This window comes from Neobacillus canaveralius, from assembly GCF_047237705.1.
GTDB lineage: Bacteria > Bacillota > Bacilli > Bacillales > Cytobacillaceae > Neobacillus > Neobacillus niacini_K.
Genome location: NZ_JBDFLL010000001.1, coordinates 922,743 through 1,038,085, shown reverse-complemented (window position 1 = coordinate 1,038,085; position 115,343 = coordinate 922,743). Strand labels below are relative to the sequence as shown.

Here is a 115,343-nt window from a genome sequence, read left to right as displayed (position 1 = left end):
CATCTTTCACCATAAGGGATTCATCACTGTTTCCAGGTACGATAATAACCTTCCGAATCTTAAGTCGGTGTTTGAGCTCCAACTCCATTACGTCAATACCGATTAATTCTCGGATTAGCCCTTCTAAATCCTCTAACAAATTCTTCCCTTCGGAAGTTAAACTCATTCCAATATTGTTAATGGAAACAAGATTTTGTTCCTTTAGGAAATCAACCTCACTGCGAAGAACTCTTTCCGTGTACCCCAGGTTGGAAGCAAGACTCCTTCTTCCCACTGGCTGCATAAATCCAATATGTCTAAGGATAGAATATCGTTTATGTAGCACTTGAAGGAGATCAGGTAATAATCTTTTTTGAATATCGATGAGTGATTGCATAACGTCTTGCTCCTTTATTATATGTAACTGGTCATAAAATGTCCACCATAGACAAATTATGTCCCACTTCATCGAAAAAAAATCACCCCTGCTAACAATTTACATTCTAACAGGAGTGAAAACCTATTTCAACTCAAAAGTTTTTCAATTTTTCTTGCAAACGTTTACTTATGTCGATTTTGTTAATAATTCCAAAACCCACTTCTTCCCCATCGATTTGAACAACTGGAATCATGATTCCATAAGTTTCCGTTAATTCATCACTTTCATCAATATCAATTTCTTCAAATGTAAACTTCCAGTCTTCCTTAAGTTCAAGGATGGCCTGTTTTGCTTTTTCACATAGTGAACAGCGTTTTCTTGTATATAAGGTGATAATTGTATGTGCCATTATTTATATCCTTTCAATCAAACCTTTTTCTTTTAGAGGAGGAAGCTATCCCCATCTGGTCCCGATACTTTGCAACTGTTCTTCTAGAGACAACGATTCCTTGACTTGTCTTGAGTTTCTCAACGATTTCCTGGTCTGATAATGGATGTTGTTTATCTTCACTATTGATCAATGAAGCAATCACATTTTTCACCTGACTCGAGGAAGTGCTTTCATTCGAAACTGTTTGAATGGTACTGGTAAAGAACGACTTCAACGGGAAAGTACCAATTGGTGTCTGCACAAATTTTTCTTTCACCGCACGACTCACCGTTGATTCATGGATTTCAAGTTCGCCTGCTACCTCCTTCATGGTCATCGGTACTAAATATTCCTTGCCATTTTCAAAAAATGAAGTTTGCTTTTCCACGATTTTTCTGACAACCCTCGTTAAAGTTTCCTTCCTCTGCTCAATACTTTTCATAATCCATTGAAAATCTTGCACTTTTTCCTGCAAAAAGCGGCTTACTTGAGAATCCATCGTGGTAGTCATTTTTTGATAATAATGATCGTTAAAACTTATTTTCGGAAGAATATCATCACACAGCCTGACGGAAAATCCATCCCCAAAGCGTTCTACGATAGCATCAGGGATAATGTAGGAGGCATTTTCTTTCTCTAAAAGTGCACCCGGTCGAGGGTTCAGCTGTTGTATGATATCAAATATCTCTTGGATCTTCTGTAAAGGTATTTGTAGTTCCTTTGCAATCTGCTTCCATTTCTTCTCCGCAAATGGGATGAAGTAGTGAGTAAGAATTGTCAGCGCCAAATCTTCCTTTAAGTTTTCCCGTTCTAGCTGTATTAATAAACATTCTTGAAGATTCCTAGCCCCGATTCCAGCTGGCTCCAAAGTTTGAATCACAATAATACTCTCTTCAACCAGTTCTAATTGGACACCTAATAAATGTGCGATTTCCTCGGGTTCAGAGGTTAAGTATCCGTTTACATCAAGATTCTCAATCAAGTACTTAATTATTTTCAATTGAATACCAGAGTATTTACGAAGATTAAGCTGATTTAGCAGCTGGTCTTCATTAGATGTGGACTTTGCTGCAATTTGCTCTATCCAATCATTTTCGGTATTTTTCGTATGTTTCCGCCGATTGCGGTCTATTAATGGGTTAATAGGCTGAATATGGTTATTTTCAACCTGTAATAGGGGATTTTCAAGTGCTTTGTTTTCTAAAAAAGTGGAAAGCTCTTGTGCTGAATATTGTAAGAGCGCAATGGCTTGGGTCAATTCCTGTGTCATTGCCAATTTCAATGTTTGTTGTTGCCATAAACCTGCTTTTAAGTCCATAAACAAATCTCCCCCCTTGCTCTATTTTACATGAAGATGGAGATTTCGTGTATGGTTATTAACTGGCATAAAAAGAAAAACCTCCTGTTAACTGGTAACAGAAGGTTTGGTTGACGCGCTCGGAGGGAATCGAACCCCCATTTTAAGAACCGGAATCTTACGTGCTATCCGTTGCACCACGAGCGCATATATGCGACTTACATATTATATGCCAATTAGTGAAACTTTGCAAGTTAAAATAGGTTTAAAAAACCCCTCAGTGGTTATGCTTGTATAGGGAAAGCTGTCGAACAAATATAAAGCGAATTGTTTGACCTTAATTGACCATCAGTGTATCATTAACTATACATAATAAAATCTTTTCATACTTAAAGGAGGAAGAAAAATGAATTTGATTCCTACAGTTATTGAACAAACAAACCGCGGAGAAAGAGCATACGACATCTATTCTCGTCTTCTAAAAGACCGCATCATTATGCTTGGAAGTGGTATTGACGATCACGTAGCTAACAGCATTGTAGCACAATTACTATTCCTAGAAGCAGAAAATCCTGAAAAGGATATATCCATCTATATTAACAGCCCTGGCGGCAGTATTACTGCTGGTATGGCCATTTATGACACAATGCAGTTCATTAAGCCAGATGTTCAAACAATTTGTATTGGTATGGCAGCTTCAATGGGCGCTTTCTTACTTGCTGCAGGTACAAAAGGTAAGCGTTATGCGTTACCAAATGCAGAAGTAATGATTCACCAGCCATTAGGCGGCGCACAAGGTCAAGCAACTGAAATTGAAATTGCAGCTAAGCGTATTCTATTCCTTCGTGAAAAATTGAATGGAATCTTAGCAGAGCGCACTGGCCAGCCACTAGAAGTAATCCAAAAGGACACTGACCGTGATAACTTCATGACAGCTGAAAGAGCAAAAGAATACGGTCTCGTTGACCATATCATCACTAGAAGTCTTGCCGAAGAAAAGAAAGAAAAATAATGTAAAAAGAGTTTGACCGATTTTAGGTCAAACTCTTTTTATTTTAATGTTCATTTTGAACAAAATTAGACAGTGCATCAATTGCTTTTTCTTCATCATCGCCGTGAGCGACTATATTAACTAAAACACCTGAGCCGACAGCTAAGCTCATAAGACCCATAATACTTTTTGCATTTACTTTTTTACCATCTTTCTCTAAAAAAATATCCGCTGAAAAACGGTTCGCCTCCTGAACAAATAATGCTGCTGGTCGTGCTTGAAGACCCGTTTTCAATTTAACTTCCACCTGTTTCTCAACCATTACAAAATCCTCCTTATGTTTTTCCTCTATTTTCTTGGAGCCAAATCACCAATCCGCAGTTTTTCTGCAATTTCATCTATTTTTCTTAACCGATGATTAATCCCCGATTTACTAATTGTACCTCCTGAGACCATCTCCCCTAGTTCTTTAAGGGTTACATCCGTATAGTGGAGCCTGAGTTCAGCAATTTCTCTTAACTTTTCAGGTAAAATATGCAATCCAACCGTCTCGTTAATATAGCGTATATTTTCAACCTGCCGGATAGAAGCACCAATTGTTTTATTTAAGTTCGCAGTTTCACAATTAACTAGACGATTAACCGAATTCCGCATATCTCTTACAATCCGCACGTCTTCAAAGCGAAGAAGAGCATTGACTGCACCAATAATATTTAAATACTCGGTAATTTTTTCTGCTTCTTTTAAGTAAGTAATATAGCCTTTTTTGCGCTCAAGTGTCTTGCTATTTAGACCAAATTTATTCATTAATTCACACAAGGAATCGTTATGCTCCTTGTATAGTGAAGCAATTTCCAAATGATACGATGAAGTTTCCGGATTATTTACAGAACCCCCAGCTAGAAACGCTCCACGTAAGTAAGAACGTTTACAACATTTCTTTTTCACAAGGTCACTAGCTATGTCATGGATGAAGGTAAATCCTTCACCAAGGATTTTCATATCCTCTAGTATTTCCTTCGCCCGCTGCGACAGGCGGACAATGTAAACATTGTTCTTTTTTAATCTCATTTTTTTCCGTACAAGCAGCTCTACTGGAACATCATAGCTCTTTTTTATTAACGTATATATCCTTCTCGCAATGGCTGCATTTTCAGTCTGAATATCAACAATCAACTTGCGGTTGGAAAAAGACATAGATCCATTCATTCGTATGAGAGCAGAAAGTTCCGCCTGCGTGCAGCAAGGCTTTATTTCTAAATTCGTTAATTCTTTTTTCGTTTCTGAAGCGAAAGACATCCCTTCACCCCCTTTTGCCCCTTTTGCACGGGCATTATTATTTACGCTTCATATCGCCGTTTGGTTTCACTTAAAAGTAAATTATATAAAATTTTCGCCACTTTTTTCGGGTCATGTCGCAGAGCCCCATTTTCCTGGATGGCAATATCCGCATGAACCACTTCAAGTCCAAGTTCAAATATGCGCTCCAAATCATAAATGACAGGGTCCGCCAGTTCTTCATTATAACGGAGCTGGATGTCTTCAGGAACTTCTTTATCATTCACTAGAATCGTATCCATAAAAGCACAAGCCATATGATCATAAATGGCTTTTACATGGTCACTTGCCGTGTACCCGTGCGTTTCGCCCGCTTGGGTCATTAAATTGCATATATATACCTTTTTCGCATGAGAACGGCAAACTTCCTCACCTAAGCGCGGTACTAGCAGATTAGGCAGGATACTAGTATATAAACTTCCAGGTCCTATAATAATTAAATCCGCTTGTCTAATCGCTTGTATCGATTCTGGCAAAGGTGTGATAATCTCTGGTGTTAGAAAAACTTTTTTTATTTTTTTGCCTGAGTAAGGAATTTTTGATTCACCAGATACGACTGTCCCGTCCTCCATTTCCGCATGAAGCACAACACTTTGATTGGCTGCAGGCAGAACCTTACCGCGGACATTTAATACCTTACTCATTTCTTGAATCGCGTGAACAAAGTTCCCGGTAATCGACGTCATGGCGGCAAGAATCAAATTACCAAGCGAATGTCCCGATAATTCATTGGAGGTCTTAAATCGATGTTGAAACATCTCTTCCACTAGAGGTTCAACATCCGATAGTGCAGCTAACACATTTCGGATATCCCCAGGCGGTGGGATTTGCAGGTCGTCACGGAGCCTTCCTGAACTGCCGCCATCATCAGCAACCGTCACAATGGCGGTAATATCAACTGGATACTGTTTTAAGCCTCGTAATAAAACCGGTAATCCTGTTCCTCCGCCAATGATGACGATTCTTGGCTGCCCTAACTCCCTCATGTCGTTTTATCCTTTCTCCTCTCAATGTCACGGTGTGAAACGAATGTCTTGTAGTCATTCTCAAAGTACTTAGCAAGATATTCAGCAAGGGTAACGGAACGATGCTGCCCTCCAGTACAACCTATTGCAATCACAAGCTGGGCTTTTCCTTCCCGCTTATAATGTGGAAGCATAAAGCCTAGCAAATCTGTAACCTTCTCGATGAATTTATGTGTTTCATTCCATTTTAAAACATAGCTTGAAACCTCTTGATCTAATCCTGTCTTAGGCCTCATGTGATCGATATAATGAGGATTTGGAAGGAAACGTACATCAAACACAAGATCGGCGTCGATTGGAATACCATACTTAAATCCAAATGACATGACATTGACAGTAAAAATTGATTTTTTATTCGTAGTGAATTCCGTTATAATCTTTTCGCGTAATTCACGCGGCTTCATTTGTGAAGTGTTGTAAATAAGCTGGGCTCTGCCCTTTAATTCATCAAGAAGCTCCCGCTCCAATTTAATTCCTTCTAATGGCAAACCTGATTGTGCCAGCGGATGAAATCTTCTTGTTTCTTTATATCTTCGCACTAAAGTAGCATCATCAGCATCCAAGAATAGGATTTGAGGGCTCACCCATGAGGTTTCTGCAAGGTCATCAAGCGCTTTAAACAAATGATCAAAGAACTCTCTTCCTCTTAGGTCCATAACCAATGCGACTTTATTCATTTTATTCCCAGATTCCTTCATAAGTTCAAGGAATTTTGGAAGGAGAGTCGGCGGCAGATTATCCACACAGAAAAAACCTAAATCCTCTAAACTTTGGATAGCAACCGTTTTCCCTGCTCCCGACATCCCCGTGATAATGACCATTTGTGTTTCATTTGTTGATCCGGTACTCATTTATTTTTCCCCCTCACGTTAACTTGGATCTAATCGATAACTGATTAGTTGAAAATCTTTGGTATAAGTAAAAGTACCGTAAATAATTCCATTTCCATGAATCATGTAATCGATAATATGATAGTCTCCCGCAGCCATTGGCAGGTTTTTTATTTGATCAAGCTGCTGCCATTCAAGCTTACCTTCATCAGATTCATCAAAGTGCATCCCATCAGAATCAGTTGCAAAAAAGGTAAACATCATCCATTCGGATAAAACTTGATCATTTTCTTTCATAATGAAGGTGAAAATCCCCTTCAATTGCGGGTTTTTTAAGTATATTCCGGTTTCCTCCCGGTACTCACGAATACATGAATCTCTTACTGACTCGCCAGGCTCCATTTTGCCACCCGGTGCTGTCCACCAGCCACGCCGCGGTTTCTTCAACATTAATACTTGATTATCTCTAATTAATACACAATTGGTAACTCGCTGCACAACAAACACCCTCTAACAAGAAAAGCGGAATCTCCTAGGTGCTAGAGCTCAGACTTTTCTCAAAGTTAAATATTTTTTCTCATCTATATAAAAATCTTATAGTAGTAAAAAAGCGTATAGTTATTCTTTTTATTATACTCTTTTTGGTAAGCGGTCACAATGAAATCAGATTTCTTTATTCTGTTAAAAATATGTAAAAAAAATAGCACAGGCATTTTCAGCCTGTGCACCAAGTGAATATTTTAAAGGGGGTCAATTCTTATTATCATTCTACCTTATTTATATTTCACTACTGTTACAAGAGAATTAAAACCGGATTACGATTATGAAGAATTTGTAAATTTACTTCTTAATTTTCAATTCCTCTTTCAGTTCCTCAATATAGTGCTGGGCACTTTGCGCAGCGATACTGCCATCACCAGTAGCGGTAACGATTTGTCTTAGTGTCTTCTCGCGGATATCCCCTGCTGCAAAAATTCCTGGCACTTTTGTTTCCATTCGCTCATTTGTTTCAATATAGCCATTTTCATTGGTAATTCCTAGATTTATAAATGGTTTAGATAGTGGGATCATTCCAATATAAATGAATACACCATCTGCTGGAAGTTCCTTTTCTTCTCCATTTTGAGTAGAAACAAGTGTAACGCTGCCCACTTTCCCATCTTTATCATTAATCGATTTAATCGTATGATTCCAAATGAAATCAACTTTTTCATTTGCAAATGCACGGTCTTGAAGGATTTTCTGCGCACGAAGTTCATCACGTCGATGTACGATCGTTACCTTAGAAGCGAAACGAGTTAAGTAAACTCCTTCTTCAACTGCTGAGTCTCCGCCGCCAATGACATACAATTCTTTTTGCTTAAAAAATGCTCCATCGCATACTGCACAATAGGATACACCGCGGCCGCTAAGTTCCTTCTCGCCTGGTACCCCTACCTTCTTATATTCAGCACCCGCTGAAATAATAATCGAATAGGCCTTGTATTGCTTTGAACCAGCAACAACGGTTTTAACATCACCATTGTCGATAATTTCCTTAATATCCCCATAAGCATATTCAGCACCGAACTTTTTGGCGTGCTCAAACATTTTTGTGGACAAATCAGGACCTAGAATACTCTCAAAGCCAGGATAATTCTCAACATCCTCCGTGTTCGCCATTTGACCACCCGGCATACCACGTTCAATCATAAGTGTAGAAAGATTTGCACGAGATGTATAAACAGCAGCTGTCATTCCTGCAGGACCAGCACCAGCAATAATCACATCATAAATTTTTTCCTCAGACATGTGGACACTCCTCCATTTAAAAGCGGAAGCGCCTTGCTCAGGGGCGACAGGCATAAGACGATCCGGCATGAAGGTTGCGCTCTTTAACCTTCTTGACGGCTTGGCTTATGATCCGAGCCCCTAGGCGCTGCAGCTAGATATAAATATAAAAAAATACGATTAAGTATAGTATTTCCTACTTAATCGTATAAAACAATCGTATCGAAGTCCATTTATCTGCTTAATTTAGGTGCTGAGTCACTAACTTTACATATTTGCCAATGGTTGCTGGGGAGATATCATAGCGCTTGGCAATTTCTTGCTGTGATACCTTTTCATTGCTTGCCTTATACCAGACATATTCCATGGCGCCTGCCCAAGCCCGTTTATTATTTAGGTTAAACTCAAGCCTAGACTTAGCCAATTCCACAAACACGGAAAACCACATTAAATATAAACCAGATTCAACCGTGCCAATCGGCTGATGTTTTTCATATAGGACTTGAGCAATTTCCTGCGCATCGACAATAGCAGAAGGAGTTCTTGATTTTAGTAAAGAGACATAATTTTTTTCTAAAGTGGTAAGCTTTTGATTTTGGTAAAAACGTTTTGAAGTAAAGATTTCATCTGCCTTTCCTGAGACCGAAGCAAGGAATAATGCAAATAAACGTTCTTCTATATAATCACTTTCTAGTTTTTGGAAAATCGAACCTGAGTGATCTTCGAATCCATTTGCAATTGGCTTTTCGACATTCCATGGCTCAAACCCCTCTTTATCTGGAGTATGCTCAAGGACAATTTTCCAAATGCTTTTCGCAAAGTTCTCAAAGCCTGTATGAAATGCGGAATACGATAGCCAATAATAAAAAGGACCGTCACCCTCAAAGCCGTTTTTATACAGCTTTTTCAGCCAAAAGTATGCCGACTCATACTCACCAATTAAAGCAAAGGTTGCGCCTAGCTTAAATTGATGATCAATGAGCATTGGCTGAATTTTCTTTAACGAATCCATTAAACGTGCGACAGCTTTAGTCTTACCTTGGTAATGGGCAAACACTAGCCGATTACACAATGCGTGCAGATTTCCAGGATTTCTTTCTAACACATCATCAAGAATCGATTCTGCTTTTTTGGTTTTTCCTAAATAAAAATAAGCGAGAGCTAAATTGTTATATGCCGACCAATATTCAGGATATGCTTCCACAACATCGTTTAACAGTTCGATGGCTTTCGGAAAATAACCTGATTCCAACAAGTCACGAGCCTGCTCCTGCTTTATGATAAGGTCGTCCTGTTCATAAAGCTCATCTTCTAAACCCTCTGCCTCGAACGATAGAAGCTCTAGAAGGTCGTGTGTATCTTCATTAAAATCCCCGTTTGGGTCCAATTCCAAATACATATTTGCATGATGATACGCATCTTTAAAGAAACCCATATGGGCATAATTATTTGCTAAAAAATAATGACATTCTGCCATTTCTTCATCAAGATCTTCAAGGATTAAATGCAAGAGTCGATTAGAATTTTCAAACTCACCAAGTTCTGTTGACACAATGGCAAGCTGACAGGTTATCATCGGTTCACCCGGCTCCAGCTGCATCGCCCGTTGAAGATATTTTTTAGCTTTTTTAAAATCACGGCGATGGTATGCCTTGATACCCTTCGTGAAATAATATTCCCCAGTCGGAACAAATGACAGGATCTTTCCCTTTTGAATTCTTGCTTTCGAATCTTTAACCATGGAGACCTCCATCTATACACAATAAACTAACTTATGTAGTATACCACACCAAAAGCCAGTACGAGAAGGATTAGAACCAATACAAGCACATTGGAAGATATTCCAAATATGCAAAAACACGCTGCATAACAGCGTGTTTTTGCATATTTGGTGCCTGTCACCAAAGTGATTTCACCTTAGGTGAAATCACCGCTGCAGCGGTGACAGGCACCATTTTATCTTTTATGTCTTTCTTCTAATGTTTTTAACACTTCTTTAAATGGCATGCCTTGTTCAACCAACAATACTTGTAAGTGGTAAAGGAGGTCGGCGGCTTCCCATTTTAGTTCTTCTTTGTCCCGGTTTTTGGCGGCGATGATGACTTCTGATGCCTCTTCGCCGACTTTTTTCAGGATTTTATCTACGCCTTTTTCAAATAGATAGGTTGTATAAGCTCCTTCTGGACGCTCTTTTTCCCGTTCGATAATCAACTTCTCTAATGATTGTAAGATCTGATAGTCTGCTAAGTTAGAGGTTGTTCTTTCTGTAACTACACCCTCAGAGAAGCAGCTAACAGCTCCTGTATGGCATGCAGGTCCCTTTGGCTCAACAAGCACAAGGACTGCATCCTGGTCACAGTCATACTTCACACTTACGACAGACTGAGTGTTCCCGCTTGTCGCGCCTTTGTGCCAAAGCTCCTGACGAGAACGGCTGTAAAACCACGTTTCCCCAGTTTCCAGCGTTTTTGTAAGAGATTCCTGATTCATATACGCTAATGTTAATACCTCTTTTGTTTCTGCATCCTGGACGATCGCAGGGACAAGCCCTTTTTCATCAAAACGAATGTTCATCGAACCGTCACTCCTCTCTCTAACAAATAACTTTTCACTTCATGGACTGATGTTTCTTTATAGTGGAAGATTGAAGCTGCAAGCGCTGCATCGGCTTTTCCATTTACAAATGCTTCCTCAAAATGACTGGCGTTTCCAGCACCGCCTGAAGCAATCACCGGAATCGTCACAGCTTCACTTACCGCTTCTGTAAGCTGGAGATCAAAGCCATTTTTCTCGCCGTCACTATCCATACTTGTCAGTAAAATTTCACCTGCACCGAGTCGTGCGGCTTCCTTGGCCCAATCAATGACTTTTCGATCGGTTGCAGTTCTGCCTCCGTGTGTATAAACACGCCAGGTCCCAATCTCTTCATCATACTTTGCGTCAATAGCGACTACGATACATTGTGTTCCAAAGTAGCCGGCACCCTCAGAAATAAGTTCCGGATTCAATACTGCCGCAGTGTTTAAGGACACTTTGTCAGCACCCGCCCGGAGAATTCGTTTCATATCTTCTAAAGAATTAATCCCGCCGCCAACAGTAAAAGGGATAGCAAGCTCCGATGCCACAGACTTAACCACTTCAACCATGGTTTTTCGTCCTTCAACAGATGCAGAAATATCAAGGAATACGAGTTCATCTGCTCCTTGTTCATCATAGAATCTAGCCAATTCAACAGGATCTCCCGCATCTCGAAGTTGAACAAATTGAATACCTTTCACAACTCTTCCTTCTTTTACATCAAGGCAAGGAATGATACGTTTAGTTAGTGTCATTTTCTCACCTCATTTAGTGCTTCCTTCAATGTAAAACGATTCTCATAAAGGGCTTTTCCGACAATCGCTCCTCTAACGCCTTCTGCATTGAGGGCGCGCAAATCTGCTAAACTACTCACACCGCCAGAAGCAATGACAGTTTTCCCGGTAACCTCAGCCATTTCACATACAGCAGCAATATTAGGTCCTGCTAGAGTACCATCTGTAGCGATATCGGTAAAAATAAAAGTCTCCGCACCTGCATCAGCAAAGCGTTTGCTCAGTTCTACTGCTTTCACTTCTGAAGTATTCAGCCAGCCATGGGTAGCCACATAGCCATTTTTCGCATCAATCCCCACAACAATTTGCTTCCCATACTTCTGAATCATTTCAATCGCAAACTCAGGATTGGAAACAGCGATACTACCGATAATCACGCGCGTAATTCCATTTTCTAAATAATGAAGGATGTCAGCCTCAGAACGAATGCCTCCGCCAATTTGGACATTTACTTTTAGCTGCTTGGCTGCTTCTATTACAAAGCGGTCATTAACCCTTTGGCCATCCTTGGCACCGTCAAGGTCTACCATATGTATCCATTCTGCCCCATCCTCAGCAAACGCTCGAGCCATGTCAAAAGGTGAATCGCCATATATCGTTTCCTTATCATAATCACCTTGCAGGAGGCGTACGCAATTCCCGCCGCGCATATCAATCGCTGGATATAGTGTCAGTGTCATCGTACTTTATCCTCTCTTCAACCAATTTCAGAAAATTACTCAATAGCGCCATTCCAAGCTTACTGCTTTTTTCAGGATGAAATTGCATTCCAAATATATTATCTTTGCCAACAACAGCAGAAACTTCTTCATGATAAGTGGCTTTTGCCAACAGCGCCTCTGAGTTTTCTGCACTTACATAATAGGAATGAACAAAATAAACATAATCTTCCTCTAAACCATCCAAGAGTGGAGATGATTTAACAAAATCAAGCTTATTCCATCCCATATGTGGAACCTTGTAGGTTTCACCTGCAGCATTTGTGCCAGAAAAACGTCGTACATGACCAGGTAATAAACCCAGCCCTTTCGTAAATCCATTTTCGTCACTATCTTCAAACAATAGCTGCATCCCTAGGCATATCCCAAGCAGTGGTTTCCCACTTGCTGCAAACTCCTTAATGGCGTCGACCTGTAAAACTTCCATCGCATCCCGGAAAGAGCCAACACCCGGAAGCAGTAAGGCATCTGCACGCAGGAGTTCCTCTTTGTCACCTGAAATAAAATAATCTGCATTCAACCGTTCAAGGGCTTTACTGACGCTAAACAGATTGCCCATACCATAATCGACAATACCAATCATCTATAACATCCCTTTCGTTGACGGAACTCCTTTGATGCGAGGGTCAATTGTTGTTGCTTCGTCAAGCGCCCTGCCAAGTGCTTTAAAAACAGCCTCAATCATGTGATGCGTATTGTGTCCGTAATGAACAATGACATGAAGGTTCATGCGGGCCTCGAGGGCCAGCTTCCATAAAAATTCATGAACGAGTTCCGTATCAAACGTACCCACCTTAGCACTCGGGAACTCGGCACGCATTTCAAGGTGCGGGCGATTGCTTAAGTCGACAACCACCTGAGCTAATGCTTCATCCATTGGTACGAAAGCATTACCATAGCGTTTAATCCCTCTTTTATCACCAAGTGCTTCTCTTAATGCCTGTCCTAAAACAATTCCGATATCCTCAGTAGTATGATGATCGTCTACCTCAATATCCCCTTTTGCATCGACGGTGAGGTTAAATTGTCCATGTTTCGTGAATAAATCGAGCATATGGCTCATGAATGGAACCCCTGTTTCTAGTTCAGACTTTCCTTCGCCATCTATATCTAGTGATAAACTAATTTGGGTTTCATTTGTTTTTCGTTCAAGCTTCGTGTATCTTTCCATGGAAGAGCCCCCTAGCAATAAATTATTGATTTTTAAGCCTTAACTCTACGGCACGCGCATGGGCTTCAAGACCTTCCATGCGGGCAAATTTTGCGATTTTTTCTCCATTATCTTTTAACGCTTTTTCACTGTATATAATCACACTAGATTTCTTTTGAAAATCATCTACATTTAACGGACTTGAAAATCGGGCAGTCCCATTGGTTGGCAAGACATGATTAGGTCCGGCAAAATAATCACCTACAGGCTCTGAACTAAATCTGCCTATAAAAATAGCACCCGCATGACGGATTTTCCCAAGCAGTTCAATCCCATTCTCAGTCAATATTTCAAGGTGCTCCGGTGCCAGCTGATTAACAGTTTCTACCGCTTCTTCTATAGAAGAAGTCACGTAGATAACGCCGAAATCCGCAATCGACCGAGAGGCAATATCCTTTCGCGGCAATAAAGCCAGTTGCTTTTCAACTTCGACAGCCACCTCTTCTGCTAATTTCATTGAAGGGGTAACAAGGACACTGCACGCACGCGGGTCGTGTTCTGCTTGAGATAACAAGTCAGCAGCGACCTCATCGGCACGAGCTGAATCATCGGCAATGATTGCTATTTCACTTGGACCTGCGATCATATCAATATCCACATCACCGAAAACCTCTCGCTTTGCCAATGCTACAAAGATATTACCTGGACCCGTAATTTTATCAACAGGTGCAATTGACTTTGTTCCATAGGCAAGGGCTCCAATCGCCTGTGCTCCGCCAACTTTATAGATTTCTTCCACTCCTGCTTCTTTTGCTGCAACTAATACCGCTGCTGGAAGTTTCCCCTCGCTATCCGGTGGTGATACCATCACAATTCTTTTCACCCCAGCCACCTTTGCAGGAATGACATTCATTAACACAGAGGAAGGATAAGCTGCTGTTCCCCCTGGGACATAAACACCAACCGAGTCAAGTGGAGTTATTTTTTGACCAAGAATACTGCCATTTTCTTCGGTCGTCATCCAAGAAGGACGCAATTGTTTTTCATGAAAGCTTCTAATATTGTCAGCCGCTTCTCGAACAATGGAGATAAACTCAGAATCAACTTTTCCATAGGCTTCATTTATTTCATTTTCAGTTACCTCAAAAGAATCTAATCTTGCACGGTCAAACTTTTCTGTATAATCACCTAAGGCTTTGTCACCTGAGGTTCGAATGTCCGAAATGATATTTTTAACTACGTCTAACTGTTCAGTTGTACCCGATTCAATTGACCGTTTGATGGATACAAGGTCATTCACTTTTACGATTTTCATACTATTTTACCTCCAAGGAGACAACGGTGCTTAATCTTGTCACTAATTCGTTTATTCGTTCATCTTTAATCCGGTAACTAACAGGATTAACGATAAGTCTTGATGTCACATCTTTAATTCGTTCATATTCAACAAGCCCATTTTCAACAAGCGTTCTTCCAGTGGAAACAATGTCAACGATTCGATCCGCTAATCCAATTAAAGGTGCAAGCTCGATTGAGCCATTTAATTTTATGATTTCGACCTGTTCACCCTGCTCGCGGAAATAAGCAGCCGCCACATTCGGATATTTCGTGGCCACTTTTGGTGCAACATCGTTCATCGCAGTCCCAGGCAGGCCAGCAACAGCCAAATAGCAGGCACTGATTCTTAAATCTAGCAGTTCGTAAACATCTCGTTCTTCCTCAAGTAAAACATCCTTACCAGCAATACCGACATCCGCAACCCCATGCTCAACGTATGTAGCTACATCCATTGGTTTTGAAAGGATAAAACGCATGTTTTCCTCTTCAACATCAATAATTAATTTCCGAGAATCATCAAACTCAGGAGGAAGCTTGTAGCCTGCATTCCGTAATAAAACTAAAGCTTCTTCAAAAATTCTTCCTTTTGGCATCGCAATCGTTAATTTCGAATTCATCTTAAGCCCCCCCGATTAAAAAGGTGGTATTGGCAAACTTTTTTGTAAAAGCATCAAGATTCTTCACACCATTAATATCTTGCAGAACGGTTTTCTTTCCTTCTGCCTTCATGGTTTCAGCCAATTGAAAGGCTTCCTTTCGTCGTTCCTGGCTGAAAAAAATACACTCAACAGTATTGCTGACCTCTTGTGGACCCATAGCCTCCAAAAGTTTATCAAGCCTAACTGCAAAACCAGTTGCACTTGCCTTTTTTCCAAATTTCTCGATTAATCCGTACCGACCGCCGTTTCCAATTGGAAAGCCGACATTCCCGGCATAAGCCTCAAATAAGATTCCGGAATAATAACTCATATGGCTGACAATCGTAAAATCAAATTTCACGTAATCCTTTAGGCCGTAGTCTGTGATTACATCCCACAATTCCTTCAGCTGGATAAGAGATTCTTTTCCATAGCCGTCTTCAACGATATCAAGTGCTTTTCCAATTACCTCTTCGCCGCCTCTTAATTCAAGCAGCTGTAATAGCCTCTTCTTATCGATTGAGGATAGGGAATAGGAGTTTACTTGCTCACGATAACCAACAAAGTTCTTTTCATATAAAAACCGTCTAAGAGCGTTCGCACGTCCATTGGTTCCTAGGATCTGCTTAAATAATTCTTGGGCAAAGCCGATATGCCCTACCGATACTTGAAATTGGCTCAATCCGGCTTTTTTTAACGAAGAGACGAGCAAAGCGATTATCTCGCCATCGCTTGAAACGGTATCGTCATTAATATACTCCACACCAATTTGCTCAAATTCTGCTGGTCTGCCGCCTTCTCGCTGCTGTGCACGGTAAACATTTCCAGCATAAGCCAAGCGCAGCGGAAGATCATTTTCTAACAGACGTGATGCCGCGACTCTCGCAATCGGCGAAGTCATATCTGGCCGAAGTACAAGGGTATGACCATCCTTATCGAGTAATTTGAAAAGCTCCGAGTCAAGTATGGCGGAGGCTGTTCCAACGGTTTCATAGTATTCTAACGTAGGTGTTTCAATAAATTGATATCCCCATTGTTTAATGGCATCCTCCATCAAAGTACGTACACGGTGCTTTTTTTCATAAAGTTCCGGAAGCGTGTCTCTCATGCCTAAAGGCTTTTCAAACATAAATAAACGGCTCATTTAAATCATCCTTTATTTTCAGAATCCTTTAGTTCGCTAATGTGATAATAAATTAAAGTTTACCTTTTTGAGTAATCTTCGTCAACTGAAAACTGATAATTCCGCGAGTTTTGTGATTTTCCCCGCGCTTTGGTGAATGAAACCCGTGAGAATTGGTCATTCCCTCGCGTTTTGGCGATACATCTTTATGTAAAAAAAAAGCCAGGTCAAAAGCCCAGCTTCCTTTATTCACTATTTTTTTTTCCATATATCGGGTCTTCCGCCCACCGCTTTTCCATTTCTTCTTTGGAATAGATCACCCGCATAGGGTTGCCGCCGACGAATGCACCAGCTGGTACATCTTTATGGACAAGTGTTCCAGCAGAAACGATAGCTCCGTCACCAATCGTTACCCCAGGTAGAATCGTTGAATTCGCACCAATCATCACTTCACTACCAATATCAACAGGACCAAGGCGATACTCTTTTATTAAATATTCATGGGCAAGAATTGTTGTATTGTATCCAATCACTGTGTTCTTTCCCACACTGATTTTCTCAGGAAACATTACATCAAGCATGACCATTAAGGCAAAAGAAGTTTGCTCGCCGACTTTCAACCCTAAAAACTTACGATAAAGCCAATTTTTCATCCCAAGAAATGGAGTGTATCGGGCCAGTTGGATGACAATAAAATTCTTTACAACCTTCCAAAAGGGAACCGTTTTATATACATGCCACAAGGAATTTGCCCCTTCAACAGGGTAGCGGGTGGTCTTCCTCATCCTTATCCCTCTCCGAGAATAGTTAATAAATCCGTCATGTTTTCTAACATGTAATCTGGTTCATATTTTGCTAGATAATCTCTTCCCTTGATCGTCCAAGCAACACCTGCAGTTTTCGTACCTGCATTTTTCCCAGCTAGTACATCGTGAAAATTATCGCCTACCATTAAGGTTTCCTCTGGCTTTGAATCTAACTTTTCAAGCGCCAAAAATATTGGCTCGGGATCCGGTTTCACTTTTTTCACATGATCGTAAGCAATCATGACGTCAAAAAACGGATCTAGTTTCATCAAGCGAAGCCCTTTAAAAGCCACATCCTCACGTTTCGTCGTCACGATGGCAAGTTTATACCCTTTTTTCTTTAATGTCTCAATCGTTTCCATCACACCTACAAATTCTTTCACCAATGCGTCGTGATTCGCTAGATTGTATGTGCGATATGCTAACACCATTTCCTCCACTCTCTCGGGATCCATTGCTCCAAAAACTTCATGAAGAGTTGGACCTAAAAATGGCAGGACATCTTGTCGCTGATACTTGCCTGGAAAGTATTTTTCAAGTGTGTGTAAATAAGTAGAAATGATAAGTTCATTTGTATCGATTAACGTTCCATCTAAATCAAATAAAATAGTATTTATATTATTTTTCATAGGTTGGTTCTGCTCCCTTTCTGCTCATGATGCCTGACCGTTTCCATATGAATCCAACGATCAAAGTTAAGATAATGGCTACACCCAGCCGTATTAAAAAGAGTGGCCAGACCGGAATACCCAGCGGGATAAAGATAAGTGTATCCTCCACTACCGTGTGGCAGGACATCAGAAAAAGAAAAGCGAGTGTTATATCCTTTTTACTCACTCCATCTTCCTCCACTGCCTGGATGACAACTCCTGCACCATAAGCAAGCCCAAATAGTAAGCCTGCCGCCATAGTAGTAGAGGTATTTTCATGCATTCCAAGACTCCTAGTAATCGGAGACATTCCTTGCGAAAATTTCTTCAGCCATTGCAAATCCTTTAAGATCTGAATGACAATCATCAGCGGGATGACAATCATTGCTAACTGCAGAATCCCAAGCCCCGCTTTTTCAATTGCTGCAAGTAAAATAGCACCGATTCCAGTAATTTGTTCATCAGTTCTTGCTTGAATCAGACCATATTGTGCTGTCTCACCGCCGCCCTGCCAAACAAGGTTAATCACGATTGCCGAAGCAAATGCAAGTCCCAGCCGCGTAACCAAAACAAGCCAAAGCTTAATCCCAACCTTCAAAGCAACGCCTGATTCAACAATTAAATTATGAGAAAATGAGAGCATTACAGCTAATATAAAAACTTCCTTCACAGTTAAATCGAGTGTTAAAATCGCTCCAATCGAGGCATATAGGTTGAGGAAATTCCCCAAAACCAATGGAATGGCGGCATCTCCTGACAATCCAAACAGCTTCATCATCGGCGCTATTAATTTAATAACCCACGGCAAGATAGGTGTATACTGCAGCACCGCTACAATAAGGGTTACTGGAAAAATAATTTTCCCCAAGGTCCATGTTGTTTTAAGCCCCACCTGTAAACCCTTTTTAATTGAGTTAAACATTTCTCCAAAATCTCCTTCTTAGTGCGTAAATGCTTGATTCTTTTTATCTAAGTATCTGTCTTCTGCCAGATTCTTTTTTCTGCGGTAAATCAGGATTAACACAGCAAAGAGAATCAATGCGATGGAAATCGTTTGTGCCATACGGAGTCCACCCAGCATTAAACTATCTGTTCTTAAGCCTTCGATAAAGAAACGACCAACTGAATACCAAATAACATAAGATAGGAATAACTCACCACGGCGCAGGTTCACACGTCGGAGTAAAATCAGTAGAATAAAACCTACGATATTCCAGACCGATTCATATAGAAAAGTTGGATGATAATAAGCGCCATTTATATACATTTGATTAATAATAAACTCAGGCAGCTGCAGATTTTCGAGAAAAGTTCTAGTAACTTCGCCTCCGTGAGCCTCCTGGTTCATAAAGTTCCCCCACCGGCCGATGGCTTGACCTAAAATAATACTAGGTGCGGCAATATCCGCAATCTTCCAAAAAGATATCCCGCGCTTTTTAGCAAAAACATAGGCTGTTAGGACAGATCCAATTAAAGCTCCATGGATCGCAATTCCTCCATTCCAAATCTGAATGATTTGACCTGGGTGCTCGGAATAATAGCCCCATTCAAAAATAACATAATATAAACGTGCTGAAAGGATGGCAATCGGGATCGCCCAAAGCATTAAATCTGCAAATGTATCCTTTGGGAGCCCTCTCTTATCTCCTTCCCTAATCGCTAGAAACAGTGCCAATGCTAAACCACAGCCAATAATAAGGCCATACCAGTGCACTTGAATCGGTCCTAAGCTAAATGCAATTGGATCAAGCGGCTGTATAGTTGAATTCATCCCATTTCTCCTTTATTAAATTATTCATCATGGTCTCCATCTTCAATGACATCGGATAATCGCTCTGTAAATTGTTGTGCTGCATTTACACCCATTCTTTTTAAGCGATAGTTCATTGCCGCTACTTCAATGATGACAGCAAGGTTTCGCCCTGGACGAACGGGAACAGTTATTTTTGTAATATCTGTATCAATGATCTTCATCTTTTCTTCATCTAAACCAAGGCGGTCGTATTGCTTAGTAGCGTCCCAAATTTCAAGGTTAATGACCATCGTAATTCGTTTATGACTGCGCACAGCACCAGCGCCAAAAAGAGTCATGACATTAATTATTCCTAGTCCGCGAATTTCTAATAAATGCTCAATTAAATCTGGCGAAGCTCCAACGAGCGTATCCTGGTCTTCCTGACGAATTTCAACACAGTCATCAGCCACAAGGCGGTGCCCTCGTTTAACGAGCTCCAATGCCGTTTCACTTTTACCAACGCCGCTTTTTCCAGTAATTAAAACGCCAATTCCATAGATATCTACCAAAACTCCATGAACTGCCGTTGTTGGTGCGAGTTTACTTTCTAAAAAGTTCGTTAGACGACTTGAAAAACGAGTTGTTTTCATATTTGAACGCAGTACTGGGACAGATTCACGTTCTGAGGCTTCAATAAGCTCTTTCGGTACATCTAAACCTCTTGTAACGATGATCGCAGGTGTAATATCTGTACATAAACGGTCCATTCTTGAGATACGTTCATTTTCTGGTAACTCTGAAAAGAAGGAAAGCTCAGTTTTCCCTAATAATTGAATTCGTTCTGCAGGGTAATATTCGAAGTATCCAGCTATTTCAATTCCAGGTCTCGAAATATCACTTGTCGAAATCGGACGATTAATTCCTTCTTCACCGCTAATCAATTCCAGTTGAAGTCTTTCAAAAATATCCTTCGTGCGTACCTTTGGCAAAAGTTTTCCTCCTTACCAGAAAAGCCGAAGCGCCTGTCCAGGGGGAAAAGAAGTTCATTTTCCCCTCGGGGCTTATGACCCGAGCCCCCAGGCGCTGCAGCTAGACAGATAATATATTTTTAAATTTACTTTAATTTCTTCCTATTTTAGCACTATTTAATTTATTTTCATAACCAAATAGAAGGATATTCATTTTTTCATACATTCTTTAGTTATAGGAAAAATAAAGAAGAGTATGATGCAGAACTGGTATAGACAACTATTCCACTTAAAACTATAATAATCTCATAGAGGTCATACTTTGAAATGGAGATGAAGATGTTGAGCCTACTTTTAATGGTTCATGGCAAAGCCGTCCTAGAAAATGAAGTGGCAGAATCTATTTATGTTTTTATAGAAAATGGGAAAATCCAAGAGATCGGTCCTATTAATTCCCTTCCCTCCCATTTAAACATTGTAAAAAAAATTGAAATTGCTGAGGATCAAACTGTGGTTCCTGGCTTTATAGACGTGCACATTCATGGTGCCGCAGGTGCTGATACAATGGATGCGACAATACATGCGTTAGAAACAATGGCTAAAGCACTCCCTGCTGAAGGCACCACCAGCTTTTTAGCGACAACCATTACCCAAGAACATGAAAAAATTGAAATCGCCTTAATAAATGCAGCAGACTATCTTAAAGGTCATAATGACTTTGGTAAGGCAGAAGTACTCGGTGTTCATTTAGAGGGACCATTTATTAATAGAACACGTGCCGGTGCACAGCCAATGGAGTACATTATGGATCCTGATATTGAATTATTTAAGCACTGGCAGGAACTTGCAGAGGGCAGTATTAAGTTGGTAACCGTAGCTCCTGAACTAGAGAATGGGATAAACTTTGTCACCTATTTGCATGAAACAGGTGTGATTGCTTCAATTGGTCACAGTGATGCGGTATACGAGGAAATGGAAAAGGCAGTTCAAGCAGGGGCGAAACAGGTGACACACTTGTTTAATGGCATGCGTGGGATACACCACCGCGAACCTGGAGTTGCAGGATCGGCACTTCTTTTTAAAGAACTAATGGTTGAACTGATTGCAGATGGAATTCATGTGGTGCCTGAGGTAATGAAGCTGGTTATTAATGCTAAAGGTACAGAGGGCTGTGTTTTAATAACAGATGCCATGAGGGCTAAATGCCTTAAAAACGGGGTTTATGATCTTGGCGGACAAGATGTAACTGTTGCAGATGGAAAGGCACTTCTCGCCGACGGAACACTTGCCGGCAGTATTTTGAAAATGAACGATTCAATAAAAAACATCCTGGAAGCAGCAGAGATAACGTTAACACAAGCTGTTCAAATGGCAAGTGTGAATCCTGCCAAACAATTAAACGTATATGACCGAAAAGGCAGCATTTCGGTTGGAAAAGATGCCGATATAACTATTCTTTCGAATGAATATCAAGTGGACATGACCTTCTGCCGCGGGGAAATAGCATATAAAAAGGAGTAATGACGTGAGACTAATTCGCACTGAAAATTATGTAGAAATGAGCTTAGAGGCTGGAAAAATCATTATTGATAAAATCCACTCTAACCCAGGCTTAACGCTGGGCTTGGCCACCGGAAGCACACCAAAAGGTGTTTATGATTATTTAATCCAAGACCATAAGGTAAACGGGACAAGTTATCACCAGGTGAAATCTATCAATTTAGATGAGTATATTGGGTTGAAGGCACAGGACCCTAATAGTTACCATTATTTTATGGGACAAAATTTGTTTAATCATCTAGATATCCATGAAAATCATACGCATATTCCAAATGGAGCAGCGGGTGATTTAGAACAGGAATGTCTTCGCTATGAACAGCTAATAAAAGAGGTTGGAGGGGTCGACCTTCAAATTCTGGGAATTGGGCAAAATGGGCATATAGGTTTTAATGAACCAGGTACACCCTTTTCCAGCCGGACTCATATCGTAACGCTAGCCAAAAATACGAGAGAGGCAAATTCAAGATTTTTTAACTCTCTTGAAGATGTGCCACCACAAGCCATAACAATGGGCATTGCTTCCATACTAGAAAGCAAGGAAATTCTGCTGCTAGCATCAGGAGAAAGAAAAGCAGAAGCACTTCTTAAGTTTATGAAGGGAGAAATAAGCGAAGAATTCCCTGCTTCTGCATTAAAACACCATCAAAATGTTACTGTAATCGCAGATAGAGATGCGTTAAAATATATCTAGTGCTTTTCGCAAGGAGTGTTTGGATGATAAATAAAAATTCACCGGTTCCCATCTATCATCAACTAGAAGAGTACATTAAACAACAAATAGAGAATGGTCTTTTAGTGGAAGAGGCTGTTATTCCTTCGGAGAGAGAATATGCGCAAACGTTTCAAATAAGCCGCATGACAGTTAGACAAGCAATCAACAATTTGGTCTCGGAAGGCTATCTAAAAAGACAAAAAGGCAGAGGGACATTTGTTAATAAGAAAAAGGTTGAGCAAGAATTGCAGGGTATGACGAGTTTTACTGAAGACATGCTTTCAAGAGGAATGAGTCCAAGCAGCACCCTTTTATCCTTCCAAATCATCCCAGCTGATATAAAAACAGCTATTGACCTAAGAATTGAAGAAAATGACTATGTTTATAAAATCAAGCGGATTCGGTTAGCCGATAGTGCCCCAATGGCACTGGAAACTGCCTATATTCCAGTTGAGCTTGTTCCGGGCCTGACAGAGGAAAACAGCAACCTCTCTCTCTATCAATACATTGAGGAACATCTATCTCTCTCGATAAGTGAAGCAACGCAAGAAATCGAAGCTTCTATTGCCAGTAGTCATGATGCAGAACCACTGGGAATTAATATTGGGGATCCAATTCTCTTGATCGAGCGAATATCTTATCTACAAAATGAAGTTCCATTCGAGTTGGTTAAATCTACTTTTCGTGCAGACCGGTATCGCTTTGTTCATACGATGAAACGGTAAAAAGCAAATGGTCTGACCATTTGCTTCTACTATTTTTCCTTGGAGGATTTAAGGATCGTTTTATTTAGAACCAGCGTAACAATCGACATGATAACCGCTGCCAGCAGCGCCATTCCAAATCCTGCAATTTCGAAGGAATCACCCATTAAGTAGTCGGTTATTTCTAGGGTTATCGCATTAATGACAAACAGAAAAAACCCTAATGTTAAAACTGTTACCGGTAAGGTTAAAATAATTAAAATGGGTCGGACGATAATATTAATGATCGAGAGCAAGAAGCTTGCGCTAATTGCAGCAGCAAAGCCTTCTAATACAAAACTCTCAGAAAAATAGCCCGCTATTGCCATAAACAATACCGCATTTATTAAGATTCCAATCAACCATTTCATTTAACATGTCTCCTATTAATTGTTTACCTCATCGGATTTATGAAGTGTAATGGATCCAGTTTTTGTATCGACAAAAATCTTTAACATGCGGTCAGGATGATGAACGGATTGAAAGCGAAGCATTTTTTGAATCATTTCACTTTTTTCCTCAAGTACCTGAATTCCATCAAGCTTAATATTGAATCCGCCAAGGTTTGTCTTTAACTCACCGCTTGCCGCCACTCCATCGGGAATAAACAAATCAACTCCGCCTGTAGTCGCTTTAGCAGCAATTAATTCACACCGATTTCCGGTTAGGTTATAGGTAGTATTCCCATTTAATGTCTGTGTTTCTACCTTTCTAAAATCACCATCAAGCTTGATGGCACCGTTGATTGTTTCTACCTCAAGATTATCAAACGTGCTGGTTTGCAATGTAATATGGCCATTGGCTGTTTCGACTTCTGCCTTTTTACCATTTAAGCGTGATAATTCAATTTTTCCATTAGCCGTTTTCATTCGAAGATCACTGATCGTTAATTCTTCACCTGAAATCGGACCATTAAACATTCTAACACGAACGCGTTCATATTCTGCCTGAGGAACATAAACCACAGCATCGACCTTCATCCATTTTTGCTGTGTCATGAACCGTAACTTTTGACCATCTATTGCAAACAAAACATCCTTCAAAAAGTTTTCCCGGGCTTTGTCAGTATTTTCTACACGGTACACTTTTGCCTGACACTCGATCCTCACATCGTTTTGATCCCAAGGCACCAATTTAAGTGACCCGTTGGCCAGGTCAATATCTATATCACGTAAGTATACATCGCCCTGATGAAAGATGTGCGAAATTTCTACGGACTGACCGAAATTCAAATCAAAATCAAGGTCCTTAAATTTTTTCAAAGCTGTGTCAACAAAATCAAAAATCTTTTCCTTTGTGGAGTGAACTTTGTTTTGCGCGGCTTCTTCTTTTTTTGCCTCTTCAAATTTGAAAGCTGTTGATATCTCTTGAGCGATTTGTTCCTGCTTTTGCTCCATTGTTTGACCAGCTTTCTCAAGCTCCTCTAATAAAGTCAAGGCTTCGTCAACGTTCAGCTTTCCCTCTTCCACCATCTTTAAAATCCTTTTACGTTCTTCCTTCATTATTACCACCCCAAAAATTTTATTCTTTAAAATCCTATTCCATCATCAAGGCTTTTACGCCTTTTATCACATTCCAGATAGTGACAATTAGACTAACTAAAACCATAATCCCAGCTGTCACGAGTGTAAAAACAGGTATTCCTTCATTGTTAATAGTATTTATATCGCTAAATATAGCGAATAGTAGCAGTGGTGCTGGAATTAATGGTATTAAATGAGATAAAAATGCTTTTTTCGCATGACTTTTGGTTACATTATCCCCAGAAGCAAACATGACAACAAGCGGAAAAAGAATTCCTGCAAAGAAAATACTAAAGTAACTTAATCCTGAAAGAACTTTTCTTGTATCCATCATTCATCACTCCCCTTACTCGTTATTTACGTATGGAATAAGAGAAAGATTCAAATTTTTTACAATTAAAAAAGCTAAAACGCAAATCGTTTTAGCTTTTTCCAATGGTTTCTTTTTCGTGTATTTGTTCTTTCATTCGTAACCGATCACGCTCTAGTATTGGTTTTAAGTATCTGCCTGTATAAGATGCTGGTATTTCAGCCACCTTTTCCGGTGTTCCTGTAGCGACAATGGTACCGCCTTTGTCTCCACCTTCTGGTCCAAGATCAATGAGATGATCTGTTGCTTTGATGACATCTAGGTTGTGCTCAATGACCAAAACGGTGTCACCATTTTCAACAAGACGCTGGAGGACGACTAATAATCTGGAAATATCGTCGACATGAAGTCCTGTTGTCGGTTCATCTAAAATGTAGAAAGATTTACCGTTTGAACGTTTATGAAGCTCAGACGCCAGCTTCACACGCTGTGCTTCCCCGCCGGAAAGGGTGGTAGCAGGCTGACCGAGTGTAATATACCCTAAACCAACATCTTTAATGGTTTGCAGCTTTCGACTGATTTTAGGAACATTCTCAAAAAACTCTACTGCCGCTTCTACGGTCATATCAAGAATTTCAGAGATACTCTTTCCTTTATATTTCACTTCCAGTGTTTCACGATTATAGCGTTTGCCTTGGCAAACCTCACATGGCACATAGACATCAGGCAGGAAATGCATTTCAATTTTGATAATTCCATCGCCACGGCATGCCTCGCAGCGGCCGCCCTTGACATTAAAGCTAAACCGTCCTTTTTTATAACCGCGGACCTTTGCTTCGTTCGTGGTCGAAAACAAATCACGTATATCATCAAATACTCCTGTGTAGGTTGCCGGGTTAGAACGAGGTGTTCTGCCAATTGGAGATTGGTCGATGTCGATTACCTTGTCTAAATACTCCATACCCAAGATATCCTTATGTTCACCAGGCTTTGTTTTGGCACGGTTAAGCTTTTGGGATAGTGTTTTAAGAAGGATTTCATTGATTAAGGTACTTTTCCCTGATCCTGAAACACCCGTTACCGCAATAAACATCCCTAGTGGAATCTTCACATTCACATTTCGCAAATTGTTCTCAGCAGCACCTTTTATCTCGATATACCTTCCATCAGGCTTACGTCGTTCGATTGGCAGCGGAATAAACTTTTTACCTGATAGATACTGACCAGTTAACGAATTAGGGTCTGCCATTACTTCTGCGGGCGAACCAGCTGAAATAATTTGTCCCCCGTGCACCCCAGCGCCTGGCCCGATATCGATTAAATAATCTGCCGCAAGCATGGTGTCTTCATCATGTTCAACCACGATCAACGTGTTTCCGATTTCACGCATATTTTGAAGTGTTCCGATTAAACGGTCATTATCACGCTGATGAAGTCCAATGGACGGTTCATCTAAAATGTAAAGGACTCCTGTTAACTTAGATCCGATTTGAGTGGCAAGACGAATCCGTTGTGCTTCTCCGCCGGAAAGTGTCCCAGCCGCACGACCTAGACTTAAATAATCAAGTCCAACATTCATTAGAAAGCCGAGGCGCTCGTTAATTTCATTTAAAATTAATTTTGCAATTTGCTGTTCTTTCTCAGTTAAGATGAGTTCACGGAAAAAGTGGTGTGCTTCTTCAATAGATAACCCTGTTACGTGAGAAATATGGCGGCCAGAAATTAACACCGCTAAAGTTTCTTTCTTCAACCGATGACCTTTACAGACTTGGCAAGGCTGCTCACCCATGTATTTCTCCATTTGCTCGCGAATCCAATCAGAGCTGGTCTCTTTATAACGGCGTTCTACATTCCGTATGACACCTTCAAATTCAATATGACCTTCACGAATTTGTCCAAAATCATTCTCATAGCGGAAATAGACTTTGTCACCTTTGGAGCCATAAAGAACTTTATCGATAAGGTGTTGAGGAATATCTTTAAACGGCATGTCCATATCGACACCATAATGATTACAAACAGCTTCTAACAGCTGAGGGTAATATTGCGAGCTTGTTGGCTCCCAGGGAGCTATGGCATGCTGTTTCAATGTTAATTCCTTATTCGGAATAACAAGGTCAACATCTACCTCTAGCTTTGAACCAAGCCCATCACACTCCGTACATGCACCAAAAGGGCTATTGAACGAGAACATACGTGGTTCTAACTCTCCAATTGAAAAACCACAAAGAGGACATGCATGGTTTTCACTGAAAAGAAGTTCTTCTTCACCAATGACATCAACAATTACCTTTCCCTCTCCGAGGCGTAAGGCAGTTTCAAGAGAGTCAGCAATCCTCGCGGTAATCCCTTCTTTAACAACAATACGGTCGATAACAACCTCAATGGAATGCTTTTTATTCTTATCTAAAACAATTTCATCACCAAGGTCGAGCATTTCTCCATTAACTCGAACACGAACAAATCCTTGTTTTTTTATATCTTCTAATACTTTTACATGCATTCCTTTTCTTCCGGAAACTACTGGAGCCAAGATTTGCATTTTCGTACGTTCTGGATATTCCATGACCCTGTCTACCATTTGTTCAATCGTTTGCGAGGAGATTTCGATATTATGAATTGGACAAGTTGGTCTGCCTACACGGGCAAAAAGTAATCGCAAATAATCATAAATTTCCGTCACCGTCCCTACCGTTGAACGGGGGTTCCGGCTTGTTGTTTTCTGATCGATAGAAATCGCTGGAGATAATCCTTCAATGGAATCAACATCTGGCTTATCCATTTGCCCTAAGAATTGTCTTGCATAGGCAGACAGTGATTCAACATAACGGCGCTGCCCTTCTGCGTAAATCGTATCAAAAGCAAGTGAGGACTTTCCAGAACCAGAAAGTCCCGTTAGAACAACAAGCTTATCTCTCGGAATGGTGACATCTATATTTTTTAAGTTATGGGCTCTGGCGCCTTTAACAATCAATTTATCCATCGCCATGGTTACGTCATCCTTCCGCTTTTAACTCTAATAATAAATCACGAAGCTCAGCTGCACGTTCAAAATTAAGCGCTTTTGCTTCTGCTTTCATTTCTTTTTCCATTGTAGCAATCAGCTTATCTCTATCCTTCTTCGACATCTTACCAAAGGATGCTGCTGGTTTGTAATCTTCCTGTTCCTCAGCAGCATGGGTGGCACGAATAGCCTCGCGAATTCCCTTTTGAATCGTCATAGGAGTAATTCCATACTTTTTATTATATTCTTCCTGGATTTTGCGACGTTCTCTTGTTACATTAATCGCGATTTCCATCGAATTTGTTATTTTGTCCGCATACAATATGACATGACCATTGGCATTACGAGCTGCTCGGCCAATGGTTTGGATTAATGAACGTTCCGAACGGAGGAAGCCTTCCTTATCGGCATCGAGAATCGTAATAAGCGAAACCTCAGGAATATCCAGTCCCTCTCTGAGCAGGTTAATTCCGACGAGGACATCATATTTGCCGAGCCGAAGCTCGCGAATAATTTCAATTCGTTCGAGTGTTTTCACTTCGGAATGCAAATATTGAACTTTAATGCCAATTTCTTTTAAATAGTCCGTTAGGTCCTCTGACATTTTCTTTGTTAGAGTCGTAATAAGCACACGTTCATTTTTCTTGATTCGATCCTGTATTTCACCAATGATGTCGTCGATTTGACCCTCAATCGGACGGATCTCTATCGTTGGATCCAACAATCCAGTTGGCCGAATGATTTGCTGAATCATCTCCGGTGTATGCTCTAGCTCAAAAGGACCTGGCGTTGCTGATACAAAGATAGCATTATGAATATGTTTTTCAAATTCATCAAAGGTCAACGGGCGGTTATCAAGCGCTGAAGGCAATCGGAAACCGTGGTCAACAAGTACCTGTTTCCGAGCCCTGTCACCATTGAACATCCCTCTTACTTGCGGCAGGGTAACATGGGATTCATCGACAATTAATAAAAAATCCTCAGGGAAGTAATCTATCAGCGTATATGGTGTTGAACCAGATGGTCTAAGTGTTAAGTGCCGAGAGTAGTTTTCAATCCCTGAACAAAAGCCCATCTCCCTCATCATTTCGAGATCATAACGTGTTCGCTGTTCAAGCCGCTGTGCTTCGAGCAATTTATTATCTTCCCGCAGTTCTGCAAGACGTTCTTCGAGTTCTTTTTCAATGTTTTCGATGGCTTTATTTAGTTTCTCTTCCCCGGTCACAAAGTGAGATGCCGGAAAGATTGCTACATGCTCACGCTCAGCGATAATTTCTCCTGTTAGGGCATCTACTTCACGAATGCGTTCGATTTCATCACCAAAAAATTCAACCCGAATGCAATGTTCATCTCGTGAAACTGGAAAAATTTCAACGACATCCCCTCGGACTCTAAAGGTACCGCGTTTAAAATCAATATCATTTCGTTCATATTGGATATCAACTAACCGATGCAGCAAATGATTGCGCTCAATTTCCATCCCTTTCCTGAGCGACAGCACCATATTTCGGTATTCCTCCGGTGAACCGAGACCATAAATACACGATACGCTGGCAATGACGATGACATCCTTGCGCTCAAACAACGATGAGGTCGCTGAGTGGCGGAGCTTATCAATTTCATCGTTGACGCTTGAATCCTTTTCAATAAATGTATCTGTCGAAGGAACATAGGCTTCCGGCTGAAAATAATCGTAGTAACTGACAAAATACTCAACAGCATTGTTTGGGAAAAATTCCTTAAACTCACTGTAAAGTTGTCCCGCTAAGGTTTTATTGTGAGCGATGACGAGTGTCGGCTTGGTTACTTCTTTTATCACGTTTGAAACAGTAAACGTCTTACCTGTTCCAGTGGCACCAAGCAATGTCTGATATCGCTTATTCTCATTAATCCCCTGAACTAACTGCCGAATCGCTTCCGGCTGATCGCCCTGCGGTGAATATTTCGAAACTAATTCAAATTGATCCTTCACAAACTTCCCTCCCGATTTATATAGTCACTTTCTAGCAAAGAAACGTGCAAGTGGCCGGGATGGTGCTAGAAAATGTATCCCTGAATTTCTAATAGTATCATTCTAACACAATTCCCCAAAAACAAACCACTAATATGCGAACGAACATTCGATTTTGTTATAGAATTTGGATATTGCTCGCGGAAACCCCTATTTTACTCGCAAAAGGCAAAAAAGCCTGCCATTGATTGACAGACTTAACATCTAAGTTGATTGTTTACGTTTTTTTAAAGACTCGTGGTTTCATTTTTACAGCCAGCCAGAATCCAACTGTAAGCGAAAAAGCGTCGACAACGATAAGTGGGAATGTGTTTGTATAGCCTTTATAAACAGAAGCTGCAATGAGGCCAACGGTTAAGGCGAGGCCAATATATCGATTATAAGTGACCCGGGTAAAAAGTAAAACGAGCAATCCTGGCAAAATAAACGCCGACAAGTATCTAATGACCATTTCCAATGGGTACACCTCATTTATACATTTCTGTTTATTTATTTTAAAAATTAATTCATAAAATTGCAACAAAAAAAGACAAGAGATTCAACTCTCTTGTCTCAGAGGCAATTATCCGCTCTTTTTTAAGAGACCCTAAGGCAACTATCTAGGGTTCTGTATGATGATTATTTCGTTTCACGATGTAAGGTGCGTTTTTTTAATCGTGGTGAATATTTTATTAATTCAATGCGGTCTGGGTTGTTTCGCTTATTTTTAGTGGTAATGTAATTGCGGTCGCCTGTTTTTGTACACGCTAATGTGATTTTTACTCTCATGATTTTTCCTCTGTTTTTTAGATTATTTTGTTACGCACTAACTGTAAATGGAGGAAGTGGGTCGTAAAATCCAGTCCAGTCCAATTTCATTTCCTCATTTGTTAATAAGCATGGATCTAACGAAGCCTCAATTTCCTCTTGATTCATTTCAATACCGATGAATACAAGCTCTGTCAACCGATCTCCAAACTCTTCATCCCATTTTTCCAGGAGTTCTGGTTCTTCCATAAGGATTTGCTTTTGTTCTTCCTCAGGATATGCTGCAAGCCATTCACCAGCACCATGCATGATAATAGAAGGTCCTGCTTGTGATAACATACCAGTCATATCATTTCTCGATGCCAGCCAGAAGAAGCCTTTGGCTCGAACAACATCTACTGGCCAATCCTCTAACCACTGCATCAATCTTTCAGGATGAAATGGTCTCTTTTTGCGATATACAAATGAGGAAATACCATATTCTTCTGTTTCAGGAGTGTGTTCTTCTAATAGCTCTTTAATCCAGCCGGCACCTTGACTTACCTCTTCAAAATCAAATAACCCGGTATCCAAAATTTCACTTAATGCTACTTTGGCATGAGCACTTTCAATGATTTTCGCCTCAGGATTTAGCTTTTGCAGGACGGCTTTCAGTTCGTGAACACTCTCGTTCTCCACTAAGTCAATCTTGTTTAAAATCAACACATTGGCAAATTCAATTTGATCAATCAATAATTCGACCACTTCACGAGTATCTAATTCATCGTTTCCTTGCTTACGATCAAGTAAGCTTTCGCCTGAAGCAAAATCATGCCAAAAACGATTTGCATCTACTACTGTTACCATTGTGTCAAGCCTACAATAATCAGATAAGTTGATGCCTAGGCTTTCATCTACGTATGTAAATGTTTGGGCAACAGGAACAGGCTCAGAAATTCCAGATGATTCGATTAAGATATAATCAATATTACCTGCTTGAACAAGCCTTTCTACTTCGATCATTAAGTCTTCTCTTAAAGTACAGCAGATACATCCGTTTTGAAGCTCTACAAGTTTCTCATCTGTTCGAGAAAAAACTCCTTGTTTAATCATCGAAGCATCAATATTCACTTCACTCATATCATTCACAATGACTGCAATTCGCTTGCTCTCACGATTTGTTAATACATGATTTAATAATGTTGTTTTCCCTGAACCTAAGTATCCACTTAGTACAGTAACCGGTATTTTTTTCGTCATTTCTTCCACCTCGTTTTTTAAATCAAAACCATTACGATTTAAACGGGATACTTTACCCGATTTATGCTACATCCATACAGTTCACCATTTTTTAAATCGTAATAGTTACGATTAACATATTATTAAATTTACTTCTTTAAATCAAGTTTTTTCCGAAGGAATTTTTTTATTGGTCAAATCTGCTGATCTAAAAGATTCATATCCTGTCATTTTTTCGGCAGGGATTCCTTTACATAGAACTCGTGATAGGCATATAAATAATTTTTTATTCATACTCTATTAAATGTAACCAAATATTTAATAGAAACAGGAGGTATTTATGTATCGAATTGTTCGCAATAATATCATAGAATTTACTGGTATTATGATCATTGTTTTAGCACTATCACTGCTTTCTTTAAGTACTAGCTTTAAAATCTCCTATGATATACCTCCGTCTTTATTAAATCTAAACACGATTTTTCTAAGTATTTTAATAGAAGCACTGCCATTTGTTTTAATAGGAGTCCTCATCGCGGGTGTAATCCAAATATTTGTAACCGAAGAACATATTCAACGCTGGATTCCCAAAAATAAGGTTTTTGCTATAATCATGAGTTGTATAATTGGAGCCCTCTTCCCTGCGTGTGAATGTGGTATTGTTCCTATCGTCCGTCGTCTTGTCGGGAAGGGAGTACCCATTCATGCTGCCATCGGTTTTATGTTGACAGGTCCGCTTATTAACCCCATTGTGATTACCTCTACTTATATGGCATTTGGGAACGATTTTAAGATAGCGGGATTAAGGATGGGGTTAGGTTTTTTTGTCGCTATAATGGTTGCACTCGTTGTCAGTGTTATTTTTAAGGGAAATCAATTAAAGTCTCCTATCCATTCCAGTACTTCACAAACACGCTCAAAAATAGAATCTCTTTCAACAAGATTTTGGTCGATGTTAACCCATTCCATTGATGAGTTTTTTGATATGGGTAAGTTCCTTGTTATGGGAGCTTTTTTAGCTGCATTTGTACAAACTTATTTACCGGCAAAGGCACTCTTGGATGCCGGCAGCGGAACGATCTCATCTCTATCAGTCATGATGGGATTAGCTTACGTTTTATCACTTTGTTCTGAAGCAGATGCCTTTATTGGTGCTTCCTTCAGCAATATTTTCCCTACTTCAGCCATTTTAGGTTTTTTAATCTTTGGTCCAATGATGGATTTAAAAAACACCATTATGATGCTGAGCGTATTCCGCGTGAAGTTTGTTTTCAGTGTGTTGGTTGTAATTATTTCGATTATCTTCATTACGATCATGCTTACGCAAAGCTTTATTTAAGGGGGAAAAGTGGTGAGATTCCATTTTCAGCAGGCAGTTAGAGCGTTTATTTTACTAGCTTTTTCAGTCATGCTTTTCAAGCTTCATTTTACTGGCGAAATGACAAAATTTATTAATCCAAAATATGAGGGTTTAAGCCAGTCCGCTTCTATATTATTTTTAATTTTGTTTATTATTCAAACGACAAGAATATGGACCGTTAAGGACAACAGCCATCATCACCATTGTCATGACGATTCTCACGACCACAACTGTAGTCACGACCATGGAGATTCTCCTTTTAATACAAAAAAATTAATCGCTTATCTTGTTATTGTTTTTCCGTTGGTCACGGGATTCCTGCTTCCTGCAAAGGTTCTTGACGCCTCTATTGCTGATAAAAAAGGTGGGTTGGCCGTACTACCTAATCAGAGGGCAGAGAAGAAACAAGAGCAAGAGGCTCTACCTAACAATAATCAACAGGAAGATCCTGTTATTAATGAGGGGCTTGTAGACCTTTCGCGTATCGAAGACAATGTTTATACAAACGAAGAATACCAACAATTAATAAATCAATTAGAACAAAGTTCAACTATTGAGATGAACGATAATGTTTTTTCTACCTACTATGAAGAAATGAATATGGATCTCGATAAATATAAAGGTAGAGAAATCAATTTAAAAGGATTTGTTTATAAAGAAGATGGGCTTGAAAAAAACCAGCTTGTGCTTGCAAGATTTTTGATTACCCATTGTGTTGCAGATGCTGGCATTATTGGGTTTATTTCAGAGTTACCAGACGCCTTGTCACTAGAAGTAAATACTTGGATTGAAGCGAAAGGGGTTTTGGATACCACGAACTTTAATGGGACAGATCTTCCTATCATAAAAATTACCAAATGGAAAAAAATCAATGAACCTAAGGAACCTTATCTCTATCCAATTAGCGTGAAAGTTCTTTAGAAAAAAGCCTTAGTCCAAATTGAACTAAGGCTTTTAATATTGACGATACACATAAGGATCCTCTGGTGTACCAATGGTCTCCCATGATGTCACTTTGAGATACGGGATGGTTTTCTTAAAGGGCTGATAGTAGATAGTTTCGAGTTTTCCACTTACCGATAGCCACTCATCATTTTTAGGGTTAACATCCTCCGGAAGCTCCACTAACATTCCAAACACGCCCGAATCTGCAACACAGTGAATAATTCCAAATCGAAAAAGAAATTTTTGGTTCGCTGCTAATTCATCTGTGCTATAGGAGAATCCTGTTATTTTCACTTCTTTGCCAATAAATTGTCCAGGATAATTATAGATGGATTCTAAATCGGTTAAATAGTTGCTTTCATTAAGTTCAAGCGTATCTTTTTTCAATAATTTCTTTAACGATTTATCCATTAAGTCATCGTAGTCATCTTGTCCATAATAACGACTTGTATCAGGTTGTAAAAATTGATGGTTACTGGTTGAATCGCTGTCTGCATAAACAGGAAAATAAAAGCCCTTTTTCTCAACAATATTCGAATCAAGGGTTGCGACAGGCAGAAATAGGCCTGTCAAAATCGGAATAATAAATACTCCATATGTTATTGCTTTTTTCCACCAATTATTTTCTTCATGTGAATGCCCACAATCATCTCCACATTGATCATGATCGTGTGGATCTTCTTTTAAATAAAAATAAATACTAAGGAATGTGAAAATGGCTAGAATATAAATGGCTGAGTAAGATAAATAAGAATATTTCATATTAATATACTTAGAAATATCTCCTGATGCATGCAAATGCATAAATAAATACGTTAATCCAATTAATATGAGTGTTCTTAACATATCAGCACCACCTCCCTACTTTATAAATAACGTTATTATGGCGACCAAGATAGTTATATAGCCCATCAAATACAGAACAAATTTCGCTTTAAATGTCCCTAAGAGCATTAACGTATTCTTAATATCCAACATCGGTCCAAAAACAAGAAAGGCAACAAGGGAACCTGTTGAGAATGTACTTCTAAATGATGCTGCTACAAAGGCATCCGCCTCTGAGCATAACGAAAGAACATAAGCGAGACCCATCATAACTAGGTTGGAAAATAACGGACCTTGGCCAATATCAAGCAAGGTAGAAGTTTTCACCGTTGTTTGAATTAAGGCCGCAACAAACGCACCAAGGATTAAGAATTTCCCAACTGAAAACAGCTCATCAATTGAATGCTTAAGCATGCCAATAAATTTTCCTTTAAATGATTTCCGGTGAACATGGTCTGCTACATCATTCTTTAATTGAGAATCCTTGAATTGAATGGAAAGTAACCCACCAACAATGAGAGCAACCAGCAAGGCGATCCCTCCACGATACAAGACCATATCCCAATTGTTCCCGAACGCAATATAAGTGGAAAACAACACGATAGGATTTATCACTGGACCAGTAAGCATAAAAGGGATTGCGGCATAAAGCGGAACACCTTTTGCCATCAATCGCCGCGTAATTGGAACAATTCCACACTCACAAGCAGGAAAAATAGCACCTATAAAGGCAGCAGAAATAACTGCAAGTATTTTGTTTTTCGGAATTATCCGAGCCATCATTTCTTCCGTCACAAAAATCTGGATAATCCCAGAAATTAATACCCCTAACAAGATAAAAGGCAAGGCCTCTAATAAAATACTTATAAAGATCGTGTTCATTTGCAAGAATAGTTCGCTCTTCATAGCAAGACCTCCCTATATTTAGTCTATTTAAAAATAATATAAAAAAAGCACCTATAAATTCTATAGGTGTTTAAGATCACATTCAACTAGATGTTAATGTTATAAGTGGAATTATTATGAAATGATTTTAGTTACAAGTCCCATGCGGGCTAGGGCAGCCAACTTCAGCTTTTTCAACTTGTATCGTACTATGCTCGATATGAAATTCATCATGAAGAATTTTTTGTGAGGAAGCGAGAATTTCATCATGAATCGCTTCATCTAAGATGGTAATATGGCAGCTCAATACTGGATATCCGGAAGTTATTGTCCAAATGTGTAAATCATGGACTTCCTTTACTAATGGGATTTTACTAAGAGCCTCTTTAACCTGCTGGATATCGATTTGTGTCGGTGCACCCTCCATTAGGATATGGAAAGAATCCCTGGTAACACGGAAACCACTAATAATAATTAATACAGCGACAATGACACTCGCAATTGGATCCGCAATCGTCCAGCCGAAAAACATAATCAGCAAGGCGGCTACAATCGCACCAACCGATCCGAGCATATCACCCAGCACATGTAAAAAGGCACTTCGAACATTGAGGTTATCATCCTTATCACCGCTCATTAAAATCCAGGCGGCGATGATATTCACTACTAATCCTGTAATGGAGATCATTAACATTCCCGTGCTTTGGACCTCAGGAGGAGCAAAGAAACGCTGGAATGCTTCATAAAAAATATATAAGGAAATGACGATTAGGGTAATTCCATTCAAAGCCGCGGCAATAATTTCAAAGCGCTTGTATCCATACGTTTTTTCCTGTGAAACCTGTTTTTCCCCAAGCTTGATCGCGAAAAAACTGAGTCCAAGTGCTGCTGCGTCACTAAGCATATGCCCCGCGTCAGATAATAAGGCTAAGCTATTGGTTAAAAATCCACCGATAACTTCGACAACCATAAAAGCCGCAATCAAAATAAATGAACTTAACAGTGCTTTTTTATTACTTGTATGTGAATGTCCATGTCCGTGGTCATGTGAGTGCCCATGAGAATGTCCATGGTGATGATGGTGTCCCATAAATATCTCTCCCAACTAGAGTTGTCTCTTAGTTTAATCTTATCTGTTTTTTGTGATACGTTTTTCAATCAATTTCCCTACCTGCCACTTCTTGTTGATGTTCGAAGGCAATGTGAATGAGCTGTTTCACATGATCATCATCAAGAGAATAATAGACTAGCTTTCCTTCCTTACGATATTTTGCAAGTCCCATACTTTTTAAGTGACGCAAATGATGGGAAGCTGTTGCCGTTGTAGCACCGACAATATTAGCCACATCACATACACAGAGCTCATCTTCAAGTGTAAGCGCATAGGCTATTTTCATTCGCGTTTCATCGGACAAGGCTTTAAATATTTTGGTTACCTCAAAAATATTGCTTTTTTCCACTAAGGGGTGGAGTCTTGTAGTTTTATTGTCATCAACACAGGTTACCTCGCAAATATCTCGATCCTTCATTCCATCACCTCATACATTCAAATCTATATTTGATTATATGATATTCAAATATAGATTTGAATGTCAAACATAATTATTTTTTATAAAAAATAACCCCTTCTTTTTTGGAGAAGGAGTTTGGAAAATAATTATTGAATTGGATTAGGTGATTCTGTTTCATCGAGGGCTTGGGTAGAGTGTCTGCGAATGGACAAAGCAAGTTCAGCAATGAAATATAATATAACCGCTGGCCATATCCATGCCCACATCATTTCTGCAGCTCCATAAAGAGAAACAATTGCAGGATGAACCCACTTTATACAGGCAAAAGACAGCAGAATCCAGCATAGAGAAAAGGGCAGACAAATATGTCCGTGTATTTGCAAGGGCATATTTGAATAGTCCCACCATTGACGCTGAAAAAACTTCTGAAGTAATGCACCACATATGTACTCTATCAAGGTTGGAATGAAAAAACATAGCAAAAGGACAATACCCCAATTTGTTTCAGGACCTATTAAATAAACCAAGCTTACAGGGGAAAAACCATACATCGGCTTAAAGGGTCCAAGAAAAAAATTCGCCTTAAAAAATTCACGCTTCGTAACGTAACTGTAGCTATTTTCTAACAGCCAGCCAATTAAAGAATAGAAGGTGAAATAAAAAACAACGGCTGATATTCCTTCAAAATTAAAATTCGTAGGAGTGTAAAAGTCTAAGAAACTAATCATATGGCCAAACCACCTTTCTTGGATATGAATTTCCCACTTTAGGTTTAGCTCACTTGCCGCCAAATATACCGAAAAACTGATGATTTAAAATCCTATTATAAAGAAAAAGCCAAAGGGTATCGTCCTTTGACTTTGTGTTTTATCCTATTTTTTCATCATATTTATTCTGATCCTGTACAAAAAGTATGCCCAACTCGTAATGATCACCTTCATACAAAGCACGTTGAACGAAACGGACCTCGCCATTTATATCCAAAACCTCAAGCTTGCAATGGGCTCGATTTTTTTGTAACGCTTCGTAAAAAACGTGTTCATCCCGAATGGTAACGCCATTAATCTTTGAAATTAACTCTCCTACTTGAAGCCCCATTTTATCAGCAGGTGATTCAGGGATTATCCCAATAATCATTAAGCCGTTATTTTTCTTAGAAAAGTAAAATGGTAAATTATCATCCTTCAATCGCTGCATTAAGGAAATGAGTTCACGACCAATAATCGCTAAGGCTGCTACTACAATAGAGATTAGCGGATACCAATAACCGAAAACAGACAGTATCAATGTCAGGATCCCCAATGTTAATACTTTACGACCATGCAACTGAATGGACTGTTTTGGCAGCATGCCTTGGATTTGCTGGTTAAAACCGACAGCAAACGGAACAAGGAGCAGCGAATAGGACTCCGCTCCAATATGAAAGACTGGCCACCACTGAAATGGCAGCGTCAGAACATCCCCAGGGATTAGCAGAAACACAGGCAGCATCCAGAGTCGTTTTACTTCATGAGCACCGACACTCTGCCCTCGCTTGCTCTTTACAAGTTTGGGAGAAGATCCTTTACTTGCATTTCTACTAATGAGAATCCCTTCAGAAATTAATAGTAGTGCCAACAAGATTACCACAGAAGGATAGACCTTTTCATCTATACCTTGAAATGCAGTTTTAAAGAACGGGACATTCCAGTCATATTCAGCGATTAAAATAACTCCAAAAAATGCAGCACCAACCGTGTAGACTGGCGACATTAACCGTATATTAGTTGTTAAACTCCATAATAGCGTAAAGACAACGATTAGAAGGATGGCTGCAAATGGAACGCTTAGCCCAGCGGTAACTGTGACAATGGATAGCACAAGACCCAAAATCAAACCTAATGGGAACAACTGTCGCATTTCAAAAAAAGCATCAAAGGTCCGGGTATGGAAATTTTTCCGCTCACGTTTTACTCTTGAAACTCCCAGAATTCCGGATAGGAAAATGAGATAGTAAAAAACAGGATGAAGTAGTAGTCTCCCTGTCCCTTTTAACAGCTCAAAAAGCCATAATTGCACCAATTTCTGCCACCTGCCTCTATCATAAGTTCTACTAATCTAGCTCTAAAACTTATTTTACCAAAATAGAGGAGTAAAACCTATTGCTAGTTTCTTGAAAAAATAAAAAAATGTCGAATTATCAGGATAAGAGATGTTCATTAATAAAATTTTTCTTGGTTATCTATTAATTCTTTGATATTCAACAATATTTCCACGGAAATTCTCGACATATCCAACTTGTTCTAATTTTTTTGTCGAACATAAAAAACAGAGACAAATGTCTCTGTTTACTTGTTTATTTTGATATTAGTCTCAATGCAGTTTGCAACTGGATGTCGTTTTTCTCTTTTTTCATTTCTTTTATTGCCTCTTCTTCAAGCTTAGCAGCCGTTTTTGCATCGACTTTCCCAGTTGGCTCTAGATCGTGGTTTTGCTGGAAAGCTTTAACCGCTGTGCTTGTTTCAGAACTAAAATAACCATCTGTACGTCCAGGAGCTAACCCCAAACCTGCTAATATTTCTTGTGCATTTTTCACCTGCTCATTGTTCATATCCTCTTTAAGCGGTTCTTCAACCTGAAGTGGATGTGTATCAAAAATGGCTGGCTGTTTGACTTCAACGTCTGGGTTAATCCCTTTTTTGTGAATCCAATTACCATCCGGAGTCAGCCACTTATAGAGTGTCAGCTTAATATTGCTGCCATCTCCCATCGGAACAGCCTGTTGTACCGTTCCCTTACCAAAAGTTGTTTCTCCAACCAATTGGTAGCCAGCAGCTTCTTTTAGGGCTCCTGCTAATATTTCTGAAGCTGATGCACTGCCTTTGTTAATGAGAACAGCAACTGGATATTCTTTTTTCTCCGTAAGAGTAGAGAAATGGCGTTCCTTATCCCCATTCCTTTGTTCAATTTGAATAATTGGTTTATCCTTTGTAACAAATTCTTTTAGGATATCCTCAACGCTTACAAGCAAACCACCTGGGTTTCCGCGGACATCTATGATTAAGCCTTCAATATCTTTCTTCTCTAAAGAAGTTAGTGCCTCTTTAAAATTGGCTGCAGTATCTTGGGAGAAAGAGGTAATTTCAATGTAACCAATATTTTTCCCATCTTGTTTTTTCACAGCGGTATGAATCGTCTCAAGTGGAATTTCATCACGAGTGACTTTAATAGTAAGAGGTTCCTTCAAGCCCTTCCGTTCGATTTCCAACGTTACCTTTGTCCCTTTTTTTCCGCGTATTTTTAACGTCGCTTTATTGAGGTCAAGACCTTCAACACTTTTGCCATCTACTTTCAATATTTCATCATTCGGCTTCAGTCCTGCTTTTTCAGCTGGAGAATTTTTAAATGGTGATATAATGACAATTTTTCCGTCTACCATTCCCACTTCTGCACCAATACCTTCAAAGGAAGATTCTAAAGCTTGATTGAATTGCTGTGCTGTTTCCTTATTCATATAAACAGAATAGGGATCATCTAAGACGGTCAGCATTCCTTGAATGGCCCCCTCCACCAGGGTGTCACTGTCTACCTTTTCAACATAACGGCTCAAGATTAACTCATAGGCCTGATTAACCTTCGCAAGGTTCTCAGTTTCAGCTTGGCCTGTTACAACTGTTTCTGTTTTCGTTAATGCTTGTTCAAGGGCTGTGTTTTCCATTGTTCTATCAAACCATTGCATTCCAGCATATGTGCCCCCTGCTCCCGTAAGAAGCGATCCAACCATCATTAGGGCAATCCATTTTCTGTTCATCCTGTTCCCCCTCATGTGCAGCACTTATTGACTATCATTATTGAAGCCTCTTTTCTCAAATATTGTTGTTTTTGAAGGTAAATACGATTGATTGAGCATTATTTTCATTGATAATAACCTACATTATTGAGAAAAGAGCCTGCAAATTTAGTTCTAAAGCTCAAAACAACTTATTCCACGTCAAAATCAGCTTTAAGAATTTAACAACAATCTTTACGAAAAACAGCCTTATTAAAAAACAGCTTCTCTTTCCTGCCCGTTTATTAACTATTATGTAAGGAATGGACGAGTTATGCCTTAAAGTTCAGGTCCAGTTTTGGGGATAAAAAAAGGAAGAAGCATGGCTTCTCCCTTAATCTTATTATGGCATTGGTACAATTCCGACTGGATTGATTGCGTTACTCTTACTTGCATTCCATTCCCCTCTATGAAGTTCAAAATGCAAATGTTTGCCGGTAGAATCACCAGTATTACCCATGATTCCAATTTGCTGACCCTTTCTCACTACAGCTCCGGAGCTGACAAATCGCGTTTCCATATGAGCAGAAACCGTTGTATAAGTCTGTCCATTTACAGAATGGGCAATAAATACGACGTTCCCATAACTGCTAGAATAATAGGATTGAATTACAACACCGTCTGCAGCAGCCCAAATTGGAACACCTGCTGCACGATTAGCGATATCAATTCCGTAATGCGTGGTACCCCATCTCCCACCAAATCCTGAAGTAAAGGTGCCGTTCGCTGGCATAGTGAATGCTCCACTTGATACAGGTGCAGTTGATTGTTGAGAGGTACTATCTCCTCCGCCGTTCCCTGAGCTTGAGTTATTATTTGCTGCAGAAGCTGCTGCCTCTGCTGCTGCTGCTGCTGCTGCAGAAGCTGCTGCTGCGGCGGCTTCTTCCTCTTGACGTTTTTGTTCAAGTGAAATTGCTTTTTGGATAGCTGCTGATTGTGCAGCAAGTAATTGGGCCTCTTCTTGAAGTTCCATTTTATGTTCATGAATTTCTTCTTCTTGCTGTTCAAGAGTAGCTAATAGCTGATCCTGTTCCGCCCTTTGAGCATTCAATTGTTGATTCAACTTTTCTAAATCAGCAAGCATAGTTTGGACGCTCGCAAGCTCTTCTTCTAGCTTGGCTTGATTTTCCTCAAGACTCTTTTTATCCGCTTCATGCTGTTTTAAAATATCCTGGTCTGCCTCCATGATTGTTGCCACCGCATTGGCACGATCAATAAAGTCACTAAAGTTATGTGAGCCCATTAATACATCAAGGTAACTAACCATTCCGCCTGTTTCTTGATAGTTCCGGGCGCGCTCCTTCAAAAGCTCATTTCGCTTTTCAATTCTCTCTTTTGTAACTTTTATTTCTTCTTGAAGTCTAGTAATTTCTGCCTTGGTTTCCTCCAATTCAGCTGTTTTCTCGCTAATTTTCTTATGGGTATCACCAATGGACATATCAATGCGTGTCATTTGATCTTTCACATCAGACTGCTGTTCATTTAACCTATTAATCTTTTGATCAGCATCATTTATCGTAGATGATACTTCAGACTTTTCTTTTTCAATTTGATTTTGCTGATCCTTTAAACTTGAAATGGAAGCTTCTACAGCAAATCCACCAGAAAAATTGCTAAACAGAATCGTTCCAGCAACCGCTATAGTTAGTATTGGTTTTTTCAAAGTCCAATTTCTCCTCTCTATTTATATTTATGTACGCGTGAATGCATAACAGTAATCAGGAAGGACATCTTTCAGAGCCCTTCCTGAAAAAAATTTATTTATACCTTTAAGAATTTTCTAACTGACATTACACTGCCCCAAACTCCGATTAAGGCGCCCATTAAAATCAGAACCCCAGATACCTGGTAAACAAACGGATTAAACGGAAGAATTTGAATAAAGTTCCCAACTAATTTTGGCGCCAGATATTCATAAGCGTTATAGTATGCAATTGAGATTAAGATAATTGGCAGGATTGCACCAAGAATACCAAGCCATAATCCTTCAAGGAAGAATGGCCACCTAATAAAGTTATTCGTTGCTCCTACCAGTCTCATAATCTTAATTTCTCTGCGTCTTGCAATAATCGTAATTTTTATCGTGTTTGAAATTAGGAATACTGCGGTGAAAAATAAACCTGCGATTAATACAATGCCGACATTTCGGCTTGCTTTTATAAAGTTAAATAGTTTTTCAACTGTTCCCTTACCGTAAACAGCCTTTGTGACATACTCGAGTTTACCAATTTTGTCCGCTGCCTTCATTGTATCCTGTGGATTTTTCGTTTTTACGATAAATACATCGTTAAGTGGATTATCTTGTTCAAATAGTTTAAATGCTTGTCCATCCTCACCCATACTCTTGATTAAATCTTTAAGTTCCTGCTCCTTGGATGAAAACTTAACACTCTGAACTTCTGAAATATTTTCAATTTCACCTTTTAATTTTTGCTGGTCCTCTGCATTCGCAGCAACATCGATGTGAACGCGAATCTGTACGTCCTCTTCAATGGTTTCAGCCACTTTATTGAGATTCATCATAATAACGAAAAAGACACCGACTAAAATGAGCGTTACCGTTACCGCACTAACTGAGGCAAACGTCATCCAGCCATTCCTGCCAATACTCTTAAAGCTTTCAGTCGCATGACGGCCAAGAGTTCTAATTTTCATAACCGTAATCACCTCTTTGTTCATCACGTGCGATTTTTCCAGCCTCAATCGCAATTACTCGATGTTTAATTGTGTTGACGATTTCCCGATTATGGGTTGCCATGACGATCGTCGTACCTCTATTATTAATTTCTTCAAAGATATTCATAATTTCCCATGATGTCTCTGGGTCAAGGTTACCTGTAGGCTCGTCAGCTATGACAATCTTAGGTGAGTTAACGATGGAGCGTGCAATCGAAACACGTTGCTGCTCTCCTCCAGATAACTCTGTCGGAAGCATTCTTGCTTTATGCTTAAGGTTAACGAGATCAAGGACTTCCATCACGCGTTTCTTAATAAACTTAGGCTGAGCTTCAATTACCTCTAACGCAAAGGCTACATTCTCATAAACAGTTTTCGTTGGCAGTAGTTTAAAATCTTGAAAGACTACACCAAGGTTGCGTCGGAAAATCGGTACTTTTTTGTTCTTTATTTTTGCAACGTTAACACCATTCATTGTAATCGTACCCGAGGTCGGAACTTCCTCACGATACATCATTTTAATAAAAGTAGATTTACCTGCACCACTAGGACCAACTACATAAACAAATTCGCCTTGATTAATGCGTACGTCTATTCCATTTATCGCTGTAACCCCATTTGGGTATTTTTTAAATACATCTTGCATTTCTATCATTTAGATCACCTTTGTAAGTTAGTTTCGAAACAATAAGATTCGACAATAACCTCGTATTTTCTTGCATAAAAACAAAATCCTAGACAAAATACTGCAGGATTTCGCACAATTTCATTATAACACTCTATAGGCTTAAAAAAAGCGGTAAAAATATTACAGTTTCTTTTCAAAACCTACACAAATTGTTATTTACATCCAATATTTTTCGACAAAAATTAATGATTTCTTAATAAAGTAACATAGATTCACAAAAATAAAAAACGTTCTGTAAAAATCACAGAACGTTTATGTAAATTACTTTTTAGCCGCCAACCAGTCAGCAACCTTGTCCAGATCGTCGCCTTCGATAAGGCCAGCTGGCATTCCGCCATTTGTACCATTTTTAATGATGCCGGCAATTTCATCCTTTGATTTGCTTGCTCCTACTGCTGTAAGGTCAGGTCCCATTCCACCCTTTAAGTCACCACCATGACAGCTTGAGCATTTTTGTGAATAAATTTTTTCGGCATCCCCACCAGCAGCTGTGTCGCCTCCAGCTTCGTCATCTCCACCGCCACAGGCAGCCAGACCCATAACTAAAGCTGTTCCCAATACCATTTTTAGTAGCTTTTTCTTCATCGCTACTCCCCCTTCAGAAAAAATTACCATACAAGGAATAGTATACCAGTATTAAGCCCTTTTGAAACCTTCTCCCAACACTTCAGAAGCATCCATAACAACGACAAATGCAGACGGATCAAGGGATTTAACCAATTGTTTCAATTTTGTGAACTCCCGTTGATCGACCACGCACATTAGTACGGGCCGCTCATTATCAGTAAATCCACCATAAGCCGATAGTTTTGTCACACCTCTATCAATTTTATTTAATATCCCTTCACGTACTTCCTCTTGCCTGTTTGTAATAATCATTGCGGTTTTCGATCTGCCAAAACCAACCTGAACTAAATCTATCGTTTTGCTTGTTACATATAACGCTATTAATGCATATAATCCTCGTTCTATATCGAAAACTAGTGCGGCAGAAAGGACGATGAGCCCATCTATTAGGACAACGCTTGTGCCAAGGGTAAGACCTGTGTACTTTGTAATAATTTGTGCTGCTAAATCTGTACCGCCCGTTGAACCATTTCCTCTAAAAACGATGCCTAATCCAAGTCCTACAACTATTCCGCCGAAAAGTGCTCCGAGCAAGGCATCATTTGTCCAGGGATCAATATCCTTTGTTAAAAAAACAACAAAAGGTAAAAATATAGTTCCAATAAGTGTTTTTACCCCAAATTGTTTTCCTAGTAAAACAACTCCTGCGATAAACAAAGGGATATTAAATGCCCATTGTACAAAAGCCGGTTCCCATCCGAACACACTTAATAATATCGTGCTGATCCCGCTGACGCCCCCTGAAGCAATCTGATTGGGCAACAGAAAAAAGTTAAAGGCAAGCGCAATAATGGCTGATCCAATTATTACATTTATGTATTCTAAGGCACGTTCATATTTAGGTGTGTACTGGTTATTTCTTCTTTTATTCATAGTATATTTCCCCTCTATATCACCATTTTGCTATAATTTCTTACTTAGCCAGAAGTGAGTATAGCATGGCAATAATTCGCTGTAAATGGCATTCAGATAACGCATTAAAGGGTTAAATTTTGTAATTAGTATTTGTTATTAAATAGGTTTTCATAAGGGATTCTAAAAATACGATACTTTATTTGTAAAAAGGTAGAATTGTCGAATAGAGGAGGTGATAAAATGGGAGCAACAGTTAATGAAAATGATGGAGCAAATGAATAAGCAGGTTGAGAAAATGGATCATTGATTTGAAGCGATTGAAAAAAAATTTGATTCGATGGATAAAAAATATGATGCAATCGATAAAACCACCCAAAAATCCTCATTACCTTCTCCATTTGCGGCAACTAGATCCGAAAGAAATAGCCTTTGCCGACTTATACGGCAAAGGCTTTGGTCATTGATTATGAAATTCTTGATCGAAGGTACGCGTCAATAAATGGATCCAAATCTCCATCCATAACCCCCTGAACATTTCCACTTTCAGTACTCGTCCGGTGGTCCTTAACCATCGAATATGGGTGGAAGACGTAGGAACGGATTTGACTTCCCCATCCGATTTCTTTTTGTTCCCCGCGAATTTCCAACAGTTCTTTTTCCTGCTGTTCGATTTCTCTTTGGTAAAGCTTAGCTTTGAGCATTTTCATAGCTGCCTCACGGTTTTTAATTTGTGACCGCTCATTCTGACAGGTAACAACAACTCCAGTTGGCATATGGGTAATCCTCACAGCAGAATCCGTGGTATTAATATGCTGTCCACCGGCTCCACTTGCACGATAAGTATCTATTTTCAGATCCTCGGTACGGATTTCAATTTCAATTTCATCAGTAAATTCAGGCATGACTTCACAGGATACAAACGAGGTATGACGGCGTCCTGAAGCGTCAAACGGCGAAATCCTCACCAATCGATGTACACCTTTTTCCGCTTTCAAATAACCGTAGGCGTTATGACCTCTTATTGCCAAGGTTACGCTTTTAATACCCGCTTCATCACCTGGTAGATAATCAAGCGTTTCTACCTTAAAACCTTTCTTCTCTGCCCAGCGTGTATACATACGAAGGAGCATAGAGCCCCAGTCCTGTGACTCCGTTCCACCAGCACCTGGGTGCAGTTCTAAGATAGCATTATGTTTATCGTATTCTTCACTTAGAAGAAGCTGAAGTTCAAAATCATTTAATCTTGAGGTTAGGTTCGTTAATTCCTCTTCAAGCTCTGCCTGTAATTCAGCATCACTTTCTTCTTTTACAAGCTCGTAGCTCACTTCTAGATTCTCAAATGTTTCATACATCTGGGTAAACTCATTTACCTGATCTTTTAATGCATTCGCTTCACTAATGACGGTTTGGGCGCCCTGCTGATCATTCCAAAAATCAGGATGAAGCATTTGGTCATCCAGTTCAGCTATACGCGCTTCCTTATTTTCAAGGTCAAAGAGACCCCCTAAAGTCCGCTAATTTCTTAGCTGTTTTTTCAAGTTCATTTCGAATTTCTGCTAATTCCATTTTCTTCACCTCTATAAAAATTACGGTCAGTTTCTAGTTTATGACTTAGCCGTTCGTTTGTTCCTTATCTATTATAGCCTGACTAGCGGAAGAATTTCAAAATTGAGATTAGGTGTTGCTTTCGTAAGTATTATGGATGATAATTATAAATCCACTTGATTAACACCAAAACAAAAGGAATTAAAGAAAACTTCTTGCTTCTCTCTTTGTGGATAATATCACTTATCAACAGCTTTCGAGAACAAAATTAGTATCCACATGTGGACAAGTAGTGGTTATATACAAATATTAAAAATTTTCTTGATATTCTATCCACATATCTACATATACACACGACTTATCAACATTTAATAATGTACATTTAAAAAAAACTCTTTACTTATCCACAAAATGTTACTCACATGTTGAATATAAAAAACCCTCCATAATTATGGAGAGCTTTTATCAGTTTTAATTACTAACTCCGTAATTAATAACTATTCGTATGACATTTTTTACAATCACTGTGTACACCGTTATGAAGTTGCTTATGACAACTTGAACAAGACGTATTACCATCACTGATTGCCTTTGTTACAACAGGATCCGTACTATCATGACAGGTCTTACATGTCATCGCTTCATTATTTTTATCAGTTCTGTCATCCCTAGCATGTTCACTTGTTAAGGATTTTGCATGACATTGAGTACATGTATCCTCCGATTTGTGTAGTTCCGGTATATCGTGGTTGTTTAAGGTTCTTGTCGGTATTGTTAGATAGCCTTGATATCCTTTTACCCCCGAACCTGGCTGGTGGCAGATAATACAATCATTCATAGACCGGTTTTCAGTTACCCGAACAGGGAAATTAGGATCAGAGTTTTTAGCCTGATAATGGATCGATGGTGTGGAACCGTGCGGTGCATGTGCATATTGATCACCTTCAGGATCATCATGGCACTGACTGCATCCAGCTTCCACTGTTATATAATTATGACAGTTTTCACAACGATTTTTGGAATGCGTTCCGTTAAAACTTAGTTTTTCCTTATGGACATTCTCCAGTACCCCGTTTGAACCTTCAAAGCTAGAATCATCATGACAGGATGTACATGCTTCTGCACTAGAATCATCCATTTCCTTATAGGTATTGGAATAAAACTTCCACTCTCTATCTAAGGAAATCCCTGTTTGGTCAGCAACCGTTATCGTAACTGTATGATAACTTTCATTTTTCAAATCCTTTGTTGGTGTATAGGTTACCAGTCCTTTACTTTGGTCAAAATCAAAATTCACTGTTTCATTATCTACTTTTACAACAATTGAATTAGCGTTTATTATACCATTTGGCGAAGTTACGACTGCTGATATCGTTGGCTTTAAATCACTCAGACCGTGTTTTAATGGAGAAATATCTGAGATCTTTGGTTTTACCGCAGCGGTAAAATTCAATGTACGTGTTATTTGATTTCCAAGAGTATCCTCGGAATAAAACTCTAATTTATGGTTACCATTTGCAACCATTCCTTCATATGTTAAAGTGGCAGTTTTTCTAGAAGTAATGACATAGTTCCCATAATAATCGATTTCCCCTGGATATTTAAAATCAAATGGCAGTGGTTCCCCATCTAATTTTAAAGTTACATTATCCTTGATATCTACTAAATCCTTTAATCCAATACTCAGTTTTAAAGGGCCATCAGAGAGTGTCATCCCATCTTTAAAGTAATTTAAACTGCTGATTTCCGGTGCAGTAGAATCCACTATGAATTTCCATGTCTTTGTAGATTTTTTGCCAACACTATCTGTTGCTTCTACGTAAACAGTATAACTGCCGGATGAGAAGGTATTTGTAAAAGAAACAGTACCTGTATCTTTAATTATCTCTAGTGGAGTTTTCACCACATTATTGATTTTCATTTGTACAGTATCCCAATTAATCTCACCATTATCGGTTACAACAGCGGATACTTGATTTAGACTAGCTTGTTCACTATTGTTAGCTGGGCTCATGTTAATAATCTTCGGTGCCTCAGCCACATTAAAAGTCCACGTATCATTATAAATGATAGTTGGATCTGCTTTGTCGTTCATACTGACCTCAACCGTGTTAACACCGTCTTTGAGATTTGTAGCATTAAAAGTGATTGTTCCTTCCTTGCCTCCTGTATAGCTTTTGGCAGTAAATGTTGCTGAGACTTGCTGTCCATTTAGCTTCAAAATTGCACTTGAACTATTTAATTCATTAACACTTTTAATATAAACAGATATTTTTGTGTTAGATACTGTGATAGTAGCATTTTTAGCAGGTAAATAATTTGAGTAATAGGTATCATTTGCTGAAACAATAAAATTACCCAGTAAAACTGCTGTTGCAATTAATAACATTAGAATAATAATTTGCTTACTTTTCAACTTAAAACTTCCCACTTTTTCGGACATTTTTCATGCCTCCTTCTATTTTTCTAAAAACCTACATTAGTTCTGAGTTTCCATCCGCCCCCTATTTTTGCAATATTATAAAAAAAGACCTAGTATGAGCCAACTTCATAAAGCTTGGTCTTAATTTTTTAGCATTATTTTACGAACATTAACACTATCCTAATATTACAAATTTCCATTTTATTCCTTATTCAACCACCATTTTACCATCTGAAATAGGCATAAATGCCTAACCTTTTCAACAAATCTGTTAAGATTTTTATTTTTTTACAATAAAAAAAATCAAGAGGTGATAGTTCCTCTTGACTTTAGTGATTATTTATTATCTGGGTACTAGCCTTTTTTCGGAGCATGTGCGGCACTTAGAGCTTTTTCGACTTCTGACTCTCCTCTTCCATGACAATAAGAACAGGATTTACTTGGGTTGGAATTGTGCTCGTTAATGGTTGCGTCGTATTTTTGTCCTTTGACTCCATAGACAGCTGTTGTTCCATTGTGACAAGCCAAACAGAATTCGCGCTCCTTGCTTTCATTTAATATAGTAAACTCTAGTTCCTTAGAGTCTACTAATGCTTTAACAGTTATATAATCTGTAGTTATTGTGCTAAAAGACTGTATATCCTCATGGCCTATTGATCCTTTTAGCTGTTTAAAGTTGTTAGAGCCATGAGTATCATGACACTCTGCACATGGCATATGGCCCGCAAGCGGACTTCCATCCAAAGCTTTTAAAATATGTCCTGAGAATTCCTTCTCTACTTCAGAAATTACTCTTTCAGAGAAAATCTGATTATTGGTCTTCTCATACTCCTCTACCATTTTTTCTGTCAAGTTGTCGTAATGACTTGCTATATCGGCAATTTGGCCATATTTCTTTTTGAAATCTCCATTATGACAGCGGAGGCAAAGCTCATAATCTTCGTAGATACCAACTGCTGTACTCGATTTCCTATATTTAAAAGCATTATATTCCACAGCGGCATTGGCTATTTTTTCAGCACTATCATTTTCATGACAAGACTCACACATTTGTTCTTTACTGCTAATCTCCTCTGTTGGTTTATTCAGGTCTATCGGATTTGATGGTAAATGCTTATACGTAATATGATCTTGTGTAAGGTTAGGATTTTCCTCTGACCAATCCAAATGTGGATTATGACAGCTTGCACAGGAACTTCCGCTTTGTTGACCATTTATATCGATAGCAGCATTATGGGTATGGGCGGTTTGCGTATTCTCCGGCATTGGCGCAGCTACCGTACCATCATGACAGGCCATACAGTAGTTGTCAGTAGCAAGATTTTCTTTTTGATCTGACCCAGGTACATTTTCTGGCGAAAGCAAGTTCGGATCCTCTGCTTTATGTGTACTATGGCAATTACCACAGGTATCCACGTTGTTCGTATAAGTACCATGTGGATTTTGGTGTTCAACTGATTCGGAACCAATAGTCGTGAATGACCAAAATCGTGGAAAGGCGTTATTCTTAGCAGCATCAATAATACCTAAAGGACTAATAAAGACATTATACTTAGTACCAGGCTTCAATGCCGCCTTGGGTGTAAAAGTAATTTCATTTGTTTCTTTCTTGTAATTAATGATTCCTTCTATATTGGTTCCATTTTGGGAAAGGGTGATACTTTTATCGATTACTTCCTTACTATCATCTAATGCATTTGCATCGATTATCTTCACTTTGATAGTTGGATTTACTTCTACTCGTGTCATATCCTGCTTAGGATAAACATCTGGCAAGACTTGCGGACGGGATGTATCTAAAATGAAAGAAACCTTATTTACATTTGCATCGTTCCCAGCGGAATCAGTCACTTTAGCATAAACGGTATGACTGCCATCTGTTAATTGGGTATCTTCATATACCCATTTACCGGTATCATCAGCCAGTACAGAAATCCATGTTCCAATGATTAAACCTTCAGAATCCTCTTTGCAATCCATACAAATTTTAACGTCAGCAGAAGGTTCTGTAGTTCCTACCAAGATTCTTGAATTTGAGTACGCCCCATTAATAGGTTTTATAAAATTTATGGTTGGAAGAGTAGAATCATTTATTATTTCATTTTCTGGTGAAAGATTATCAACTGAGCCAACTGGTACATCGGTAGAACCATCAGCATTCGGCTGTGTTACAGTAACCTCTGGCTCTTGCTTAGAGGAATCATCTACTGTTGGTTCAGTGCCAGTAATTCCCTCACTGTTAACACTAGAAATTGCGAACAATTGTTGCGGACCTAACAATTGGATACATAAAACTAGTATGATAAGTACCTGTAATTTGGTTTTGTGCAGAAGTCCCCTATACCTCATTTAGCACCTCTCATTCCACTTAAATTTACAGTAACAAAATGCTGTTCTCTCTATATTTTATTCCTATTTATAGGAAGGAACTAGAGAAAGGGGAGATAATTCAATAAATATTCATATATGAATTGTTAAAATGCGGATTAATATAAGTTTTAATCACCACACAAAAACAGTAGATTTGCATATTAATAAAATTGACGATTTTGTGTCTAAAATGTTAAAATTAATGCAAATAATAAGGTGCTATGCCGAAGCATAACACCCTATTTTCAGAAACTTACTTTTAGGCTAATAATTAGTTGCCGCTAATTGTTAGCTTATTTTTTTAGTTTCCAGTTGGCATTCCAACTGGGTGATCTGCACGACGCTCAGCGTTCTTAATTGTTTCAGCGTGTGAGCTGTTGTGACAAGCCCAACATACTGACATGTTTGTGAACTTCTTAAGTGCTGAAGATGGGTTGTTGTCTTGCATGTAGTTTAGAGCAGCAGGTTCATCTCCTGCAAATTGTCCACCAGTTGCAGTTAAGTCAGCAATTGTACGTCCAAGAGAATCTTTCATGATATATGCGTCAGTACCGTGAGAGAAGTGACAGCGTACGCAAGTGTAGCTGTCGCTGTTTGTGCTGTGACGGTATGCAGCAGTTTCTTCACCAAAGTGAGATTTCTTGCCATCTGCGTTAGCTTGCAGGTAGTCAGTGTGACAAGCAGCACAGAACTTAGACATTTGTACACCAACATTTGTTACAACATTTGTTGCAGAAACTTTGTAGCCAAGGTCTGTTAATTCTTGTGCAGTTTTACCATCAAATTTAGAAATATCAGCTCCGGACCAGTAAGCACTTTGAATAGTATCATGTCCTTCTTTTGCCATCTGTACTACGACAGGACGAGCAATGAAACCTTTTGTTGCTTTACCTAGTGCAGTTGCCCCAGCTGCAGAAGTAGAATATGCTTCAGCATGTTCGTAGTCAAAATAAACACCAGATGTTGACCCGTAAGCAGCAACAGTAGTATCAGTTTCCATCAAACGAGACCAATAAGTATTTCCGTTTGTACGGTTGTCATAACCATATAACCATGGAGCAGTTGACTTTGTATAGCTAGAAGTACCTTTATTGTATTGAGCTACAGTTACTTTACCGGTAGCATCTGTAGAACGAAGCAATACTACAGCAGGAGCAGCAGTATCAACTGCAGGTAAAGTATTTACAACAGGAACGTTTTCTAATTGTAAACCACCTTGAGAAGCTGGCATTGAACCAATTCCGTTTGGATTGTATTGAAGTAAACGGTCAGAGTAAGATCCGTGTGGAGCGTGACAGCTAGCACAGTTGAAACTTTCTCCCCACATAGTTCCTTTTGTTTTATCCGTTGATACTGGATTTCCACCAGGAGCTGCAGAAATTGTTAGAGTATCATTAGCCATGTGTTGAGATCCACCATGGGTACCATTGAAAGTACCTGCACCAGTTGTTTTAGCACTTTTTCCATCAGCAAAAACGTTTAAGTATCCTAATGTACCATCATGACATGCAGTACAAGTGTTATAAACTGAATCAGCAAACAGTAATTGGTCACCTTGTGAAGTATGTGTTTGGTGACAGCTTGCACAAGAGTTGGTGTTGTTTTGGTATGAAGTGTGAACGTTATGGCCTGCCAAATTCTTCTTTACAGAAGGAGTTGCAGTTGGATTGTCAACACCAATACCAGTATTATTTGCGTTCGGTAAAATATTTTCTTCGCCAGCTGTGCCTGGAGTCAAGCCACCATTGTTCGGGTTGTACTCAGCAGAAGCTGCAATTGCAAACATACTAAACAGTAAGAGTGCAAATAAAAAGCTTAAACTAAACTTTCTCATTCTTTAAAACCTCCCAAATAAATCTCTCTTTTTCTCTCTTTTTTTAATTATTCTATAAATAAAAACTATGCTGCTCTCTTTTTTAAACCACCCCCTTAAATGTAAGGAAATAAGTGATTGCCTAATTTTGAGATTAGTTGAAAACTTGAACCCTGAGATTTAATGTATCTGTAATATAAACATTGTCTTTACTGTCGATAAACAATCCGTTTGGTAAATAGAATTGTCCATTCTGTTCACCCATCCCTCCCATTTGGAAGATCTTTTTGCCATCTTTGTCGAAGCCATATACCATGTGTGTTAGATTGCTGACAACATACATCTTGCCGGTGCTGTCGATACCAATTCCTCTTGGGTTAACAAAAACGGATTCACCTTTACCATCGTTAGAACCATTTATGATTTTTACAAACTTACCTTGTTTATCAAATATCTGTACGCGTTGATTACCAGTGTCAACAACATAAATATTACCTTCTTCATCAGCTGTAATGCCATTCGGAGAGTTAAACTCGCCGTCATTTACTCCTGGCTTACCGGCTTCAAGAAGCAACTTGCCAGTCATATCAAATACATAAGCTTTGTTAGCTTTAATATCTGTGACGTAAACCTTTTTATCAATGATTCTTAAAGCAGCAGGAGCGGAAATTTTACCATCCTTATTAGCTTCTGGTGCAAAGTATTCAATAAATTTTCCTTTTTCATCATAAATTGAAATTTTACCATTATACAAATCTGCTACAAACACTCTTCCTTTTTCATCAATAGAGATTCCATATGGGAATTTGAATTGTCCCTCACCATTACCATCCTCACCAAATGAGTAAAGTAGATTGCCACCGGCATCAAATGTTAGAACGCGTTTATTATTCGTATCCGTGACATAAGTGAACGAACTACTTACCGCTATATCCATAGGTTTATCCATTGGTTTACTGAAATCGCCAGTTAGAGATTGACTGTGGCTTGGCGCACCATTTGGATCAAGAACCTTTAATAATCCTGTATCGACTGCTTTTGTATTATTATTAAATAGCAGGGTGAAAACAGCTGCCGTGACGATAGCAATGAGCGCCATTCCGATATACACATTACGTCTTTTCATCGTTATTCACCTTCAGCCTTTGTGTCTTTATCTTTTAGTCTATCTAGTGCATCAACTGCATCTTGATATAATGGATCATAGGCTAGAGCATCCTTGTAAATTGCAATTGCGTCACTGTATTCACCTTTTGCTTCAGCCACCATTCCAATTTGATAGATAATATCAGAATTGGTTGGAGCTAATTTGTTTGCTTGTTCTAACGCCTTAGTCGCCTTGTCATATTCCTCTAAACCGCGATAGGCGATTCCCATTTGAACATGGCCCTTATAATCTTTAGGCGCTATGTTTACAGTCTTTTCGAACTCAATCAAAGCTTCGTTATAGCGTTCTTCTGATAAAAATACTAAGCCTAAGTTGTAATGAGCATCATAGTAGTTTTTATCTTGCTCTAAAACATAATCAAACTCTTTAATTGCCTTTTCGTTCTCACCTTTTAAGAAATAGGTATATCCAAGTACAATACGATTTTGCAGATTAGAAGGATCTTTTCTAACTTCTTCCTTGTAGTACGTAAGCTGCTCATTCACTCTTTTCATATCGACATCATTCCAAAAATAAAAGTGACCAAGAGCATATCCAGTGCCTACTGAAAAGACTAATGTCAAGAATAATAGTAGAAAACTAGTCTTCTTTGTAAAAGTTTTTGGTTGTTTCTTTGCTGTCCTACCCTCAACTTCCTGAGGTACTTTTGCTGCTTCCATATTAAATCCCCTCTCGGAAATTAATCCTTGGCTATTTGTTTACTATCTGGTCTGTGACATTTTGTGCATGTTGTTTCAACATGACATTTTAAGCATGTTTTATCATATTTTTGATTTTCTGCTAACTTAACTGGGTGTTTACTCTTCCAATTGTCCTTGTGAGATCTTGTATGACAGGTTGAACACTGGACTTTGGTAACCGGTGCATCGCTGGTAATTCGATTCTCGTGACAGGTGAAACATTTTTCTGTATCCTCGGATAACTCACCATGTTTTGTCATGAAGGATGTAATCTGATGGCTTTTCGGTCTTTCTCCATGACAGTCTTTACAGAAGGTATTTGTTTTTGCGTAGGCATTGACAGTTACATTAGTAGCGTCGATCTCTTCATTATTTAAATACTTCTTATAGCTCGGATCTTCTTTAAATAAGTCATATTCTTCTGACGACATATAGGAATGACACTTCTCACACGTTTCCAATTCTGAAGGTTTTATTTTTCCATGTCCTCCAGCTTTGAATTTATCTGTTTTATGATTCTCAGGTACCATGGTTGATTCATGACATGCTGTACATTCAAGCGTAACTTTTCTGGCTTTATGACATTCCATACATGTATCCATTTGCGGACGTATGTACTTTGTGTCACTCATGACGGAGGCACCTAACTTTTCATTCCATTTTCCATAGTCACTTTTATAAGTCATCTTTCGATCTGAAATTTCCCCGTGCGCAGTACCACTATGACATTGAACACACTCAATGCCTTCTGTCTTATGTTTATCGTGAGGGATGATAATGTCCCCGGAAGGAGTTACATCGCGACTCTTGAGGTTATGGCACCTTTCGCAAGCTTCATCTGGTATCAGATTTGGCATTTTGATTGGTGCAAGATAGGAGTCTGTTTGCTTTTTATAAAGTTCAACTACTCCATTTGCCTTCGATTTTACGTAATTTTCAGCTCCTGGTTGAACATGGCAGCTTGCACACTCAACCTCACTATGACTGGATGCCTTCAATGTATAGTACTGTGGTTTCATCTCATGGCAGGAGGAGCAGAACTCCGAACTCGAAGTGGTTTCTACTCCTACTAGTCCTAATGAGAAAAAGACAACGATAAAAAACACTGCAATTGTTAACCGTTTAAATAATTTGTAGCCTTTCCGGGGAGGGGAGGTCTGTTCTATCTGTTCTTCTTCCATTCATTATCCCTCCTTTTAAACAACGAAACTTTATTTTTTCTCATCATCCTTGAATCCAGTTCTATGGCAGTATTCACAATAAACATCAGTTGGTGCTTTTAGTTCTGTTGAACCAGGTTTTGGTTCTTGTCGATCGTGACAGACGAAACACTCTGCTTTTTCCTCAGGTGATAACGCGTTATTTGCGTGACCTACAAGCCATTGATTACTCTTCGCATGGCTCTCTGGGCGTTCACTGTGACAAGCGCTGCAGAATTTATTAATACGAGCTTGTTCTCTTACTACTGTCATATTTGCTGTGTACTTGTGGTCTTTATTTTCTTCTTCTACCTCAGCCATCTTAAGCATGGACATTAGGTCTTCCTTAGGAATATCTCTTACCCACTTTGAATCTTGGTGACAGTCTACACATGTGTCTAGCTCTTGAAGTGCTGTACCGCCGTGGTTTCCGTTCCAGTTTTCAACTCTGTGAGTTTCTGGAACTTTAACTCTTTGATGGCAGGTTTCACATGCCATGCTAAGCTTCACATCTTTTGTTTGCTTGCCAACTGCTTCTAAAATAATAGCTTGTGTTTTTTCTTCATGCTCCGCAATCGCTTCTGCTGCTTCTTCCTCTGTTTCCGCTTCATGTTTAACAGCGTTAGTTGTTTCTTTTTCTTTTGCTGCTTCTTCAAGATGTTCTGGATTTGGCGGAACGAGGTATGCTACATCCTTCCATGGTTTTTTACCGTTATTAACCTTATCGTGACAGTCAATACATGTTCCCATGTTTGGTGCTAAATATTTCTGTTCCATCATTTGTTGAGCTACATCTTCTGTCCAATGGCTACGCACTTCTTCGGTATTGATTCCACGTGCTGCAATTTTTGCGTGTGCAACTCCTGAGTGACAGCTGATACAAGGAACACCCTCTTCGATATGTCCTTTATGGTTTACAATTAAGTCTTTTGAAGCTGTTACAAGACGGTTCTTAGAGTGACACTGCAAACAGTTTTGATCCGAAACCGCTTCGTGTTCTGTTTGTACAATTTGTTCAGGTATACCCATAACATGGTGATAAACCTCTTTTAACGAAATCACCTTATGGGTCATCATGTTCACAAACCCAGGCTTAATATGACATTGAACACAGGAAATTTCACTGTGCGCACTCGCTGTAAAGGTTGTATATTCTGGCGCCATCTCGTGACAACTTTTACAAAATGAAGGCGAGTTGGTGAAGGAGATAACACCATATCCTCCTCCAAAAACAACAATAGACCCGATTAGGGCGACAAATAATGCTTTCCATCTTGTAACTGGATCCTTCCAGTCTATCTTTCTAAATTTCTGCCAGAGTCTGCGAAATAGTCCAGGCTTCTTTTTATTTTCTCTATTTTCAGGATCTATATCTTTATTCTTTTTCTTCCCCCAAAAAGCCACATGACTCACCCTTCCCATATTTATTTTTATCTCTCTATTTTTCTAAGTTAACCTCTCTAATGGTAGTATCTAACATTGCAAAAGTATTTTCCAATGTACAATTTGTGAATATTTTTTCATACTGTTACTGCGTGACCTTCTTCCTAAAAACAACATAAAAACATTGATAATTAAAGGTTTAGTTAACAATATATTCACGTTGCAAACATCAACCGAAATCTATTTTTATACAACTTTATGTATTTTTATTTAATCTGCAGGCTCTTTTCCCATGAAACATGAATGGTAGGCGCATACAAAAATTTGACAATTTTTTAAATAGCTGTTCTAAGAGTAGTGAGAGACTTCAAAGATTCACTCTTTGTAAATGTGGCTAAATAGGTAACAATGTTGTCACTCTAATTACGAAGTGGTAAGATATAAAGGATATTTATTGATATTTTTGATAGGATTTTTATGTATATAAAGCGAATTTCTTAAAGTAGAAAATCAGACATAAAAGGAGCGTTTCATCATATGATGGGGATTTTAAATAAAGTGTTCGATCTTAATAAACGCGAGCTGAAACGGCTGGACAAAATGGCAAATCAAATTGAGGCATTGGCTCAAGAAACAGAAAAATTAAGCGATGACCAGCTCCGTGAAAAAACAGAAGAGTTTAAGCTTCGCTATCAAAAAGGTGAAACACTTGATGATTTGCTAGTTGAGGCCTTTGCAGTGGTTCGTGAAGGAGCTCGCAGGGTTCTCGGTTTATATCCATACCACGTTCAATTAATGGGGGGGATTTCTCTCCATGAAGGAAATATCTCAGAGATGAAGACCGGGGAAGGTAAAACACTAACCGCTACTATGCCGGTTTACTTAAATGCAATCTCTGGAAAAGGTGTACACGTTATTACGGTCAACGAATACTTGGCTAGCCGTGATGCCAACGAAATGGGACAATTATATCAATTTCTTGGACTTACTGTCGGTTTAAATTTAAACAGCATGTCTAAGGAAGAAAAACAAGAAGCATATGCCTGTGATATTACTTACGGGACAAACAATGAGTTTGGCTTCGATTATTTACGGGATAACATGGTCCTTTATAAGGAACAAAAAGTACAGCGTCCTCTGTTCTATGCAGTTATTGACGAGGTTGACTCAATTTTAATCGACGAAGCGCGTACACCATTGATTATCTCTGGTTCTGCTCAAAAGTCTGCTGTTCTTTATATTCAAGCAAATGCATTCGTGCGTACACTGACAAGAGATCAAGACTTCACCTATGATGAAAAAACAAAAGGCGTTATGCTGACGGAAGATGGTATCAACAAAGCAGAGCGCGCTTTTGGGATAGAAAATCTTTTTGATATGTCGCACGTTACCTTAAACCATCATATCAACCAAGCCTTGAAGGCAAATGTCAGCATGCACCTAGATGTTGATTATGTTGTGCAAGATGGTGAAATCGTGATTGTTGACCAGTTTACTGGCCGTTTAATGAAGGGTCGTCGTTATAGCGAAGGTTTGCATCAAGCGATTGAAGCAAAAGAAGGTTTGGAAGTTCAAAATGAAAGCATGACCATGGCAACTATCACCTTCCAGAACTACTTCCGTATGTATGAAAAGCTTGCTGGTATGACAGGTACTGCAAAAACGGAAGAAGAAGAATTCCGAAACATTTACAATATGAACGTTATCGTAATTCCAACCAATAGACCGATTGCACGTGATGACCGCCCAGATTTAATTTATGCTTCCATGGATGGCAAGTTCCGTGCAGTTGTCGAGGATATTGCTGAGCGAAATAAAAACGGACAGCCAGTTTTGGTTGGTACCGTAGCAATTGAAACATCCGAACTTATTTCTAAATACTTATTGAAAAAAGGCATCAAACATAATGTCCTGAATGCGAAAAACCATGAACGCGAAGCAGAAATTATTGCGGAAGCAGGTAACAAAGGCTCTGTTACCATTGCAACCAACATGGCAGGACGTGGTACGGACATCAAGCTTGGTGAAGGTGTTATTGATTTAGGCGGTCTTGCTGTTATCGGTACAGAGCGACATGAAAGCCGACGGATTGATAACCAGCTTCGTGGACGTTCCGGACGTCAAGGTGACCCAGGGGTAACTCAATTCTACTTATCAATGGAAGACGAACTGATGCGCCGCTTCGGTTCTGACAACATGAAAGCGATGATGGAACGTCTTGGGATGGATGACACTCAGCCAATTCAAAGCAAAATGGTTTCAAGAGCCGTTGAATCCGCACAAAAACGTGTAGAGGGCAATAACTTTGATGCCCGTAAACAGCTTTTACAATATGATGACGTTCTTCGTCAACAGCGTGAGATTATCTACACGCAGCGTGACGAAGTGTTAGAATCAGAAAACCTGCGTGAAATTGTCGAAAAAATGATTCATTCTACCATTCAGCGAAATGTTGAAGCACATGCGAACAAGCATGAGGATGAAGAAGAATGGAACCTTCAGGGTATTATCGATTACGTGAATGCCAACCTGCTTCATGAAGGTGACATTACTGTCGAGCAATTAAAAGGAAATGACCCAGAGGAAATGACAGAAGCCATTTTTGCAAAGGTGAAGGAACGTTACAATGAAAAAGAACTAATCCTATCTCCAGAGCAAATGCGTGAATTCGAAAAAGTTGTTACGCTTCGTGCTGTTGATAGTAAGTGGATTGACCATATTGATCAGATGGACCAACTTCGCCAAGGTATCCACCTGCGTGCCTATGGACAAATTGACCCGCTTCGTGAATACCAGCATGAAGGCTTCGCGATGTTTGAGGCAATGGTTCTTTCAATCGAAGAAGAAGCTTCAATGTATATCATGAAGGCTGAAATCCGCAACAACTTAGAGCGCCAAGAGGTCGCAAAAGGACAGGCTGTTAATCCGAAAGAAGACGGAGAAGCAGTTAAGAAGAAACCAAAAGTAAACCAAATCGACATCGGCCGCAATGATCCATGCTATTGTGGCAGTGGTAAGAAATATAAGAACTGTCATGGTGCAGGGAAATAGATCGCTAGAGGGCTGGCAAATTTGCCAGCCCTCTCTATTTATCTAATTGAATTTTTAATCAAGGATATCCCATAATTACTTTTAATAATTTGAGATAGTTTTGGTTCCCTCTAGTACTAAATATGCTACTTAGCGGTAATCAAAGATAAGCTTTGATTCCCTTCACCGGTGAAAACACCGCTTAGCGGTAATCAAAGATGGGCTTTGATTCCCTTCAACAGTGAAAATGTAGCTTAGCGGTAATCAAAAATGGGCTTTGATTACTTTTAACAGTAAAAATACTCCTGACGTCAGAAATTTTAAATCAAAAAATACAATTTAGGAATATTTTATTAAAGCCCTTTTTTGTCTTCGGTCACTATAAACCTATTATAGTTACCAAAACCACTTTTCAGATTACGGTCATTATAAGTATGAAAAAATCGAGAGGTTTATCCTCTCGACCTTTTAATGCTTCTTAAGCCATTCCTGTATTCCCTCTATCTTCTTCCATAAGTCAAGATGAACATCAACATAGATGATAGCTTCGTTTACATCACCCCAGCTGTGATATTCTGGCAAATGTTTAGGTAGACGTTTTTTACCTGTTAAGAATGGAATCACATTTGGATTTTGCTTTTTGGCTTGTTTCAGCATTTTAGCTGCTTTTGTACTAAATCCATTTTTCAATAATTCAAGCAAAAGCTTGTTGTAAAGTCCATGAGCGGATTCCTCTTCATATTGTTTCAATAGTTTCTCTGCCTTAGACAACTCTCCCTTGTCCAAATAAAGTGCAAATAACATATAACGAGCACCGAGGTTATCATTTGGATTTAACACAAGCATTTCCTCATATTGCTGTATCGCCTCAGTTATTTTCCCTAATTGAAATAACGCATCTGCATATTGTGCTTTAGCACGCATGTAGGGTCTTGTTTCAAACATGCCCCAAAAGTGACCTTTATTTTCTACAAAGAATGCTTTTCCAAGTTTCTTCTCCCCGATTTTCATTGCTTTTTCAGAAAGCATTAATGCTTCTTGCCGGCTCGTTGAGTTTTCAATGAGAATAACATAGGCATCCACACAGTTCGGATCTAGATTTATGGCTTCCTCAGCAAGTTTATATCGTTTAGGACCTTGAACTTCCATTGCATCATAAACCAATTGTTGTGCACGCTCTTTATTTGTTCTGGCTGCTTTCTTTGGAGATTGATTCGTTAACTTCTTATTCAAAAAGTCACTTATTTCTTCAACACTTTCAAAATTATGATCCTGAATCTCTGCTAGTGCTTCCTGCATGACTTGTTCTGTGGGCATTGGCCCCTGTAACGGATTAAATGTGGGGGGATTACTGTCATGTTCATCTTCCTCATATGATAGCTCAATAATTCTTCTTATATCTTCCTCTAATTCATCATCCATTTCTATATAAGTAGAAGAAAGGGATCCTACTGGTACACCATACAACTTAGCGATTTCCTTTTGAGTCATCGGTGAAACCAAATCGTTGAACAGAGTCATTAAATAATGGAGAGATGCTGCGTATAGATTCGGCTTTTTAATCCTTTTCGGCTTTTTCTGGCAAAATTGAAACCAGAGAATAATCCCTACATCCACAGTTGACGGCATTTCTCCAAGTGACTCCATACTTCTCTTGAACAGCTCTGCCACCTCTCTATAAACAGGCGACTGCCACTCCATATTATCAATATCAACCATACCGCCAATCTTAGTAAGATCCACCATAATCTCCATAAAGAACTCTGTTAAAAATTCCTGTGGAGACTCATAATCAGCTATAAGACTTTTTTGTTTTATATAGTCAATCGCTTGATAGAGAGGTAAATCAGGCAGCTCAAATGGCGCTGGGAAAAAGACATACTTTTCGTTAAACGGTAGAAGGATTCCCATAAAAAATGACCCTTTATTAAATGATCTTTGGGCATTTGTGACAATCGCTTCAAATTGTTCAGATGAAAACCCATCAGCCACAATAAGTTTATTATTTTCAATATGGATAATTTCTCCTGCAATCGCTCTTGCTTCTGTCCAAGATTGAAGTATCTGTTTCAATTTCGGTCTTTTAATTTTGCCAGTCTCTGAAGAAATAAAGTTTTCTAGAATGGTTCCCCCAGCCTCCAATTCATTAAACAGCGAAAACCAGACCGTGTAAACAAATTCATAAAACTGGCGCTCCTCACCATCAATATCAAAGTATTCTTCATATTCATCAAGACCCTGATATACTTCATCCTCATAGTGATCGAGAGCATAGTGAAGCAATTTCTTTTGCAAATCATCCATTTCATTTTCAATAACCTGTGTAATCGACACTGCTTCCTTTGCCCCACAGCACTTTTTATACTTCTTCCCGCTCCCACATGGACAAGGTTCATTCCGACCTATGTTTTCAGTCATCAGTACTCGCCTCTCTCTTCCTCTATGTATCTTATGATTATCAATTAAATAGTACCATTTTTAACAGATTAGAATGGAATATACTTTAATATTTTTATATTTGAGTTTTTTTTCCCTATTTATTTTCCTAAAACAGACCCAATTAGGAAGTAAGGGGAATATGATCGATAATGTAAAAAGGTACACCGATTGGTGCACCTTTGTTTAGTGGTTAATTTTTCCCTTTTTCTTCAGCCTTACTAGCAGTTTGTTGTTGTTTCACTTCAGCTTTATTAGCCCTTGCCTGCTGCTTCTCTTCTACCTTTTCAGGAGCTTTAAGTTTCTTCTCTTCTGCTTTTTTTACAACTTCTTGCTGTTTTTCTTCTTTTACTTTGGTAACTTCAGCTGTTTCGTTTTCAACTTCAATAATAGTTGCCTCAACAACTGTTGCTTTTTCTTCAAGCTTTGGCTCTTCAAGAGAAGCTTCTTCATCTGAAATTTGTCCTTCAGTCACTTTTTCTTCAGTAGTAGATTTTGCTTCTTTTTCTGCAAGTTTAGTAAACCTTTTATCTAGTTTTGTAAATGTTTTTTGGATATTTTTCATAATAGCCTGTTGAGCCTTTGGATTTTCAATTTTACCTAGAACAACCAATAATGAGTCTATATTATGAGCAAGTTTGCTTTCTAGTTCTGTTTCTTCATCTTCTGCTTCATTGGTAGTAACTGCTCCTGTTTCTCCACCATCAGTTTCTTCTGAATTCTCGGTTACCGTTTCCTCTTCTGTTTCTGCTAATGTCTCTTCAGCAAACTCTTGAGTAGAAATTGCATCTTTTAAAAGCTCTTCCGCTTCTGCTGTTTTACCGTCAGCTATTAATACATTAGCTTCTGAAATACGCTCAGCCGCAATTTCAGCTAAAAGCTTTGCTTCTTCATAATCATTAAATGTAAATGCTAGACGAACTTTTTCAGCCATTAATTTAACAAAATAGAAGAAATCACCAGGAACTAATGACGGATCTCCTAGTTCTAATACTTCCTCTTCTTCAAGATCAATTACTTCAGAGTCAGCTGAAACCTCTTCACTAACAGTGTCTTCAGACCCCGCTTCCTCACCAGCAGGTACATCAGTAGTTATAGCTCCAGTTGCTTCTTCAACTAAAGTTATTTCGCTATTAGTTTCCTCTGTTGGTGAATCTTCACCATTTGCGAAAGCTTGTCCAGCACATAATGAAAAAATAAGTGTTGTTGCAATCATGCCAGTTACTATTTTATTTTTCATGTTGATATTTGCCCCCCTATACTGATTTTCTAGTAAAAACTACGTCAATATATAACTATTTTTGTGGGTATTTGAAAAGTAAATTCTAATTCTAACTCTATATTAATTTATCAAAATAGTAAATAATCACCAAATAAAAATGCGCATGAGATTTTTTTAAAAAATCTCATGCGCATTTTATAGTTCTATCTAAGGTTAGACTGACACATTTTTATCAGAATTGTAATTTGAGTCTTTTCCAACATATTTAAATACATTGACCATAAATAAAATAACGCCAATCACCACTGCTAATGATCCAATAATGGTTGGTGCTAGGGCTGCGGACACTCCCAATACTTGGAGTGCAATCCCTCCGAGCATGACCGGAACCCCAATATTGTGTAACCAGAATTGTGTTTTAGCAAGCTTAGAGTTTGCAGCATTTGGATAAAAGTGATATATAAGTCCGAATAATGCCATAGATACCCAGCCTAGTAAATTTACATGCGCGTGAACAGATGTAAAACGGAAATCATGGATAATTCCCATAGTCAGCCCAGCCAAAACCCCAATCGTAAAATAAACACTTGCCACTTTTAAATACGCCTTTCCCACTTTGTGCCTACCTCCATAAATCAAAATTTACAACTATTATACTATATTTCAATAAAATAACAATATTACCATTATATAAATAGTGTTATTAGCATAAAAAAACCTCCTAAAGTAATAGGAGGAAAAATGTTATGATTTTTTCATAAAGTCAAGTACTTCTAGGTCAATTAACCCTGAAGTCTGTTCTCTCATTTCAAAGTTTTCTGTATGAATATAAGCAGTTATGGCCCTGAAAATATCATCATTGCTTTGTGATTCATCGCTAAGGTAGGATAACCTTTTTAAATGGTGAATTAACTCGTCTTTGATTTCTCCTTCAATTGCAGCGATTCGCTCTGGCTTTGATGGTGCGAAATACAATTGCTGAAGCTGATAAATTCGGATTAATTCTTTAATTGGGTCTGGATGATCATCAACCCTTAAATCAATATAGCGGTCATTAAATGCACCATAACCGCCTTTATCCTTCACGATATACAGTGCAGCAGACTGTTTTCCTCTACTATCTCCTCCAGCTTCCTGTCCAGCATCTAATGCAGCCAAGAGTCTGTCTGCGAGAGGTCCATTGGTTTCTGTAAATACCTTTGCCATGGCTTGTACTGTTTCTTCGTCCACTAAAATATTGCCTTGCGCTGCAAAATGAGTGCCTGTCACCCCGCCTGCCCAGTCGTAACATTCTTTCCCTGTGAATGTCGCTGAATTGCCAGAAGCGTCAATGAGCCCAACTTGGCGCATTTCTTTTTCAGGGTCTTCAGCTAACAGCATTTCGAGAGTTTCCTCGGCTGATTTACCCTGCTCCATTAATTCAAGTGCTTTTGGACCATATGCCGTGTTGGCATATGATTGAGTAGCTACTGCCCCTGCATCAGCTTTTGCCCAAGGCACCACTGCACCTACTCCTAAAAACTTTGATTGAACCGCTATACCCCATTCTTTTTCGATAGGATCAAAGCCTACGATTGAAAATGTCATTAGAAAAGCCTCCTGCGTTATGTGATCTTATGGTAATCCCTCGGGTTAATGGCTTATATTCTAAATTATTTAAAATATTAGAATATAAGGACACCAAAAACGCAGCCCCAATTGCTCGGAACTGCGTTATGTTTCTTATTAATGTGTTTCAATTAAGCCATAACGGCCGTCTTTACGCTTATAAACTACGTTTGTTCGATTAGTGTCAGAATTGTTGAACACATAGAAGCTGTGTCCTAATAAATTCATTTGAAGGATAGCTTCTTCGCTGTCCATTGGCTTCAGATCAAAGCGCTTTGTACGAACAAGTTCTAAGTCTTCTTCATCTTGGTCTATAACTTCAGTGTTTTCAGAAGTTGCAAACGTAATCGGGAAATCACCTTTCTCTCGGAATTTACGATTAACTTTTGTTTTATGCTTGCGGATTTGACGCTCTAACTTATCTGAGATTAAATCAATTCCTGCATACATATCAATATTTGTTTCTTCTGCACGAAGAACCAAATTTGGGAGCGGGATGGTAACCTCTACTTTTGAACTTTTATCATGATTGAATCTTAAATTCACATTTACCTTTGCTTCAGGTGCTTCTGTGAAATACCTTTCCAATTTAGAAATTTTCTTTTCAACGTAATCTCTAATTGCTGGAGTTACCTCAATGTTTTCACCACGAACGTTATAATTCATTTGTGGACTCCTCCTTTATATTCCTATGTATTACATTTCTATTTTACCCTTTGAATATCCTGCTAAATCAGAATTAAAATTTTGTCGGAATTTTGACAAAAACACAGGGAAAATAGTGAAAACCAATCCACAACAGATATATACCCTTTTTAAGAAATCCCACACCTTTAGTCTATTATTATCAGGGACAATTTACCACTTTAATGTTTTAGGAATAAAAGTCAACGTGCGAGCGTTAAGGATTGGACCCTTTTCGCTCCTGATTCTTTTAACAGCTTTGCAGCATGCCTAAGCGTTGAACCGGTGGTATAGATATCATCAATCAGCAGAATATTTTTTCCTGGTATTTCAATATGACGGTCGACTTCAAAAACCTGTGGGATATGAATTCGTTCTGATCGTGATTTTTTCGATTGTTTTTCTGAATGTATACGAGTTAGAGGCTTTTTCGGGGTTAAACCGGACTCAACTAACAGTGCCTCAGCCTGATTAAATCCCCGCTCATACAGACGCTCACTGCTTAATGGAATTGGTACAATTAAATCCGGCTGTAATTGGCTAATTAGATCCTTTATTTTTTCAGCAAAAATTATTGCCAATACATAATCACCGCGATATTTAAAAGTAGCCATCACTTCCTTAAAAAAGTCGTTATACCGATATATGGAGTGATTGGAATCAAGATAGCCCTTCCAATCGTCATCCTCCTCCCAGCGTTTGCAGTCATGACACAGGTCACCGTGGCGAAACCTTTCATCCAAAGATTGAAACGGGCGGCTGCATACCCTGCATTGTTCTCCCTCAATTAAGTCAAATTTCCCCTCACAGGTTGGACATAGATTCAGCCCTTTTTCTTCTGAAAAAATAGCTTTCCACCCCATTTTAGGCTGGATGATTTCATGGCAGATTAGACATTGAGCTTGAGAGAATAAATTCATCCGTCGATTAGCCCCTTTCTCACTCCTTCATGATTCATTGCAGTAATTTGTTTTCGTGCCTTTAGCATTGCTTCCGTCTTACCATAATGAAAAAATGTTACATCTCCATTGGGGAAATCCTTACTCCTTCCTGCCCTTCCGGCAATTTGAACAAGTGCACTTTCAGTAAATATGTCATCTTCCGCACCAACAACCGCTACATCAATGTTGGGAAATGTTACACCACGTTCTAAAATCGTAGTGGTTAGTAATAAAGGAATCTCCTTATTTCGCATTTTTTGAACCTTATTTTTACGGTCTGGATCCTCGGCATGAACTGCCTCAATCTCAGGAGCTAATTTTCGAAGGATTGGGAGGGCTTTTTCCATTAAGAGAATATGAGGGAAAAACAATAAAGCCTGTTTATTATTTTCTAGCCGTTCTTTTATCCAGTTGAGAACATTTGCAGGCAGCTTCTCTTTTTTCAATTGCTTTTGCCAATTTCCACACCACGTGAAATGAGGTATGGGAAGAGGATGACGGTGGAACCTTGCTGGGATTGTGGTAAAGGCTCTTTTACCAGTTCGGCACTCTCTTTGCCATTTTTCATTTGGTGTGGCGGTTAGGTAAATCATGGCTGATTCTGGCTTCCTGGCATGAACTGCAGCATACTGGAGGGATTCCTCCGCTGTATACGGAAACGCATCGACTTCATCTAAAATAATCGTATCAAAGGCGTGGTAAAACCGCAGCAGCTGATGTGTAGTGGCAATTGTAAGCGGGGCGTAAAGGTGGCGGTCCTCACTTCCGCCATATAGAGAAGCGACACGAATTTCAGGAAAGGCTGTTTCCAGCCGCGGTGTAAGCTCTAGGACTACATCTGTCCGTGGTGTTGCAATACAAACCCTTCTTTTGGCTCTTAGGGCTGCGTCAATTCCAGCAAAAAGAACCTCGGTTTTTCCGGCACCACAAACAGCCCACACAAGCAGCTCTGTCATGTGCTGCACTGTCTCTACTACTTTATTTGATGCGGTTTGCTGACCAACCGATAACTGTCCTTCCCACCCCAGAATATTCTCAGGCAAATGGTGATCTGGAGCCGGACCGTTCCAGCCAAGTAAAGGGGTACAGGCACTAATTCGCCCCATCATCAAGCACTTACGGCAGTATAGGCATATTTCGCCGCATCTGGAACATGGAAACCTTGCGAACCAATTCTCTGCCTTGTTGCCACAACGAGAACAAATTGGTTGATTTCTTCTATAATCAATCCCTTTACGATAAGTAATATAGCCATTTTCATAATGTTTTTGGATTTCTTCAAGAGGGAATTGCAGGTCATCCAGCAAAAGCTGTTTGCCCGTGAGAAGCAGCTGCAGATTAGGATTGTAGGGAAATGCAGGGTTTAATGGCGGCTGTGGGATGGCTGGGATTTGTGAGATGGGAAGTGAGTTTTCACTATCTCTTAGGGGAACTAAACAATTTTCTTTTACAAGAAAACGCACGAAAACAGCACCCTTTCTTTTATGATTAATTGCTTTTAAGAAGTTCAACAAGAGTTGTCAATATACCTGCTGTTTGTCGAATAATATTATTAAAAATGGTACATATACAAATGAAAAGCCAGGCTTCTATGCCTGGCTTCCACATACATTATTTTTTCATCCATCCTAGACCCATGGCACCTTCTCCTAAGTGAGTTCCAATCACAGGGCCAAAGTAGCTTACCATGAATTCAACGTTTGGATACAATGCTTCAAGCTCTAACTTCCATTCGAGCGCTTCTTCTTCGCGGTTTGCATGGATAACCGCGGCTTGGTAGTGCTCACCGCTGGCAGCATCTTCCCCTAACAGGTCAACAATACGTTTCATTGCTTTTTTCCGAGTACGGATTTTTTCAAATGGGACGATGATCTTTTCTTCAAAGTGAAGAAGGGGTTTTACTTGAAGCAGACTGCCGATAATTGCCTGCGCGCTGGAAAGACGTCCGCCACGCTGTAAATGGGATAAGTCGTCAGCCATAAAATAGGCACGTGCCGTTTTTTTCAATTCCTCAAGACGGGACATGATTTTATCACTGTCTTCACCATTTAAAGCCATTTTTGCAGCTTCAATCGCATATAGTCCCTGTGGCATACAGCTTATTTCCGAATCAAACGGATAGACTTTAATATGTTCCACCATCGTACTAGCTGTTACAGCTCCAGCAAAAGTCCCGCTAATTCCACTGGATAGGTGGATACTTATGACAGCGTCATATTCTTTAGCTAATCGCTCAAACAACTGTACAAACTGTCCGATTGGAGGCTGTGAGGTGGTTGGAAGTTCTTTCTCCTTCACTTCTTGATAAAATTGTTCTGCTGTAATATCCACTTCTTCCTGATATACCTCGGTTGCGAAGATAACATTTAACGGGATCATGTGGATATTCCATTTATCGCGTAATTCTTTGGGTATGTAAGCGGTACTATCCGTAACAACTGCCGTTTTCATAATGGAACCATCCTTAAATATATGTTTTGTTCTATTCTATCTAAAAAACAATGAAAAAAACAGAGGGCACGCCCATTTCAGAGCGTGCCCTCCCTATAAAAATTATCGAACTTCAACCCAGCCGTTTTTAATCGCTACTACAACAGCTTGTGTACGATCGTTGACGTTCATTTTTTGTAAAATATTACTCACATGGTTTTTTACCGTTTTTTCACTGATAAATAAAGCTTCCCCAATTCCTCGGTTACTTTTACCATCAGCCAGCATTTGCAGTACTTCGCATTCGCGGCGTGTTAGCAGGTGAAGCGGGCGTCTTAATTCAAGCGTTTGAACAAATGCACCACCGCCAGAACGTCCTGCAGTCAGCTTGCGATATTCATTTACTAAATTATGCGTTACCTTTGGATGTAAGTAGCAGCCGCCTTCAGCTACTACCTTGACTGCCTCAATTAGAGCGTCAGCATCCATTTCCTTTAGTAAGTACCCTCTTGCCCCGGTTTGCAGTGCATGAGTCACATAATTCTCATCATCATGAATCGATAAGATGATAATTTTGGTGTCAGGAAATTTCTCAGACAGCTCACGTGTAGCTTCAATTCCATTCACGTTAGGCATATTTATATCCATAATCACTACATCAGGATTATAGGCATTTACAATCGTTAATGCATCACTTCCGTCATCACCTTCGGCAACAACCTGGAATGCTTTTTCGAATTCCAGAATTCGTTTAACCCCTTCTCTAAATAGCTGATGGTCATCGATAATCGCAATCTTCGTCATCATTTACTTCCCCTCCTGCTCCAATGTATCGCATATCTTTTAGTTTAAGATGGTAATGGAACGACAATAAAAACTGCGGTTCCTTTTCCAATTTTAGATTCAAATGTAATATTTCCTTCAAGAAGCTCGACTCGTTCTCTCATCCCAATGATTCCAAAGGATTCGGGCTTTTTTTTATTTGTATCAAATCCTGAGCCATTATCCTTAATTAGAACGGTTAATTCATTTTTAGTCATTTCCAACCTAACTTTTATTTCACAGGCATCGGCATGTTTTAATGCATTCTGCACCGATTCTTGAATCAATCGGAATAGACCCACTTCATATTTAGGAGGAAGCCTGCGTTCTATACCAACGGGAATAAACTCAATTTTAGACTTGTTATGATATTCTTCGATGGTTTGTAAGTATTTTCTGAGGGTAGGCACTAGGCCTAAATCATCAAGCGCCATCGGACGAAGGTCATAGATAATTCTCCGAACCTCATAGAGTGCAGCACGAACCATTTTTTTGAAGCTTCCAATCTCTTTAAAAGCTTCCTCAGGCCCTTGCTCTCGATAAACACGGTCAACCAAATCAGACCTCATAATAACATTTGCAAGCATTTGCGCTGGACCATCGTGAATATCTCTAGACAGTCGCTTTCGCTCTTCTTCTTGGGCTTCGATGATCTTCAAGCCAAAGTCCTGTTTTGCTTTTGCATTCTGTAATTCTTCACCCATAAGTTTTAAGTCGCTCATGAGATAATTCATGACTACTGAAATCTGCGAAATCAGCTGGTCAGCACGATCAATCGTTTCGTCCAACCCCAGCAGCCTGCGTTCAAGGTCCGCTCGTTTATCCAAAAGTTGTTTTTTATACTGCCAATTGATTGACAGGTCCATTTGTAGCTGATGTGCTTTTTCATAGGATTCCCTGACCTCAGCTTCGGTATATGCTTTAAAATTCATACTAAGCTCAGATAAGGTTAATCTAGCCTTAAGTACTAGTTCTTCTAAACGTTCCTCTTCGGCATTCAATTTCACCATCATTTCTTTAATGGTGCGTAATTCAGATGTCATATCTTCATAGTCTTTTCGGCATTGCTCACTTATTTGAAAGATATCACTTTTACTGCTTGTGACCGTTTCAATCATCTCTTTACGTATTTCATCAATCGATTTCACATTAATCTTCTGAATTTTCGCCATGCTCTCCTCCAGAGACCTTTTTTCTAGTTTAACGCGAATTGTAAGTTTTTACTATCTCTAAGCATTAAACCAAAAAATTTCCCAACTGTATAGTGCCTAAGTAGTATAATGTATATTAACAAAACTACTATTTTAAGAAAGTGGATTTTCACTATTTGAACATTATTTATTATAACACGGGAAAGTTATTTCTATATTAAAGTTATATTACACCGGTGTTTTTTTTATATTATTTTAAAAAGATTATGGAGGAAGAGTACCATGCTATCTCGGTATTTAACGGTTAGGCAGGAAGTTTCCGAACATGAAATTATCATTCAAAAGTCTCGATTTATTGCCCACATTAAAAGAGCAGAAAATGAAGGGGAAGCTCAAGAATTTATCCAGGCTCTAAAGAAAAAATATTGGGACGCCAATCATAATTGCTCAGCCTATTTGATAGGTGAAAATGACCACATTCAAAAAGCAAATGATGACGGTGAACCCAGCGGGACTGCTGGCGTACCGATTCTTGAGGTGTTGAAAAAAAAGAAACTGAAAGATACCGTGGTCGTCATTACCCGCTACTTTGGAGGGATTAAATTAGGGGCAGGCGGTCTGATTCGTGCGTATGGGAAAGCGACATCAGAAGGCTTAGAAACAGCAGGTATAGTGGAGCGAAGACTTGTTCAAGTTATTCATGTGAAAATTGATTATACTTGGCTTGGGAAGGTTGAAAAAGAGCTCTGGGAGTCAGAATATATCATCAAGGAAATTCATTATCTTGATATTGTGGAAGTTGAAGTATACGTAAATGAGGACCAAGTGAGTGTGTTTGTTGATTGGTTAACTGAACTTACAAACGGACAAGCTGACCTTAAAGAAGGGGAAACGGACTACTTGGAAGTTTTACTTTAGAATAAAGGGATTGACTCAAATGCCACAGTTTGTGCCATTTTGAGTCAGTCCCTTTTTTATGATCGGTCTTTTGCCGTTGTAATTCCAAACATACGCAATATCTTTAGTAACGGCCGGTAGTTAGTCCCAACCAAGCCAATTTTTTCAGCAATAAATTCCATTAATAAAACAAGCAAACAGATTAGGAAGAGAGAGACGCCGATCCTTGCTTGAGAATAAATAACAGCCACTAGACCAAAGAATGCAGCCATTGCATAAATCAGTAAAACTGTTTGCCTGTGCGTGTAGCCAAGCCTTAACAGGCAGTGGTGCAAATGAGATTTATCGGGAGCTGATAACGGTTGTTTATTAATAATCCTTCGCATAATGGCAAAGAAAGTATCGGAAATCGGAACTCCAAGTATAATTACCGGAATGATGAAGGAAATAAACGTTACATTTTTATATCCTAACAAGGAGAGAACTGAAATAATAAAGCCTAGAAACAATGCTCCTGTGTCACCCATAAAAATACTTGCTGGATGAAAGTTATGATAAAGGAAGCCCAATGTCCCCATTAAGACGATCGCACCGACTGCAACTACAAACATGTTCCCTTGGATCAGAGCCATCCCTGAAATAGTAACTAAGGCTATTGAGGATACACCTGCAGCAAGTCCATCCAAACCGTCAATTAAATTAATCGCATTCGTAATTCCAACAATCCAAAGAATCGTAATTGGAATGCTCAAATAACCAAACTCAAGATGCCCTCCAAAAGGAAGATTAATAAAAATGACTTGTAGGTCACCCAAGAAAACAACCGAGAATGCCGCCACTAATTGCCCCAGGAGTTTATACTTAGCTGATAGCTCAAATAAATCATCACAAATTCCAGTAAAAACAATAATGAAACCTCCTATGAGTATAGCGATGGAAGCTGGATTTACTGGTTGTAAAATGAACATTCCTAAAATAAAACTAATAAAAATAGCTAACCCGCCCAACCTTGGCATCGTCGATTGATGAACCTTACGCTGATTCGGCTTATCCGTAGCTCCAATAGAGACCGCTAACTTTTTTATGAGTGGAGTAATAAGAATGGAAATGACAAAACATACTATCAAGGTAATAAACAGCATAGAAAACCTCCTCGGTAGTATATTTCCCATAAAAATAGATTTGAAAACAGTGAATATGTAGTTAAAAACAGGAAAAATCAAAAAAAGCCTAAAACAATGTTTTAGACTTTTCTATGAATATAGCATTTATCTATTTTTCACATTTACAGGTTTTATTCCTTTAATAAAGTTCAAGAGAGGTTTATAATCCTCACGAATTAGACCTATACTCTCAACAACTAGCTCAATAGTAATTAACAGCGCTAAAATAACGATAATTGAACCCCAAACGGTTGATTGTGAAAAAACAAACGCTGCTAAAGCAAACAGTGCGGCCATTGCATAAATTACTAAAACTGTTTGACGATGAGTAAACCCTATTTTTAACAAACAATGATGGAGATGCGATTTATCCGGTGCAGATAACGGCTGTTTGTTAACTAAACGGCGAATAATCGCAAAGAAAGTATCCGAAATTGGTACACCAAGAATTATAATTGGAATAATTAATGAGATAAATGTTACATTTTTATATCCTAGCAATGACAGTACCGCAATAATATATCCTAAGAATAGGGCACCGGTATCTCCCATAAAGATCTTTGCAGGATGAAAGTTGTAGACTAGGAAACCTAAAGTACTTACAGCAACAATTAATGCCATAATAGTAACATATTGGTTACCCATAATCATGGACATTCCAGCGATAGCGAATAATGCAATTGTAGATACGCCACCAGCTAAGCCATCTAAACCATCGATGAGATTAATGGCATTGGTAATTCCAATAATCCAGATCATTGTTAAAGGAATACTTAAGTAACCGAAATCAATAATTCCGCCAAATGGCAGGTTGATAAATTCAACCTGTAAGCCGCCGTATATCACTATTACTGCAGCTGCTGCAACCTGGCCTGCTAATTTGACTTTAGGGGATATTTCCTTTACATCATCTAACATTCCAGTCAATATGATGATAATACCTCCGATTATGATCGAAAGATGATACTGACCAAAAGGCTCATCAGATGGATTATAAATTAAAGTGCCAATGATAAAACTTAAAAATATTGCTAAGCCGCCTAGTCGGGGCATGATACGTGAATGGACTTTTCTTTGGTTTGGTTTATCTGTTGCTCCAATCTTAAATGCTAGTTTTTTAACTACCGGAGTAAGTAATATTGACGCAAAAAAACAGATAGCTAGAGTTAAATATAACATAATGTCCTCCAAGATTTACGTATCTATATTTTTATATTTTGATAGTGAATTCATATTATGTGTGACAAACATATCCTAATGGATTATAGCATAGTCTATTATAGAAATAAACTAGGATTTGCTAAATTTCTTCCTCCTTACTCTTCATAAAGTGTTCCAGAAACTCAAAAAACCCTTATATACCAATGATGATAGCGAGTACAGTGTTGTTGATATATTTCAGATTTTCGACAGAACACCTCTTTTTTTACATTTTTTGTTGAACATTGCTTCTCATATTTAGACGGAAACCTAATAGAGAAAGTTTCACCTTTGATTTCCTTTTCACAATTTCTTCGAATTTGTTTTATCTTTTTACGGTACAAAGCTAAAAACCCCTTTCTGAGCGAAAAGGGTTTTTAGTTTATCGGCTGGTCATACTTACAATTTTGATTCACCTAAATATGCAGCAAGTGCTTCTTTCCAATCTCGAAGTGGACTTAAACCTTGCTTTTCAATCATTTTCTTACTTAAGACTGAATACTTTGGACGTGCAGCAGGACGTGGAAATTGGTCACTCGATAATGGATTGACCGTTACTTTCATATCCGCCTGCTTAAATATTTCCACTGCAAATTCATACCAAGAGCAAATTCCGCTGTTCGTGGCGTGATAAATTCCATATTTATCAGTCTCCATTAATTCAACCATGAATTTGGCTAGGTCGACAGTATATGTTGGTGATCCAACCTGATCATGAACCACACCAACTTCTCCTCGCTCTTTGCCTAGGCGGAGCATTGTTTTAACAAAATTATTTCCATAAATTCCGAACACCCAAGCGGTACGAACAATAAAAAATTCAGCTAGATGCTTCTGTAAAAGCTGTTCACCAGCCAATTTTGTTCGACCATAAGCACCTAGCGGTTTTGTTGGTTCATCAACCTCATAGGGCTCAGTGGCGGTACCATCAAATACATAATCTGTGCTAATATAAAGCATTTTTACACCATTAAGCTTAGCTGCTTTTGCTAAATATTCAGTACCGGCAGCATTGATTTGATAGGCCGCATCTTCGTTCTCCTCCGCAGCATCCACGTTGGTATAGGCCGCACAATGCAAAATTACGTCAGGTTTCACTTCATTAATATAAGTGGTAACGTCCGCTTCATTTGTAATATCCAATTGTGTACGGTCAGTACCAAAAGCTTGATGATTCTTTCTACCTAATTCCAAAAGAACATCCTGACCCAATTGACCAGCTGCACCTGTTACAACAACCTTCATTATTCTACCTCTAATCTGTCGCCATACTGGGATTTCACATAGTCTTGGTATTCACCAGAAATGATATTTTCCCACCACTCACGATTATTCAAATACCAGTTAATCGTTTGTTCGATACCAGTATCAAAATTATATTTTGGAGACCATCCCAGCTCAGTACGAAGCTTTGTAGCGTCAATTGCATAACGACGGTCATGGCCAGGACGGTCTGTAACAAACTTCATTAGTGACTCTGGCTTATTCAAATGCTTTAGGATGGTTTTTACAATTTCAATATTTGTACGTTCATTGTTGCCGCCGACATTGTAAACTTCTCCATTACGTCCTTTGTGAAGCACAAGATCAATCGCCTGGCAATGGTCTTCAACATGAAGCCAATCGCGAATGTTCAATCCATCACCATAGATAGGGAGCTCTTTATCATTTAAAGCATTGATGATCATCAATGGAATAAGCTTTTCAGGGAAATGGAACGGTCCATAGTTATTAGAGCAGCGTGTAATGTTTACAGGAAGACCAAATGTCTCGTGATATGCACGAACGAGCAGGTCTGCACCAGCCTTACTAGCACTATACGGGCTGTTAGCTGCTAAAGGAGTTTCCTCCGTGAAATAGCCTGTTTCACCTAAAGTACCATAGACTTCATCTGTTGATACTTGAAGGTATTTTGTTACACCAAATGTCTTCGCTGCATCAAGTAACGCCAACGTTCCTTGAATATTGGTTTGAACAAAGATTCCTGGATCTGTGATACTGCGGTCAACATGGGATTCAGCAGCAAAATTCAATACATAATCAAACTTTTCTTCTTGAAAAAGACCATTAATAAAATCACGATTTGCAATATCCCCACGAACGAATTTATAATTAGCTGCATTTTCAATATCTTTAAGATTTTCAAGATTTCCTGCATATGTTAACAAGTCAAGGTTAACAATTTGATATTCAGGGTATTTATTTACCATATAACGGACAAAGTTGCTACCAATAAAGCCAGCTCCGCCTGTAACTAATAACTTCATATGTAAGCCTCCTATTTCTCAAACACAAAATTTAAATGAGTTGCAGCACTCAATGTTGGGTGCTTTGTATCTTTATCAGAAAGAATTGGATTTGTTGTTGGCCAATCTATTCCTAATTCAGGATCGTTCCAGAGAATACCACCATCATGCTCTGGTGAATAATATTCATCTACTTTATAAGCAACGGTAGTGTCAGGTACCAATGTGCAAAAACCATGCGCAAAACCCTTTGGTACTAACAGCTGGCGCTTATTATGTTCACTTAAAATCACACCAACCCACTGTCCATATGTAGGAGAACCTTGCCTAATATCTACTGCGACATCATAAATTGCACCGGTAACACAACGGACAACCTTTGTCTGCGCCTTCGGATTCAATTGAAAATGTAACCCGCGCAACGTTCCAACAGGAGCTGAAAGGGATTGATTGTCTTGGATAAAATCAAAATGTAAACCTAGTTCTTCAAAAATATTTCTATTATAGCTTTCCATAAAGTAACCACGATGGTCACCAAATACCTTAGGTTCTAAAATTTTCACACCTGAAAGTTTCGTTTCAATAATATTCATTTGTTATACCTCATTTCAATCCTTGAGTTGCTACTTTTACTAAGTATTGCCCATATTGATTTTTCATTAATGGCTCAGCTAACTCTAATAACTTATCTTTTGTAATATAGCCCATTTTATATGCAATTTCTTCTAAACAGGCAATTTTTAATGACTGACGTTTTTCAACTGTTTCAATAAATTGTGATGCTTCTAATAAAGATTCATGAGTTCCTGTATCTAACCAAGCAAAGCCGCGGCCAAGCAATTCTACATTAAGTTCTCCCATATCAAGGTAAGCTTTATTGATGTCTGTAATTTCGAGTTCACCTCGTGGGGACGGCTTGATGTTCTTAGCAATCTCAACAACTCGATTATCATAAAAATAAAGACCAGTCACTGCATAATTAGACTTAGGATCTAATGGCTTTTCTTCAATTGATACTGCTTTTCCTTCATCATCAAATTCAACCACACCGAAACGCTCTGGATCGTTTACGTAATATCCGAAAACGGATGCGCCAGTTTCACGGGAAGCTGCTCTTTTTAAAAGTTCAGTTAATCCATGACCATAAAAAATGTTGTCACCTAAGACTAAAGCAACATTGTCATCTCCGATAAATTCTTCACCAATTAGGAATGCTTGCGCTAATCCGCCAGGATGCGGCTGAACTTTGTAAGAAAAATTCATTCCAAGATCTGAACCGTCACCTAGAATTTGCTCAAAACGAGCAATATCCTCTGGTGTTGAAATAATTAGGACATCCTTAATTCCTGCTAACATAAGGACAGAAAGCGGATAATAAATCATTGGTTTATCGTAAACCGGTAATAGTTGTTTTGACACCACCTTTGTTAAGGGGTAAAGCCTTGTTCCACTACCGCCTGCAAGGATAATTCCTTTCATGTGTATCAACTCCTATAATTGTTTTCAGGTAATTTATAAAAAGCCTTCCAATTCCCCTTCCCATTATAAAGAAGGAAATTGTAAAATGACAAACTCTATATAATTTGTAATTAAAAAGTAAAAAATAAGAAATAAAAAATTATCGTCTATTACCTAAAAGGGCTGATATCGTCCCTATCCGCCCTTTTAACTGAACGTATAATGATCGTTTCTTCATTCCTGTTACATTTCCACCGTGACGAACATATTTCATTAACTTCTTGTCAATAAAGACTATTTTTTTCTTTTTCAGCATACTAACAAGCGCAATCCATTGGTCATGCATTTCAATGGATTGGGGAAATGGTAAGATGTCTGACAGCAATTCCTTTTTGAATGCCATAAAAGCACCTGTATACGCGTTTTTTAAAATATTCCCTAAAATACCTTGGTTTATGTTGTTACGGTTGTAATCATTCCATGAGGGATTGATCACATCAAGATTACCATCTACAACAACGGCGTCATGAACGACTAGATCAGCGTTTTCTTCCTTAAACGCCTTCATGACGGTTTCAACCTTCTCATCTTCCCATACATCATCCTGGTCACATAGAAAAACGATATCACCCTTTACATGGGAAATTGCCTTTTCAAAACTTTTAATTGCACCTAAGTTTGTGTCATTCACATGTACTTTAACCCGTTCTCCAAATTGTTCTTTAATGGTTTGAACAGTATTATCACTTGAACGGTCATCAATAATGATCAGTTCATCTTCCATTTCCAGTTGTTTCAACACTGACTCAAGTTGTCTAACTACAAATTTTTCCCCATTATATGTCGCCATACAAACAGTTTTCTTCATTGATAATACTCCTTATATCGATAAAAGCCGTTTTAATGTATACAGTGCAATTTTCTTATTTTTAACGGTAAGCACCTGTTTTACTAAACGTTTTACCAACTGTAGACGGTAGGCAGGAATCAATTCTTTTTTATAATTTTTGTAAAAATTTATTTCTGAATTCAAAATACTTTGGTACCTTTTCAGTGAAACCCTGCTATAATCCATCACCGACAACTCATGCTCTAGTGTAACATCTAATAGCCACGCGGTATGGCCATTTTTATATAGAGTAAAGAATATCCAATGGTCCAGAAAATCTAAAGGAAAACTTTCATTAAAACCATTTAATTCATTTATAAAATCAACGCGGATTAGCGTCCCTGAATTAATTGCCATAACGGGCTGTGTTTGAAGTCCAGCAACCGGACGTTTCTCTTGTAATGGCCTTAATGAGCTGCTGAAAACAGGGGAAATCATCGTATTCTCACTAAAGATTCTTGGGACAACTGCTACGACATCATTTGACATCTCCGTTAAAAGCCCAAACTGATTAAAGTATTCAACTGTTAGTTCTGTATCATGATCCAACAACAGCAACCACTGACTGCCATTTTCTTTTGCAATTGACCATGCGAAATTATAAGCAGTTGCAATTCCTAAATTTCTCGGGTCATGGAAATAAGAAATATGTACCCCCTCATAATCAAGGGGATTGAAGGAATGTTGATCTGGACTATTATCATACAGGATTAACTCAATGTTCGGGACCAAATCCTGTTTTAGAAACAACGTATTCCTCAATGTTCGGAACGTTTTACTTTCTTCTGGATTTTCCTTATAAACTACAACAACGATGGTTATTTTCATTGTACTCCCTCTTTTATGCGTAAATCTTTCATGCATTGAGAATACACTAGTAATACTAAGAAAAAGCTAATCCCGATCGGATTATTAATAAATGGGTTAATGTTTGTCAATAAAAGAATCCCCATGAATGCAGCCATTAAGGAAATATCAAGTGTAGTTAACTTGTACCCTTTTTTAAAAGCAAGGTAAAAATTGATGTAAATGACTAAAAATAGAAAACCCCAAGTTGCAAAACCTATTAGACCTTGTTCAATTAAGATATCTAGAAAACTCATTTCCAAACCAGTTATTCTACCAGCTATTTCAGCCCCATAACCAGTTCCAAGTATTAAATTGAGAGGTTTAACTAATATTTCCTTTGAGGCTGAAATAAATTCCATTCGTGCATTGACGCTAACATCATTCACTTCCGGTTGCGCTTTATCTGTATTTTGTTTATTAGGTTGAACTGAATTCTCCCCGTTTTCTGCAGGTACTTCTTCCACGGTTGTAACTTCAAATCGCTCCAAAGTCATGTAATTATACATGAAGGGAACGGAGACCATTACAAGTATGGATATAATGAGTTTCCTAATAAATTGATGAGATTTTATTAATTTTTCTACTTTTTGTGAAAAGCCTCTAATCGGATCGACAATTAACTTGACATCCAAGATGATAATCATAAAAACACTCAACATAAAAGCAAGTAAGAATCCTCTAGTTTCAGACCATATGATTGAGACTGAACCTAATATTAATATTGCAATATCCAATTTACTATATTTTTTGTTTAGCAAATCATTTAGAGAAAGTATAAGTCCTATTAATACAAAGAAATGACTTTTATAAAAGACACTATTGCTTGGTCTAAAGAATAAGTCATCGTTCATAATCATAACCATAAACTGATAAAACGGATCGAAATTGGCTGCAAATACAGTTTTGCCGAGTATTGATACTGTTATGGTAAAAATGGCTACTGCTACAGCACTATATTTCAACAATGTAATAATTCGGTGGATTGAAAAGCGACTTCCTGTTATATAGTAAGCCAATGGAAAATAAACCAGAAAGTATGATACCCTTAAAAAATCTGTAACAATTGCCCCTAGTGGATGCCCATTTATAAAACCAATAAGGCTACTGATTACAAACCAGAAAAGGAGCAGATAAATTCCAATTGTAGCCAAATTCAAGCGAAAAAAAGTATTTATTTCTTTATTGAAGATAGCCTTTTCTTTAATTATTCGATATACAAATGCTATTAATAGAAGGAGGAACAAGACTTGTCGAATAGATACAACCCCAAAGTCAATAAGCCTTCCCCCACCTCCAATAAAGATTTCAATAAAGAAAATTGTTAATAAAATTTTCTCAAATTTATTCATGAAAGTAACCTCTCCTACTACTTCATATATCATTTTTTATCATCGCACTTTATTTTTTAGTTTAATTACCTTTATCGATAAACATGTACAATTTTATTATTTAAGTTTTTTCCATCCTTCAATTTTTTTAAAACCATCGCCATCCCCATTTATTGAAGTACTTGTACATTGATTCCATAAAGATTCTAAACAATTTTGAATTTTTATGTGCACCTCGTTCATAATAGTGAACTACCTTTGAAAATGGTGTATAGACAATTCGTTTATTTCGTTTTTTCAACTCTATGCACAAATCATAATCTTCAAAGTACATAAAATAGCGGTCGTCAAAGCCACCGATTTCTTTAAAATCATTTCCCCTTAATAACATAAAGCAGCCAGAGCCAATCCGTATATCTACATCCCGATCATTTGGAATATCCCTTAGCTCATATGAAGCAAGACGCTTAGCGAACATTTTTTTAATAAATTGAAATGGAACAAATCTTAAAAAATAATCAAAAACAGAAACGCGATCTCTCATTAAGTGCTGTGGTGTTCCATCTGAATTTAATACCTTAGGTACTAATAAGGCGATAGATTCATCTTTTTCCATTAATTCAATCATTTTTAACAAATCTGCTCTTACTAAAATTACATCTGGATTAAAAACTAAAAAATATTTTTCATTAGCCTTTAACAAATTGTAATTATGACCGAAGCCAAAGCCGTTATTCTCATGATAAAAAGTTATATCAGCATAATCTTGATAATCTTTTAACTTTTTTTTATATTCTTCATTTGAGTTATTATCAAAAATAATAAAACGAAATTGGTCATCTTGGCCAAACTCTTTTTTTAGATTTTCAAGCACTTTGAAGATATGTTGACTATTATATGTCACAATACTAATCGCAACTTTTGCATTAGACATTTTTTCACACTCTTTCATACTGTGGTATGTTTGAAACACGCACGCTCTTTATAATTAACGTGTATCAATCTTTTACGTCTATAAATATTGATGTAAAAAATTTATCACAATGATTTAGGATATTTTTTTACAATGTCCTAACAATCATGCGTTTATTTTGATTTAACAACAAGAATCAACAAAATGCCCACTTTGTTGTCGTAACAAAACACAATTATAGCATCATCTTGTCAAAATTTGTACTTTTATCGGTGATTTATTTTATTTCCAGTTGAACTTATATCAATTCAATTATATAATTTGGAATAGATTGTCTCCTAAAGAGAACACTACTACCTTTATAGAAGGGATTGTATATATGGATTTAACTAGATCGAAAATGAAGAAGAAGAAAAAGAAAAAATCAAAATGGCTGCGCATTAGTATCTTCACTTTCATACTACTTTTAATTGGTGGAGGGGTATATTCTTATAATGTGTATAGCAATGTTGCAAGTGCTGTCAATAAAATGAACAATCCCATTTCTAGAGAAGTTTCTGAAAAGCGGGAGGAAAAAGTCGAATTCGAGCAAAAAGACCCTATTTCGATTTTAATAGTGGGTGTCGATGAAAGGGAAGGCGATAAGGGTCGAACTGATTCAATGATGGTCATTACCGTTAATCCTGATAAGAAAACTACTAAACTCTTAAGTATTCCACGTGATGTCCGAACAAAGCTAATTAGTAATACTAATACGAGCAAAAATCGAACGGATAAGATTAATGCTGCATACGCATACGGTGGAATCGAAATGAGCATCGATACAGTTGAGAACTTTATCAATGTACCAATTGACTATTATATTCAAGTTAATATGGAAAGCTTTAAAGATATTGTTGATGCTGTTGGTGGGATCGATGTTAATAACCAATATGCATTCGAATTAGATGGTGTTACCCTTAAACCTGGTGAGCAGCATTTAAATGGAACAAAAGCTCTAGCCTATGCACGAATGAGAAAACAAGATCCTCTTGGTGATTTAGGTCGCGGACAAAGACAGCAAGAAGTTATTAGAAAAATTATTGAAAAGGGAAAGTCATTTTCTACCTTAACAAATTACGATGACATTCTTGGTGCACTTGAAGACAATATTAAAACAAACTTAACATTAGATGATATTATTGACATCCAATCCTCCTATAAACCTGCTGCTGAAACGATTGAAAGACTTGAACTTACAGGAGAAGGAGATATGATTGATAGCATTTGGTATTATATAGTGACTGATGAGACACGACAAAGCATTTCAGATTCAATGCGTGAACACCTAGGATTACCACAGGAAACCGTTGCGAGAATAAATGCCAATTATTAATAAACATTAGCGATATGAATTTACCCGATAAAAAGAGACTTAGAAAAGCACCTATGTTGCCTGTCCCCTCTATTCCAAGGGAGACAGGCAGTTTTTTGCCCTGAATGGTAAAAGAATCCGAGTAGGACAACATACTATAAGAATGATCTTTCGATATTTACATATTTCCTCTGCATGATATATACCAGTTATTGTGAATAATATATAAATAAAATATAAAATTGATTCACTTGTTTTTTTTAGCTATACTATTAAGGTTCGAAGACAAGACTCTTGTTTTCAAATAAACTCATAAGTATATGTGGTGATAATATGAAGGAATTATTAAAATTTAGTCTTATTGGCATTTTAAATACTGCCATAACAATTGGAAGTTATGGAATTTTAGTATACTTATTTAATATGAACTATATTATCGCCAATATTATTTCCTATATGTTAGGAATGATTAATAGTTATATCTGGAATAAGAACTGGGTATTTCAAGTGAAAGAGAGCTCTTATCTAATTTATTTAAAGTTCCTCTTGGTTAATATAATAATACTTGGGCTTAACACATTATGTTTATTTATTTTGGTCAATATGTTTAACTTGAACAAATTATTTTCACAAATTATTGTAGTAGGTATTGGTATGGGGTTGAATTTTATTCTTACAAAGACATGGACTTTTGCTTCCAAAAGTGCAGATTCTAATGATAGGAGAATTAAATATGAATGAATTAATATCAATTGTTGTTCCGATGTATTTTGAAGAAGAAGTAGCCCAAGAGTGCTATAACCGTTTAAAAAGTGTTATGGATAATCATAAAATTAATTATGAATTTATATTTGTAAATGACGGCAGCACAGATAAGACAATTGATATTTTAAACGAAATTTCAAAAAATGATCATAGGGCTAAGATTGTTAATTTCGCAAGAAATTTTGGCCATCAGAATGCCGTTACAGCAGGTATTGATTTCGCAGTCGGTGATGCTATTGTAATTATTGATGCGGATTTACAAGACCCTCCTGAACTAATTCCACAATTAATTGCCAAATGGAATGATGGGTATGATGTTGTTTATGCGAAGCGTAAGGTTCGGAAAGGCGAAACATTCTTTAAACTTCTTACTGCAAAGACCTTTTATCGCTTCCTTAATTATATGTCAGATATAAATATTCCTAAGGATACAGGTGATTTTAGAATCATTGATAAAAAGGTAGCTGATGTATTCAGGAATATGTCTGAAAAAAACCGATTTATTAGAGGAATGATTTCTTGGATTGGATTCAGGCAATCATATATAGAATATGAAAGAGATGAAAGATTTGCTGGAGAAACAAAATACCCTCTGAAGAAAATGATAAAATTTGCTTCAGACGGAATAATTGCTTTTTCATCAAAACCATTAAGGTTGGTTACAAACTTTGGTTTATTTACTGTCTTAATTTCTATTGGTTTACTCCTTTACTCCATTATAGTGAAATTATTTGGTCGCCCTATTGAATCAGGCTGGACTTCTTTAATGGTTGCTATTTCCTTTTTTAGTGGGATACAATTACTAGGGCTAGGAATTATTGGACAGTATATTGCAAGAATATATGATGAGAGTAAAAATAGGCCTATATATATAGTTAAGGAAACAAAAAATATAGATGAATTATCTAATTATCAAGTAGATAAAAATCAAAAAACACTTAATGAAGCAATGGAATATTCTATAAAAAAGAGGTAAACTATGAAAGAATTTTTAGTGCACGAAAAGAATATGTTCTTAGATTTTTTTAGGAATTCTAAGTTCCTTTTAGGTATAATTTCGTTTTTTGTTATTTTAACTTATGGTATCAAAATATTTTATTTTGATTATTCAATTGATACTGAAGTTATTATGGACAGTTATCTGGAACAAATGGGAAATTGGCTTGGTGTCAATCGACATGGTTTAGTTTTTACAAAGTTTTTGCTATTTAACCATAGGTTTAACCCGTTTGTTGCTAACTTTTTAACATTTTTTACACTGACTATTGTTTGTTTTCTTCTTTGTTACCTAGTTCAAAGAATTAGTAACATTCATGTAAAAAAAACTAGTATCTTTATCCTACCTATCTTATTTTTGTCACACCCAATTATTGCCGAGTTATTAAATTTTACGTTACTGAATTTTGAAGTCTCGTTAGCTATTTTATTTTTAGTGCTTTCTTTACTTTTGAGTTACTACTTTGTAAAGACTAATTATAAAACTTTTGCAATAATGTCGATCATGTTAAATATATGGAGCTTTTTAACCTATCAATCACTGATATCTTTTTATATTGCAGGAACTATTGTAAGTATTTTACTTATACTGAACAATGACCAAAAGGAGCAGCAGGTTAAAGATTTTAAGAGGTATTTTATTATTGTTCTAAAGTACTTACTTATTTTTATGATTTCATTTATTTTGTCTCAATTGTTAGCTTCTGTTCATAAAAATATAATGGGTATTGCTAATTCAACCTATTTATCAAGAAATATATTATGGGGAAAATTACCTTTTAATGAAGTTGTTTCTATTATCTACAATCAAATTAAAAATGTAGTTCTTGCAAGGAGTATTTTCTACAATTATGGGTTTTTATTCAGCACAATTATTGTAGCAGTTATCCTTATCAAGAAATTAAGAAGTGTTAAATCCGTTTATCTTGAAATTCTAGGTTTTATGTTTTTGTATCTATCTCCTTTTTTGTTAACGATTTTATTAGGGCAAAGTGAAGCGGTTCGTGCACAAATGCCTGCACTTCAATTGGTTATAGCATTTAATTTTTACTATATATATTTGCACTTAGATACTAAACTGCTTCAAAGAGTATGGGTTTTATTGTGCATTATTTTAGCTTTTAATCAAAGTTATCTTACGGCAAATTTATTATTTTCAGAGCACGTTAAATATGAAGAAGATGTAACACTGGCTAATCGGATTAACATCCAACTCGACAGCATGGGTATTAGCGACAGAAAAAATTATTCATTAATTATTCTTGGTAAACATGAGCCAGAAAATGTTATAAATTTAAAAGGAGAAACACTTGGTCATTCTTTTTTTGCATGGGATATGGGAACTAAACAAGGTACTACCATTAGAGCTGTTGTTTTTATGCGAACACTTGGTTATCCTTTTCAAAAACCTACAGATGAACAATTAAATTATGCTCATTCCATTAAACAAGAAATGACAGTGTGGCCAGATAAAAACAGTATTCGGATTGAAAATGACTCGATTATCATTAAGCTATCAGAAGATACTGGATATATCGGGGAGAAATAATTCACTAAAAAGTTTATACATCAAATAAACCCCAGTTGGTATATTATCCAACTGGGGTTTATTTTTATTAGCTTATTATTTTATTGAAACTTTGGTTCATCGAATACCAAATTATACTTTGACAGTAAATCATACAGGCTCTTTATTCTGTTTACTTGCTTCACAGCCCAGCCAATATCGGTTGCATATTGATGAGTTCCTGGACTGGCTGGATTCCATCTCATTTTATACAAAGTATCTTGTCCTACTTTAATATAGTTGTTGGCAATAAATTCTGCACCGCCTACAATGGCAAGTTCAGGTGCCGTCCACCCCATTTTATAAGCATATTCAGAACCACATCTATCAGGACAAGCATCCGTTGCTTTAATTCCATACATATTATAGACAACCTTAGGTTCTACCGCTTTTCCATCAACAGATGAAACCAAAATACCAGTTGAAAGAGGAGATGTACCATTACCAGTTTCTAACAAAGCATGGCTGATTAAGTATACTTCGTTAATCCCAAGTCTCGTACCTGCCTCAATGAAGGAACTTGCCTTATCTTGGAGAATCCCATTCCCACTAAGAATTTTACTATTTACTTCATTAACATTAAGTCCAGTACTTTCAGACAATTTTAGGAATTGAAAATACTCATTCGAACTCTCAGAATAATTATTAGGGTTCACGTAATTCTCAACATCGCCTCGAAGGGCATTAATCCAAGCTGAAATTTGATACCAAGTAGGCTGTCCCGGAGTAGTTATTGTATTTTTTATTAATACCTTAACTCCATTATTAATCGTTCCTACAATTGGATAATTCGTCCCTGGACCACCTCTTACATTCCAAGTACCGTTGACAATCCATTCTCCCTTTTCATTTTTCGTCAGTGCATCTTCACGCACGTATTTCGTGTATAAATCGGTTTGTGGCGTTACTTTCATCTGAGCATCTACCACTTGACTTAGAGAATAATTGTAATAGCTTGTTAAGTATACAGGTCCGACTAATGGCTCAACCGAAAATTCTATACTGCCAACACTCTCAGAATCGTAGTACTCCACTTCTATCCAATGAACATTCTCCTGTCCAGGGGCTAGATCGGTTCTGTTTGTAACAGAGATCCTTGCATATTCCTCTCTTACTCCTCCGTTGCTCCAGCTATCTATTATAAGTTTTCCATCCAGGTAAACTCTAACACCATCATCCTGCTTCGCTCTAAATAGATAAGTTCCAGGGTTAATACGCTTAGCCGTTGTATAACGTGCTGAGAAATGGTCGTTCGGGACACTCGGGGCTGGACTGTTCGTCTGAAAGTCTTCAATTAGACTTTTATTTGTTCCAACAGGAGCCAAGGTTTTTGCTGCTACAGGAATTCCTGAAAGTGATTCATTCGGATAATAATAGGCAAGCCACGTATCGAAAGGAACTATATGTGAATATACGGCAGCCTCATTGATATTTTCAAAATAATGTGTCATGACCGAATGATAACCATTACTAACGTTTAGCCATAAAGCCCGATCTGCCTTAGCTGTATAATTCGTCCAACGGTCGATTAATGATTGACCATCAACATCAACCTTGACACTATCATCTGCGAAAGATTGAATAAAATAATCCCCTGCAGAATAATTGCCTGACTGATCAAAATAGGCTTCAAAACTATCAGTTGAAAACGATGCTGGTCCACCTGTTCCCCAATTATATTGGACATCTCTTCCTTGCTGGTAGAGTACCCTATTGGAGCTCAATTTCTGAATATTAAATACCAGATAGGCATCAGAGAGTTTTTGATTATATTCTACAGTGATGGTATGCTCTCCAGCATTTAAATAAATTGCGTTTCTACTTGTACCAACATTCGCCCAATTATTGATTATGGGTTGATTATCGACCAGTACTCTTACTCCATCGTCAGCTTTTGCTTCGAATAAATAGGTTCCAGCTTCGAATGTCATTTTTTTTGTAAATCTCGTTGAAAAGTTTTGCCCTGTAACAGACGGATGGGGCATGTTGTTCGTCCAATTATAGTTCAAGTCCGTAATTTGTGTAAGTCCATTTTTCCCACCGTATATAAACGGTGTTCCCATAAGGTCCTGGTTTGGATAAATTTCCTCAATCCAATTATTAACAATGGCACCTTCGAAAGGTTCAACAGCTACCTCTACTTTTCCTATGTCAGTGGCATTATAATATTGCACCTCAATCCAGTGAACATCCTGCTCTCCAGCTTGTGCATCTGTACGATTCGAGATATCTAGTTTAATAGAATCTTCGCGATAGCCGCTGTTCGTCCAGCGATCCACAACCAGCTTTCCATCCAAATAGACTCGTATTCCATCGTCTGCTTTTGCCCGTAAAATATAGGTTCCAGGTGTAATATGCTTTGCTGTTGTATATCGTGCTGAGAAGTGTGCTGGACCAACTCCTGCAACGGGGCTCGTTGTACCAAAGTCTTCTGATAACATTTTTAAATCCCCTGTTGGTGATACGATTCTCGCATTTGCAGGCATCCCTGACACATTTTCATTTGGATAATAATAAGCGAGCCAAGAGTCAAATGGAACGATGTCTGAAAATAAACCTGCATCGCCAATGTCCTCATAATAATGAGTTTTTACTTTGTGTTGCCCTCCATTAACCCCTAGCCATAATGCTCGGTCAACGGCTGCAGTATTTCCACTCCAACGATTAATCAGCGTTTTTCCATCGACTTCCACTTTAACCCCATCGTCTGCAACAGCTTGAAGAAAGTAATCTCCCCCCTCATATGTTCCCGATTGGTCAAACTCAGCCAAGAAATAATCAGAAGGCTGTCCTACTCCTATACCTCCAGATCCCCAGTTGTAATGGACGGTTTTCCCTGTCAGTACTGGCAGTTGTTCTAACCGCTGGTAATCAAAGGAAAGATAAGCGTCTGCTGTATCTTCGTAGTATTCTACGGTAATAATATGATTGCTACCAGTTAGGTTAATGATCTTTCTTTGAGTTCCATAGCCTGTATTAGGCCAAGCATTAATTATGGTCTCATCATCAATCTTTACTCGGACACCATCATCTGCTCTAGCACTGAATATATACGTACCTGCATCGAGGTTTAACTTTTTGGTAAATCTTGCTGAAAACCTGTTACTTGATACAGCTGAATGCGGCGAACCAGTTCCCCAGTTGAAGTCCAATTTAGTAAGTGGATTAATGGAATTTATACCGCCAAGCACGTATGGAGTTCCTTGAAAATTATTAGTTGGGTATACTTCCCCTACCCATGAATTGACAATAGCATCTTGGAAAGGTTCTATGCCCACTTCTACTTTTCCTGTGTCAGTTGCATTATAATATTGAACCTCTATCCAGTGAACATCCTGTTCCCCTTCTTTAGCATCGGTGCGATTTGAGATATCTAGTTTAATAGAATCATCGCGATAGCCGCTGTTCTTCCAGCGGTCTACAACCAGCTTTCCATCCAAATAGATTCGTATTCCATCATCTGCTTTTGCCCGTAAAATATAGGTTCCAGGTGTAATATGCTTTGCTGTTGTATATCGTGCAGAGAAGTGTGCTGGACCAACTCCTGCAACGGGGCTCGTTGTACCAAAGTCTTCTGATAACATTTTTAAATCCCCTGATGGCGATACAATTCTCGCATCTGCAGGCATCCCTGACATATTTTCACTTTGATAATAATAGGCGAGCCAAGAATCAAATGGAACGACGTCTGAAAATACACCTGCACCATTGGATAATTCAAGATATTTCGTGTATACGGAATAATTACCTTCTTTAACTCCTAACCATAGGGCTCGGTCAATTGTGGAAGTATAGCTGCTCATTCGATTTATTAGACTTACTCCATCAACATTTACCGAAACACCATCATCAGCAAACGCCTGAACAAAATAATCACCATTTGTGAAATATCCGGACTGGTCAAATTCAGCTAAAAAATTATCTACTGGAAACCCTTTTGCTGGACTGCCTGTTCCCCAATTATAATGCACTGGATCTTTCGTTTTTGGTTTATAGGTAGGTTTATAGGAAGAATCAGGTGCTTCTCCGCCCTTTTTCACTAAAACAATCTGAATTGCTTCGATTCGTAAGCCTAATCCCTCTGTTCCGGCGACTTTACCATTTTTCATCCAGTCCATCCAGCCATAATTTTGAGAATGAACTCGATAGTAAATATCATAGTAATTTGCTATATCACCTGTTAATGATATTTTAATAGCTTCCAAGCGTTTGCCTGGTCCGACCGTTCCAGATATTCCACCGTTGGATACACTTTTTTGCCAGCCATCATATTGAACATGTGTGGAATAGGTAATACCTCCAGTATAAGAGGAATTTTGTAGTTTGATATTAATAGCTTCAACACGTAAAGCTTGCCCTTCGGTTCCACTTATTAGCCCATTTGCAACAGGATCTAACCAGCCATAATTTTGGACATGTGTGGCATAAACGACTGATGGTCTATCAGGGTCAATATTAGCTGGTTGTTCCTTAGGTTTAATGACAATTTCAATTGCTTCCAACCGCTTAGCTTCACCACTTGTTCCCGCTAATTCACCGTTTTTTACCCAGTCCATCCAGCCGTAATTTTCGGCATGAACACGGTAATATATATCATAATTCTCAGCTTGTGTACCGGTAAGTTCAATTTTTATGGCTTCTAAGCGTTTTCCTTTTCCTGTAGTTCCACTCTCTCGGCCGTCGGAAACATAATTTAACCAACCGACATCCTGTACATGAGTGGAATATTTCACACCTAAGTCCTGTACATTTCCAACTGAAATTTTAATACTTTCTAATCGTTTTGCCTTTCCTTCTGTACCTGATATATCTCCATCAGAAACTGGATCCTGCCATCCAATGTCCTGTACATGAGTTGCATAATGTACAGAGGGAGTTTCTATTTCTACGGCCTGACCCAAACTTCCCCCTAGATTAAATCCTACCCCGACCAGAAGTAAACTAAATAGTAAAAAAACGATTCTTCGCATCCTTATCTCCTCAAATAAATTGTCATAAAACCGAATGATAGATTTCCAAAAATAGGCATTATTAGCCAATTTTCTCTATTATTCTATCATATTAGCAGAATAGATGTTACAAATTTATTACTAATTTTACAGAATCAAATAAACAAACAGAGTATTAACTAATAGATTATTATTGTGGGAAAACCACCCATATAAAAATGTTATACTAGGATGTATTGTTCGATTTTTATACAACTTAACTTTGATATGTACTACTCCATAACTTATAATTAGGTGATGAATTAAAGGATTGATTGATTTATTTTATTAATATGTATGTTGTAACATATTACACTGGGTGATACTTCAAGAAGGGAATCAAAAAATGTCTACAAAAAAGCGATTACTTACGAACTTTCTCTCCCTTGCGACGATGCAGGGGCTAAACTTTATACTGCCTATCGTAACTTTACCTTATTTATTGAATGTAGTTGGACCAAGTAAATTTGGCCTTATCAGTTTCTCACAAGCATTTATTACCTACTTCATACTCTTTACAGACTACGGCTTCAACCTAGTAGCTACAAGAGACATTTCTTTAGCGAGAGAAGATAAGAAAAAACTATCCGTTATTTTTTCTTCGGTAATGACGGTTAGACTTCTCCTCTTAGCTATAAGCTTGCTTATTCTAATTGTTACAGTAACCTTCATACCTAAGTTCCAAGATGACAAAATACTATACTTTTTAACCTTTGGAATGGCAATAGGAAATGTGTTGTTTCCAGTATGGTTTTTCCAAGGCATGGAGCATATGAAAGTGATTTCTATTCTAAACATTATTTCAAAGTCTATATTTACTATTGGTATTTTTGTGTTAGTAAAAGGTCCATCTCAATACTTATATGTTCCTGTACTTAATTCACTAGGGTATATTTCAATTGGATTAGTTGGTTTATTTATTGTTATTTTCAAGTATAAAATTCGGATAAGCCTTCCTTCTAAAAATCAAATCGTACATCAATTTAAAGAAGGCTGGGATATTTTCGTATCAAATTTTGCGACAAGTCTATACACAACAAGCAATGTTTTTATTCTTGGTTTTTTTGCAAGCAATACAATTGTTGGTTATTTTTCAAGTGCTGAGAAAATCATTAGGGCAATTACCAGTATTATTGCCCCAATTATCCAAACAGTTTATCCATATTTAAGCAGGGCACTTCAAGAGTCAAAGGAAAATGCACTTTCTATTATCCATAAAGTATTTATATTAATTACTTTAAGTATGGGAATACTATCAATTGCTGTAGGTGTGTTTGCAAAACCCCTAGTAGAGATAGGGCTAGGACCTGAATACAGGGAGACGATCCCGCTCTTGCAAATTTTAGCGATATTACCGTTAATACTTGGCTGGGCAAACGTTTTTGGCATATTAACGATGATCAATTTTGATTATAAAAAGCAATTATCCCGTATTTATGTTTCAGCAAGTATATTTAGTGTTATTTCTATGATTATACTGATTCCTCTATATAAACAATATGGAACTGCTTGGACATCTCTTTTAACTGAAGTATTTGTTACCATATTAATGGTGATTTTTCTTTGGAAAAAAGATTTACATGTATGGAGGAAAAGGAGAAAAGCGGTAAGCAAAGTTATGAGGTAATACTCAAAAAAAAGGCGACTGATAATTTCCATTGGAAAATGCAAATTATCAATCGCTTTTTTATTTCAATATTTTTTTAATGCATAAAGAATTTTAAAAATGAAGGTATCTCTATCGTTTTGCCTATATAAAGGCGTATTAAATGTATAAAGAGTTCTAGTAATGAAATTATTTTGTTTAAATAAATAATCTCGAATTAGCTTCGCTTGTTCAGCCTTTAATTTATCTTTAAATAAATGATAAAATTCCTCTACCTGTTTGGTAATAGGATTCTCTTTTCCCTTTTTCTGAAAATTTTTGTAACGGACAATGGCACTTTTTAGTTTATTATCCGCCATACCCAAGGTATTTGACGAGTGCTGTCGGTAAAGAAGATGTGATTCCTCATCGTAAATTATTTTCCCAAATGCAGCACCTAGTAAATAAAACCAAGCATCATGCATTGTAATTTTATTGACTGCTGGAACATGGCTTTTGAATAATTCAAGCATGGCTCTATTAAAAACAATGGTACAACCAGTCGCTATATTTTGAACGAGTGCGTTTTCTAAGGATGCTCCTTTTGGAGGTATTGGTGAGTGCTTAATAAATTGAAGGTCCTCGTCTACAATATCTAAACGTGAAAAATACAGTAAAGGAATATTCGATTTTTCCTTCCCCAATAAGCTGACAGCCCTAGATACTTTTGTAGGTTTCCAGAAATCATCCTGATCGCAAAAAGCAAAAAAATCAGCTGTCTCGGAAGCATTCAAAGCTAAATCAAAAAAGCTAGAAATAACCCCTTTATTTTCTCCCTTTATGACCTTAATATTGGGATATTTTGCACCATAGGACTCTAAAACACTTACCGTATCATCTTTTGAACCATCATCGCGCACCAAAATTTCAATATTTTCGTGATCCTGCTGGAGCAGGCTGTCCAACTGCTGTGCAATAAATTTTTGACCGTTATAGGTAGACAATAATATTTGTGCTTTTTTCACTTGATAAACTCCATTCATTAAAAACCTTTTTATCTTATTGATAACTATCCAACTGTTTTGCCATAAACTTTAATAAATCTTCTCTTAATTCTTCTTTCTTTAATGCAAATTCAATAGTGGTTTCAATAAATCCAAGCTTTTCTCCGACATCATACCGATTTCCTTCAAATTCATAAGCAAATACACGTTGAATATGATTTAAATTCTGGATGGCATCGGTAAGCTGGATTTCACCGCCGGCTCCAATTTCCTGCTTATCTAAAAACATAAAAATCTCAGGTGTAAAAATATATCTCCCGATAATAGCTAGATTCGAAGGTGCTGTCCCGTTTTTCGGTTTTTCAACAAAGTTACTTACTTGATAAGAACGTCCTTGCTGGTCAGTTGGATCGATAATCCCGTATCGATGTGTTTCGTCTTCTGGAACCCTCTGTACACCAATGACGGAAGAATGGGTTCGATCAAATTCATTCATCAATTGTTTAAGGCATGGTGTCTCAGCCTGGACAATATCATCACCGAGTAATACGGCAAACGGTTCATTTCCAATAAAGTTTCGGGCACACCAAACGGCATGACCAAGCCCTTTTGGTTCCTTTTGTCTAATATAGTGGATATCCACCATTCTTGACGGTTCTTGAACTTTCTCAAGTAAATCAAATTTTTCTTTAGTAAGGAGGGTTTGTTCTAGTTCATAAGCAAAATCGAAATGGTCTTCAATCGCCCTTTTTCCTTTTCCTGTTACAATAATAATATCTTCTATTCCGGATTCCATTGCTTCTTCTACTATGTATTGAATTGTTGGCTTATCAACAATTGGCAGCATCTCTTTAGGCATCGCTTTTGTTGCCGGAAGAAAACGAGTGCCAAGCCCCGCAGCTGGAATGATTGCTTTCCTAACTTTTTTCATTTTGTTCTTCCTTTCTGCCTTACTTTAATGTAAAAAATATTGATTAATTACTTACTCAATACTAGTTTGAGGTTTATATCATTAAAATTATTCCATAATAAAATTGAATTTACAAGATATTACACTACGTTTTTCCGCGTATGTAAAAGGACCTGAAACCTACTTATGATTTCAAGTCCTCAGAATTCCTACATATTTATATTAATTCCTTTTCTTCATTCAGATTTTTAAAAATGGATTAATATATTCTAAAATATTGATCAATGCCGTCTGCGATTGCTTGCGCTAATATATTTTGATATGAATCCGTAATTAATTTTTGACGGTCACTAGCGTTATTAATAAAGCCAATCTCAATTAAAGTCGCCGGGACAGCTGTCTCACGCAGGACCGAAAAATCTGCCCCATCTGCTCCACGGTTAACCGCATTTGTATAAGCAATCACTTTTTCCTGAATCAAGCTTGCAAGTTTCATACTCTTTGCAATTCTATCAGGATTAGTCGCCATATCAGCATTGATTTTTGAAGGGTTACTTGGATCAATTTGATAATAAAAATCCTCAATACCAGTTGCAGTTGTAGAACTTGATCCAGTTGAGTTCGTGTGAATACTAACAAAAATATCAGGATTTAAACTATTCGCCATCTTAGATCGATCTATCAATTCTACATTCGTATCGCCAGTACGGGACATATACACGGTATATCCACGGCTTAATAGCAACGACTGAACTTTTTGTGCCACTGCCAGATTTAAATGTGATTCTTTAATCCCACCAGCCACTGCACCAGGATCACTTCCACCATGTCCTGGATCTAAAAATACTATATATGGTCTCTTGAATGCTGATCTTTCACTTACTGATTCCCCTTGACCTTTTGGTACCAGCTTAATTTCTATAGCTTCTAAACGTTTTGAAAGCCCTTCTGATCCTGCCTTCATCCCATTCTTTGCCCAGCCTAGCCAACCATATGACTCAACATGAACACGATAATAGACATCAAAGTAAGCTGCTATATCGCCTGTTAAATTTACTTTTATAGCTTCCAATCGTTTGCCTGGTCCTACTGTTCCGGATATCTCTCCATTGGAAACATTATTTAACCAGCCATCGTATTGAACATGCGTTGAATAAGTAATAGCTCCACTATAAGGTGAATTTTTCAAATTAATCTTAATCGCTTCTAAACGTTTTCCTTGCCCCTCGGTTCCACCCATTGCACCATCAGCAACATTATTCAGCCAACCATAGGTTTCGACATGGGTTGAATAAACTACAGATGGTTTTGTAAGGAATGGCTTTTCGGTTGTACCAGGAGCTGTACCACCTTTTTCAACCAGTAGAATCTCCATGGCTTCAATTCGTAGAGATAATCCCTCTGTCCCTGCAGGTTCACCATTTTTTGCCCAACCTAACCAGCCAAAATTTTGTGAATGAACACGGTAATAGATATCATAGTAATTTGCAATCTCACCTGTTAATCCGATTTTAATGGCTTCCATTCGCTTGCCTGGTCCTACTGTACCCGATATTTCATTATTAGCTACATTATTTAACCAACCATCATTTTGAATATGCGTTGAATACGTAATTTCTCCACTATATGGTGCATCTTTTAAATTAATCTTTATTGCTTCTAAACGTTTCGCTTGTCCTTCAGTTCCGCTTAGTTCTCCGTCTGCTACATAATCCAACCAACCATATGTTTCAACATGCGACGAATAAACTACAGATGGTTTAGTAGGTAGTGGCGTTTCTGTAGAACCGGGAGCTTCTCCACCTTTATTAACTAAAACGATCTCAATAGCTTCCAGACGTTTAGCTTTCCCCGTTGTTCCCGCTAATTCGCCATTTTTGACCCATTCCATCCAACCATAATCTTGAGCATGTACACGATAATAGATATCGTAATTTACAGCTTTTGTACCGGTAAGCTCTATTTTGATGGCCTCTTGCTGTTTTGACATGCCTGTAGTTCCACTTTCTACTCCGTCAGAAACATAGTCTAACCAGCCTTGATCCTGTACATGTGTGGAGTATTTTACACCTAAATCCTGTACATTAGTAACTGAAATTTTAATACTTTCTAAGCGCTTTGCTTTACCTTCTGTACCAGAAATCTCTCCATCAGAAACCTGGTTTTGCCAGCCAATATCTTGTATATGTGTGGCATAATTAATAGAAGGTTTTTCGATAGCTACTTGTGTAGTTAAAGATTCTTGTAAGATACTACTTTTTTCTAACAAGGTATTGTCTTGTTCAATACTAGGACTTAAAAGTTCGACGTCTCCGGATTTAATAATACCTTCTCGATTTCCTACTGTGATAGAATAATATTCCCCAGCCATATTTGTTACCGAATATTCCACTTCCGGAGCAAGTTTTAGAATAGTAGTTTCCAAGCTTTCATCCGAATATACTTCAGTTAGAAAGTGAGTTACTATTTTTTCTGAGGTAACTCCTGTTTCAGCAGCAACCAGAGTAAAGGTAATATCTTCAGAGTTGACCATTTTAGTTGATTTTTCTTCAATATAGGCCAATTCGCCATCCCACTGAAAGTAAACTTTTCCATCATGGATTGTACTAATCTGTATTTGAGTAGCCAAATTGAATTCTCCGACTACTTTTTGTTCTTTATTAAATATGTCTGTCCTTTCGATTGTTTCGACATATCCTTCATTCATGTCATTTGAATTTATCTCCTGTGAGAATGCAAGAGTAGGAGAATAAAGAGATGACAAGACCAGACAAAAAAGAACAAAAACTATTATATTTTTTTTAAACACAGTAATGCTTCCCCTCCTTCTTGTCTATTATATATTCTTTTGGTATTTATTTGGTTAGAATACTAAAAAAATGTTGAAAAATGTTATCAGAAATGAAGAAAGCTGCCCTCAAAAGTTATGTTCAACTTTAGAGGACAGCTCTTTTAAAGAGTAGCTATTTATTATTTTTTATATACTGGTATTTCTAAGAAAACAGTATATGGTTGTATTTTATAGACATCATACATCGCGTTGACTTGTTTAGCTGCCCAGCCAATATCAGTTGCATATTGATGATCCGCAAAACGCTTAGTAGCCATTACGTCTGGGTTCCAACGCATTTCATAAATTGTATTTTGAACAACTTTATAGATGTTATTGCCAGTCGTATAACCATCTTCAATAAAGGCAGCCCCGCCCACTATTGCATCGTATGGAGTGAACCAACCTTTTTCATAGGCAGTTTGAGCTCCACATTCAATTGGACAATGATCTAATGCTCCTACACCATACATGTTATAAACGGTCTTATCCTTATAAGTTACTCCTTTTGCAAGAGTCGAAAGACCATGTCCTGTTTCTAATAATGTATGGGCCATTAAATATACTTCATTAATCCCATATTTAATTCCAGCGTCAACAAAGGCTTGACCCTGACCTGCTAATATTCCTTTACCTACAAGATATTGATTTAAAGCATCCTTTGAAACTCCACTAGTTTTTCTCAGGTCCATGAATTGAAATTTTTGCTTCTCATCATTTATGATATTAGTTGGGTCCAAATAATATCGTACATCTGAGCTGGTTGCATTGCGCCATTCACCAAAGCTTACTTTATACCAACCACTATTATCTTCTTCTAAAATCTTTAGTAGCGTATCTTTTTTTACTTTAGCGTAAATATGACTAGCTGCACTCTTTTCGGCCATAATATCAAGTGAGGTAGTAGTTACTTGACCTACTTTTACATTAGCCGTTGCAAGCGAGCTATGCACGTATAGGATGGTTCCTGTGTATTCAATTTTATACCATTTTGTACTACCTGAAACCTTTTCTCCCAGAACATTATCATCCAATACTTTGAATAAAATCCCTTTACCAACGGTTGCAAAGATACTACTAGTCGTATTAGGAGAGGTTCTAAGGTTTACTTCAGTTCCACTTATCGATCCACCATTATTTAATACAGTAATGGATTGACTGCTTACATAAGCAGGAGCATTACTATATTTATCAGTCTGGGGAGCGGGATTAGCTTTCATTTGCAAAGTTATTGCGTCATTTAACGTGATATTATAGGAAGAAGTTAAATCAGCCTCAATAAATGGCTTGTTTGTCGCTCCTGGTGCTGCTCCACCTTTTTCAACTAATTTAATCTCTATTGCTTCCAATCGCTTTGAAAGTCCCTTTGTACCAGCAGAATCCCCGTTTTTTGCCCAACCTAGCCAGCCATAGGTTTCTGCGTGTACTCGGTAATAAATATCGTACCTTTGTTCCATTTCACCAGTCAAATTTATCTGGATTGCTTCTAAACGTTTCCCTTCACCAGCTGTTCCAGATAATGCTCCATTTGATACATTATTTAACCAGCCATACCCTTCAACATGGGTCTTGTAAGAAATATCACCAGAGTATAGAGAATTATTTAATGAAATCTTTATGGCTTCCATTCGTTTTGCTTTTCCTTCTGTCCCAGACATTTTTCCATCAGATACATCCGCTAACCAGCCATAATCTTGGATATGGGTAGAATAAACAACAGATGGATCAATAATAAATGGGGTTTTTGTAGAACCTGGTGCTGCTCCACCTTTTGCCACTAGAACAATCTCAACTGCTTCCAATCGCTTTGAACGACCTTGTGTACCAGCAGATTCCCCATTTTTAGCCCAATCTAACCAGCCATAGGTTTCTGCGTGAACACGGTAATAAATATCGTAATGTTGTTCCATCTCACCAGTCAAATTTATCTGAATCGCTTCTAAACGTTTCCCTTCACCAGCTGTTCCGGATAATGCTCCATTTGAAACATTATTTAACCAGCCAGACCCTTCAACATGGGTCTTGTAAGAAATACCTCCAGAATATGGAGCATTATTTAATGAAATCTTTATGGCTTCCATTCGTTTTGCTTTTCCTTGTGTTCCTGACATTTCTCCATCAGACACACCCGCTAACCAACCGTAATCTTGGATATGGGTAGAATAAACAACAGATGGATCAACAATTAATGGGTTATTTGTAGGACCTGGTGCTGCTCCACCCTTTGCAACAAGGACAATCTCAATTGCTTCTAATCGCTTTGAAAGTCCTTGTGTACCAGAAGAATTCCCATTTTTAGCCCAATCTAGCCAACCATAAGTTTCTGCGTGGACACGGTAATAAATATCGTAATGTTGTTCCATTTCACCAGTCAAATTTATCTGTATCGCTTCCAACCGTTTGCTTTCACCAGATGTTCCAGATAATGCTCCATTGGATACATTATTTAACCAGCCATAATCTTGAACATGAGTCTTGTAAGTTATATCTCCTGGATAAGGGGCATTATCTAATGAAATTTTAATGGCTTCCATTCGTTTTGCTTGACCTTGTGTTCCTGACATTTCTCCATTGGAAACACCTGTTAACCAACCGAAATCTTGTACATGGGTTGAGTAACTAACAGTAGGGTTTTCTAAGGAACTTATTGGAGCAGTTTGAACTGACTCTAAAGTATTATTTTTAGTTACTGTGTTGGAATTTTCCTCGCTAACAATTTGGTTATCTTTAGTAGATATAACTTCCCCAGTTGGATTGCCATTTTCATCAACTGTTCCTACTTCTTCAACAATCATTGAACCGGAACTATCTACTGCATAAGCAATTGATCCGTCTGAAAGAATTGTTGAACCCATAAATAACATACCAGTTAGAACTAATCTCCCGCGCATGTATCATACTCCCAATAGTTAAAATTTTTATATCTATTAATCTAGCAAAAAAAATGCAAATATCAGTGTCTATCATTTTCTTTCTCTATATTTAGTATAGTATCATGTTTAGTCATTTTTTGTAATAAATTATCAATATTTGTAATTAGTATTTTTCACCATCTACACAGTAGAAACTATTTGATATTTTCTATGAATTCTATCAATTCAAACCTTATGTTCCCTATATACAAGACAGCTAAAAAATTACAAAAAAAATAACCCTCCTGATTGTCTGAAGAGCTATTGGATCTATACTTTTAGTACTTTTCATTAATATGAGTATCTGTTGGTATATTTTCTTCATATTTACATCCGGTTAGGATAATTGTAAACAATAACAATACCAAGCAAAGTTTTTTCAATAGAATCATCTCCCTAAGACCATAATGCCATATTAGAGAGAGGACATAAAGACCAAAAATACTACCAATTATCTTATTTTTCCAAAGGATGAAATAACACTAGATGGAAAGATTCCTTTTAAGCTTATCACCAAAGTCAATTGGCTTTTTATTTGATAAATTAAAATGATAAAGGATTGCCTTCACAATTCTTTCAGACGCCAGACCATCCCCATAAGGGTTGGATGCTTTCGCCATCAGATTGTGCGCCTTCATATCCGACAACAGTTCATCTGCAAGCTGGTATATTCTTTCCTCATCTGTTCCTGCAAGCTTCAATGTACCAGCCTTAACTCCCTCAGGTCTCTCAGTTGTATCCCTTAGAACGAGTACCGGAACTCCTAAGGAAGGTGCTTCCTCTTGGACGCCACCAGAATCAGTTAGAATTAAATACGCCCTTGAAGCAAAATTATGAAAATCAATTACATCTAAAGGCTCAATTAAGTGTATACGATTGTTTTCACCAAGTACTCTATTCGCAATTTCACGAACAACAGGATTCATATGTACAGGATAAACCACTTGTATATCTTCGTGCTTCTCCACTAACCGTCTAATCGCATTAAACATATTCTCCATCGGCTTACCAGTATTTTCTCTGCGGTGCGCGGTCATTAATACTAATCGATCTTCACCAAGCCTGTCCAATATAGAGTGGGAATAATGTGTTTTTACAGTTGTTTTTAGGGCATCAATAGCGGTGTTTCCAGTAACAAAAATGGATTCAGCGTGCTTATTTTCAACTAAGAGGTTTTCTTTCGATTGAGTTGTTGGAGAAAAATGCAGATCCGCTAATACTCCTGTAAGTTGCCTGTTCATCTCTTCAGGATAAGGAGAATATTTATTCCTTGTCCGAAGTCCTGCCTCGACATGCCCAATAGGTATAGCGTTATAAAATGCTGCCAAACTTGCTACAAATGTCGTAGTGGTATCACCATGAACTAAAACAAGATCAGGCTTTACCTCTTGAAACACCTTATTTAATCCTTCTAAGCTGCGTGTAGTTACATCAATTAAGGTTTGGCGATCCTTCATGATATTTAAGTCGTAATCAGGCTGGATATCAAATACCTTTAACACCTGGTCAAGCATTTCTCTATGTTGTGCCGTAACTGTTACAATCGATTGTATTTTATCATTATGCTTCGCTAGTTCCTTCACAAGGGGAGCCATTTTAATCGCTTCGGGTCTGGTCCCAAATACGGTCATTACTTTTAATTGATTCTGCATAAATACCTCCAAACCATTGTCTTGGGTAAGTATTAGTTATTTGAATTATCTAAATAATAACAAAATACTGGTTTAAAAGCACTAAAAAATTAAATTAGAAAACAATCTAGATAAGTGCATCGATTTTCAATTATCCTTACAAATCAACCCGCAAAATTTAGCTAATTACACAAATAGTTAATATACTTATTTAGTAGAATGAAACGTGTTTTTGGAATTACGCTTATCCCATAATAAAGGGAGATTACCAAAATAGGTAACCTCCCTTTAATTAGTTAGCAATATCTTCAGAAACCACAATTTCACTAGACATTTTCTTCTCTAATGTCATCAATATCAGGTATACAGGCAAAAGAATCAACGCAGCGATTTCAACAATAAATTCAAAGTAATACCAGGAAAGCGTTGCTAAGATGTCATATACGGAATGCACCAGAACGGTCACCCAGAGATTTCTCGTCCATAATAAGATCAATCCAAATAATAAACCCATGTTGGCAAATGTGACAATTGCTCCAATTTCATATTGCCATGATTGGACCGAGCTTAGTGTATGGTCAATTCCGAATAACACGGAAGTGACGAAGAGCGCAAGTAAGACAAAAATATCTCGCCTGCCTTTTTCCCAGCGCCTTGGAAAGATTTTTTTAAAAACAAACAGGATGAGAATGATATAGGCCAATCGCCATACTTCTTCGAGACCAGCAAGGATATCTGTAAAAATATCGTATCCCACAGCATCAATTTCATCGATAACTTCCCACATCTTATCAACAGATTCTATTGGCTCACTTGGCTCTACTATATCGCTTTCATCCGAAACCACTTCTGTATAGGTCTCAACATATTGCTCATAATCGTTGCTAAAATCTTTAAAAGCGTAAGAGGAATAGATATTTATAATGGTGCTGCCGAGAATAAAGAGCAAAAAGGCGCCTATAAATTGTCGTGTATGTTGTATCTTTGTTTTTTGAATTCCATTACGGAGTCTTCGGTGAAGCTTCAATCCGATAAAAAAGGATGATACCATAATCGCGTCATAGATGGTACCAGCTAATTGGCTGTAGCCACTTAAATAGAGGATGAGTTCAACCCCTATCGTAATCGTGAGAAGTGCAAATAAAAGCTGCTTCGAAATTGGCGCCGTTAAGTTATTTGTCATTTTTATATCCCTGCCTTTGAGACTAGCTGCATTCTTTACCTTCCAAAAAGCTGTACAGCTAAAATTCCAAATCCATTTAATAACAGCAGGAAAAGTAAGCACCCAATGATCCAAATCCATTTTCTTGACAAGGGCTTATCTCCTTTAAAGGTAATTAGTAATAATTTATCATATTAATAGAGAATTAGCACCAGTGATAATATCTCCAATTGTATTTACAAGAATATCCTTCCAGCTTTATACTTAAATTAGGTGAAAATTAACAATAATTAGATAAGGGGTTGAAAAGTGAAAAAGGTCATTTCTATTATCCTATTGATAGTCATTGTATTTGTTTTATCAGAAACAAACCCTGGTCGTTCGCAATACGTGGAATGGATTACACATGAAGCGATGGATCAATCTTCGAATATACTTGAAAAAGGAATTCTTTCATTAGCTGGGGAAAAGGTCTTCGATATGGGAACAACAGAAAAAGATTACTTCATTTTTTCAGTCTATAAAACCGATTTTTCCGAGATAGGCTTGGGGCAGGTCACCAGCATCGGTATCTTTAATAAATTTATTCCTATTTCTAAAAATGAAAAATAAGAAGACCAGAGCGGGTCTTTTTATTTTTTATTAATTTTCTCTATTATAATAGTAGAAACTCATAAGGGAGACAAAAACAGTGAGCCAGCAGGAAAAAACATTGGAACACCAAGGATTGAGTGAGTTCTATGAGAAAAAACCTAAAGAAGATGTAATTGACATTTTTAAAACTGTGTTGGAATCTAACCAAAATGACCTTAAGGATGAAGAGCTTGCCTTTATTCTGAACACCCTGGAACATTATCGAGATCAACCAGATTTTCGTAAATTATGGAAAATAATGGAGAATAATTTTCATACATATAAACAAATAGTCGAGTTTATTAATCAGCATCAAGACTATACAAATCTTATAAAAATATATCTGGATGAAAAATTCAACCTTATCACTGTCGTAGAAATTTTGGCACAAATTGATAATCTACTTGAAACTTCACCCTTTATAATTAAGAATCGTTATTTTCAGAAGCTTGCCATCCAAAAGACCGCATCTGCCGTTGGCGATTCCTATGATTTATTTATAGCAGCAAGTATGGTAAAAGTATTTCAGGTGACAAACCCTGATGTTGATTTTTCAAAAATAAAAGAAAAGATGATGGTTTACACTGAAATTGCCTTATTAGATAAGCTTAAATTACGGAATGTAACTCTCAAGGATATTGATACATATGCACACATTTCAACAGGTAACCTTATCAAAGAGGAACTAAAGGATAATAAAATTATCAGCAAATACAAAATTTTAAAGGTCCTTCACGAACTTTTTTACACACCTGTCGTTTCTGTTGGAGTGATTCTCCAAAAGTTATCACCATCTAATCAAGAAGAACTTCGAGAGGTTTTAAAAAATGTATTGCGCAGTAATATTTCTGAGGACTTTTTCCAGCATATACTCGCGGCATTTGTTGATGAGAAAGGCAGTTATCATTTCCCACAACTTTTTGCGTATTTAAGTAAAAATGCTGATGAGAGGCTGATGTTATCGTTTATTAAATGGACTGCGAATAACCTCCAACTTGATCATCATTACCATCGAGCACTAAAGGCTTATTTGAAATCTCATCCAAGATCGGTTTGGAAAAATAAAACTGCTAGAAAAGAGCTGGGTATGATTGCAACAAGCAGCTTCAGAAAGTTAGTAAAAGAAGTTGAGAGTGAAAGTGCAAATCGAGTTTTAAAGTATTCTAAGAAGTATGGTATTCAATTAATCAGCATACTGCTTATTACTCTTGCCGTTGGAAGCGGGTTATATTTTGGTTATGACCTCCTGACAGACAAAAGAGATAAAGAATCTGTTTCGAAACCGAATAAAGCTGTAGCATCTGAGCCAGATAAAAATCTTAATCTTGATCCATTTACAGAGTGGATTAGTGAAGAGCCCTTTGTTTTCAATGTAAATGGACAACAGCAGAAATTAACCTTTGGGCAGGCAAATCCAACGGGAGGTAAGAGCCTAGTATTGACGGACAGCCAAAATATCAAAACTCCCTATGAATTAGTGATTGATTCAGAGGTTTCACCGTTTGATGAAAAGGGTGTATTAAAAGACAGTTTTTCTCTTTATCATACAGAATACGATTTCGATGATAATGGGATTTCCAGAGTTGTGATTATGGCGCTCAGTCAAACATATGAATCGTTTATCTGGGTCTACAGTCCGATTTCCGATAATGGAAGTGTGAGTCTGCGTGCAGATTTGTCACTAAAAGGGATGTCTGATGCGAAATTAGTGGATAATACATTAAAGCTGCTTGGGGAGCAAGGTCAGTCAGAAACATATGTTTATTTGAATCAGCAATTTGTAAAACAATAAAGAAATATCATATGCAGAAATACTATTTTAGGCACGCTAGTCCTCCTTTACGGAGTGACTGGCGTTTTTTTTAGGCATATAAGTTCTACTGCGGTCGATCTCGAAAAAGTTCACTAACTCTTTTGCATGAACTGAAGGTCATCCAAATGCAGCAGAACTTAGAAGAAATGGTGACAACAAGCGGTGACATGCCTCATTGTTTTTTTAAAGTACACATATATTTCACATTTTGTACTTGTATTCGACAAAATCCAGCAATATTATTGATATTGTGGAAATATTTACCCTTTACTAAATCTTCATTTTTATTAGATTAATATTCTGGCATAGGCAGGTACACATAATGGTATTTGATGGCATACTTATTTCGTTTATTGTAGGAATACTCAGAAAAGGAAACTTAAGGGCTTTCTCTCAGTTAAATCTTAAGTGGGGTTGGGTATTCCCTCTGTTGTTGGTCGTTCAACTAGCTGTTTTTATGCTTCAAAACGATAGTGAATTTTTAGGACAACTTAGTGGGTCTATTTATATTGTTGTCTATATCATCGGTTTGATTTTTTTATTTCTAAATCGTAAGAATCCAGGTTTTATCCTCATTTTCATTGGTGTCTTTCTAAATTTTATTGTGATGGTTCTCAATGGTGGCAGGATGCCTGTTTCGGTCGAGGCTGCAGCAGTTTTAGATCCTGGTTACATCCAGGCTTTAAAAGAAAGCCTGTATGCCAAGCATGCAATGTTAACGTCTACTACACATCTTGGATTTTTGGGTGATGTGATTCCAATAAGTGACCCATACCCACGTACTCAAATTATTAGTATTGGCGATATCATTATGAATATTGGAATCTTCTTTTTTATCCAATATTTAATGGTTAATCACCCTTTAGCAAAACAAGGCAATGCAGCTTCCCTTTCATTGAAGGGAGGTGAAGAAAGATGAAAAAAGACCAAAAACAAGGCCTTAAATTAACTGGTATTTTATACAATGCGATCATTATTGGATCTGTTATTGTTGCTTTAACATCTGGATTTAGATTAATATAATCCTTAAGTTTTGTTAAAAGAGGGGAAGTGATTCTTCACTTTCTCCAATCTTATTATGAGAGTGATGGACAATAATGCAGTTTTTAAAAACAACCACTAATAAATACCTTTTTCTAGTCTCGGTGTTGGGCTTCATCGCCTTTATCACAATTTATGATTTTAAAATCTATTCAATTTCCGAGTGGTCTATCACTATTGCACTGGCAGGAGCCATATTACTTCTAAATCATCATCCTATAGTCCTTCCCCCAAAGGGTAACTCACTTTCTATGGATTCTTCTATATTCCTTGCTAGTCTTTTTTTATTTGGACTGGATTTAACTTTAGCGGTATTGCTAATTAATTCGATTTTATTTGCCTTCACACAACGAAAAATTGTTTGGTGGAAACATATATTTAATTTTTCCAGCTATGTACTAATGATCGTTGGTTCATTTTATACATTCACTTTAACTGGTGGTTCCATCGGCAGCATTCATATCAATAACTCGGTTCCTTATTTAATTTCCTTTAGCTCTTACTTTGCCATGAATGTTATTTTTGTTGGCGCATTCTTTATACTGGCAGCTGCTGAAAGCTTTGAAAGTGTTTTTAGAGAACTTATTAAGGAGGCAATTTCCCCATATTTGAGTACACTCATGCTTTCGTTAGTTCTGGCAATTTTAATGAGTTCGGACAGTTTTTTTGGCCTTTTTCTATTTACCTGTATTGCCTTTTTGCTTTCTTTAGCGTTTAAGCAGCACTTTCATTTATTTAAAGAGATTTCTGAGAAAGCAAACAAAGACTTTTTAACCGGACTTAATAATCATGGATATTTTAAAGAAATCTTAGAGAAAGAAGTTACAGCGGCAAAGGAAAACGATCAGCCGTTATGTGTAGCCCTTCTTGATATCGATGATTTTAAAAAATATAACGATTTATATGGACATATCGAAGGAGATCATCTACTTCAGGTTTTCGGATCACTTATTAAAACTGCAGCTGAACTGGAAAACTTCATAGTGGCACGCTATGGAGGTGAAGAATTTTCCATCATAATGCCTAATACTACTTGTCAGAAAGCTATTTCTTTTATGAATGAGTTGCGGAAGAAAACAAATGACACCTACTATAAAGGTGTGGAACGTCTCCCTTATGGCTGCTTATCCTTTTCAGCTGGAATTGCAGAATGTGAAAAAGCAACCTATAACATTTCTGAACTTCTAAACAAGGCAGATCAAGCGATGTACGCTGCCAAAGATCAAGGGAAAAATCTTGTTCAAATTTATAATCAGTATTCCGAATATTCAGCCCAACGGTCCCTTTCCTTAGAAAAGGAATTGGAGGAAGCAGAACAGCAATTACGGATCTTTCTTTCAAAGGATGTTTATACATACCGGCATAGTAAACGTGTATATCAATATGCGATTGATTTTTCAAGGCTGCTATCCTTAAGTGTTTACGAACGAAAGACCTTAATTCTGGGGGCATTAATCCACGACATTGGAAAAATTGAAATCCCTCGGGATATCTTAAATAAAAAGGGAAAACTCGAGCCTCATGAATGGGAAATGATGAAAAAGCATGTAACCTGGGGAAAGGAAATCATTTCAACCAATAAAAAATTAGAAGATTTGATTCCATTGGTTGAACTTCATCATGAACGGTATGACGGCAACGGTTATCCATATGGACTAAAAGGAAAGTCAATTCCAAAACTGGCACGAATCCTTTGCATTATCGACTCTTTTGATGCAATGACCACCGAACGCCCATATCAAAAAACAAAAACATTTGAGGAAGCAATCTTAGAACTAAGGACCTGCTCTGGAAAACAATTCGACCCTCAATTCGTCGAACCGTTTATTTCCATGATTAAACAGCTTGATGATACAAGGGAATTAGTTGAAAGCGAGTCTTTAGTTGTGAATAAATAAAGATATTCTGTTATATTACATGTTATTAAAAGACCCCAAACTAAAAATTTGAGGTCTTTTTTGTTAACACCTTTTAATTGTCAGCTTGGTGACCGGCACGCTATCTATCGTTATTCTTTTCTGCTTCATTGTTTTCAATTATTTGTTTTATCTCGCCTGTGTCACCTTTGGCATTGATGATTTCGAAGATTTGGTTGAGCCCTTCGCTTGTTTGATCTTTTTCTTTTTCCATTGTTTCCTCCATTGGTAAGGTTATTTTTAATATCCCCCAATTATTTCAAGGTATGAACAATATTAAAAAAATGGAGAAGGTTATCCACAATAATGAGTATTTTTATTCCAGTTAGGTTTCATTATCCACAAAAGAAAAAAAGTTATCCACTAAGTCAACATATTTATTCACAGCTGTTGATTATTTATCCACATTCCCCATTAACATATCCACAATTAAACCACAAAATAAAAAAGTCCGGGGCAACCCAGACTTTTTCTATATTCTAGCACCTAATTCTAATGCTTTACTATTATGGTACAAAGATTTCACCTTTAGTTCACACTTAAGTTCATCACATAAGCAATCATACTGCATCATTTCAATGTGTCGGTACTGAAATAAATGATAATAGTATTTCCCTTTTAAAAACATATTTTTTAGCAACACAAAAAAACCTCCTCAATTTATTTACATAAATCGCAGAGCATCGTGTTCGGTAACTGGCTGGCATCGTTCTAAAAAACATTAGCCCCTTTAGTTTTGCGTCACCATTTTTCAATAGTTTTGCCGTTTCGTACGATTTATGTGTTTAATAGAACTATATGATACAACCAGTTAATTATAAAGAGGCTTAGGTCCTGCTTTGCTTCTATATCCCGAATTTACTATAGGCTTCTCAGCCTATTTATTCAAATTTACATTGATGGATAGCGAAAGATGTAACATAATGTACTTTATTGCCGTCTAATCTTGTTAGAATTAATTCTATATTTAATATGTAAGGGTGTTTTATTGTGAATAAATATTTTTCAATAATCGGTGGAATTGTTATAACCACTGTACTATTATCTGGCTGTTCGGAAAAAATACTGAATGCCAAAGCCAATCCTCAGCAGTCTGAGGTACTGCCAGATCCTGATAATAACAACTCAAATCCAACTGATCAAAAGCAGAATAATGTCGAACATACTGAACAATCTGAGCCACCATTAACTGAAGAAAACGCAAAGCCACAAGAACAAGAGAGTTCGGCCTCTCCCGAAAGTATACAAGTTGTTTTTAATCCAGAAAGTATACCGGTGCTAGTTAATAAACAGAATAAACTGCCTGACAATTATAATCCTACTGATCTCATTTTTACTGATATTCCTTTTGTTTCTGGTGTGACAAACGAAAAACGAAAAATGAGAAAGGAAGCGGCTGTGGCGGTAAATCAACTATTTGCTGGTGCTAAAGCAGAAGGCATATCCCTATTAGGGGTTTCAGCTTACCGATCTCATGCAACGCAAACGACATTGTTTAACTACTATGTAAACCGTGATGGATATGAAAAGGCGAGAACGTATAGTGCATTACCTGGCACGAGTGAACATGAGACGGGTCTTTCTATTGATGTTACAGGCGGAAATGGAAAGTGTGCCGCTGAAGATTGTTTTGGAGGTACTAAACAGGCAGTTTGGCTTGAGCAGCACGCAGCTGAATACGGGTTTATTATTAGATATCCACAGGGAAAAGAAAGTATTACAGGATACCAATACGAACCTTGGCACCTTCGCTATGTTGGGAAGGAAATTGCACTTGAGATTATGAAAAAAGGTATTACGCTTGAAGAATACACTAGTGAAGTATAGTAAAAAGCGTCAAGCTCCGTTAGAGGAACTTGACGCTTTCCTTATTTACCTTTGATTTCTAAGAGTTTTAGTCTTAAATCATTTTCCATATTTGCAAGTTCCTGCTCAGCCAAACGGCGTTTGTGGCGCCCTTCTTCTTGAATGCGCATCGTTTCTTCAAGTGTGGTGATTAAGTTTTCCTGAGTCTTTTTAAGAGTCTCGATATCAACGAGTCCTCTCTCATTTTCTTTTGCTGTTTCAATCGTATTGGTTTTTAGCATTTCTGCATTTTTTAATAACAACTCATTGGTGGTCTGTGATACCTTTTTCTGTGCTTCGACTGCATGGCGCTGACGAATGAGCGTTAGTGCAATAGCTACTTGGTTTTTCCAAAGCGGAATAGCCGTCATGATGGACGATTGTATTTTTTCCACAAGTGCCTGGTTCGTGTTTTGAATGAGACGGATTTGTGGAGCACTTTGAATCGTAATTTCACGACTTAATTTCAAATCGTATAAGCGTTTGTCCAAACGGTCTGCAAACTGAATCATATCGTTTACTTCTTGGACCTTCATTTGGTCATTCGTTGCTGCGGCGGCACGTTTCATTTCCGGAATTGTTTTTTGGTGCAATTCTTCTAGCTTAATTTCCCCTGCCGCAATATAAACATTTAAAGCATGGAAATATTCTTTATTTGTTTCATAGAGCTGTTCCAATAGTTTTATATCCGATAACAGCACATTCTTGCTGCGGTCAAGTTTTACACTTATCCGGTCAATTTGTGCACCTGTCTTTTGGTATTTTGACAACACTTCTTGAAGTGAGTTTGAAATTTTTCCAAACATACGTCCGAAAAAGGATGGCTTCCCATCCTTCAGTTCATCCGGATTCACCTCATCCAGTCGCTTCATTAAATCGCTAATGATTTCGCCAACCTCGCCGATATCCTTTTTCTGTACATGTTCAAGCATAGTGTGAGAAAAACTTAAGAGCTTCCCTTGTGCTTGGGTACCGTAGGTAATCATCGCCTGGTGATTTCTTGGGTCAATTTGTTCAGCAAGCTGATAGGCTTTTGCCCGGTTTTCCTCAGGAATGACATCAATCAGCTTTGTAGGCTTGGCTTCCTGAAGCTGTGGTGCAGGCTGTGCTTGCGATTGTGGTGCAAGCTCGTTGTCACCAAAAGGGTTGGCTAGGATATCATCTAATAAATTTCCAGTTTTATTCAACTGCGGTGAGTTATTTTCGCTCATTTTAGCCGCCTGCTTTCGTCTATGGTTTTAGTATTATTAAGTTTTTTTATGGAATGTTTTGCAACATCAATTTCAAAATTCAAGGAATCTAAGTCGTCTGAAACAACATGATAAAGGTCCTCTTCCAAGGCCATTGTTAAGTCTGTTAGGGTTTGACGAGTCTCATATAAAGAAACATCAATTTCATGACTTTTCTTAGGCTGCTGTGATAAAAAGCTGTATTTTTCTGTTAGCTCAACAACAGAATCGAGATGGGAAAAATAAAACTTCTCCGCTTTATAAAAGCGCTTCGGTTCTGTATGGGTCATGCTTTGAATTTTCTTTGTAATCCGGAGAACATCAATTCTCTGCTTTATTGTCGGAAGGTCCCGAATGGAAAATAATGATTTGTTTAGCTTGTTTATTTTTTGTTTCGCTTCATCTAAATTCTTCTTTATATAACGATATTCTTTTCTAGTGAGCTGATGTTTTTTCAAAAATTTGGATGTCATGATCCCGGATGTTATCTTAGAAACAACAACCGCGCCGGCTAAAGAAATGGCGGATGAAATCAAAAATGTGAAATCGAACGCAAAATAACTTAAAAACCATACCGTAACCGCAGATGGAACAGTCACAACAAATTGAACTAGAAATGATAAAAATCGGTTCATCTTAATCGACTCCTGACTAAAAAATCCTTTATATTCATACGAATCAACAACAAAAATGTTTCACCAAATACAAAATACAAAAAAAGGAAAGATCCCTCTCATTACTTCAACAATACACCATAAAACTCCTGCTTT

Annotated in this window: 99 protein-coding genes, 1 tRNA gene and 1 riboswitch (1 of these 101 only partly in view); of the genes, 18 read left to right on the top strand and 82 right to left on the bottom strand. The window is 37.9% G+C overall.

Features of this window, described 5'->3' with window-relative positions; genetic code table 11:
- From ABC255_RS04965 to ABC255_RS04950, 4 genes are all read right to left on the bottom strand, one after another.
- Positions 1-376: the 5' portion of a sugar-binding transcriptional regulator gene (locus ABC255_RS04965; protein ID WP_412991754.1), read on the bottom strand. 647 nt of this gene lie to the left of the window's left edge; 376 of the gene's 1,023 nt are visible here — the first part of the coding sequence; it begins with the start codon at positions 374-376; its stop codon lies off the left edge, out of view.
- Positions 377-509: 133 nt separating this feature from the next.
- Positions 510-767, bottom strand: a complete 258-nt coding sequence (locus tag ABC255_RS04960; protein WP_412991752.1) for a glutaredoxin family protein — start codon at positions 765-767, stop codon at positions 510-512.
- 13 nt (positions 768-780) lie between these two features.
- Entirely contained in the window at positions 781-2,106 is a 1,326-nt protein-coding gene (rpoN, locus tag ABC255_RS04955; protein WP_412991750.1) for an RNA polymerase factor sigma-54, read from the bottom strand.
- Between the two features lie 114 nt (positions 2,107-2,220).
- A tRNA-Arg gene (locus ABC255_RS04950) sits at positions 2,221-2,292 on the bottom strand.
- Between the two features lie 199 nt (positions 2,293-2,491).
- Between ABC255_RS04950 and clpP the strand changes: the two genes are divergently transcribed.
- Positions 2,492-3,097, top strand: a complete 606-nt coding sequence (clpP, locus tag ABC255_RS04945; protein ID WP_412991748.1) for an ATP-dependent Clp endopeptidase proteolytic subunit ClpP — start codon at positions 2,492-2,494, stop codon at positions 3,095-3,097.
- A 43-nt stretch (positions 3,098-3,140) separates the two neighbouring features.
- Here clpP and ABC255_RS04940 read toward each other — a convergent pair whose 3' ends face one another.
- The 20 genes from ABC255_RS04940 to hprK form a co-directional block, all read right to left on the bottom strand.
- Positions 3,141-3,398 (bottom strand): HPr family phosphocarrier protein, encoded by a 258-nt coding sequence (locus ABC255_RS04940; protein ID WP_335532022.1) that lies wholly within the window; start codon positions 3,396-3,398, stop codon positions 3,141-3,143.
- Positions 3,399-3,424: 26 nt separating this feature from the next.
- Positions 3,425-4,375 carry a DNA-binding protein WhiA gene (whiA, locus tag ABC255_RS04935; RefSeq protein ID WP_307193912.1) on the bottom strand — a complete coding sequence of 317 codons (951 nt, stop codon included), beginning with the start codon at positions 4,373-4,375 and terminating at the stop codon, positions 3,425-3,427.
- A 41-nt stretch (positions 4,376-4,416) separates the two neighbouring features.
- Positions 4,417-5,400, bottom strand: a complete 984-nt coding sequence (locus ABC255_RS04930; protein ID WP_335532027.1) for a gluconeogenesis factor YvcK family protein — start codon at positions 5,398-5,400, stop codon at positions 4,417-4,419.
- Positions 5,397-6,290, bottom strand: a complete 894-nt coding sequence (gene rapZ / locus ABC255_RS04925; protein WP_412991747.1) for an RNase adapter RapZ — start codon at positions 6,288-6,290, stop codon at positions 5,397-5,399. Before rapZ ends, ABC255_RS04930 begins: the two co-directional genes overlap by 4 nt.
- Before the next feature lie 18 nt (positions 6,291-6,308).
- Entirely contained in the window at positions 6,309-6,767 is a 459-nt protein-coding gene (locus tag ABC255_RS04920) for an NUDIX hydrolase (protein WP_412991746.1), read from the bottom strand.
- 342 nt (positions 6,768-7,109) lie between these two features.
- Complete coding sequence (gene trxB, locus ABC255_RS04915) at positions 7,110-8,060, bottom strand: thioredoxin-disulfide reductase (protein WP_412991745.1); 951 nt, start codon at positions 8,058-8,060, stop codon at positions 7,110-7,112.
- A gap of 220 nt (positions 8,061-8,280) precedes the next feature.
- Positions 8,281-9,780 carry a tetratricopeptide repeat protein gene (locus tag ABC255_RS04910; protein WP_412991743.1) on the bottom strand — a complete coding sequence of 500 codons (1,500 nt, stop codon included), beginning with the start codon at positions 9,778-9,780 and terminating at the stop codon, positions 8,281-8,283.
- A 215-nt stretch (positions 9,781-9,995) separates the two neighbouring features.
- Positions 9,996-10,613 (bottom strand): bifunctional phosphoribosyl-AMP cyclohydrolase/phosphoribosyl-ATP diphosphatase HisIE, encoded by a 618-nt coding sequence (hisIE, locus tag ABC255_RS04905; RefSeq protein ID WP_412991742.1) that lies wholly within the window; start codon positions 10,611-10,613, stop codon positions 9,996-9,998.
- The gene (gene hisF / locus ABC255_RS04900) at positions 10,610-11,371 is read right to left on the bottom strand and encodes an imidazole glycerol phosphate synthase subunit HisF (protein ID WP_412991741.1); all 762 of its coding nucleotides are present in this window, start codon (positions 11,369-11,371) and stop codon (positions 10,610-10,612) included. The genes hisIE and hisF overlap by 4 nt, the downstream gene beginning before the upstream one ends.
- On the bottom strand, positions 11,368-12,090 hold the full coding sequence (gene hisA, locus ABC255_RS04895) for a 1-(5-phosphoribosyl)-5-[(5-phosphoribosylamino)methylideneamino]imidazole-4-carboxamide isomerase (RefSeq protein WP_412991739.1): 723 nt from the start codon (positions 12,088-12,090) through the stop codon (positions 11,368-11,370). The genes hisF and hisA overlap by 4 nt, the downstream gene beginning before the upstream one ends.
- Positions 12,062-12,712, bottom strand: coding sequence for an imidazole glycerol phosphate synthase subunit HisH (gene hisH / locus ABC255_RS04890; RefSeq protein ID WP_412991738.1), 651 nt, complete (start codon positions 12,710-12,712; stop codon positions 12,062-12,064). Before hisH ends, hisA begins: the two co-directional genes overlap by 29 nt.
- The gene (gene hisB, locus ABC255_RS04885) at positions 12,713-13,300 is read right to left on the bottom strand and encodes an imidazoleglycerol-phosphate dehydratase HisB (protein WP_412991736.1); all 588 of its coding nucleotides are present in this window, start codon (positions 13,298-13,300) and stop codon (positions 12,713-12,715) included.
- Between the two features lie 22 nt (positions 13,301-13,322).
- On the bottom strand, positions 13,323-14,594 hold the full coding sequence (gene hisD, locus ABC255_RS04880; RefSeq protein WP_412991735.1) for a histidinol dehydrogenase: 1,272 nt from the start codon (positions 14,592-14,594) through the stop codon (positions 13,323-13,325).
- A gap of 1 nt (position 14,595) precedes the next feature.
- Positions 14,596-15,234, bottom strand: coding sequence for an ATP phosphoribosyltransferase (gene hisG / locus ABC255_RS04875; RefSeq protein WP_412991733.1), 639 nt, complete (start codon positions 15,232-15,234; stop codon positions 14,596-14,598).
- A gap of 1 nt (position 15,235) precedes the next feature.
- Positions 15,236-16,399, bottom strand: coding sequence for an ATP phosphoribosyltransferase regulatory subunit (locus tag ABC255_RS04870; RefSeq protein WP_412991731.1), 1,164 nt, complete (start codon positions 16,397-16,399; stop codon positions 15,236-15,238).
- 224 nt (positions 16,400-16,623) lie between these two features.
- Entirely contained in the window at positions 16,624-17,163 is a 540-nt protein-coding gene (locus ABC255_RS04865; protein ID WP_412991729.1) for an acyltransferase, read from the bottom strand.
- Positions 17,164-17,165: 2 nt separating this feature from the next.
- A complete protein-coding gene (gene ppaX, locus ABC255_RS04860) occupies positions 17,166-17,813 on the bottom strand; it encodes a pyrophosphatase PpaX (protein WP_412991728.1) in 648 nt (215 codons plus the stop codon).
- The gene (locus tag ABC255_RS04855) at positions 17,803-18,756 is read right to left on the bottom strand and encodes a nucleoside recognition domain-containing protein (RefSeq protein WP_412991726.1); all 954 of its coding nucleotides are present in this window, start codon (positions 18,754-18,756) and stop codon (positions 17,803-17,805) included. Before ABC255_RS04855 ends, ppaX begins: the two co-directional genes overlap by 11 nt.
- Before the next feature lie 18 nt (positions 18,757-18,774).
- The gene (lgt, locus tag ABC255_RS04850; RefSeq protein ID WP_412991725.1) at positions 18,775-19,605 is read right to left on the bottom strand and encodes a prolipoprotein diacylglyceryl transferase; all 831 of its coding nucleotides are present in this window, start codon (positions 19,603-19,605) and stop codon (positions 18,775-18,777) included.
- Positions 19,606-19,625: 20 nt separating this feature from the next.
- On the bottom strand, positions 19,626-20,558 hold the full coding sequence (gene hprK / locus ABC255_RS04845) for an HPr(Ser) kinase/phosphatase (protein ID WP_412991723.1): 933 nt from the start codon (positions 20,556-20,558) through the stop codon (positions 19,626-19,628).
- Positions 20,559-20,879: 321 nt separating this feature from the next.
- Between hprK and nagA the strand changes: the two genes are divergently transcribed.
- Genes nagA through ABC255_RS04830 form a run of 3 tightly spaced genes read left to right on the top strand, consistent with a single transcriptional unit; the run spans position 20,880 to position 23,534 of the window.
- Positions 20,880-22,058, top strand: coding sequence for an N-acetylglucosamine-6-phosphate deacetylase (gene nagA / locus ABC255_RS04840; protein ID WP_487247429.1), 1,179 nt, complete (start codon positions 20,880-20,882; stop codon positions 22,056-22,058).
- Between the two features lie 4 nt (positions 22,059-22,062).
- Positions 22,063-22,788, top strand: coding sequence for a glucosamine-6-phosphate deaminase (gene nagB / locus ABC255_RS04835; RefSeq protein WP_412991721.1), 726 nt, complete (start codon positions 22,063-22,065; stop codon positions 22,786-22,788).
- A 23-nt stretch (positions 22,789-22,811) separates the two neighbouring features.
- Complete coding sequence (locus ABC255_RS04830; RefSeq protein ID WP_412991720.1) at positions 22,812-23,534, top strand: GntR family transcriptional regulator; 723 nt, start codon at positions 22,812-22,814, stop codon at positions 23,532-23,534.
- A 29-nt stretch (positions 23,535-23,563) separates the two neighbouring features.
- Here the strand turns inward: ABC255_RS04830 and ABC255_RS04825 are convergent, their stop codons facing one another.
- From ABC255_RS04825 to ABC255_RS04790, 8 genes are all read right to left on the bottom strand, one after another.
- Positions 23,564-23,923, bottom strand: a complete 360-nt coding sequence (locus ABC255_RS04825; RefSeq protein ID WP_412991719.1) for a phage holin family protein — start codon at positions 23,921-23,923, stop codon at positions 23,564-23,566.
- A 15-nt stretch (positions 23,924-23,938) separates the two neighbouring features.
- Positions 23,939-25,054: a DUF4097 family beta strand repeat-containing protein gene (locus ABC255_RS04820; protein WP_412991718.1), complete on the bottom strand. Its 1,116-nt coding sequence runs from the start codon at positions 25,052-25,054 to the stop codon at positions 23,939-23,941.
- A gap of 34 nt (positions 25,055-25,088) precedes the next feature.
- A complete protein-coding gene (locus ABC255_RS04815) occupies positions 25,089-25,406 on the bottom strand; it encodes a magnetosome magnetite crystal formation protein family (RefSeq protein WP_412991716.1) in 318 nt (105 codons plus the stop codon).
- A gap of 91 nt (positions 25,407-25,497) precedes the next feature.
- A complete protein-coding gene (uvrA, locus tag ABC255_RS04810; RefSeq protein WP_412991715.1) occupies positions 25,498-28,374 on the bottom strand; it encodes an excinuclease ABC subunit UvrA in 2,877 nt (958 codons plus the stop codon).
- Positions 28,375-28,381: 7 nt separating this feature from the next.
- Positions 28,382-30,361 (bottom strand): excinuclease ABC subunit UvrB, encoded by a 1,980-nt coding sequence (gene uvrB / locus ABC255_RS04805; protein ID WP_412991714.1) that lies wholly within the window; start codon positions 30,359-30,361, stop codon positions 28,382-28,384.
- A gap of 256 nt (positions 30,362-30,617) precedes the next feature.
- Complete coding sequence (locus ABC255_RS04800; RefSeq protein WP_412998483.1) at positions 30,618-30,851, bottom strand: CsbA family protein; 234 nt, start codon at positions 30,849-30,851, stop codon at positions 30,618-30,620.
- 167 nt (positions 30,852-31,018) lie between these two features.
- On the bottom strand, positions 31,019-31,168 hold the full coding sequence (rpmG, locus tag ABC255_RS04795) for a 50S ribosomal protein L33 (RefSeq protein ID WP_412991712.1): 150 nt from the start codon (positions 31,166-31,168) through the stop codon (positions 31,019-31,021).
- A 30-nt stretch (positions 31,169-31,198) separates the two neighbouring features.
- Entirely contained in the window at positions 31,199-32,386 is a 1,188-nt protein-coding gene (locus ABC255_RS04790; RefSeq protein WP_412991711.1) for a GTP-binding protein, read from the bottom strand.
- A gap of 319 nt (positions 32,387-32,705) precedes the next feature.
- Here ABC255_RS04790 and ABC255_RS04785 point away from each other — a divergent pair, with 319 nt between their 5' ends.
- Positions 32,706-33,704 (top strand): permease, encoded by a 999-nt coding sequence (locus ABC255_RS04785; protein ID WP_412991710.1) that lies wholly within the window; start codon positions 32,706-32,708, stop codon positions 33,702-33,704.
- A gap of 12 nt (positions 33,705-33,716) precedes the next feature.
- Positions 33,717-34,646: a TIGR03943 family putative permease subunit gene (locus ABC255_RS04780; RefSeq protein ID WP_412991709.1), complete on the top strand. Its 930-nt coding sequence runs from the start codon at positions 33,717-33,719 to the stop codon at positions 34,644-34,646.
- A 33-nt stretch (positions 34,647-34,679) separates the two neighbouring features.
- Here ABC255_RS04780 and ABC255_RS04775 read toward each other — a convergent pair whose 3' ends face one another.
- From ABC255_RS04775 to ABC255_RS04680, 20 genes are all read right to left on the bottom strand, one after another.
- The gene (locus ABC255_RS04775; protein ID WP_412991708.1) at positions 34,680-35,516 is read right to left on the bottom strand and encodes a TIGR03943 family putative permease subunit; all 837 of its coding nucleotides are present in this window, start codon (positions 35,514-35,516) and stop codon (positions 34,680-34,682) included.
- Positions 35,517-35,531: 15 nt separating this feature from the next.
- Positions 35,532-36,401 carry a permease gene (locus ABC255_RS04770; protein WP_412991707.1) on the bottom strand — a complete coding sequence of 290 codons (870 nt, stop codon included), beginning with the start codon at positions 36,399-36,401 and terminating at the stop codon, positions 35,532-35,534.
- A gap of 127 nt (positions 36,402-36,528) precedes the next feature.
- On the bottom strand, positions 36,529-37,470 hold the full coding sequence (locus ABC255_RS04765) for a cation diffusion facilitator family transporter (protein WP_412991706.1): 942 nt from the start codon (positions 37,468-37,470) through the stop codon (positions 36,529-36,531).
- 64 nt (positions 37,471-37,534) lie between these two features.
- Positions 37,535-37,909 carry an ArsR/SmtB family transcription factor gene (locus ABC255_RS04760; protein WP_412991705.1) on the bottom strand — a complete coding sequence of 125 codons (375 nt, stop codon included), beginning with the start codon at positions 37,907-37,909 and terminating at the stop codon, positions 37,535-37,537.
- Positions 37,910-38,037: 128 nt separating this feature from the next.
- Positions 38,038-38,619, bottom strand: a complete 582-nt coding sequence (locus ABC255_RS04755) for a putative ABC transporter permease (protein ID WP_412991703.1) — start codon at positions 38,617-38,619, stop codon at positions 38,038-38,040.
- Positions 38,620-38,758: 139 nt separating this feature from the next.
- Positions 38,759-39,952 carry a PDZ domain-containing protein gene (locus ABC255_RS04750; protein WP_412991702.1) on the bottom strand — a complete coding sequence of 398 codons (1,194 nt, stop codon included), beginning with the start codon at positions 39,950-39,952 and terminating at the stop codon, positions 38,759-38,761.
- Positions 39,953-40,226: 274 nt separating this feature from the next.
- Positions 40,227-41,681, bottom strand: a complete 1,455-nt coding sequence (locus ABC255_RS04745; protein ID WP_412991701.1) for a S41 family peptidase — start codon at positions 41,679-41,681, stop codon at positions 40,227-40,229.
- Between the two features lie 361 nt (positions 41,682-42,042).
- Complete coding sequence (locus ABC255_RS04740) at positions 42,043-43,362, bottom strand: murein hydrolase activator EnvC family protein (RefSeq protein ID WP_412991700.1); 1,320 nt, start codon at positions 43,360-43,362, stop codon at positions 42,043-42,045.
- A 98-nt stretch (positions 43,363-43,460) separates the two neighbouring features.
- Positions 43,461-44,354 (bottom strand): permease-like cell division protein FtsX, encoded by an 894-nt coding sequence (gene ftsX, locus ABC255_RS04735; RefSeq protein ID WP_412991699.1) that lies wholly within the window; start codon positions 44,352-44,354, stop codon positions 43,461-43,463.
- Entirely contained in the window at positions 44,344-45,030 is a 687-nt protein-coding gene (gene ftsE, locus ABC255_RS04730; protein WP_179595201.1) for a cell division ATP-binding protein FtsE, read from the bottom strand. Before ftsE ends, ftsX begins: the two co-directional genes overlap by 11 nt.
- A gap of 294 nt (positions 45,031-45,324) precedes the next feature.
- Positions 45,325-45,648 (bottom strand): cytochrome c551, encoded by a 324-nt coding sequence (gene cccB / locus ABC255_RS04725; RefSeq protein WP_335532098.1) that lies wholly within the window; start codon positions 45,646-45,648, stop codon positions 45,325-45,327.
- Between the two features lie 51 nt (positions 45,649-45,699).
- Positions 45,700-46,563 carry a YitT family protein gene (locus ABC255_RS04720; protein ID WP_412991697.1) on the bottom strand — a complete coding sequence of 288 codons (864 nt, stop codon included), beginning with the start codon at positions 46,561-46,563 and terminating at the stop codon, positions 45,700-45,702.
- 446 nt (positions 46,564-47,009) lie between these two features.
- Positions 47,010-48,111 (bottom strand): peptide chain release factor 2 gene (prfB, locus tag ABC255_RS04715; protein ID WP_412991695.1). Its coding sequence is split into 2 segments (ribosomal slippage): positions 47,010-48,038 and positions 48,040-48,111, totalling 1,101 coding nucleotides; the frame shifts between segments, so codons are not numbered across the junction.
- A 469-nt stretch (positions 48,112-48,580) separates the two neighbouring features.
- The gene (locus tag ABC255_RS04710) at positions 48,581-50,533 is read right to left on the bottom strand and encodes a hypothetical protein (RefSeq protein ID WP_412991693.1); all 1,953 of its coding nucleotides are present in this window, start codon (positions 50,531-50,533) and stop codon (positions 48,581-48,583) included.
- A gap of 333 nt (positions 50,534-50,866) precedes the next feature.
- Positions 50,867-52,861, bottom strand: a complete 1,995-nt coding sequence (locus tag ABC255_RS04705; protein ID WP_412991692.1) for an Ig-like domain-containing protein — start codon at positions 52,859-52,861, stop codon at positions 50,867-50,869.
- Between the two features lie 322 nt (positions 52,862-53,183).
- Positions 53,184-54,716 carry a cytochrome c3 family protein gene (locus tag ABC255_RS04700; protein WP_412991690.1) on the bottom strand — a complete coding sequence of 511 codons (1,533 nt, stop codon included), beginning with the start codon at positions 54,714-54,716 and terminating at the stop codon, positions 53,184-53,186.
- Positions 54,717-54,849: 133 nt separating this feature from the next.
- The gene (locus tag ABC255_RS04695) at positions 54,850-55,821 is read right to left on the bottom strand and encodes a 6-bladed beta-propeller (protein ID WP_412991689.1); all 972 of its coding nucleotides are present in this window, start codon (positions 55,819-55,821) and stop codon (positions 54,850-54,852) included.
- A 2-nt stretch (positions 55,822-55,823) separates the two neighbouring features.
- A complete protein-coding gene (locus ABC255_RS04690) occupies positions 55,824-56,522 on the bottom strand; it encodes a tetratricopeptide repeat protein (RefSeq protein WP_412991687.1) in 699 nt (232 codons plus the stop codon).
- A 20-nt stretch (positions 56,523-56,542) separates the two neighbouring features.
- Positions 56,543-57,724: a cytochrome c3 family protein gene (locus ABC255_RS04685; protein ID WP_412991686.1), complete on the bottom strand. Its 1,182-nt coding sequence runs from the start codon at positions 57,722-57,724 to the stop codon at positions 56,543-56,545.
- Between the two features lie 30 nt (positions 57,725-57,754).
- Positions 57,755-59,164 (bottom strand): cytochrome c3 family protein, encoded by a 1,410-nt coding sequence (locus ABC255_RS04680; protein WP_412991684.1) that lies wholly within the window; start codon positions 59,162-59,164, stop codon positions 57,755-57,757.
- 498 nt (positions 59,165-59,662) lie between these two features.
- Between ABC255_RS04680 and secA the strand changes: the two genes are divergently transcribed.
- Positions 59,663-62,176, top strand: coding sequence for a preprotein translocase subunit SecA (gene secA / locus ABC255_RS04675; RefSeq protein ID WP_412991683.1), 2,514 nt, complete (start codon positions 59,663-59,665; stop codon positions 62,174-62,176).
- Positions 62,177-62,623: 447 nt separating this feature from the next.
- On the opposite strand, the gene ABC255_RS04670 is transcribed toward secA, so the two are convergent.
- The 10 genes from ABC255_RS04670 to ABC255_RS04625 all read right to left on the bottom strand — a co-directional run bounded on the left by ABC255_RS04670 (position 62,624) and on the right by ABC255_RS04625 (position 73,470).
- Positions 62,624-64,573 (bottom strand): SEC-C metal-binding domain-containing protein, encoded by a 1,950-nt coding sequence (locus tag ABC255_RS04670; RefSeq protein ID WP_412991681.1) that lies wholly within the window; start codon positions 64,571-64,573, stop codon positions 62,624-62,626.
- 211 nt (positions 64,574-64,784) lie between these two features.
- Positions 64,785-65,831 (bottom strand): DUF5667 domain-containing protein, encoded by a 1,047-nt coding sequence (locus ABC255_RS04665; RefSeq protein WP_412991679.1) that lies wholly within the window; start codon positions 65,829-65,831, stop codon positions 64,785-64,787.
- A gap of 195 nt (positions 65,832-66,026) precedes the next feature.
- Positions 66,027-66,428 carry a cytochrome-c oxidase gene (locus ABC255_RS04660; RefSeq protein WP_412991678.1) on the bottom strand — a complete coding sequence of 134 codons (402 nt, stop codon included), beginning with the start codon at positions 66,426-66,428 and terminating at the stop codon, positions 66,027-66,029.
- A 129-nt stretch (positions 66,429-66,557) separates the two neighbouring features.
- Positions 66,558-67,400 carry a DUF1028 domain-containing protein gene (locus ABC255_RS04655; protein WP_412991677.1) on the bottom strand — a complete coding sequence of 281 codons (843 nt, stop codon included), beginning with the start codon at positions 67,398-67,400 and terminating at the stop codon, positions 66,558-66,560.
- A gap of 138 nt (positions 67,401-67,538) precedes the next feature.
- Entirely contained in the window at positions 67,539-68,087 is a 549-nt protein-coding gene (hpf, locus tag ABC255_RS04650) for a ribosome hibernation-promoting factor, HPF/YfiA family (RefSeq protein WP_412991675.1), read from the bottom strand.
- Positions 68,088-68,308: 221 nt separating this feature from the next.
- Positions 68,309-69,025, bottom strand: coding sequence for a ComFC family protein (locus ABC255_RS04645; protein WP_412991674.1), 717 nt, complete (start codon positions 69,023-69,025; stop codon positions 68,309-68,311).
- Positions 69,022-70,509, bottom strand: coding sequence for an ATP-dependent helicase ComFA (locus tag ABC255_RS04640; RefSeq protein ID WP_412991673.1), 1,488 nt, complete (start codon positions 70,507-70,509; stop codon positions 69,022-69,024). Before ABC255_RS04640 ends, ABC255_RS04645 begins: the two co-directional genes overlap by 4 nt.
- Positions 70,510-70,657: 148 nt before the next feature.
- Positions 70,658-71,497 carry a DegV family protein gene (locus ABC255_RS04635; RefSeq protein WP_412991671.1) on the bottom strand — a complete coding sequence of 280 codons (840 nt, stop codon included), beginning with the start codon at positions 71,495-71,497 and terminating at the stop codon, positions 70,658-70,660.
- A gap of 102 nt (positions 71,498-71,599) precedes the next feature.
- A complete protein-coding gene (locus tag ABC255_RS04630; protein ID WP_335529418.1) occupies positions 71,600-72,280 on the bottom strand; it encodes a response regulator in 681 nt (226 codons plus the stop codon).
- Positions 72,281-72,324: 44 nt separating this feature from the next.
- On the bottom strand, positions 72,325-73,470 hold the full coding sequence (locus tag ABC255_RS04625; protein ID WP_412991670.1) for a sensor histidine kinase: 1,146 nt from the start codon (positions 73,468-73,470) through the stop codon (positions 72,325-72,327).
- Positions 73,471-73,731: 261 nt separating this feature from the next.
- Between ABC255_RS04625 and ABC255_RS04620 the strand changes: the two genes are divergently transcribed.
- Positions 73,732-74,367, top strand: coding sequence for a YigZ family protein (locus ABC255_RS04620; RefSeq protein ID WP_412991669.1), 636 nt, complete (start codon positions 73,732-73,734; stop codon positions 74,365-74,367).
- Positions 74,368-74,423: 56 nt separating this feature from the next.
- On the opposite strand, the gene ABC255_RS04615 is transcribed toward ABC255_RS04620, so the two are convergent.
- From ABC255_RS04615 to ABC255_RS04570, 10 genes are all read right to left on the bottom strand, one after another.
- Positions 74,424-75,488, bottom strand: coding sequence for a glycosyltransferase family 4 protein (locus ABC255_RS04615; protein ID WP_412991667.1), 1,065 nt, complete (start codon positions 75,486-75,488; stop codon positions 74,424-74,426).
- 126 nt (positions 75,489-75,614) lie between these two features.
- Entirely contained in the window at positions 75,615-76,688 is a 1,074-nt protein-coding gene (locus ABC255_RS04610) for a glycosyltransferase family 4 protein (protein ID WP_412991666.1), read from the bottom strand.
- A 420-nt stretch (positions 76,689-77,108) separates the two neighbouring features.
- Complete coding sequence (gene rfbD / locus ABC255_RS04605; RefSeq protein ID WP_412991664.1) at positions 77,109-77,954, bottom strand: dTDP-4-dehydrorhamnose reductase; 846 nt, start codon at positions 77,952-77,954, stop codon at positions 77,109-77,111.
- Positions 77,954-78,976 (bottom strand): dTDP-glucose 4,6-dehydratase, encoded by a 1,023-nt coding sequence (rfbB, locus tag ABC255_RS04600; RefSeq protein ID WP_412991662.1) that lies wholly within the window; start codon positions 78,974-78,976, stop codon positions 77,954-77,956. Before rfbB ends, rfbD begins: the two co-directional genes overlap by 1 nt.
- 11 nt (positions 78,977-78,987) lie before the next feature.
- Positions 78,988-79,548, bottom strand: coding sequence for a dTDP-4-dehydrorhamnose 3,5-epimerase (gene rfbC, locus ABC255_RS04595; protein WP_335534175.1), 561 nt, complete (start codon positions 79,546-79,548; stop codon positions 78,988-78,990).
- Between the two features lie 10 nt (positions 79,549-79,558).
- On the bottom strand, positions 79,559-80,434 hold the full coding sequence (gene rfbA, locus ABC255_RS04590; protein ID WP_412991660.1) for a glucose-1-phosphate thymidylyltransferase RfbA: 876 nt from the start codon (positions 80,432-80,434) through the stop codon (positions 79,559-79,561).
- A gap of 139 nt (positions 80,435-80,573) precedes the next feature.
- A complete protein-coding gene (locus ABC255_RS04585) occupies positions 80,574-81,281 on the bottom strand; it encodes a glycosyltransferase family 2 protein (protein WP_412991659.1) in 708 nt (235 codons plus the stop codon).
- Between the two features lie 12 nt (positions 81,282-81,293).
- Positions 81,294-82,130, bottom strand: a complete 837-nt coding sequence (locus ABC255_RS04580; protein WP_412991657.1) for a glycosyltransferase — start codon at positions 82,128-82,130, stop codon at positions 81,294-81,296.
- Entirely contained in the window at positions 82,127-83,500 is a 1,374-nt protein-coding gene (locus ABC255_RS04575) for a hypothetical protein (RefSeq protein ID WP_412991655.1), read from the bottom strand. Before ABC255_RS04575 ends, ABC255_RS04580 begins: the two co-directional genes overlap by 4 nt.
- Before the next feature lie 127 nt (positions 83,501-83,627).
- Positions 83,628-84,413 carry a glycosyltransferase family 2 protein gene (locus ABC255_RS04570; protein WP_412991654.1) on the bottom strand — a complete coding sequence of 262 codons (786 nt, stop codon included), beginning with the start codon at positions 84,411-84,413 and terminating at the stop codon, positions 83,628-83,630.
- A gap of 379 nt (positions 84,414-84,792) precedes the next feature.
- On the opposite strand from ABC255_RS04570, the gene ABC255_RS04565 reads away from it, so the two are divergent.
- From ABC255_RS04565 to ABC255_RS04550, 4 genes are all read left to right on the top strand, one after another.
- Positions 84,793-85,767 (top strand): LCP family glycopolymer transferase, encoded by a 975-nt coding sequence (locus tag ABC255_RS04565; RefSeq protein WP_412991653.1) that lies wholly within the window; start codon positions 84,793-84,795, stop codon positions 85,765-85,767.
- Between the two features lie 312 nt (positions 85,768-86,079).
- On the top strand, positions 86,080-86,487 hold the full coding sequence (locus tag ABC255_RS04560) for a GtrA family protein (protein ID WP_412991652.1): 408 nt from the start codon (positions 86,080-86,082) through the stop codon (positions 86,485-86,487).
- Positions 86,480-87,487 (top strand): glycosyltransferase family 2 protein, encoded by a 1,008-nt coding sequence (locus ABC255_RS04555; RefSeq protein ID WP_412991650.1) that lies wholly within the window; start codon positions 86,480-86,482, stop codon positions 87,485-87,487. The genes ABC255_RS04560 and ABC255_RS04555 overlap by 8 nt, the downstream gene beginning before the upstream one ends.
- A 3-nt stretch (positions 87,488-87,490) precedes the next feature.
- Positions 87,491-89,056, top strand: coding sequence for a glucosyltransferase domain-containing protein (locus ABC255_RS04550; protein WP_412991649.1), 1,566 nt, complete (start codon positions 87,491-87,493; stop codon positions 89,054-89,056).
- 80 nt (positions 89,057-89,136) lie between these two features.
- Here ABC255_RS04550 and ABC255_RS04545 read toward each other — a convergent pair whose 3' ends face one another.
- Complete coding sequence (locus tag ABC255_RS04545; RefSeq protein ID WP_412991647.1) at positions 89,137-94,044, bottom strand: PA14 domain-containing protein; 4,908 nt, start codon at positions 94,042-94,044, stop codon at positions 89,137-89,139.
- Positions 94,045-94,408: 364 nt separating this feature from the next.
- Between ABC255_RS04545 and ABC255_RS04540 the strand changes: the two genes are divergently transcribed.
- A complete protein-coding gene (locus ABC255_RS04540; protein WP_412991646.1) occupies positions 94,409-95,689 on the top strand; it encodes a flippase in 1,281 nt (426 codons plus the stop codon).
- A gap of 65 nt (positions 95,690-95,754) precedes the next feature.
- Here the strand turns inward: ABC255_RS04540 and ABC255_RS04535 are convergent, their stop codons facing one another.
- From ABC255_RS04535 to ABC255_RS04510, 6 genes are all read right to left on the bottom strand, one after another.
- Positions 95,755-96,672: a glycosyltransferase family 2 protein gene (locus ABC255_RS04535; RefSeq protein ID WP_412991645.1), complete on the bottom strand. Its 918-nt coding sequence runs from the start codon at positions 96,670-96,672 to the stop codon at positions 95,755-95,757.
- Between the two features lie 34 nt (positions 96,673-96,706).
- Positions 96,707-97,582 carry a UTP--glucose-1-phosphate uridylyltransferase GalU gene (gene galU / locus ABC255_RS04530; RefSeq protein WP_412991644.1) on the bottom strand — a complete coding sequence of 292 codons (876 nt, stop codon included), beginning with the start codon at positions 97,580-97,582 and terminating at the stop codon, positions 96,707-96,709.
- A gap of 238 nt (positions 97,583-97,820) precedes the next feature.
- Complete coding sequence (locus ABC255_RS04525) at positions 97,821-100,268, bottom strand: N-acetylmuramoyl-L-alanine amidase (protein ID WP_412991642.1); 2,448 nt, start codon at positions 100,266-100,268, stop codon at positions 97,821-97,823.
- 263 nt (positions 100,269-100,531) lie between these two features.
- Complete coding sequence (locus ABC255_RS04520) at positions 100,532-103,282, bottom strand: SH3 domain-containing protein (protein ID WP_412991641.1); 2,751 nt, start codon at positions 103,280-103,282, stop codon at positions 100,532-100,534.
- Positions 103,283-103,785: 503 nt separating this feature from the next.
- A complete protein-coding gene (gene wecB, locus ABC255_RS04515) occupies positions 103,786-104,955 on the bottom strand; it encodes a non-hydrolyzing UDP-N-acetylglucosamine 2-epimerase (RefSeq protein WP_412991640.1) in 1,170 nt (389 codons plus the stop codon).
- Positions 104,956-105,226: 271 nt separating this feature from the next.
- A complete protein-coding gene (locus tag ABC255_RS04510) occupies positions 105,227-106,237 on the bottom strand; it encodes a CPBP family intramembrane glutamic endopeptidase (protein ID WP_412991639.1) in 1,011 nt (336 codons plus the stop codon).
- Between the two features lie 168 nt (positions 106,238-106,405).
- Here ABC255_RS04510 and ABC255_RS04505 point away from each other — a divergent pair, with 168 nt between their 5' ends.
- From ABC255_RS04505 to ABC255_RS04490, 4 genes are all read left to right on the top strand, one after another.
- Positions 106,406-106,708, top strand: a complete 303-nt coding sequence (locus ABC255_RS04505; protein WP_179595155.1) for a DUF4359 domain-containing protein — start codon at positions 106,406-106,408, stop codon at positions 106,706-106,708.
- A 79-nt stretch (positions 106,709-106,787) separates the two neighbouring features.
- Positions 106,788-108,521 carry a hypothetical protein gene (locus tag ABC255_RS04500; RefSeq protein ID WP_412991638.1) on the top strand — a complete coding sequence of 578 codons (1,734 nt, stop codon included), beginning with the start codon at positions 106,788-106,790 and terminating at the stop codon, positions 108,519-108,521.
- 343 nt (positions 108,522-108,864) lie between these two features.
- Complete coding sequence (locus tag ABC255_RS04495) at positions 108,865-109,461, top strand: DUF5317 domain-containing protein (RefSeq protein WP_412991636.1); 597 nt, start codon at positions 108,865-108,867, stop codon at positions 109,459-109,461.
- A gap of 178 nt (positions 109,462-109,639) precedes the next feature.
- Positions 109,640-111,481, top strand: a complete 1,842-nt coding sequence (locus ABC255_RS04490; RefSeq protein ID WP_412991635.1) for a bifunctional diguanylate cyclase/phosphohydrolase — start codon at positions 109,640-109,642, stop codon at positions 111,479-111,481.
- Positions 111,482-111,581: 100 nt separating this feature from the next.
- On the opposite strand, the gene ABC255_RS04485 is transcribed toward ABC255_RS04490, so the two are convergent.
- On the bottom strand, positions 111,582-111,725 hold the full coding sequence (locus ABC255_RS04485) for a hypothetical protein (RefSeq protein WP_412998652.1): 144 nt from the start codon (positions 111,723-111,725) through the stop codon (positions 111,582-111,584).
- Positions 111,726-112,187: 462 nt separating this feature from the next.
- Positions 112,188-112,274: riboswitch (cyclic di-GMP riboswitch) on the bottom strand.
- A gap of 215 nt (positions 112,275-112,489) precedes the next feature.
- Between ABC255_RS04485 and ABC255_RS04480 the strand changes: the two genes are divergently transcribed.
- Complete coding sequence (locus ABC255_RS04480; RefSeq protein WP_412991634.1) at positions 112,490-113,326, top strand: M15 family metallopeptidase; 837 nt, start codon at positions 112,490-112,492, stop codon at positions 113,324-113,326.
- A 41-nt stretch (positions 113,327-113,367) separates the two neighbouring features.
- Here ABC255_RS04480 and ABC255_RS04475 read toward each other — a convergent pair whose 3' ends face one another.
- Both ABC255_RS04475 and ABC255_RS04470 read right to left on the bottom strand, forming a co-directional pair.
- On the bottom strand, positions 113,368-114,555 hold the full coding sequence (locus ABC255_RS04475; RefSeq protein ID WP_412991633.1) for a toxic anion resistance protein: 1,188 nt from the start codon (positions 114,553-114,555) through the stop codon (positions 113,368-113,370).
- Complete coding sequence (locus ABC255_RS04470) at positions 114,552-115,208, bottom strand: 5-bromo-4-chloroindolyl phosphate hydrolysis family protein (RefSeq protein ID WP_412991632.1); 657 nt, start codon at positions 115,206-115,208, stop codon at positions 114,552-114,554. The genes ABC255_RS04475 and ABC255_RS04470 overlap by 4 nt, the downstream gene beginning before the upstream one ends.
- Between the last annotated feature and the right edge of the window lie 135 nt (positions 115,209-115,343).

What these genes read in the sequence shown, in the direction of transcription:
- ABC255_RS04620 (WP_412991669.1), top strand. Translation starts at nt 73,732, where the DNA reads ATGCTATCTCGGTATTTAACGGTTAGGCAGGAAGTTTCCGAACATGAA.
- hisG (WP_412991733.1), bottom strand. Translation starts at nt 15,234, where the DNA reads ATGAATTCGAAATTAACGATTGCGATGCCAAAAGGAAGAATTTTTGAA.
- clpP (WP_412991748.1), top strand. Translation starts at nt 2,492, where the DNA reads ATGAATTTGATTCCTACAGTTATTGAACAAACAAACCGCGGAGAAAGA.
- ABC255_RS04645 (WP_412991674.1), bottom strand. Translation starts at nt 69,025, where the DNA reads ATGAATTTATTCTCTCAAGCTCAATGTCTAATCTGCCATGAAATCATC.
- ABC255_RS04625 (WP_412991670.1), bottom strand. Translation starts at nt 73,470, where the DNA reads ATGGCGAAAATTCAGAAGATTAATGTGAAATCGATTGATGAAATACGT.
- ABC255_RS04475 (WP_412991633.1), bottom strand. Translation starts at nt 114,555, where the DNA reads ATGAGCGAAAATAACTCACCGCAGTTGAATAAAACTGGAAATTTATTA.
- ABC255_RS04655 (WP_412991677.1), bottom strand. Translation starts at nt 67,400, where the DNA reads ATGACATTTTCAATCGTAGGCTTTGATCCTATCGAAAAAGAATGGGGT.
- ABC255_RS04870 (WP_412991731.1), bottom strand. Translation starts at nt 16,399, where the DNA reads ATGAGCCGTTTATTTATGTTTGAAAAGCCTTTAGGCATGAGAGACACG.
- ABC255_RS04510 (WP_412991639.1), bottom strand. Translation starts at nt 106,237, where the DNA reads ATGGATTTGGATCATTGGGTGCTTACTTTTCCTGCTGTTATTAAATGG.
- rfbA (WP_412991660.1), bottom strand. Translation starts at nt 80,434, where the DNA reads ATGAAAGGAATTATCCTTGCAGGCGGTAGTGGAACAAGGCTTTACCCC.
- lgt (WP_412991725.1), bottom strand. Translation starts at nt 19,605, where the DNA reads ATGAATTCAACTATACAGCCGCTTGATCCAATTGCATTTAGCTTAGGA.
- ABC255_RS04560 (WP_412991652.1), top strand. Translation starts at nt 86,080, where the DNA reads ATGAAGGAATTATTAAAATTTAGTCTTATTGGCATTTTAAATACTGCC.
- ABC255_RS04940 (WP_335532022.1), bottom strand. Translation starts at nt 3,398, where the DNA reads ATGGTTGAGAAACAGGTGGAAGTTAAATTGAAAACGGGTCTTCAAGCA.
- rapZ (WP_412991747.1), bottom strand. Translation starts at nt 6,290, where the DNA reads ATGAGTACCGGATCAACAAATGAAACACAAATGGTCATTATCACGGGG.
- ABC255_RS04490 (WP_412991635.1), top strand. Translation starts at nt 109,640, where the DNA reads ATGCAGTTTTTAAAAACAACCACTAATAAATACCTTTTTCTAGTCTCG.
- ABC255_RS04665 (WP_412991679.1), bottom strand. Translation starts at nt 65,831, where the DNA reads ATGAAAAATAAAATAGTAACTGGCATGATTGCAACAACACTTATTTTT.
- ABC255_RS04585 (WP_412991659.1), bottom strand. Translation starts at nt 81,281, where the DNA reads ATGAAGAAAACTGTTTGTATGGCGACATATAATGGGGAAAAATTTGTA.
- ABC255_RS04695 (WP_412991689.1), bottom strand. Translation starts at nt 55,821, where the DNA reads ATGAAAAGACGTAATGTGTATATCGGAATGGCGCTCATTGCTATCGTC.
- ABC255_RS04580 (WP_412991657.1), bottom strand. Translation starts at nt 82,130, where the DNA reads ATGAAAATAACCATCGTTGTTGTAGTTTATAAGGAAAATCCAGAAGAA.
- ABC255_RS04790 (WP_412991711.1), bottom strand. Translation starts at nt 32,386, where the DNA reads ATGACGAAAAAAATACCGGTTACTGTACTAAGTGGATACTTAGGTTCA.
- ppaX (WP_412991728.1), bottom strand. Translation starts at nt 17,813, where the DNA reads ATGAAAAATAATATAAATACTATTTTATTTGATTTAGATGGAACGTTA.
- whiA (WP_307193912.1), bottom strand. Translation starts at nt 4,375, where the DNA reads ATGTCTTTCGCTTCAGAAACGAAAAAAGAATTAACGAATTTAGAAATA.
- hisH (WP_412991738.1), bottom strand. Translation starts at nt 12,712, where the DNA reads ATGATTGGTATTGTCGATTATGGTATGGGCAATCTGTTTAGCGTCAGT.
- rfbB (WP_412991662.1), bottom strand. Translation starts at nt 78,976, where the DNA reads ATGAAGTTATTAGTTACAGGCGGAGCTGGCTTTATTGGTAGCAACTTT.
- hpf (WP_412991675.1), bottom strand. Translation starts at nt 68,087, where the DNA reads ATGAATTATAACGTTCGTGGTGAAAACATTGAGGTAACTCCAGCAATT.
- ABC255_RS04700 (WP_412991690.1), bottom strand. Translation starts at nt 54,716, where the DNA reads ATGAGAAAGTTTAGTTTAAGCTTTTTATTTGCACTCTTACTGTTTAGT.
- secA (WP_412991683.1), top strand. Translation starts at nt 59,663, where the DNA reads ATGATGGGGATTTTAAATAAAGTGTTCGATCTTAATAAACGCGAGCTG.
- ABC255_RS04865 (WP_412991729.1), bottom strand. Translation starts at nt 17,163, where the DNA reads ATGAGGAAGACCACCCGCTACCCTGTTGAAGGGGCAAATTCCTTGTGG.
- ABC255_RS04565 (WP_412991653.1), top strand. Translation starts at nt 84,793, where the DNA reads ATGAAGAAGAAGAAAAAGAAAAAATCAAAATGGCTGCGCATTAGTATC.
- ABC255_RS04800 (WP_412998483.1), bottom strand. Translation starts at nt 30,851, where the DNA reads ATGGTCATTAGATACTTGTCGGCGTTTATTTTGCCAGGATTGCTCGTT.
- ABC255_RS04765 (WP_412991706.1), bottom strand. Translation starts at nt 37,470, where the DNA reads ATGGGACACCATCATCACCATGGACATTCTCATGGGCACTCACATGAC.
- ABC255_RS04635 (WP_412991671.1), bottom strand. Translation starts at nt 71,497, where the DNA reads ATGAAAACGGCAGTTGTTACGGATAGTACCGCTTACATACCCAAAGAA.
- ABC255_RS04680 (WP_412991684.1), bottom strand. Translation starts at nt 59,164, where the DNA reads ATGGGAAGGGTGAGTCATGTGGCTTTTTGGGGGAAGAAAAAGAATAAA.
- wecB (WP_412991640.1), bottom strand. Translation starts at nt 104,955, where the DNA reads ATGCAGAATCAATTAAAAGTAATGACCGTATTTGGGACCAGACCCGAA.
- hisF (WP_412991741.1), bottom strand. Translation starts at nt 11,371, where the DNA reads ATGACACTAACTAAACGTATCATTCCTTGCCTTGATGTAAAAGAAGGA.
- ABC255_RS04745 (WP_412991701.1), bottom strand. Translation starts at nt 41,681, where the DNA reads ATGAACAGAAAATGGATTGCCCTAATGATGGTTGGATCGCTTCTTACG.
- ABC255_RS04830 (WP_412991720.1), top strand. Translation starts at nt 22,812, where the DNA reads ATGATAAATAAAAATTCACCGGTTCCCATCTATCATCAACTAGAAGAG.
- ABC255_RS04630 (WP_335529418.1), bottom strand. Translation starts at nt 72,280, where the DNA reads ATGACGAAGATTGCGATTATCGATGACCATCAGCTATTTAGAGAAGGG.
- ABC255_RS04690 (WP_412991687.1), bottom strand. Translation starts at nt 56,522, where the DNA reads ATGGAAGCAGCAAAAGTACCTCAGGAAGTTGAGGGTAGGACAGCAAAG.
- hisD (WP_412991735.1), bottom strand. Translation starts at nt 14,594, where the DNA reads ATGAAAATCGTAAAAGTGAATGACCTTGTATCCATCAAACGGTCAATT.
- ABC255_RS04710 (WP_412991693.1), bottom strand. Translation starts at nt 50,533, where the DNA reads ATGTCCGAAAAAGTGGGAAGTTTTAAGTTGAAAAGTAAGCAAATTATT.
- ABC255_RS04820 (WP_412991718.1), bottom strand. Translation starts at nt 25,054, where the DNA reads ATGAAGGAAGAACGTAAAAGGATTTTAAAGATGGTGGAAGAGGGAAAG.
- ABC255_RS04705 (WP_412991692.1), bottom strand. Translation starts at nt 52,861, where the DNA reads ATGAGGTATAGGGGACTTCTGCACAAAACCAAATTACAGGTACTTATC.
- hisB (WP_412991736.1), bottom strand. Translation starts at nt 13,300, where the DNA reads ATGGAAAGATACACGAAGCTTGAACGAAAAACAAATGAAACCCAAATT.
- ABC255_RS04785 (WP_412991710.1), top strand. Translation starts at nt 32,706, where the DNA reads ATGTATCGAATTGTTCGCAATAATATCATAGAATTTACTGGTATTATG.
- ABC255_RS04520 (WP_412991641.1), bottom strand. Translation starts at nt 103,282, where the DNA reads ATGCGCGGGAGATTAGTTCTAACTGGTATGTTATTTATGGGTTCAACA.
- ABC255_RS04540 (WP_412991646.1), top strand. Translation starts at nt 94,409, where the DNA reads ATGTCTACAAAAAAGCGATTACTTACGAACTTTCTCTCCCTTGCGACG.
- ABC255_RS04470 (WP_412991632.1), bottom strand. Translation starts at nt 115,208, where the DNA reads ATGAACCGATTTTTATCATTTCTAGTTCAATTTGTTGTGACTGTTCCA.
- ABC255_RS04775 (WP_412991708.1), bottom strand. Translation starts at nt 35,516, where the DNA reads ATGTTAAGAACACTCATATTAATTGGATTAACGTATTTATTTATGCAT.
- ABC255_RS04495 (WP_412991636.1), top strand. Translation starts at nt 108,865, where the DNA reads ATGGTATTTGATGGCATACTTATTTCGTTTATTGTAGGAATACTCAGA.
- ABC255_RS04550 (WP_412991649.1), top strand. Translation starts at nt 87,491, where the DNA reads ATGAAAGAATTTTTAGTGCACGAAAAGAATATGTTCTTAGATTTTTTT.
- ABC255_RS04615 (WP_412991667.1), bottom strand. Translation starts at nt 75,488, where the DNA reads ATGCTGTTTATTACCTTGATAGTATGTTTTGTCATTTCCATTCTTATT.
- ABC255_RS04545 (WP_412991647.1), bottom strand. Translation starts at nt 94,044, where the DNA reads ATGCGAAGAATCGTTTTTTTACTATTTAGTTTACTTCTGGTCGGGGTA.
- ABC255_RS04570 (WP_412991654.1), bottom strand. Translation starts at nt 84,413, where the DNA reads ATGTCTAATGCAAAAGTTGCGATTAGTATTGTGACATATAATAGTCAA.
- ABC255_RS04670 (WP_412991681.1), bottom strand. Translation starts at nt 64,573, where the DNA reads ATGACTGAAAACATAGGTCGGAATGAACCTTGTCCATGTGGGAGCGGG.
- ABC255_RS04960 (WP_412991752.1), bottom strand. Translation starts at nt 767, where the DNA reads ATGGCACATACAATTATCACCTTATATACAAGAAAACGCTGTTCACTA.
- ABC255_RS04815 (WP_412991716.1), bottom strand. Translation starts at nt 25,406, where the DNA reads ATGGATACAAGAAAAGTTCTTTCAGGATTAAGTTACTTTAGTATTTTC.
- cccB (WP_335532098.1), bottom strand. Translation starts at nt 45,648, where the DNA reads ATGAAGAAAAAGCTACTAAAAATGGTATTGGGAACAGCTTTAGTTATG.
- ABC255_RS04575 (WP_412991655.1), bottom strand. Translation starts at nt 83,500, where the DNA reads ATGAATAAATTTGAGAAAATTTTATTAACAATTTTCTTTATTGAAATC.
- rfbC (WP_335534175.1), bottom strand. Translation starts at nt 79,548, where the DNA reads ATGAATATTATTGAAACGAAACTTTCAGGTGTGAAAATTTTAGAACCT.
- ABC255_RS04685 (WP_412991686.1), bottom strand. Translation starts at nt 57,724, where the DNA reads ATGGAAGAAGAACAGATAGAACAGACCTCCCCTCCCCGGAAAGGCTAC.
- ABC255_RS04855 (WP_412991726.1), bottom strand. Translation starts at nt 18,756, where the DNA reads ATGTTTAACTCAATTAAAAAGGGTTTACAGGTGGGGCTTAAAACAACA.
- ABC255_RS04910 (WP_412991743.1), bottom strand. Translation starts at nt 9,780, where the DNA reads ATGGTTAAAGATTCGAAAGCAAGAATTCAAAAGGGAAAGATCCTGTCA.
- ABC255_RS04555 (WP_412991650.1), top strand. Translation starts at nt 86,480, where the DNA reads ATGAATGAATTAATATCAATTGTTGTTCCGATGTATTTTGAAGAAGAA.
- hisA (WP_412991739.1), bottom strand. Translation starts at nt 12,090, where the DNA reads ATGACACTGACACTATATCCAGCGATTGATATGCGCGGCGGGAATTGC.
- rpmG (WP_412991712.1), bottom strand. Translation starts at nt 31,168, where the DNA reads ATGAGAGTAAAAATCACATTAGCGTGTACAAAAACAGGCGACCGCAAT.
- hisIE (WP_412991742.1), bottom strand. Translation starts at nt 10,613, where the DNA reads ATGAACATTCGTTTTGATGAAAAAGGGCTTGTCCCTGCGATCGTCCAG.
- ABC255_RS04770 (WP_412991707.1), bottom strand. Translation starts at nt 36,401, where the DNA reads ATGAAGAGCGAACTATTCTTGCAAATGAACACGATCTTTATAAGTATT.
- galU (WP_412991644.1), bottom strand. Translation starts at nt 97,582, where the DNA reads ATGAAAAAAGTTAGGAAAGCAATCATTCCAGCTGCGGGGCTTGGCACT.
- rfbD (WP_412991664.1), bottom strand. Translation starts at nt 77,954, where the DNA reads ATGAAGGTTGTTGTAACAGGTGCAGCTGGTCAATTGGGTCAGGATGTT.
- ABC255_RS04755 (WP_412991703.1), bottom strand. Translation starts at nt 38,619, where the DNA reads ATGATTAGTTTCTTAGACTTTTACACTCCTACGAATTTTAATTTTGAA.
- trxB (WP_412991745.1), bottom strand. Translation starts at nt 8,060, where the DNA reads ATGTCTGAGGAAAAAATTTATGATGTGATTATTGCTGGTGCTGGTCCT.
- ABC255_RS04525 (WP_412991642.1), bottom strand. Translation starts at nt 100,268, where the DNA reads ATGAATGAAGGATATGTCGAAACAATCGAAAGGACAGACATATTTAAT.
- ABC255_RS04610 (WP_412991666.1), bottom strand. Translation starts at nt 76,688, where the DNA reads ATGTTATATTTAACTCTAGCTATCTGTTTTTTTGCGTCAATATTACTT.
- ABC255_RS04760 (WP_412991705.1), bottom strand. Translation starts at nt 37,909, where the DNA reads ATGAAGGATCGAGATATTTGCGAGGTAACCTGTGTTGATGACAATAAA.
- uvrA (WP_412991715.1), bottom strand. Translation starts at nt 28,374, where the DNA reads ATGGCGATGGATAAATTGATTGTTAAAGGCGCCAGAGCCCATAACTTA.
- ABC255_RS04485 (WP_412998652.1), bottom strand. Translation starts at nt 111,725, where the DNA reads ATGGAGGAAACAATGGAAAAAGAAAAAGATCAAACAAGCGAAGGGCTC.
- ABC255_RS04825 (WP_412991719.1), bottom strand. Translation starts at nt 23,923, where the DNA reads ATGAAATGGTTGATTGGAATCTTAATAAATGCGGTATTGTTTATGGCA.
- ftsX (WP_412991699.1), bottom strand. Translation starts at nt 44,354, where the DNA reads ATGAAAATTAGAACTCTTGGCCGTCATGCGACTGAAAGCTTTAAGAGT.
- ftsE (WP_179595201.1), bottom strand. Translation starts at nt 45,030, where the DNA reads ATGATAGAAATGCAAGATGTATTTAAAAAATACCCAAATGGGGTTACA.
- rpoN (WP_412991750.1), bottom strand. Translation starts at nt 2,106, where the DNA reads ATGGACTTAAAAGCAGGTTTATGGCAACAACAAACATTGAAATTGGCA.
- ABC255_RS04720 (WP_412991697.1), bottom strand. Translation starts at nt 46,563, where the DNA reads ATGAATAAAAGAAGAAATAACCAGTACACACCTAAATATGAACGTGCC.
- ABC255_RS04930 (WP_335532027.1), bottom strand. Translation starts at nt 5,400, where the DNA reads ATGAGGGAGTTAGGGCAGCCAAGAATCGTCATCATTGGCGGAGGAACA.